We start from the raw sequence: 115343 nt of genomic DNA, 5'->3' as shown, positions 1-115343 counted from the left end.
ATTTTTTACTTGTGATTAATTGCTAAGTAGAATTCTAAAATTTATAATACTTTTTCATAGAAAAGAGAATTAAAATGATTGCAGCAATAAGGTTATAGCGACTTTGAAAAATCCGAAAAGACAACCGTCATTTATACAAATTTCAGAAGTGGATAACAACTCTGACAGATTATTGCTACGAGTTATACTATTACTTGAATTTACGAATACGTTTAAACAAAACTTTTTTCAAGATATAAAAATTGCGCACGTGTTATTATTGAACTAATTAAATTTTTTCAAACAGTAAGTACGAAACGATGAGTGGTTAAGTCTAAGCATCAAGGAACCGTACGTAAAACTGGATTGGAAGATATGGTATGATGGATGATCATTAACTGCTTAATAATTAGATAAGTTTTTTAAATTTACCATAGTACGTTTTTTAAACTGTAAAGAAAAAAAACTTTGTGGTTTTTAAGAAAAAAATTTTTTTTTCAAGACTTCTAACAACGACTCTAAGACAAGAAACATGGTTCATATCGAAAAATCCGAGAAGTTTTTCAGGAAAGAATATTTTGCAAAAGTATCAAGTTATTCATCGTATAAGTTTACAATAAATCAATTTTAACATTTTTTCATTTAATTTTTTTTTTGTCTATATCAGAAGTAAAAATATAGGTCAGAAATATATTATTGAAGTAATAAAATAAGAGATTTAATATAGCATAGAAATCAGAATTGTTTACTCGAGCTGAGTGATGTGTTGTCAGAGAATAAAGAGTGGAAGTTATATAAGCGTTTTTCCTTTCCCCTTTATTTTCAGAAAATTTCTAAGAGATTGGAAAACAATTGTAAAACATACGGATTAGAAGAGCGACACAAAAAGCAAAAGTTATCCTTTTAAACAACTCTTATTCACGAAATAAGGCATAGGTATCACGCAATATAAAAACCATAATTTCCTGAGTAAGGAGAGCACAAGAGGAAATAGGCATAAGCATTTTTGCTATTCTCATAAATATTATCTCATCCATGAGTAATTTTGATTAAGCCATGTTATACATATCTCTTGGATGTGTGTTTCATTGCCTTTATATTTGTTATTTATTTTCTTATTGATCTCTTCAAATATATTCATTTATGTATTAAGTTAGTCAAAAGAAAGAAATTCTTCTATTTTTTAAAATAAACATTATTTATTCAGTGGTGTAGAGAGTTTCGTCTCGGATTCAGGTGTTAATTATGCGATAAATAAGATAAGCTAACTGTTTGTGAGACCTATTTTACCGTGATCCTATACTAATTGTGAATTTTTCCATAAAATTTTTATTTACGCTATTTTTACTTGACATCCTATCGTTAGATAAATGTATACTACTTGCTGATATAATATAAAAAAAAGAGTGCGAAAATCGAAACCATATATTTGTCTGTCATTCACACAATAAAACTCTACTCTGTGAAATGTTCTATTTTATTGTATATTATGTGTGTGTGTGAGAGACATTTGTATGTTACTTTAGAGCTTAAACTCTCGACCCTTATACACTGATAACACATCATTCAGCTTGGTAATTATACTCCTCTGAATCTAAAATCATCCCGATAGATAAGCAGTTTCTTCCTTGAATAGTTGCACGAGTGTAACACAGTTCGTCATTGTAAATAACATGATAGAGAGAAAAACGGCTCAGACTCGTGTGTGGAAATCTGTGGTGAGGGCCGCTTGCGAAGATTCATATAAAAAATATATTTATTTTCATATATATTCGTGGTGTTAGTTGTGACGTGAAGATCCCTATCTCGAGCGGATAATATCTATAATCAATGCCATCACGTAAAAAATGCAAAGTGACTTTGCTTGGTTTATAACATGTAAAGATAAAATTTTCCAAGCTCGGTGGCACTCATCTTAAAAGAAGCATACTCTCATTGTTTACATACAGCAGGTCACCTTGTCGTGACTCATTGGGGTGTATTTGTGTCACATCTGTGGAGTCTGTTATTTATGTGTGGATCTAGTGTAGATGTGAAATATAAATAAACTAACACAAGAGTATTTTACCCACTCATTAACATAACTCTAAATGTAGCCCTCTATAAAGTACATCAGTATGCGGTTCTTGGTAAAAGTAAAACCAATATTCGCCCTATATTATATTACAGATACGCATTTATCCCACGTTGTAATCCCTTACACCAAGCTATTTACCTTTTAAACTGTATGCTCAGGAATATTGCAGTGGCCATACTGAAAAACTTAAATAAGGAATGGGTGCAAAACCAGATTTTTGGTCAATAATTGCAATTGGCATTTTTAGTGCTATTATATGGTTTCTCAAAAGCAATCATGGAGCGTATGTTCCTTACCACATGCTTTATTGGGTTGCATGAAGAACTATGAACAAAGTATTGCTTTACTCCTTTAAGATAGGGTAAACACAAATCATGATAGAACTATCTATACGCTACAAAAGTATTGCCAGAAACAGCTGTCTGGATACTTTCCGTTCCTTCAATTGCCCTTCTAATAAAATATAATACAAGGAAATTTTTTGGGTGCTTTCGTCATTTTGGGGGATCAAAGATACGGTTGATCTAGATGTTAGTAATTCCTTCTAATCCTAACTCATGTTAACTGTTGCTAATACGTCCTCAGGCTTAAGCGTACTCTTTTAATCTTCGATTTATCGCAACTTATTTGGTGTGTGCAATGATACTATGAATCAACATATGGGTAAACATAAAGCTACTTTCCTGTTAGACCGAAGTCCCTATGCTATTTTATTCCTGGGTTAGTAAAACCTCTCACGTACTTGACTTAGATTCTAATTAATATGTATCTTACTGATTCAGTATGTGTGCAAGACTTTGAAAAGCTTAAACATATGTATGGTAAGCAGTCAAGCAGAAATTATTAGACATAATTTGGAGTACCTTGTTTTTTGTGTATATTTGACAGTCAATTTTAACAAATACTTGGGGCTCGTTATATGTATTCTAATAATTCAGGGTCTTACACAATATTTTAAGATCTTCTATTAATATTCAGAATAATAAAGTATATCGGTGTTACTATATGTTCCCTAGGCAGGAGTCGTATCTGGATCCTAGTCACTCTAGTCTGCTCGGCTTCCAAGGCCATTATTATCATAAAAGTAGCCCGGGAATAACCTCCAATATTATAGCTACCTATCTGCAGTAATGCTATAGTTTGAATAGGTATAGTTAACCGAGTAATGTCGATGGTGGGCTATGAGAGGAACGTTATGAGGAGATATTGTGGAGAGAATTCATAGATGAAGTAGACGAATATTTTTTATTGAAGACATGATATATATAATTTAAAATTCTTTTTTTGTATATAATTGCTTGAATAAATAATGTCATTAATTTGAAATTTTTTCTATCCTATCGTATAACACGATTAAGATAGCAAGCTATGGGAAAGTAAATTTAGACTGTGTTAATAAATATTGTCAATAGATATAATGTCTCTTGGTAGATAACTTCTCGCCATTTGATTGGTCTCTTAATCTTTTGAGGAATGTAAATAAAATGAATGACTTGTGTTTTTATGTATTACCAAGTAAAATGTACATATGAAATATTCTTACATCGTGGGGAAGACTAAATATGATAGCGATATTATAGGGTTAGTATGTTCAAAATAGGTCGTCAGTTAAATAGAGTTTTGTAATAAAAATTGTGTTAATAATCTTATATTTGGGTTATTAACCAATCTATCGTTATAAATAATCGGTAGTAATAAATAAGTCATAAGCAATGGGGTCATTTGACTAAAAGCCCGGTTTGTCTGATTTTAGTTATTAAACCCTTGCTAACCAATTGATTCTGTATGATCCTGACTTTTATTTTCCCTTATTAATTTTTATATAATCATTTGAATATCAATCACTTTATATTTTCTATAAAATTCATAATTTTGTATCAAATAATTTTCGTTTGTTAATATATGTGTTTAGTGAAATATGGTTTTTATACTTGGGGTCACGTCAGGAAACAGAAAATAAAGCACGTTAACCCTGTTTATTTTCTATGTTAAAAATTATATTTACCTGTAAATAAATTAAAAAAATAATTATAATTATTTTTACTATCTTGTATAAAATCCTGAAAAGTGCTATAGAAATATTTTTGTATATAAGGTAAAATATAGTTTATTTACAGTTAATTCGTTTTAAGTAAAAAACCTGATTTTCAAACAAATTTTATCAAATAACTCGGCTGTAAGACTCAGTAATCTGCAGTACAGAAAATAGAAAATAAACAGGGTTAACGTGCTTTATTTTCTGTTTCCTGACGTGACCCCTGAATAGCCAAGATGATCTTCTAGCTCTGCATCCATAGCACGTTCTACCGTCAGTTTTAATAGTTGCTTGCTCAGAATAGATAAGTCTTTTTCACTCTTAATAGACTTAGATAATTCTTTTAGTAGACTTGGATCTATATTTATTTGTTGTTCTTCCATTGCTTATGACTTATTTATTACTACCGATTATTTATAACGATAGATTGGTTAATAACAAATAAGCATTTACACAATTTTATTTACAAACTCACATAGACGCGACAGAGCCTCTTTATTTCAGTATTTTCTCTTTATATTTCAACGTAACCCATCCCTTATCAGGTGGTTGTGGAAGTACATAATGTGCAACCATCATTCCAAATGCATTAGAAAATAATTGCACTATAGCACCAGAAATTCCTATTGGGAAACCAAACTTTTTGTAAACAAATAAAACAAGTATACCTGTAGCCATTCCTATTAAAGCAGTACGTGTTGTACCAAGAAAACCAAAGATAGATAAAATTAAAGGGGCTCCTATTGTACAATAAAAAATCATATAGGGATATGAAACAATGCTAAGTACAGATTCAAAAAAGTTATTGTAGCGAATAGATATTATCATAGATAATAGACCGATTATTAGTAATACTAATCTAGCTACTGAAATTTTATATATACAGGGAATTTTATTTACTCCAAAAATACTTTCTATTACATCATGTCCAACCATAATAGAACATAAATGTAAATAAGAATCACAGGTAGACATACACATAGCTAGTACACAAATAATAATGCATGCTTTTAAAAAATTGGGCATACCATCTGTTATGTAATTCCAAATTTCTTCTGCCGATAATGTTTGGTCTCCTGTAAAAACAAATAAACTAATTATACATATAGAAAAAATTAGTAATAACAAACAAATACTTGTATACAAAAAAACTTTTTTGACTTGCATGGTACTAGAACACATGTAAACTCTTTGTATCATTGTTGGGTTAGAATGAAATTTTAAAAACCCATATGGAATCGATAAAAATATATTCAATGTTTTGATATCAAATTTGAATATGTTAGTAAATTTAAAATTTTCTTGATTTTGTAAAAAGAATACAATTTCAAATATTGATTTACCTGTTTTAATAAACATAAGTCCAGCAATTAGGAAAATAATGATAAAAAAAGTTATAAGTTGCAGTATATCAGTATTAGTAATAGAACTAATACCACCCCAAATTGTATAACTAACAATCACTAAAGTCGCTAACACAGTTATAGACCTATGATCAATAGAATTTATACATATCTTGGTCATGAATGAAATTACATTGATTTCAACAGAAAGAGTAGCAATCGCAACGGAAATACCGAGTATAGACACAATAATTCTTGGGATCTTGCCATATATAATGCCTATAGTTTCTGCAATAGAAAGATTTCTCATAAATGGGCCCATACGAACTGATATGATACTAATTGCCCAAAAAGGTATTATACTTGCTATCATTTGAACAATCATTCTTCTAAGACCGTATAGATAAAAAGTTTGTACGTAATAAACAAGTGTTATTCCAGACATTTCTGTAGCCAATATTGTAACAATCATTTTGAACGTAGAAAAATTCTTATTACCTACAGCATATTCTCGAAACATAGTTTGCTTTTTACCAGTAAAAAGTCCTATGACTAAAATAAATAACAAAAAAAATAATACCGTTATAATAGAAATATTATACACCTGAATTCTGTATTGTAAAAGTTAATTGAATAATGTATCTATTGAGACCGTTGCAATAGAAAATTTCAAATAATATTTTAAATGTTTTTGCATATATTTTGGCCCTGTCCGGCTCTGTCCATTTAACCATAGGCGTCAAGTTAAGGATATAGTCGTGATATTAAATAATTTTAATTACCATAAAGTATTAATATGCGATCTTGTTTTTTGGAAATCATAGGTGGTGAATTTAAAGATATGATTTTTATAAATAAACAAAGATAAAATTTATCATTTTATTATAGTGAAAGGTAAAGAAAGGTTAAAGTGATGGAGTTGATTATTTATGAAGCTAAATCAAAGTTAACTTAATACTATGGCATAAAGTATCAAAATTAATTGGTATATAAAGATTTGTTATAAAAAAAGGAAATCATTATCCCATATTTTAAGGGTTTTCTCAAAAGAAATAGGAAGACTCTACAGTTCTTGCTTTATTTAAGACATTAGTAATTAGGTAATGGGAGGTACGTGATTTGAGCTTAGAAAACATTGTGTAGTTTGTTGCATGGAAGATCATGTGAGTATTTACAATCAAGGTATTATTATCTAAAATTCAATTCAAATATCTGTTACTTCTATGCAGTAATGTAAAAGGATGTTTACAGGGATCATTTAAAAGCAGATTGGACTGATTGTGAAATTCTTGAAACAATTTATAGTGTAAGGGCTGCTTGATAGAGTCAAATAGTTACCTAACAGTATGGAAAGTATTTTAATAAAGGGTGTGGCATCTAGTTTATAAGGAACGCCTAATTAAGGGCAAAATCTTCTATTATTCGGTACTAATTGACTATCTAAATCAAAGAGTAGATAGGTTAGAGAACTGAAGGTCTAAGGTCAGAAAGGCTATCCGAAATATTTGAGATATAAAGTATGATACTATTAGTAGCAGATTAGGAATTTTTGTTTTCCTAATAGTTTTAAAAATTTAATGGAAAACGGTGCATTACTTTATCGTATAATCGAAAGCTAATAAGTAGTGATGCAATATGAATAAAGATAGATTTATAACCTTGTTAGATAAAGATTTTTTAAGAAAAAGAGGTTCTTCTAGAAAGAATAAGCTACGGTAAGATGATCTGCCATAAATTAACAGGTGAACAAATCTTCAAAAGGAGAAGAAAAGCTAATAGTTTAGTAAGGATGTCGTGATATCCTTTCCAAAGAACAACGATTACTTGATTGACAATATATGATTACCAAAGTATACAGGTTAGTAAGAATAGCTAGCTAGTGAAGTAATAGGTCTTTTTATCGAGTTTAGTGGAAATTGCAGCTGTTATTTAAGCTAATATCAAAAGCATGTTAGAACATTGAAAGTATTAAAGGTAAATAAACTCTGAAGAATATGTATTGAATTATATGCAAAATTCTGTGGTACTACTATTATTTTCATGGCAGTAGTAACTGTATAAAACTGGAACCTGATAGAGAAATTAGTTTACCTAAAGCGTTAATTGACTCATAAAAAAGGGCAAAGAATTTTTGGATCGTAATAACAGGTTAGATGATTTACATATTTTTTTAACAAAATTATCTAATGAGTCAATATTTTGCCCTGAAAGCACGAGTTTAAAAAAAAGAATATATACTCTAATATGATAAAAAAAATAGCTTATTATCCTTAACTTTGACGCCTATGCTTTAAAAACAGACTCCTGCTGATAACAAATCGCTTTGAAATACGGGCAATATTTTCGGTGTAATATAAACATTTTAGTCATTTTAAACTAAAATTACTAAAACTAACTGATCCATTAAAACAATAACGGCGACAGAAGCCTAGATATGTACATGATTTTTAAAGTATTTTACCTGTAATCATTTTATCGCTTATCTTTACATATTCCCTGAATTAAAGTTTTTTCACCTTTTTGACAATATACACTAATCTTTATAGAGATACTTGTTTACCATACTATATGGTAAAAGTCACAATGTAAACTGTATGGCTTGTTTTTTTTGCTATTTTCTTTTCTTTTTTTTTTAATAATATCCTTAAGTAATATTTCAAAGAAGGCCACTGAAGTTCGGGGTTTTTTATCCCCAAATGGACTAATAACTAGTAAAATAGAAACAATATCTTATATTTCCTCTATAGTTTTTTCGTCCACTATAGTTTAATTCTTTTTTTGTATTTTTGATAAATCTATGACACGAGGAATTCTTTCTCGGGCGATCATAGCCTAAAAACACACTTGTAGTAATATAATTCCATATATTTTTCTTATTTTTTCCCTAGCTAAATAGAGCTGTTTTCAGATACATCTTTCATTGACAAATTTTTAGATTTTAATAATAATTTCACTACTCTAGATGATTTTTGATACTGTACTGAAGATGAAGTGGCGATATATCCATATTTATTTTTCATTTACTTAATTTCTTGATGTTTCAATAATTTTCTTGTACGAGCTTCACATGACCAGTTTCGATGCAACAATGAAATGGGAGTATGACTATACATCACTTTTGCATTTTACGTACACTTGATATATTTAATAGTTTTTTTTAAAATGTTTAAAAACATCGTTTTGATAACTGCAGATGAATGAGTAGGGCGATATGCTTGGCTTGCATTTACGGTCAATACCTGATGTATTTAGTATCTTTCTACAACATTTAAGATGACATTTACTGATGCAAGAGGAAGCGGGGGTAACCTTTTTTATCTTTCATTTATTTAATTTTGGATGTTTTCTAAATAGTTTTGTCCCTTCATATGACCATTTTGTGAATGCAGTATGCAGTGGGAGTAAACACCAGTTATTAGTTTTTGTATTTGAAACATTAATCCTGGATGTGTTTAGCACTTTCTATAACGTTTAAGTAATTTTGTATGCAATATGAAATCGGGTAAAACCTACTAGTTTTTGCATTACATAAATACCTGATGTTTCAGCAGCTTTTCTACAATATTTAAGTACATTTTTTAATGCAGATGAAGTGGGGTATTTTCCATATTATCGGATTCATTTATAAATATACTTATTGTCAATAATTCTGTGTCCCTGTTACAATCATTAAGTAATGCTGGTATGAAGTGGATTACTAAGATTGAACTAATGGTTGAATAAGTTTAATTTCGTTTTTTCTGAATCTTCTTAACTGTCAATCTTATGCATTCCATATTTATTTACTCATTAATTCAGAAGTAAAGTAATGAAAGACAGATAGCTTATTCCTTCTATTGAATAGAAAAATTTAGAATTATGATCTTATATTTTGTACGATAATATATTTTTTTAGTAATTCATATTTTAATCCTGAAGACATGAAAAAAAAATGGTTTTATAGTTGTCAGTTAGTATAGGGGTGCCAGTATTTTTTTTTATTGATCGAATTGATTTTTTTTTCAAGGGTTTTATCGCGGTATTTTATGGATTAAGTTATTTGGTTTGTCGCATCTGTTTTAAGGATGTGGGTTATTTATATTATTTAGGTCAAAAAATTGGACTAAAATGTTTATATTACGTAGATTATTGCGTCTATTTTAAGGAGTTTTGTTCATCACCAGAGTTAATCCTTGCTAGTGCTGTTATTAAATGTGTTTTTTCTTTAAGGCCAAGAGGACTATGAAAGATGATGCTATGAGAGCGCAAAGATTGATCATTCTACTTTACAAGGTGGGTGATTAAGTTCATTCCCCTTAATAAGATCAATAAGTAAGAAAAAGCAAAACGCCCAGTTGGTAGTAGCTGGAAGGATGGATGAAACTTACTGAAATTTAAATAGTAAGTGGATTTATGTTATTATATGAGGGTAGATTGTTAATGGAGAATACAGTTGATTTTTTTCTAGGTGAACGTAGAGATAAGTCTTCAGCTCTTTCTTTTTCGTAAGGTATCAGAGATATACACTCATCCAAAGTGGTAGTTTGACAAAAGCGGTAGTATAAAGCTGCACTTGATGCATTAAATACAGAACTAGATCAAGATCAAAAGAAATTCATATTTAAAACAATACTTAATTGAGTCGAACAAGATCATAAGATTATTAAAAACGGCTTAACCATGCTAGGGTTAAAGCACATTCCATTCGCCAACATTACCAGTTAAGGAGAATAGAAACATTAGAATCATTCAAAAGGGGACAATTAATAGGAAGCTAAAAAACAAGCATCTTATTTTGAGAATTTTTGTAAACTTATGGCGCATAATATCCAAATTGAGACATGGGGGAGAACTATGACAACATCAAATACAGATGGAACAGAACTAACGATTTACTGCGCTATATAACAATAAATACACTTACTATTTAATTTCACGTAAGTTTTCAATCATCCAGCTACTACTAACTTGGGCGTTTTCTTTTTTACTTATTGATCTATAAGGGAATGCAACTTAATCACCCACATTTTGTAAAGTAGAAGATAATCTTGGCGCCTCTCATTGCATCATCTTTTTCCCAAGTCATCTATGGCTTAAGAAAAACGACATTTATATACAGCAAATGAGAAGATAAATCTGGTTGAGAAAAATCTTTAAAATAGGGCATAATCTAGGGTAAAATAGTAAACATTTTAGTCATTTTTGACTAAAATTAATAAATAACCACTCCCTTAATCAACAATTGCGACAAGAACCAAAAATTTTTTTTTTTACCCTAGAATATCTTTTGAGAATTATGAATTTTTATCTTGAAAGTCAATTACATAATTTTTACTTAAAAATTCATATCAAGAAATGAGATTTTTAAGATTTTTGACATATTTTACAAACGCGATTAAAACCCATAATATTCAAATTCAAGACAGGGGGACAACTAACAAAATTAAACTATAGCGTACAGAATTATATGTGCAAGTTCTGAAGAAAGTTTATAATTTAGTACAGTTAGAAAGTAAAGGTTTTGACATGGAAGAAACAATACACCTGACTCCTTACACTTGGGCAGCTAAAATGGTCAGAAGGAGGTTTGCTCCAGCTATTAATTAATAAGCATGCTTGATGTTAGCTAAGGATGACAGATTATACCCTCCTTAAATGGGCAGGTTCAAATGGTAAAGAGGTTGTGCGGCTATTAATTGATAAAGGTGTTCATGTTAACGCTAGACTAATGAAATTATATCCTTACACTTCAGGCTAAAATGGTATAAAGGAGGGTGTGCTCAGCTGTTAATTGGAGTAAAGGTGCTCATGTTACGTAAAGGTAAACAAGATGACTTATATGCAGCTCAAAGGTCAAGTAGTCCATTCATTCAAAGGAGGTTGCTCAGCTGTTAATTGATAAAGATCTCATCTTAAGTAAAGATACAAGATGTGACCCTTACACTTGGGAGCTAAAAGGTCACAAGGAGGTTGCTCAGTGTTAATTGATAAAGGTGTCATGTTACGCTAAGGCTAGATAACAATCTGACCCCTTTAACTTGGCAACGTTCATGATAAAGAGGTTGTGCAGCTATTAATTTGATAAAGGGTGCTGTGTTAACGCTAAAGCTGATAACATCTTCCCCTTCACTTGGCAGCGTTCAATGGTACAAAGAGTTGTGCGGCTATTAATTGATAAAGTGTTAATGTTAACGCTAAGACTAATGAAAATTATACCTTACACTTGCGCTAAAATGGTCAGGAGGTTGCTCAGCTTGTTAATTGAATAAAGATGCTTCATGTTAACGGCTAAGATGGACAAGATATTACCCCCTTAACTTGGTCAGCCTAAAAATGGTTCATGAAGAGGTTGCTAGCTGTTAATATGATAATAGGTGCTCATGTTAAGCTCAGGTAAACAAGATGCGACCCTTACACTGGCAGCTAAAAATGGTCACAAAAGAGGTTGTGGGCTATTAATTGATAACGAGGGCTCATGTTAAAGCTAAAGATAACAACGATGCTACTTACACTTGCGCGGTTTATGTATAAAGAAGTTGTGCAGCTATTAATTGATAAAAGATGCTGATGTTAAGATAAAGGCTGATAACAATGTGAACCCCTTAAATTTGGAGTGTTCATGTACAAAGAGGTTGTGCGGCTTTTAATTGTAAAGGTGTTATGTTAACGCTAGACTAATGAAATTTAAACCCTTACACTGGGCGTGAAATTGGTCAAAAGGGTTGTGGGCTATTAATTGATAAAGGCTTCATTAAACGCTAAGATAAATTGCAAAATTAATACCCTTAACTTGGCAGCTTGAAAATGGTAACAGAAAGAGGTTGTGCGGCTATTACTTGATAAAGGGTTGTTCATGTTAAGCTAAGACTAATGAAAATTATACCCCTTACACTTGGCATCTAGTAAAAATGGTCACAAGGAGTGTGCAGCTATTAATCTGAATAAGATGCTGATGTTAAGCTAGGATATACAAGTGACCCTTAACCTTGGGCAGCTACAAATGGTCACAAGAGGTTGTTGCGGCGCTATTCATTGATAAAGGTGTTCAATCGTTAACGCTAAAGACTAATGAAAATTATATCGCCTTACACTGGCGCTACAAATGGTCAACAAGGAGGTTGCTCAGCTGTTAATTGATAAAGATGCTCATGTTAACGCTAAGGATGAACAAGATTATACCCCCTTACACTTGGCAGCTAAAAATGGTCATAAAGAGGTTGCTCAGCTGTTAATTGATAAAGGTGCTCATGTTAACGCTAAAGGTAAACAAGATGCGACCCCCTTACACTTGGCAGCTAAAAATGGTCACAAAGAGGTTGTGCGGCTATTAATTGATAAAGATGCTCATGTTAACGCTAAAGATAAACAAGATGCCACCCCCTTACACTTGGCAGCGTTCAATGGTCATAAAGAAGTTGTGCAGCTATTAATTGATAAAGATGCTGATGTTAACGCTAAAGCTGATAACAATGTGACCCCCTTACATTTGGCAGTGTTCAATGGTCACAAAGAGGTTGTGCGGCTATTAATTGATAAAGGTGTTCATGTTAACGCTAAGACTAATGAAAATTATACCCCCTTACACTTGGCAGCTGAAAATGGTCACAAAGAGGTTGTGCGGCTATTAATTGATAAAGGTGTTCATGTTAACGCTAAGACTAATGAAAATTATACCCCCTTACACTTGGCAGCTAAAAATGGTCACAAGGAGGTTGTGCAGCTATTAATTGATAAAGATGCTGATGTTAACGCTAAGGATAATAACAATGTGACCCCCTTACACTTGGCAGCTAAAAATGGTCACAAAGAGGTTGTGCGGCTATTAATTGATAAAGGTGTTCATGTTAACGCTAAGGATAATAACAATGTGACCCCCTTACACTTGGCAGCTAAAAATGGTCACAAAGAGGTTGTGCAGCTATTAATTGATAAAGGTGCTGATGTTAACGCTAAAGATAATAACAATGTGACCCCCTTACATTTGGCAGTGTTCAATGGTAACAAGGAAGTTGTACAGCTATTAATTAATAAAGATGCTGATGTTAACGCTAAGGATGAACAAGATTATACCCCCTTACACTTGGCAGCTGAAAATGGTCACAAAGAGGTTGCTCAGCTGTTAATCTATCAAGGTGCTGATGTTAACGCTAAGGATAATAACAATGTGACCCCCTTACACTTGGCAGCTGAAAATGGTCACAAAGAGGTTGCTCAGCTGTTAATCTATCAAGGTGCTGATGTTAACGCTAAAGCTGATAACAATGTGACCCCCTTACACTTGGCAGTGTTTAATGGTCACAAAGAGGTTGTGCAGCTACTAATTAATAAAGGTGCTCATGTTAACGCTAAGGCTAATGATAATTATACCCCCTTACACTTGGCAGCTAAAAATGGTCACAAAGAGGTTGTTCAGCTACTAATTAATAAAGGTGCTCATGTTAACGCTAAGGCTAATGATAATTATACCCCCTTACACTTGGCAGCTAAAAATGGTCACAAAGAGGTTGTGCAGCTGTTAATTGATAAAGATGCTCATGTTAAAGCTAAGGATGAACAAGATTATACCCCCTTACACTTGGCAGCTGAAAATGGTCACAAAGAGATTGCTCAGCTACTAATTAATAAAGATGCTGATGTTAACGCTAAAGCTGATAACAATGTGACCCCCTTACACTTGGCAGCTAAAAATGGTCACAAAGAGGTTGCTCAGCTGTTAATTGATAAAGATGCTGATGTTAACGCTAAGGATAATAACAATGTGACCCCCTTACACTTGGCATCTGAAAATGGTCACAAAGAGATTGCTCAGCTACTAATTAATAAAGATGCTGATGTTAACGCTAAAGCTGATAACAATGTGACCTCCTTACACTTGGCAGTGTTTAATGGTCACAAAGAGGTTGTTCAGCTACTAATTAATAAAGGTGCTCATGTTAACGCTAAGGCTAATGATAATTATATCCCCTTACACTTGGCAGTGTTTAATGGTCACAAAGAGGTTGTTCAGCTACTAATTAATAAAGGTGCTCATGTTAACGCTAAGGCTAATGATAATTATACCCCCTTACACTTGGCAGTGTTTAATGGTCACAAAGAGGTTGTTCAGCTACTAATTAATAAAGATGATGATGTTAACGCTAAGGCTAATGATAATTATACCCCCTTACACTTGGCAGCTGAAAATGGTCATAAAGAGGTTGCTCAGCTGTTAATTGATAAAGGTGCTCATGTTAACGCTAAAGATAAACAAGATGCCACCCCCTTACACTTGGCAGTGTTCAATGGTCACAAAGAGGTTCTGCAGCTATTAATTGATAAAGATGCTCATGTTAACCTTAAGGATAATAACAATGTGACCCCCTTACACTTGGCAGCTGAAAATGGTCATAAAGAGGTTTCTCAGCTGTTAATTAATAAAGGTGCTCATGTTAACGCTAAAGATAAACAAGATGCCACCCCCTTACACTTGGCAGTGTTTAATGGTCACAAGGAGGTTGTGCAGCTATTAATCTATCAAGGTGCTGATGTTAACGTTAAAGATAATAACAATGTGACCCCCTTACACTTGGCAGTGTTCAATGGTCACAAGGAGGTTCTGCAGCTATTAATTGATAAAGATGCTCATGTTAACGCTAAGACTAATGATAATTATACCCCTTTACACTTGGCAGCTGAAAATAGTCACAAAGAGGTTGTGCAGCTATTAATTGATAAAGGTGTTGATGTTAACGCTAAGACTAATGATAATTATACCCCTTTACATTTGGCAGCTGAAAATGGTCACAAAGAGGTTGTGCAGCTACTAATTGATAAAGATGCTCATGTTAACGCTAAGACTAATGATAATTATACCCCTTTACACTTGGCAGCTATTAAAGATAGATATGAAGTTATAAATCTATTACTCACTCATGCTAAAAATATTAATGATAAATGGAAAACCTTTAAAGATCTTATAAAAAGTACTGACATTTGTGGAAATAATTTTTTTGAATTAGCTAGAGACAAAACTAAAGCGAATAAAATCATCACAAATTTTATTGAAGAAGCTAGTAAAGAGGGAGCTCCAAAAGAAACAATAACCTTATTAAAAGAGAATAACTTATGTTTAGAACATAGGACTAGTTTATTATTGACCCAGTCAATGTCCGGTATGCTACCAGAAGACGAGCTCTATGATAACATTCCATCTAGAAGTAGGACCGATGAAACTAACTACACACTTTTTCAGAATGAACACCATGACAATCAATATCCAAGGTGCGTTAACATGTAGCCTACTGGGCTCTGTCGCATCTGTATTTAATTTTTATAGTGGACCGAAAAAATCGGACAAATTTTTATAAATTTTTTTTCCGTGTTATTTCTCCTTTATCGTATTGAGACCGTTGCAATAGACTTTTAAGATTTGTACTAAAAAAGTAGTTTTATTATTTATGGAATATTTAACTTCTAGTTTTGGTTTAAAGGTTTCTATTTAATTTTTTTGATGATATTGTTATGGCAGTAAAAGTAAGTGGTCAGTTAAGTTTATCAGATGTTTCAACTAGTCGTCGCAAATGTAAGCATAGGTTCTTTGATCAAATCAATAATTTGATTAACTGGTCATTAGTAGAAAGTGAGCTTCGTATTTACTATCCTAAAGGTTTACGTTTATCAGGGAAACCTACCTATAGTCCGCTTCTTTTATTTAAAATGCTTTTTCTCCAGACTTGGTATTCACTTAGTGATTATCAAGTCGAAGAAGAAGTAAATGACCGTATCACCTTTAGCAGATTTTGTGGTATTTCTATGGATAGTTCTGTTCCAGATCATAGTGTGTTAAGCAAATTTAGGACTGCTCTTACAGAAAAGAAAGCTTTAGATAGGTTATTAAAAATGATAAATGATCAACTATCTGACCATGGTGTATTGGTTCAAAGCGGCACGTCCTTGTAGAAAGTAAAGAAGGTTTAGTACTAGTAGTCAGTACTACCAAGGCATCCAGTAATGATGGCGATCATTTACAAATATTATTGAATAATTCGTCTCTAAAACCAGGTAGCAGGCTATATGCAGATAAAGGGTATAGCTGGTTACCAAACGAAACTTTACTAAATAAAAAGAAATTAAAATCAGGTATTCAAAAAAAAGGTAGCAGAAATCATACCTTATCACCTGCTGAGAAGCGGTTTAATAAATTGGTATCTAAGACGCGCTATAAAGTAGAAAGGGTATTTGGTAGCATTAAGAGGTGGTTCCGTATTGCAGGGACTAGGTATATAGGCCTTGATAAAACCCATACGCAACATGTTATGGAAGCTATAGCCTATAATTTATATAGGGCTCCAAATATCATTTTAAAGGGTTTTTAGGGGGATGGTATATCTAAAATATATAAAAATAAATCTGAAAATAAATAATTAATGAATTATATGCATCCTTAACAAAAAAACTACAAAAAATAACCTCAGAAACTTAACAAAAATTACAATAGCTATCTATAGCAACGGTCTCATTACAGGAATAGAAAACATTAGAATTATTCAAAAAGGACAATTAAATGGAGAAAACTATACAAAATTAACTACAGATGCGACAGAGCCCTTTAAGTAACATAATCCTATAATACAAACGTACGACTAACGTTAATTATTATTGTGAGTTGGTATTGTTTGATCTAGTAAAATAAATAAGTAATCATTATGCATAAAAAATATACATCACATTTTAAATATATCTGTTCAATATTAGTCATAACTATCTGTTTTTCATTGATTTCTGCTGGATGTAATCAGTTAAATAGATATGGGATGAACAGTAGTATAAGTCAACAAGATTTAAGCAAAAATAAAATAAAAAATAAATATTTACCTACTATATATTCAGATATACATACCCTTCTTAATATTGCAGAAAAAAATAATGATATTGAAAAATCTATTAGTTATCTAAAAGATTTAAAAATTGATATAAATAGTAAAGATCAATATGGGAATACTGCACTTCATTATGCATCAGGAAGTGGTTATGTAAAAATTATGGATTTCTTGATAAAATGTGGAACTAATATCAATCAAAAGAATATAGATCAGTGTGTTCCCCTTCATCTTGCAGCAAAATTAGATACAGTAGACGGTTTAAAAGCGTTAATAAAATATGGAGCTAATGTTAATGAAAAGGATATACATAAGTATACTCCTCTTCATTTAGCAGTATGGAAAAATAATATAGAATCCGTAAGAATGTTACTGAGTTGTGAAGAAATTAATATCAATGAAAAATCTGAAATTGGCTGTACTCCACTTCATGTTGCAGTAGCAAACCGTCATTTAGAAGTGATAAAAGAGTTAATAAAATATGGAGCTAATGTCAATGAAAAATCTGGAATTGGCCGTACTCCACTTCATATTGCAGCAAGAAACGGTCATTTAGAAGTGCTAAAAGAATTAATAAAATATGGAGCTAATGTCAATGAAAAGGATATAAGTAAGTATACTTCCCTTCATTTAGCAGTATGGAAAAATAATATAGAATCCGTAAGAATGTTACTGAGTTGTGAAGAAATTAATATCAATGAAAAATCTGAAATTGGCTGTACTCCACTTCATGTTGCAGCATCAAAAAATTATGTAGAAATAGTGAAATTATTACTGAAAAATAAAAGAATTTTGATCAATGAAAAGACTAACTGTGGCAATACACCTCTTGATTTAGCTAGGAAAACCCATCATGAAGAACTAGTTAAATTATTAACACAATCTGGTTCTGTTAGTAGCGGTAAACTGTAAGGTTCTGTCGCATCTGTTTTAAGGGGAGTGGTTATTTTATTAATTTTAGTCAAAAATTGACTAAAATGTTTACTATTACCCGTAGATTATTGCCCTATTTTAAAGGATTTTGTTCATCACCAGAGTTAATCCTTCTATTTGTGTATATGAAATGTCGTTTTTCTTTAAGCCATAGAGACTTGGAAAAGATGATGCATATGAGAGGCGCAAAGATTGATCATTCTACTTTACAAAGGTGGGTGATTAAGTTCATTCCCCTTATAGATCAATAAGTAAGAAAAAGAAAACGCCCAGTTGGTAGTAGCTGGAGGATGGATGAAACTTACGTGAAATTAAATAGTAAGTGGATTTATTTATATAGAGCAGTAGATCGTTATGGAGATACAGTTGATTTTTTTCTAAGTGAACGTAGAGATAAGTCTTCAGCTCTTTCTTTTTTTCGTAAGGCTATCAGAGATAATAACACTCCATCCAAAGTGGTAGTTGACAAAAGCGGTAGTAATAAAGCTGCACTTGATGCATTAAATACAGAACTAGATCAAGATCACAAGATTCAAATATTTCAAAACAAATACTTAAATAATAGAGTCGAACAAGATCATAGATTCATTAAAAAACGGATAAAACCCATGCTAGGGTTTAAGCACTTCCATTCGGCCAACATTACCATTACAGGAATAGAAAACATTAGAATCATTCAAAAAGGACAATTAATAGGAGCTAAAAAACAAGCATCTACTTTTGAGAACTTTGCTAAACTTATGGCCGCATAATATCCAAATTTGAAGACATGGGGGAGAACTATACAAAATCAAATACAGATGCGACAGAACCAAAACAAGCATCTACTTTTGAGAACTTTGCTAAACTTATGGCCACATAATATTCAAAATTCAAGACAAGAGGAGGAGCTATACAAAATCAAATACAGATGTGACAGAACCTTTTAGTCAAAAAACTCCATAAAAAATGATAAATATTTGTATTATGTTATAAAAGTACTTAGATTTGCAGACTGGTCAATTGATAAAAATATTGATAAAGTATATTAAATAGAATTTTACAAAGGATTAATTTAAGCGGAACTATAACAAGAGCATCTTAGGTTATCCATATGTGATAGTGTTCGAATAACCTAAAATAAAAACTTGTTAATACACAACTAAAGTATAAATATATATGACGCCTGAATTTATTAAAATTAAGTCTATTAATAGAGAAATATTTGGTCTAAATATAGTTTTTTTAGCGGCTTATGTTTTATTTAGTGCAAAAATGTGTACTTATAATACCTCTGAATTAGATAAAGTAAAGAGTATATCTAAATCTAATGCAGATTCTTCAGATAAATTAATTATATATGAATGTCTTGGATCGACAAAAGTAGGAGATATGAATTCAAATGAACCTGAAAAAAACATTAATATTGATTCCGATACATTAAATTTTTCTATATCTTCACAAAATTTTTCATTAAAATCAACTTTTGATGAAAATAAAGAGCATGAAAAATTTCTAAATCAATCAATCAATTAATTATAGTTACATCAACACCCAATTCTAATTCGCATAAAAATACTAAAGACGTCATGGACTTTTTACAGGAAAAGAGTAATGATATAAATAGAAAATATAAAATTGATCGTACCTCACTTCATGACGAATCATAAAAAAGTTATTTAGAGAATATAAAATATTTATTCAAAAATAATATTATTATAAATGAAAAATATAAAAATGACAATACTATTACTTATGAAGAATTTAAAAAAAGAACTGAAAAGATAAATAAATTATATAATAATATCAAAAAAAGAAGTGATTTATATAAAAATATTTTATCGGAATACATAATATTCCTTGACTTTTTGTCAAAGGCTAGAGCTTATACGAAAAAAGTGGTCTGTCGGAAGTGTTCACCAAACTGTGTCAAGACCTAAAAAAAGTTATAAATTGAAACCGTTGCAATAGAAAATTAAGATCTACTCAAAATAAGAAAAACGATATGTAATTATTGTTTGATGTCCTATAAAGGACATCAAAAGAAAGTGTTTTGCCAAAAATATATGCAAAAAGAGGTCATTTGACGAGTTTGTCTTTATAACCATAGGCGTCAAGTTAAGGATATAGTCGTGATATTAAATAATTTTAATTACCATAAAAATATTTATATGCGTCTGTTTTTTGGAATATAGGTGTGAATTTAAAGATATGATTTTTATAAAAATAAACACAAGATAAAATTTTATCAATTTTTATTATGGTATAGGATAAAAGAAAGTTAAAGTATAAGTTCGATTAATTTCATGAACTAAATCAAGTAACTTATACTATGCATAAAGTATCAAAATTATCGGTAATATTTAAAGATTTTTTTATAAAAAAAGCAAATTCATTATCCCATATTACCGGTTTTATCAAAAGAAATAGGAAACTTACAGGTTCTTCTTTTATTAAGACATTAGTATTAGGTAATATGGGAGGTACGGATTTGAGCTTAGAAAACATGTGTAGTTTGTTGCATGAAGATCATGTAAATATTACCAATCAAGGTTTATATCTAAAATTCAATTCAAATTCTGTTACTTTCATGCAAGTAATGTATAAAGAATGTTTACAGATATTTAAAAGCAGATTGCGACTTGATTGTAAAATTCTTGAACAATTTAATAGTGTAAGGCTGCTTGATAGTAGTCAAATAGCCTTACCTAACAGTATGGAAAGTATTTATAAAGGATGTGGATCTAGTTATAAAGGACGACCTAATAAGGCAAAATCTTCTATTAAATTACAGGTACTATTTGACTATCTAAATCAAAGAGTAGATAGGTTAGAGGTAACTGAAGGTATTAGGTCAGATCAAGGCTACCGAAACTATTTGGAAGATATAAAAAGTAATGATCTACTATTAGCAGACTTAGGATATTTTGTTCCTAATAGTTTTAAACAAATTAATGAAACAGGTGCTTACTTTATCAGCCGCTATAAATCCGACACTAATATATATGATACGCATAATGAATCAAAGATAGATTTAATAACCTTGTTAGATCAAAAGATTTTCTTAGAAAAAGAGGTTCTTCTAGGAAAAGAATTAAAGCTACCGGTAAGAATGATCTGCCATAAATTAACAGGTGAACAATCATTCAAAAGGAGAAGAAAAGCTAATATGTTAGCTAAGAGTCGTGGATATACCTCTTCCCAAAGAAACCAACGATTACTTGATTGGACAATAATGATTACCAATATTCCAGTTAGTAAGATAGCTAGTGAATATATAAGGTCTATTTATCGAGTTAGATGGCAAATTGAGCTGTTATTTAAGCTATATAAAAGCCATGTTAGACTTGAAAGTATTAAAGGTAAAATAAACTCTGCAAGAATATTATGTGAATTATATGCAAAATTCTGTGTAATACTTATTTTTCATGGCATAGTAAGCTGTATAAAACTGGAACCTGATAGAGAAATTAGTTTAACTAAAGCGTTAATTGAACTCAAAAAAAGGAGCAAAGAACTATTTGGGATCGTAAATAACAGGTTAGATGATTTACAATATTTTTTTAAAAAATTATTCTTAAACTGGTCAATATTTTGCCTGAAAGACAAGTATATAAAAAAAAGAATATCAACTCTAAATATGATAAAAAAAATAGCTATTAATCCTTAACTTGACGCCTATGGTATTTATAAGTGTGTAAATATTTTTTAGGGTTTATATTTACCTAAATGATAATACTTAAAATAGATGAAAAAAAAAGATATATCTAAAGACGGAATAATCAAGGCGATAGAAGTGCTTATAGACTCAGGAGTAGACCTATCGACTCTGTTTGATCAAGGCAGTTTACTGCAAGAATTAAGCAAACGTCTTGTAGAAAAAGCGTTAGAATCAGAAATGGATAGCCATTTAGGTTATACCAAATATAGTCGTAGTGATTCAGACAATGCTCGTAATGGTTTATCTAGTAAGCAAGTTATAACTGATAATGGGGTTATATCGGTTGATGTACCCCGAGATAGATCATCCGCTTTTGAACCTGTTTTATTACCTAAGCGTCAAAGAAGAATCCCTGGTTTAGATGATAAAATCTTATCTCTATATGCTAAAGGGATGAGCCTATGAGATATTCAGCTTCAAATACAAGAATTGTATGGTGCAGAAGTTAGTGAAAGCCTAATAAGTAACATCACAGATTCTATTATTGAAGATGTTAAGATATGGCAAAATCGTCCCTTAGAATCAGTCTATCCAATTGTTTTTTTGATTGTTTTGTAGTTAAGGTTAGACAAGACAAACGCATCATAAATAAGTCAGTATATGTTGCGTTAGGTATAGATCGCTTAGGGATAAAAAATGTTTTAGGACTATGGATGAGTGAAAATAAAGGATCTAAGTTTTGGTTAGGTAATTTGACAGAGCTCAAAAATCGTGGTATGCAGGATATGCTGATTGCTTGTACAGATAATTTATCAGGTATGCCTGAGGCAATCGGTGCTGTATATCCTAAAACAGACCACCAACTCTGTATCGTTCACCAAATTAGGAATAGCTTAAAGTATGTATCCTATAAAAATAGGAAAGCATTATCTGTTGATTTAAAGCCAATTTATACATCAGTAAATGAAGAAAAAGCATTAATGGCATTAGAAACTTTTGCTAACAAATGGGATAAACAGTACCCACAAATAGCGAAGTCTTGGTATGCAAACTGGAATAATCTGATGGTATTTTTACAATAAGAGTATTAGGCAAAATGGTCCGTAAATACACTGTAAGATCTATTATTTCACATTAATAATCATATTTTATATTGATTATGATAATAATATAAAACTTTATTGGGTTACATTAATTGTTTTCATAGTTTTTTATTACCACTTAAAATAAGAAAATATATAATTTTTTTGTAAAAGTTATAAAAGAAATAAAATACTACAAATCAGAAAAAAACATTTTTATAAAAATATTCTTTGCTTCAGAATATTAGCCTAGCGTGTATTTGCGCATGATTTTGCCTAGTACCCTTCTATAGAATAAAATGCAGATACAAGAGACCTAATAAATAAAATAACCCAATTAAATATGAAAGCTAAACAATTATTCAATATTAATGATACTATAAATACTTTTCTTGTAAAAATAACATATAGTACTTTTTTAGTTTATGTAACTGGATGTGGTACAATATTGAATCATAATATGAAAATAAATAGTACTAAAGAAAAGAATTATAGAATACATAATGAACAAGAAATATTAGAAAAAATTTTCCGATGTTCTAGAGAAAAATATATAAAAGATAGGTTGATTAATGGAAATCTAAATAGTTATAGGTCATTGGTAAAAGACCGTCTTCGTGGTATATTGTTTAATATAGAAAACTCAGACATTATTAATTTTATTTTTCTACATGAATGTAGGGAAAAATTAGATAATGTTAATCAATATAAATGCGTGATAAAAAGATTATTCCTTGATTGTATCAAAGAGAAACCAAGAGACATTAAATATTGGCTTCTTAATAAATATAATGGATCTTATATTTTGCATATTTTATTTCAGTATGAAAAAATAAAAAAAGTTGAAGAATCATGTGCATACATAATTCTAAAATTGATTGATACAGGAAATTTTTCTGAAAATGATAAAAAAATAATTGTTAATCAGAAAGATGATGATGGGAATACCTTATTACACATTGCAGTAGAAAAAAATTCTTGTTTGATTAATATTTTGCAAAAACTTGGTGCTGATGCATATATAAAAAATAAAAAAATAGAAACTTCTATTGATTTAATAAAAAATAAAGAAAGTTATTATAAAAAATTAGTTGAAAAATTAGAAGTAAATAAATTTTTATCTAAAGAATATAATAAAAATAATAATATAAGTGATTTAATAAACAATTTTTCTTTTTTAAAAGATTGCAAAATAACTTTAGAAAATAAAATAAAAAAAAATATAGAAAAAAATGATAATAATGATACTAAAAGTCATCAGAAAATTTATAGTAATGATGGGAGTCGTTACAGAGAACGTAGTTCAATAAGGAATAGTCATGATAGGAATCGTTACAGAGAACGTAGTCCAATAAGGGATAGTCATGATAGGAATCGTTACAGAGAACGTAGTCCAATAAGGGATAGTCATGATAGGAATCGTTACAGAGAACGTAGTCCAATAAGGAATAGTCATGATAGGAATCGTTACAGAGAACGTAGTCCAATAAGGAATAGTCATAGGAATAATGTACGCCATAATATGTTTATTTCTCATCCTAATATGCTTCCTATTCGTCCTATTTATCCTAATATGCTTCCTATTCGTCCTATTTATCCTAATATGCTTCCTATTCGTCCTATTTATCCTAATATGCTTCCTATTCGTCCTATTTATCCTAATATGCTTCCTATTCGTCCTATTTATCCTAATTATGAGACCGTTTCTATAGATAGCTATTGTGATTTTTGTTAAGTTTCTGAGGTTATTTTTTGTAGTTTTTTTGTTAAGGATGCATATAATTCGAGACCGTTGCAATAGACTTTTAAGATTTGTACTAAAAAAGTAGTTTTATTATTTATGGAATATTTAACTTCTAGTTTTGTTTTGAAGGTTTCTATTTAAATTTTTTGATGATATCGTTATGTCAGTAAAAGTAAGCGGTCAGTTAAGTTTATCAGACGTTTCAGCGGTTCTGTCGCATCTGTTTTAAGGGAGTGGTTATTTTATTAATTTTAGTCAAAAATTGACTAAAATGTTTACTATTACCCGTAGATTATTGCCCTATTTTAAAGGATTTTGTTCATCACCAGAGTTAATCCTTCTATTTGTGTATATGAAATGTCGTTTTTCTTTAAGCCATAGAGACTTGGAAAAGATGATGCATATGAGAGGCGCAAAGATTGATCATTCTACTTTACAAAGGTGGGTGATTAAGTTCATTCCCCTTATAGATCAATAAGTAAGAAAAGAAAACGCCCAGTTGGTAGTAGCTGGAGGATGGATGAAACTTACGTGAAATTAAATAGTAAGTGGATTTATTTATATAGAGCAGTAGATCGTTATGGAGATACAGTTGATTTTTTTCTAAGTGAACGTAGAGATAAGTCTTCAGCTCTTTCTTTTTTTCGTAAGGCTATCAGAGATAATAACACTCCATCCAAAGTGGTAGTTGACAAAAGCGGTAGTAATAAAGCTGCACTTGATGCATTAAATACAGAACTAGATCAAGATCACAAGATTCAAATATTTCAAAACAAATACTTAAATAATAGAGTCGAACAAGATCATAGATTCATTAAAAAACGGATAAAACCATGCTAGGGTTTAAGCACTTCCATTCGGCCAACATTACCATTACAGGAATAGAAAACATTAGAATCATTCAAAAAGGACAATTAATAGGAGCTAAAAAACAAGCATCTACTTTTGAGAACTTTGCTAAACTTATGGCCGCATAATATCCAAATTTGAAGACATGGGGGAGAACTATACAAAATCAAATACAGATGCGACAGAACCAACCAGGTGGACTAAATTATATAAAAACTATCTACCTTTCAGTATGCTACACGCTTATATATCCTTAAATAAAAGGAAAAGTATATCGATTATAAAATAATAATATAGTTAACTAAAAAGTTCTGATCAACAACTAATTATTTCGGTAATCAGGTTCTTTTTGAAAAGATTCTGTAATAAATTTTTTGTTGTTACATATGATTATAGAAAAGGTAGAACAATATACTATATCCAATCCTAGTCCTAATAAATAGATTGAATAAAATAATTTTAAATCTTCTTGTAGCATGATATATAAATTACCGGTTGGAGTTGATAACTTTCATAAGTTGGTATCTAAAGATTATCTGTTTTGTGACAAAACAGCTATGATTGCTGAGTTATTAGGAAAAGGAGATGAAGTTACCTTAATTACCCGTCCTCGTCGTTGGGGTAAGACGCTAAATATATCTATGTTACAGCATTTTTTTGCACCAGAAGTTAACGGGATAAATACGTCAGGTTTGTTTGATGATTTGGAGATTGGAAAGTTAGATGGAGGAAAGTACATTGATACCTATCAAGGTAAGCATCCAGTTATTATGCTAAGTTTTAAGGATGTTAATGCAGATAGTTTTGAAGGGGCTTATAATGCAGTGTATGAGTTGATTTTAAAAGTTTATAGTTGCTATACTTATTTGTTAAGTAGTGATAAAATTAATGAAATACAACTCAAGAAAATACATACTATTCTCAGCAATCAAGTTAATCAACAACAACTAGAATCCTCTTTAGAGTTACTTAGCCAATGCCTCTACCAACATCATGGTCAAAAAGTATATATTCTGATAGACGAGTATGATACGCCTCTTAATAAAGCTTACGGTAATCAGTCATACTTGAAAGCTATGGTCCAATTTATGCGTAATCTATTTAGTAATTCCCTAAAAGGTAATGCTACACTAGAAAAAGGCATATTAACAGGAATATTGCGTATTTCTAAAGATAGTATGTTATCTGGGTTGAATAACCTAAAAACTTATACCCTTTTAGATCAAGGTTATAGCAGACACTTTGGTTTGAGTGAAGTAGAAGTTCAAGATTTATTTATCAAACAAAATCTTTCTATTTGTTTAGATCAACTAAAAAGTTGGTACAATGGTTATAGGATAGGTGACTTAGTGATGTATAATCCATGGTCTATTATTTCTTGTTTAAGTGAGGATGGTCGTTTTGATGTCTATTGGATAAACACTGGTAATAATGATTTAATTAAGGAATTGATTCTTTCCTCTAATAATAGCATTAAAGAACAATTCGAAGGATTGATGCAAGGGCATTCTTTAAAAGTATCTATCGATAAGCATCTTTCTTTTGATTTATTAGGTACCAATGAAAATTCTTTATGGAGCTTACTTTTATTTGCTGGATATCTAAAGTCAGTTTATGTTGTATTTAATCAAAGGAATGGTCTATACGATTGTACACTAGAGATTCCTAATCAAGAAGTAGCTACGCTCTATAATAGATTTTTTGAGGAATGGTTGCGCACAAAATTTCCTAGTCAGTCTAAGTACGATTCTTTTTTGAATCATATGGTTATGGGTAAAATAAATGAATTTATTAGAGATTTAAGGATCTATTTATTTGAAAGTGTTAGTTTTTTTGATGTTCATTCCGGTAAACAAGGTGAGAGCTTCTATCATGGTTTTGTCTTAGCTATGCTGGCTAGCATCAGTCATAGATATTATATACGTTCCAATAGAGAAAGTGGTTTAGGGCGTTATGATCTTCTGTTAATTCCTAAAAAAGAATGTTCAAGAGCACTTCTATTGGAATTTAAGTATGCCCGTAAAGAAGAAGATCTGGAACATTCGGCTAAAATTGCTTTAGATCAGATAGGTTTGCAATCGTATCATACCGAATTATTACAATATCCTCATGTCCAAGAAGTATTAGAAGTAGGTATTGCTTTTTCTGGAAAGTCTGTATTAGCTGCTTATGCTACTTATGACCTAGTTGATAATAAGATTGGATCAGTTCATTTAACCAGTAGGTAGGCTATCGGTCGAGTTTGTAAATAAAGTGGTTCTTTCGCATCTGTAGTAATTTTGTATAGTTCTCTCCCTTGTCTTCAAATTTGGATATTATGCGGCCATAAGTTTAGCAAAGTTCTCAAAAGTAGATACCTGTTTTTTAGTTCTGATTATCTGATATTTTCCCGTTCTATTTAATTTTTTGAATATCGGCTCTAGATAAACCAGTAACACGTATAATCTTATCTACTGAATCTCCTTCTTTAAGCATTGTTTTAGCTATTTCTACGTTTCTTTCTAGCTTACCGTTTTCTTCCCCTATTCGGATCCCTTTTTCTTCCCCTATTCGGATCCCTTTTTCTTCCCCTATTCGGATACCCTCTTCTCTACCCTCTTGTCTAGCTTTTTGTTTCATGTAATCTTCTACAGCCTGATTATCCATGATTCGCTTGATCTCTTGTTCATAGGTAAACAATTCTTTTTCTGACCAGTTGAATCTATTTAAGGCTTCATAGGCACGTTGGATAACTAAATCAGAGCCTATTAGTTTTTTTAGGTCTTCTTCGCTTGTAGAAGGAGCATGCTTAAAAAAATAACACCACTTTTCTATAATACTAGAGAGTCCTTCTATACAACTGATATTAAATTTGGGTAACTCTATAAAAGTGAATGAAAAGTCTTTTAAATCTCTTTCATACGTTTTTGCGTCTAGAATAACATGATTAGATAAGTAATCTTTTTTATCAGGAAATATAACATAATCCGTAATAGCTATAAAGATCACTGCTTTAAGATCTTGGTATCTAGCACCTAATTCTTGTCCTGAGTTGAGTTGCCTGGAATAGGCCTTAGAGGCATAATACTGCGCTCTTTTTTCAAAACCCTTTTGGGGGGAAACCTGCATCTCTACTATTATTTGCTTCCCATATTGGTCTGTGCATAACACATCTACTATACTTTCTTTCTTATATGCAATATCTGGATCCTGAATCGTGGACAAGAATGTAACTTTTTCTACCTTATCTGAGCCCTTTAGATTTAGTACATCATTGATAAAGTGAATAAGAATATCTTTATGTTTTTCGCTACCAAATATCTTACGAAAGGCTACGTCGTTCTTGGGACTTAAAAACTTTGAAGTTACCATAGGGGTAGAAAAGAGATATCAATCACAATATTCAATATAATAACTTTTAGGCTTATAGTAGGTCTATACTTCTAGAAAATAATCTAACGTCTCTATTCATTCGATACTTTGTATAAGTGAAAAAGACCGTTGAATGATATACATTTTGAGTATATTATATACCATATAAAACCACTAAAAAATGTTAAGTATTACGGTATAATTTATGTTAATAGATAACAGATGTAAAATTTTAGCTTATTAGGGGTCAATTTGGATATGGGGAATATGAAGTCTTATCGTACATTTTAGATCCATTTTGCCTAATACCCTTAAACTAGCATAATCTTTTTGTTCATCAATTCGGTAAATTTTTTGATGTTGCACACCTCTGATACGAGGTGAAAATGTTCGACCCAGCAAAGCGAAAGATGCAAAGTTAATTTCTGTATAACCTTGATTATCTGTATAATGCTCTTCTAGAGCTAAATAACTTTCATTTATAGAGTAATCCATCTAATACGTAAGCAGCATCTCGATCCGTACATTCAATAGTAGAGTAAAGCAGAGGCGCCTAGTTTTCCCAGTTTCCTCCACCTCCTCATCAAACCGTACGTGAAGTTTTCCTTCATACGGCTTTCCGATGATCAACGCGAATGTCAACATACAGGCAGCATGCGAAGCCTTATCAACTATAGCAAAGATGGCCACTGACTTTATATAGTCCTTGGGTATGTAGAGCCTTATGTGTAGTAGTTAGGATTTAATCTAACAATTGTTAAATTGTGTTGATATAAATACGGACTATTATTATGAACTTAGATCAAAAAATAATTAAACCGAAACTAGGTTTATTAGAGTTAGCCAAAACGTTGGGTAACATCTCATCAGCGTGTAAAAGCATGGGTTATAGCAGAGATAGCTATTACCGTTTTAAGTCCTTGTATGAACTAGGTGGTCAGGATGCCCTACATGAGATAAGTCGCAAGAAACCTATATTAGCTAATAGAGTAGATTCTAAGATAGAACAATCAGTAATTGATATGGCCATAGATTATCCGGCATATGGTCAACTTAGGGTATCAAACGAGTTAAAGCAGCAAGGTATACTTGTTTCTCCTGGAGGAGTAAGATCTATCTGGTTACGCAATGACTTAAATAATATAAAGAAACGTCTTAAGGCTATGGAAGCCAAGATGACTCAAGATGGTATTGTTTTGACTGAATCCCAGTTATCAGCCTTAGAAAGACGTAAAAATAAACAAGAATCATGTGGAGAAATAGATACGGCACATCCTGTTTATTTAGGTTATCAAGACACTTATTATGTGGGTACCTATAAAGGTATAGGTAAAGTATATACGCAAGTATTTATAGATAGCTATTCTAGAGTATCTAATGCAAAACTATATACTGATAAGACAGCTTTAACAGCATCTGATCTCTTAAATGACAGAGTATTACCTTGGTACCAAGAGCAAAGCATACCAATCTTACGTATTCTAACAGATAGAGGTACGGAGTATAAAGGAAAAATAGAACATCATGCTTTTGAGTTATTTTTAAGTATTGAAGGTATAGAGCATACGGTTACTAAATCCTATTCACCGCAAACCAATGGATTTTGTGAGCGTTTTAATAAAACTATGAAACAGGAATTTTTTGATACAGCCATGCGTAAAAAAATCTATAGCAATCTAGATGATTTACAAGAAGATTTAGATTACTGGTTGTATTACTACAATTATGAGCGACCTCACTCTGGAAAATATTGTTACGGAAAAACTCCGATGCAAACTTGGGAGGATAGTAAAAAATTAGTACTTGAAAAAAATAATCAAATCGCCTATATTAAAAACATGGCTGACAACCTAGACTTAACTGACAACTATAAACTATAATTTTTTATTGCCTGTCAGATTAAATCCTGACTACTACACATAATTTTATGTATGCTAATCATAATCAATTAAAAACTCATTTACATGCTTACTTGATGGCTTACAATTTTGCTAAACGATTAAAAGCACTAAAAGGAAAAACTCCTTGGAAATCTATTTTGGATACATGGGAAAAAAATCCAGAATATTTTAATACTAATCCAAACCATTTCTTACTGGGACTAAACAGCTAGTCGTAAGATTTGATCCCAGTTTTCCAGGAATAGTCTCTTGAAGACTATATAATACACCATCTAGTGGCAGTTGAGTCAGCTTTCTAAAAGCTATTACTGCTGCCTACTGAGCACTACTTAATACTTTAGATTTACGTTCTTTAGGACCCATAGGTAAGTCTTTAGGACTTTCTCTTTTACGCCATTTAACTACTGTTTTAGGATTAACATTAAATAATTTAGACGTCTCTTTTATGCTCTTTTTACATAAACGTATTGCGCTAAAATAACTTAATCCATAAAAAATACGCGATAAAACCCTTGAAAAAAATAATCAAATCGGATATATTAAAAAAATTACTGGCACCCTATACTTAACTGACAACTATAAACCATGTTTTTTTCATGTCTGTCAGATTAAATATTGATTACTAAAAAATAAATAATTATTATGCGTACAAAATATAAATCATATTCTAAATTTTTCTATTCAATAGAAGGAATAGCTATCTGTCTTTCATTACTTACTTCTGGATGTAATGAGTTAAATAAATATGGAATGCATAGTATTGACAGTAAGAAAGATTCAGAAAAAACGAAAATTAATACTTTATCAACTATGTGTTCAAATTCTAGTAATCCACTTCATACAGCAGTGTTACTAAATGATGTAGACAGGGTACAAGAATTATTGACAGATAAGTATATTGATATAAATGAATCCGATGAATATGGAAATACCCCACTTCATCTTGCATTAAAAAATGGTTACTTAAATATTGTAGAAAAGCTGCTGAATACATCAGGTATTTATGTAAATGCAAAAACTAGTCAGGGTTTTACGCCATTTCATATTGCATTACAAAAAGGTTACTTAAATATTGTAGAAAAGCTGCTAAACACATCAGGTATTAATGTAAATACAAAAACTAATAACGGTTTTACCCCACTGCATACTGCATCACGAAATGGTCATATGGAAGTGGTACAAGAACTATTGAAACATCCAAATATTAAAGTAAATGAAAAAGATATTAAAGGGTTTACCCCGCTTCATCTTGCATCAGTAAATGGTCATTTAAATGTTGTAGAAAAGATACTAAATACATCAGGTATTGACGTAAATGCAACAGATGCATATCGCCGTACTCCACTTCATCTTGCAGTATCAAAAAATCATTTAAACATTTTAAAAAAACTATTAAATATATCAAGTGTTGACGTAAATGCAAAAAGTGATTATAGTTATACTCCACTTCATGTTGCATCGAGAACTGGTCATGTGGAAGTCGTACAAGAATTATTGAAACATCCAAATATTAAAGTAAATGAAAAAATTAAATATGGAGATACCCCACTTCATCTTGCAGTATCAAAAAATCATCTAGAAGTAGTGAAATTATTATTAAAATCTAAAGAAATTTTGGTCAATGAAAAGAATGTTCTTGGAAAGACAGCTCTTGATTTAGCTAGGGAAAAAAATAATGAAGAAATATATGAATTATTACTACAAGTTGGTGTTGTTAGGGCTATGTCGCGAGAAAGAATTCCTGTTTCATAGATTTATCCGAAAAACAAAAAAAGGAATTTTAAACTATAGTGGACCGAAAAAATTGGAGAGCAAATAAGATAATTTGTTTCGTATTTTACTAGTTTTATTGTCTCATTTTGCGATAAAAACCCCGAACTTGCAGTGCGTCGTTTGAACATATTTATCCTGTAAGGATGGATTATTAAAAGAAAAGAAAAGAAAAGAAAACAAGCCATACAGTTTACGATTGTACTTACCATATAGTATGGGTAAACAAGTATCTCTATAAAGTATTAGTTGGTGATATTGGTAGAAAAGTGAAAAACTTAATTCAGGAAATATGTAAAGATAATGGAGTAGAAATATTACGAGGTAAAATAGCTTAAAATCATGTACATATCTAGGTTCTGTCGCGTTTGTTTTAAGGGATCAGTTATTTTAGTAATTTTAGTTAAAAATTGACTAAAATGTTTACTATTACACCGAAATTATTGCCGTATTTCAAAGGATTTTGTTAATCAGCAGGAGTCTGTTTTTATAAGTGTGTAAATATTTTTTAGGGTTTATATTTACCTAAAAAATGGCACTTAAATCTATGAAAAAAAAAGATATACCTAAAGATAAGATCAGCAAGGCGATAGAAGTCCTTATAGACTCAGGCGTAGACCTATCGACTCTGTTTGATCAAGGCGGTTTACTCAAACAATTAAGCAAACGTCTTGTAGAAAAAGCGTTAGAATCAGAAATGGATTCCCATCTAGGTTATACCAAATATAGTCGTAGTGGTTCAGAAAATTCCCGTAATGGCCTGTCTAGTAAGCGAGTTATAACTGATAATGGTGTTATATCGATTGAAGTCCGCAGAGATAGATCATCCAGTTTTGAACCTGTTTTATTACCTAAACGTCAACCAAGAATCCCTGGTTTAGATGATAAGATTTTATCTTTATATGCTAAAGCGATGAGTCTATCAGATATTCAGCTTCAAATACAAGAATTGTATGGTGCAGAAGTTAGTGAAAGCCTGATAAGTAACATCACAGATTCTGTTATTGAAGATGTTAAGATATGGCAAAATCGTCCCTTAGAATCAGTCTATCCAATTGTTTTTTTTGATTGTTTTGTAGTTAAGGTTAGACAAGACAAACGCATCATGAATAAGTCAGTCTATGTTGCGTTAGGTATAGATCGACTAGGGATAAAAGATGTTTTAGGACTATGTATGAGTGAAAATGAAGGATCTAAGTTTTGGTTAGGTAATTTGACAGAGCTCAAAAATCGTGGTATGCAGGATATGCTCATTGCTTGTACAGATAATTTATCAGGTATGTCTGAGGCAATCGGTGCTGTATATCCTAAAACAGATCACCAACTCTGTATCGTTCACCAAATTAGGAATAGCTTGAAGTATGTATCCTATAAAGATAGGAAAGCATTATCTGCTGATTTAAAGCCAATTTATACATCAGTAAATGGAGTCATTTGACTAAAATCCAGGTTTGTCTGATTTTAGTTATTAATTTCTTGTTAACCAATTGATTCTGTATGATCCTGACTTTTATTTTCCCTTATTAATTTTTATATAATCATTTGAATATCAATTGTTTTATATTTTCTATAAAATTCATAATGTTGTATCAAATAATTTTCGTTTGTTGATATAGGTGTTTAGTGAAATATGGTTTCTATACTTCAACAGATTAGCTATTTTTCTAACGGACACACCCAAAGTAAGTAATTCGATAATTTTCTCTCGATCCACATCAAACTGACTTTTTTGAAGTGTTCCTTTTGGTTTACCGAGTTTCATTCGTTTTGCTTTTTTTGAGGCTAATGCTTCTTTTGTTCTTAAGCTGATAAAATCTCGTTCAAGCTCCCCAAACAATGAAAATAAGGTAACAATCACTTTTGAATTCAGGTCATGTCGATTAAAATCTAGATGCTGCTTTATAACGATAATTCGTACTTTGTTGGTTGATTAAGGTATTAACCAGATCAACCACTTCGGTTGTACTTCTCCCTAACCGGCTTAGTTCAGTAACGATTAATGTATCGTGAAGGGATAATTTTTTGGTTAATTCATCAATTCTTCTTTGTTTACTATTTTTTGTCGATGATATCGTCACTTCAATATATTGATCAACGCTGAGATTATTCCCCCGTGCATATTCCAGTATTTCATACTTTTGGTGCGTCACATCTTGTTTATCTGTTGAAGCCCTCAAATAAGCTAAAATTTAGCATCTGTTATCTTTTAACATAAATTATACCGTAAGACTTAACATTTTGTAATATTGTTATAAGGTATATAATATACCCAAAATGTTTATCATTTAACGTTCGTTTTCACTTATACAAAGTATAGAAGGAATAGAGACGTTAGATTATTTTCTAGAAGTATAGACATACTATAATCCTAAAAGTTATTATATTGAAGGACATGATTGATAGCTCTTCTATATCCTATGGTAACTTCAAAGTTTTTAAGTCCCAAGAACGACGTAGCCTTTCGTAAGATATTTGGTAGGCAAAACATAAAAGATATTCTTAATTCACTTTATCAATGATGTACTAAATCTAAAGGCTCAGATAAGGTAGAAAAAGTTACATTCTTGTCCACGATTCCAGGATCCAGATATTGCATATAAGAAAGAAAGTAATAGTAGATGTGTTATGCACAGACCAATATGGGAAGCAAATAATAGTAGAGATGCAGGTTTCCCCTCCAAAAGGGTTTGAAAAAGAGCGCGAGTATTATGCCTCTAAGGCCTATTCCAGGCAACTCAACTCAGGGACAAGAATAGCGTTGCTAGATACCAAGATCTTAAAGGCAGTGATCTTTATAGCTATTACGGATTATGTTATATTTCCTGATAAAAAGATTACTTATCTAATCATGTTATTCTTAGACGCAAAAACGTATAAAGAGATTTAAAAGACTTTTCATTCATCTTTTATAGAGTTACCCAAAATTTAATATCAGTTGTATAGAAGGACTCTCTAGTATTATAGAAGAAGTGGTGTTATTTTTTTAAAGCATGCTCCTTCTACAAGCGAAGAAGACCTAAAAAACTAATAGGCTCTGATTTAGGTATCCAAGCGTGCCTATGAAGCCTTAAATAGATTCAACTGGTCAGAAAAAGAATTGTTTAGCCTATGAACAAGAGATCAAGCGAATCATGGATAATAGGCTGTAGAAGATTACATGAAACAAAAAGCTAGACAAGAGGGTAGAGAAGAGGGTATCCGAATAGGAGAACAAAAAGGTAAGTTAGAGGGTAGGTTAGAGGGTAAGTTAGAGGGTAAGTTAGAAATAGCTAAAACAATGCTTTCTAAAGGCTACTCTATAGAAGATATTATGCTTATTACCGGACTACATTATTCTGATATTCATTCTATTATATAGATTTTTATTCTGTCTCAGAAAACAGTCGTTTATTAAGACACCTTAAATAGCCCACTAGAGTAGTTAATTATCTATATCATATTTCGGTCTTAAAAAACAAAATATCGTAAACTCATTATATATGCTATTCATTTAGTCTCCCACGATGAAGTATTCATATGTACTTTACTTGGTAAAGTACATAAACACAAGTCTCATTTATTCATTCCTCAAAGAGATAGAGACCAATCAAATGGGAGAGTATCTCCCAAGAGTATATCTATTGCATATTTATTAACACGTCTAAATTTCTTTCCCATTAGCTTGCTATCTTAATCGTGTTTAACGATTAGGATTAGAAAAAATTTCAAATTAATGACTTATTTTCAGCAATTATATACAAAAAGAATTTTATAATTTTATATCATGTTTAATAAATATTTCGTCTACTTCACTATGAATTCTCTCCCAATTCTCCTCAACTTTCCTCTCTAGCCCACCATCGACATTACTCGGTATACTACCTATTTCATACTTAGCATTACTCAGATAGGTAGCTATAAATTGGGGTTTATTCCCGGCTACTTTTATGATAAAATGGCCTGGAGGCTGAGCAGCTAGGTGACTAGGATCCAGATACGACTCCTTGCCTAGGGACTTAGTAACCGTATCGTTTTTATCTGACATATTAATAGAAGTTCTAATATTTGTGTAAGACCCTGACATTTTAGATACATACGCCCCAGTTGTTAAATTGCTGGTCATACCAAAAAACTGGTTACCCAAATTATTTCTAATAATTTCTGCTTGACTGCTTCCATACATATGTTTAAGCTGTTCAAAGTCTTGCACACATACAATCGTAGATACATTATTAGATCTAGCAGTAGCGGGAAGGTTTTCTAACCCAGGAATAAATAGCGTAGGGGCTTCGTCTAACAGGAATATAGCTTTATGTTTACCCTGTTGATTCATATGTTTCATGCATACCACACCAATAAGTGCGATAATCGAAGATAAAGAGTCGCTTAACCTAGGATCGTTAGCAACAGTTAACATAGTTGGATTAGAAGGATTACTAACATCTAGATCAACCGTATCTTGATCCCCAAAATGACCAGAAAGCACCCAAAAAATTTCCTTGGTATATATTTTATTAAAGGGCAATTGCAAGGAAGAGAATATCCCAGACAGCTGTTTTTCTGCATTACTTTTGTAAGCGGTATAGATAGGTTCTATCATGATTTGTGTTTCCCTATCTAAAGAGAGTAAAGCAATACTTTGTTCATAGTTCTTCATGGCAACCAATAAAGCATGTGGTAAGGAACATAACGCTCCATGATGCTTTTTGAGAAACCATATAATAGCACTAAAAAATGCAATTGCATTATCTGACCAAAAATCTGGTTTGTGCACCCATTCCTTATTTAAGTTTTTCAGTATGGCACTGGCATATTCCTGAGCATACAGTTTAAAAGGTAAATAGCTTGGGTGTAAGGGATTACAACGGTGGGATAAATGCGTATCTGTAATATTAATATGGGCGAATTTGGTTTTCTTACCAAGAACCGCCTGATACATATGGGCAGACAAAGTGGGTGGATTACCCTTAAAGTCATATAAAAATCCAGCAAAACCCATATCAGCAGCCTGATAAATAATAGGCTCTATCACCGAGCTTGATTTTCCTGAACCAGCAGATCCTTCTATATATATACCCTGAGATAGGCTATCCAATACCACAAAGTATTTTTTATGAATCTTCCAGGTAAAGCAATCAATAGATGGCTTCTTTTTATAGTTATCATGTGTACTGCTTTTCAAAAACTGCTTATCATCGGATGGTAGATCAGAAGTGTCAGGAATAAGTCGATTAAGCAAAAGGAAGGTCAAAAATATAGCCAATAATGACCATTTATTATAGGTCATGAAGGAAGGCATAATGCGTTTGCCTTTAAAATAGTATACTACGAAGATGTCATAAAAAGTAATAAAAAATAGAAGAATAAATATTGATAGAAAAAGCAAAATATTTTTTCTATCACGATGAAATATCCTAATAAAAATGTTTAAAATAAACTTTATCATACTATATAAGATTTGAAAATCATGTAAATAAATCCATAGTTCGCCCTAGTGATTTACGCTTATCTAAAATACTCATGAAATTTTGTTTGGATAGCGATCTATCTATTTCACTGGCTTTAAATCGTTCTTCTTTTCCTGATTGGGTGATATAAAAACGTAAACCTTGAAAATCACCCTGTTTGTTGTGATAGGCTTCGGTTCGCATATGAAAAGGGGCACCTTCCTTATTAAAGGATTTGCTAAAGGCATCTACAGAATGGATACTATGATCCTTTAATACAGACTTAGCAAGTTCTTTAACATTTTGTATAGCAGAATGCTGTATAAGCTTATCTCTAGTTTTAGCATGTTGCACATCTTTAGCTAGAGTTAAACCCATCTCATAGGAAATGGTTTCTGCAGCGCGAGAAGAACGATTGCTGATGTAGTTATCTTTATAGGCCTCTCCTGAATTACTGATCCTATTGACATAAAGGTGAATGTGTTTGTGGGCCTTATTAGAATGCACAAAGGAGATGTATTGGTGATTTTTTAAGCCCATTTTGTCTAAAAAAGAATGGTTAATAGATTGTAAGTTTGCATGAGATAATTGGCGACCATCTGCTATAGTAGGAGAAATAACAAAAGAAAGGGCATTGCGTCCACACCTACTATTCATATCTTGAAATAGTTTAAACTCTTTAGCAACACCATAAGCGGTATCTGATACAATGTTTTTATCTAATAATACACCTTTTTCTTTTTTTTGGGCATAGGGAGATGCTGGCGCTGATGTGGACTAATATTTTTACCTATGGCCAATCATTTTTTTCCTGTTTATGTGGGATCGTTCTTTGTAAGTATATAATAGTTAATTTAAGAGGCCTTTTTCTAATCGGTGCGCTGGATATATTGAATATAATTTATACCAACTGCTTAAAAATAGACCCAACCAACAAGAGATAGAATCAAGGTTCCCGACACAACAAAATGGAAATGGAAATGAAATGTTTTTTAGGGTAATGTATAATATTTTCATGTTCTTTTTTGCAGAGGGCCCTATATCTAATGGAATGGTCTATTGTTAATTCCTCTAACCTTTGAGAACTGGTCGGTAGTAGTAGATAAGATTTTTTCATAATCTTTCTTACTACGTTTGAGGCTTTCTATTTCTTGAACCAATACTTCGATTAGGACTTTTTGACTCAAGTTGGAACTGTTTTTGAGGTTCATTCACGGATCTTATTAAGATGATGGTCTATTTTTTCTATAACGAGTTGTACTTCTTTTTTAAAGTCTAATTGATCTTTAATAAAGTTACTGATGCGACTAAAATGGTTTCTATAGTCTACTAGCATTTGATAGATGGATAATTCTTCTGGAGTGAAGCGGCTTTTAATTTTTTGATGGAGACCTGTTTTGCGTAGATAATCACTCAATGATAATCCACAGTTTTTGGCCAATAATTTGAGGGCTATTTTTTCTGTAGGGTAAAGACGAATGGATAAGGTGGCGCTTTTATGGGTAGGTTGTTTGGGACGCATGGGGAAATAATAAGTCGTTAAAGGGAGAAAGAACCATTAAAAAACAGGTTTCAAGAAACAAGATAGCCATTCAAAAGAAATCTTACTACATCAGTAATTTAAACAAACTTGACATGAATACAAATCGACCGAAAGGAGCAAGAGGGGGTTTTTGTGTAACAAAAACACGTCTTGAAAAGACATTTAAAAAATACATTTACTACCAAATAAGGAATTCATGGTTAGATCTGTTTACAGGATATACATTAAAAAAATGAGAATTACATCCAGCTGGTTGGCTATAGAAATTATACAACAGAGAATTATTAGAAAGTATTAAAGGTGAAGGTGTGTATTGATTAGATCAAAGTCCATTCAAAATAGGGGCATTTAAATTAAAATATGTAAGCTGAAGTAAGAGATAATTCTAAACTAAATCCATTAGAAAAGAGCTATACAAGTTCATGAATCTGGAGGCCAGATAATCCAGTAAAACGGATAATTTTGTCTATAGATTCGCCGCCTTGAAGCATAGCTTTAGCGATTTCTATGTTTCGCTCCAGCTTGCCTTTTTCGAGACCCATTTGTTCACCCTCCTGTCTTCCTTTTTTCTCACCTTCTTGTCTTAATTTTTCCGCTACTGACATGGCAATTTGATTTAATTTAGGGTTAGATTGCTTAATGGTTTCAAGTAAATCTGGATCATCATCTACCTTCAACATATACAAAAAAACTTGATCAGCATAGCTAATATGGCCTTTTTCCAATAGATCTACAATTAAGCCTATATGATCAGCAAACCATTGATTAAATTTTCTATAAATACCTTGTTTTAGAACCATAGCTGCAAAAGCAGCCTTGTTATAGCTAAGTAGTTCATCTTCAGAGGTACTATAGAGATCAACCAAATGAAACTTGTCAAACATGCAAGATTTCGCTAACTTAGGATCAGTAAACATTGAAAATAAACTATTGGATCCTTTATAACGTTTTCTTCCATTATATATGCATATATTTAATATGACTGGAAGAGATACATTCCCGTTTTCTTTTAGATGCTGGCGAAGCAACTGCACATTGTACTCTATAAATCTTAAACCCATATACCTATCCTCAGTAGATTGGTGTTCCGTGAGGACATACAGGTAACATTCTTTTCCATTTATATTGGTTATGAACACTAAATAAGATTCTCCTTTTCTGCCAACTGGATCCACAAAGCTTTTATCCGTTAATCGTAACGCCTCCTGATCTATTTTTAAAAATAAATCTTTAGGTAGATTAGCAGCTAGGAAATCTAGCATAGCCTCTTTATTGCAAAACGTGTTCTTAAATACCGTATCATGCGGTTTATCTACGCCATCTTCTTTATTTTTTTTCTTAGTCATCTGATTAATAAGTTCATAGGATTAAAAATTAAAGAACCTGTTGTATATCAGATTCAGATAAACCAGTGAAGCGCATGATCTTTTCTACTGGATCATCTTCTTGGAGAATTAACTTAGCGATTTCTATACTTATTTTCTACTCTCACTGTTTTTTACTTTCTATTCTAGAGACTTTTATTTTTTTCTTAAAAAGGATCTTATCGTTTTCTTTTTCTAGTTTTCTGACCCTATGTAGTTGCATGATTTATTCTTTGAATAGTATCTCTTGCCTAAGGTTTGAGTAGATACTTTGTACTGAATTGAAGGCTTTCCATTATATGCTGTTCCCTTAAATTTGAACACTGAAAGGTAGACAGTTTTTATAGAATTTAACCAGATTACTAGATACTACAGCCTCAATTTTATGAAGAACTATAATATATTCATTTCTTCTTTAATTTTTTTCAATTCATTTGGCATATTACTCTTCCAGAAATGTTCTTTGAAATAACTTTTTAAAGCTATTATTTTTTGTATATCCTTAGCAAAAGGTGCTTTCTTAACATGATCGGGAATTATTTCGTTTTTTTCTGCTTCTGTTAAACCGGATGACCATAACTCAAACGCATTAGAAAAAAAGTCTTTCTCTAAATTCTTTAATCTTTCTAACCTATCTTTTCTTTGTTTAGCCAACTTCTTAAGTGCTATTTCCTGAGGAGACATATAATCATGCTCAACCCAAGCCCCACCTTTTTGTAAAACAGACATAAACGTTCCCAATTTATTTTTATATTTATTCAATATTCCAGATTTGTTCCTAAGAGCAAAAGAAAAGTGATCAATAGAAGTTTGAATGGTGTCTGCTGTATTAGTACCTTTACTATAAATTTGACGAATTTGCGGAATGCCAAATCCTATTTCTTCAAGATCTCTACAATCTATATTTTGCCATTCTTTGGGTAAAGAATGATTTTCATTTAAGGAAGTTTTTGTATCTTCAGTTTTTTTCACTAAGGATAAAGTATTCTTAAAGGATTGACCACTTTCTAAATCTAATTGCAACCTAAAAGCATTAACGAACGCCTTATCGAACCTAAAAACAGAAAAACCACTTTTCCCAGTTTTGCCACCAACCCGTTCCATAAGACCTTTTTCAATGATCCTTTGTACAACTTTCCTCAAGGTTTTTTTAGTTGTGTTGGTAACACTAGACAAAGTTTCAATCGTTACTGGACCTGTAACAGATTCTCCTCTAACCGTACAACAACTAACAAAATATCTAACCATGCGTTTTTGAATACCACAAAGTTTAGAGACTTCTTCATGATAATTCAACTTCGTATTGATGCTATTTTGACTACATTCTAGACCTTTATCGACCAGTTTATTTTCACTACTTTTACTAACTACTATTTTTATAGACGTATCATCTAACGTCTGGGAAGAATCCCTTATTGAACTAATGGGTTTATTTATACCTTGATTGATAACTTCATTCTGAAGCAAGTAAGGGGCCCTTCTTTTAGGCATAAACTTTTTCTTGGTTCCATCTTGGGTAAAAACTGGGGAAGTCATAATTTATATATTAATAACCTTTTATGATTTCTGGATTAGTCAAATGGGACGCAATATGGTTACTTTTCAAGTTATGCATTTCTAATAGTTCACGCGTAAAAGTATCAATATCCTCCCTACCTGCTGTGCTTGCAGTACTATCAAATACCGTTGATTTGCGTCTTCTGTATTTTTCAATTTCCTTACACTTCCTGATATAACCAGAAAACATCATTTCACCATATTGATGGTGTTTAATTAAATCAGAATAGGTATCTCTTGAATCCTTCTCTCTATTATCAAACTGATTCAGAATAATTTTCATTGGAATCTTCGGAATATCGTGATCATTACACATACGGTTAATCTCGTTAACCGTAATATCAATACCAGAATCACTAAAGTCACAAGGAGTCGTAGGAAGAACAACCATATCAGATGTAAGCACAGCAGCAGAAATAGATTGACCTAAAGAAGGTGGACAATCTATTAAAATTAGATCATAGGCTGAACGTAAAGGATCAACCTTGGACTTGAGTACTTTCTGAAGCGGTACTTGCTTTAACATAATAAAGTTATCAAGCACAGAGTTATCATAACGACTCGGCAAAATATCTAATCCAGGTAGCACATTAACTGTAGAGTTCGTTATCTTAATTAGACTATCATCCAATAAATCAATCAAAACAGGATAGTCATTAGCATTGATACCAAAAGACTTAGTCAAGTTCCCTTGGTGATCAATTTCAATAACTAAAACTTTTTTACCCATTAAGGTTGCACGTATAGCTGTTTCGCGACATAAAGTTGACTTTCCTACACCACCCTTAACCAAAACAAACACAACAACTTTACAGGGTTGTTTATATGGCGCAAACATTTTTATAGCTGTTTCGTATTCAAAATAAACCCTATTGCGAAGCTTATTGTAGGCTAATTTTTTTGACTTGAGTTGTTTATGAATAGCCTGGACGCTAACGCCCAATATACCGGCTGCTTCTATAGCTAACATTTTTGGATGCATCTAAATTTACGGTTCAATATGGTTTAAGTGATATAAAAAAATAACTACATAAACTTAAACTATAAATAACAAATTGGCAAGACTTTAAATAATTTTTTGATGTGTTTACAAATTTAATACCCCCCGCTAGTTATAGTTATTTTTTATTTTTTTGGTAGTAATTATAACTACTATAACGAGTTGTTTTGACTACTAATTTGACTACTAATTTGACTACTAAACAAATAAAATTAATGAACTGGTTTCTTGTTGTTAATGCTAATATTAATCAAATTTATAATTTGATTATCAGCTATATACTTAAAATTAGATTTATAATTTTTGTATTACATAACTGCTTCTAGTCAGGAAATTAATATACTAGTTTGACCACTAAATTGACTACTAAATAGACTACCAATAGTATATATATGACTACTAAATAGACTACCAATAGTATATATGTGACTATCAAATAGACTGCTATTAGACTACTAATAGGACTATTAAATAGACTACTAATATGACTACCAAATAGATAAAAATTATAAGTAATAAAAGGTATCAGACTTATGTAAGTATTTTATCTTTTAAATATTTTCAAGTTCTTGTGAAATTCCTTTTAATGTTTTTTTGACCGCACTTAAATGACTTTTATATCTGACTATCTCCTTCATATTTTTTTCTGTAGGCTCTATGATTAGTAATCGTTCTCTAATATTAACAGTCACTATTTCGCCTATTTCAAATCCTATCCTTTTTATCCATTTCCCTTCCAAACGAATAATTGGAACGTCTTTACCAGACCGGTATAATTTTTGAATCTTTATTCGACGGACTATTTTATCAATAAATATGGACATGATATTGGTTTTACTGAAATAGTATAAATAATACATATTTGTAGTAAAAATAATAAACATGTATGTACTATACAATAGTATTATGTTTTTATTAAGTATTTTTTGTGTGTATATTCATTGGTTGCATAATTAATATCTATTAAGTCACATAAAAAAATGAGTTTTGGAGAGCGATTAACCTTAGTTAGAAAAAGAAAAAAGTTGTCTCAATCAGATTTAGGCAAAAAAATAGGTATTAATGGGGATGCTTATGGTAGGTATGAGCGTGATGAGGTAAGGCCTACTATAGAGATGGCTGTTAAAATAGCAAAGGCTCTTGAAGTGTCTTTGGACTATTTGACAGGAAATTCAGACATTGAATTAGATAAAGATATGATGGTTAGGATGCAGGAGATATCTAAACTAGATGATAAGGATAAGCATTACCTTTTTATAACCTTAGATGCCATGATACGAGATTTTAAAAATAAGAAAGAGTATAGCTAATAATTATTTTATTTTCATTTTCAATAATTTATTTTTTGTATACATACATTTTTTATGTTTTTAGTTAAAATTTGTAGTAAAAATAATTTTGGACTAGTAGACTCGAATCATCAGGAAATTACTGTTTTTATTTTAGGCCCAAAGGGATTTAGTTAATCTATGGTATTAAGGATAACTACTCACATTCTGATCCTAATTCAGGTGGGTGGGCTAATAATTCATTATTTATTTTGAGTACTTTGCGCTTAATAGAATCGATAGACGTTTCTATATAATATAGCCTGTATTCCATAGTGGGGTCATTTGACTAAAAGACCGGTTTGTCTGATTTTAGTTATTAATTCCTTGTTAACCAACTGATTCTGGATAATCGTGGATTTCATTTTCTCTTATTAATTTTTCTATAATCATTCGAATATCAATCATTTTATATTTTCTATAAAATTCATAATTTCCTATCATTCCTATCAGATTTACAAACCGCCAAGAGATTGGCGACCATCGGATGATTTCTTGGCATTTCGTTGAATCGCTTTTTTCATAATGTTCATAGAGAGCCGATAAAATCGTTGCATTAAGTATAGTGGCCTGAAAAACTGGACAATATTTATAAAATATTGTCCAGTTTTTCAGGCCACTATACTATCAAAAAATGAATCTAAAAATCGAATGATCTTTTATAACTCATTATCTATTATATTGTAATCCATACAAAGTAATTACTGATTTCATAAATAACGAATTAAATTCGTAAATTTTAATCCTTTACGAACTTAAATGAAATAGCATAGCATGGGGTATCAATATGTAAGGGAACCTTTACGATTTGAGGAAGCAGATCGGCTCTGTCAGGCTTGTGAAACTGTTCAAGAAAAATTAATCGTATGGACTTTATTAGATACAGGGTTAAGAGTATCCGAATTGTGTGGACTTACTACAGAGCAAATCCTATGGCAGCAAAAAGCAATCCGTGTTTCTGGTAAAGGTGGACCATATGAGGGTACTAGGCAAAATCATGCGCAAATACAGGGGTCAACTTGGATATGGGAAATTATTGTACGTTAAGGCTCTATCTATATTATTAAATAGTTTGATTTAGAAAGATTTTAGGATATTAATTTTTATTAAAAAGTTAAAAGTTTTTTTGCTCATCTGTTAAATTATTTAATATATTCAACCGTTGAATACGACATATCTGTGCCTTGCTGTACCCGGTAGCATATGCAGTTTCCTGTATACTTAGTTTTTTGACATGTCTATAGTATATAACTTTTTTGTGTCTCTCATGATCAGCCTTTTTTCCTTTATATTTACCCTGTTCATATGCTTTTTTTATTCCTTGTTTTTGCCTATTTAGACGGCTTATCCAATCTTTATAAGACATTGTGGCCATTAGATCAATAATCATATTATTGATAGAGGAAATTACGGCCTGTGTTACTGGATCATTTTTATCTGGTTGTTGTTTATCTAACGCTTGCCAAGAGGTAGGTATATCCAGACTAACAATTCTGAGTTGATGTTGTTGAATCTTTGTTTTTAGTGTTTCCCAGTCACTGTTTGTTAACCTAGTTAATCGGTCCATTTGCTCTATGAGTAAGATATCATTTGGATGACTATCGGTCAATAATCGTGCTAATTCTGGTCTTTCCAGTTTTGTTCCACTAATATTTTCACGATAGTAACTGGCAATTTTATATCCTCTTTCGTGCACAAACTGATCCATTATATCTTTTGCTCAATCAGCAGACTGATCTTTTGTTGATGCTCTCAAATAAGCCCTTATGAACATGTTTTGATTAGTTAAATTATCTCATATAAATTATATCATTGAATCTATCGCATATAGGTTATCTCATTAATGCGATAATGTTGTATTTTGATTATCTCATTGAGGTGTACCCTTAGGAGATAAGGATTTACATAAAAATTAATTTATAAAATAATTATCAATGAAAACTATATGCCCAGGAGACAAATTTTTTCCCAGTCCGAAAGATCATCATTATTAGCTTTACCTGAAGATGAACTTACCCTAACCCGAATGGTTTATTTCAGTGCACAGGATTTGGAATTTATTAATATGCACCGTAAGCCATGCAATAGGCTTGGATTTTCTGTTTTGCTTTGTTACTTGAGAAACATAGGTATTACTCCAGATAAAAAATCATTACCTTCCAGTGTTTTACTCAAGTACATAGCTAGAAGACTTAATTTATCAGATGAACTTTGGCAGGATTATACATCAGGCCGAGACACTACTCGCAGAGAACATTTAGTAGAGCTGTACCGATACTTAGGATTGAAAAAATTTACACAACATATTCAAAATGATTGTATTTCGTATCTAATTCCACTTGCAATGCGCACTGATAAAGGTATTATTATAGCGCAAGAACTTATCAAGTATATGCATCGGAATAGTGTGATTATTCCAACTATAGATGTACTGGAGCGAACCTGTTCAAAAGCCATGGCTGCTGGTGATAAATCTGAAATAGAAGGATTAACTCGGGTGAAGAACAAAATCCTTTAAAATACCGAAATAATTTTGGTGTAATAGTAAACATTTTAGTCAATTTTTAACTAAAATTAATAAAATAACCGCTCCCTTAAAACAGATGCGACAGAACCTGTTAAAATACTACTACTATGTTCACTATACCTAAAGATCGGTTGATTAGTTGGTGGAATACTAACATACGTCATCAGGAAGATAATAATTTATATATTGTTGATAATAAAGGAAATAATTCTTATTATGATACGCAAGATCATTTGACATTAGTAATGTATACAGGTTCTTATAATACTGAAAATAGTACTACTGTTAGTTTGAACTCTGTTTTTCCTTCACTAGTCGTAGATCCTAAGGAAAACATAATATTTCATTATTGTGACTTATTAAGTCATGCTATTGATTGGGATTGCGCTATTTATATGAATGAAATAATTCAAAATTATGATAATGCAAGATTAGTTATTGCCATCAGTTGTAATAACTTAACAAAGATAAATTTCGAAAATAGTTCTTTTTATACGTATGTATCAATGTTTCGGAATAAAGTTAATTTACCACTTTTAGATCGCTTAGATATAGGTGTAATAACATTTGATAATAAGTATAATTGTATAGGGATATCCAAGGAAAATATACAATCTACTATTGCTAGTTTATTCCAAGAGCCTAATAATAAACCAACCACAAGCCGAGTAATTTTTTCTTTTGATCAGAAGAAAATTTTTAAATTTTTTTTCGAAACATATAATAGAGGGGATAAGGATGTTTTTGTTTTGAATACCCCTGATTCTGCTATAGCATTAGATAATACAATTATAACACAAAATGATAGAAATATATCTAATTTGGTAAATGTACTATGTACAAATATACAGGAAACCCTTATAGAAGAAATAAAAAATAATATTCTTTCTATAGAAAACCGATCAAATAATTTCCAAGAGATAATTAATCAATTGGAAAAAGGAATCAATATGCTTGTTAAGATTAAATCAGAACTCGATTCTTCTTCTGTTAGAACTAAGTTTTTCCTAAACAAAGTTGTTACTAATTTTAATGGTACTATTTCTAATGAAAGTTTATCATATGTTACACATAGCGATGAAATTATAGAGATTTTAATGGATATTCATAATTATTCTTGTATAGATAATGAGGATATATCAGATAAAAATACGTGTAAATTATCAGAATGTAACTTTTTGAAAGGATTAGAAGATGTTATTAATGATCTTAATATTGTAAAAAATTGGTATATTTTTTTAAATGAACTATATACTTGGTTATCAGAATATTATGTACAGAAAGATACTCATCGATATAAAGATGTATTAAATCATGTTCAGGCTGAAATTGAAATATTTCTTAACGCTAATGCAACGGTAGACATCAATAATGTTATACATCAATTTGCCATTAATTTCGCTTCCAATTCTGATAGGTTGAAGAAAACTGGTATTATTGACACCGTTCCGTTAAATCCAAGAAGACTTACTTTTTTAAATAAAACATTAGATTGGACATTAAAAAATACAACTAAATTCTCATGTGATAATGAGAGTTTAGTTGTAAAAGGAAAATATATTAGGATAAGTGATATTAAGGAATATAAAAAATATAACTGTAGTGAAAAATCGAAAAATATAACAATACTTGCATTAGATAAAACATTTATTGACACTAGTTTAAATGAAACAGGTATAAACTTATATATAATATCACCAAAACTAGAGGTTATAGGTAATCATCAAATAATATTAGATGGTGAGCCTGGAGTAGATCATTCTAATAAAATAGCACGTAAGCCGATTGGTCCAGGATCTCGTGGGAATGATGGTTTGCCTGGATTACCAGGTGGCTCTGCTGGAAATATTTTAGTTATAGGAAAAACTTTTATTAATTCTAGTAATCTAACCATTAGTGCTAATGGTGGTAAAGGTGGTAAAGGACAAGATGGAAGTGATGGAAATGGTGGTAAAGATGGAATACCTCCTAAAATTCCTTTAGATAAAAACTATAGTGTACGAATCTTAGAGAGTATCTTATCTTATGCAAACTGTTATAGAGAAGATGGAAATGGTGGTAAAGAAGAAAAAAAAATTAGAGTCCCTCTTATTAATTATTACTATAATGAGTGTGTTACTGGCGATATAAAATTATGTAAATCATCGGATATAGATGATTGCAAACAAGTACTACAATACACGTTTTTAAATAAAAAAATAAATTATAATAAATGTAATCGTATAAATTGTACTGAATACAATATTTATGGTAAAAATGGTACTCAAGGTGGTTATGGAGGAAACGGAGGATCTGGTGGATCGGGAGGCTATTTAGGAATTGTTAACATCATTGGATTAGGCACTGAACCAGAAATTATAGTTAATAGTTCTTTAGGATTTCAGGGAGAACATGGTATTGGAGGTAAAGGTGGGATTGGGGGTAGAAATGGAGACGTAATTAGAGTAGGTTACATAATGGTTCATTATAATAATTTATCTGATAACTTATGCTATTCTTATTGGGAAAAAATAAATCAGAAACCTTCAAATCTTTTTGCTTTACCAGGTAGTCCTGGCGTTGACGGTAATAATACCGATAGAATAAGAGAACCTGAACAAGTAGTTGGATATCCTGCTGATGCAATAAATACGTATAAACGTTATGCAAGAGAAAATTTAGTTGGTAATATAAATGAATCTAATTTAAAAAGTTTTCTTTCTGATTTAGATTACAATAAAGATATTAGAAATTTGTACGATGTACCATCATTAGTTAATGACTTTCAAATTTTAGAAGAAGATTACGCTAAATTAAATAAGAATATTTCTTTTTTACCCTTTTATCAATATTTATTAGATCGAGTATATGAATATAGCGATAATATGACACTTTATGAAAGTTGTTCAGATAAAAAAGAAGTATTGCGTTACTTAGCTCTCGCTCTTTTAAGTAAAATAGATCGATATTATCAAAGTGAATTAATTGTAAATACATCAAGTTATTTGAATAGAATATTAGTTGATATAAAAAATTTGGAAGATATCGAATATATATATTCATTAGATCAATCTATAAAAAAATATAACCAAGAAATAGACAGAGATATAAATCTGGCTAAAAGTTTCATTGAACAACTTAAAGAAGAGACCTTACAAAACATTGATGACATACAAAGTAAAAATACTTTACTTATTAATGATACATTGAAATTTATTTTTGATAATCAAGATAATTTATATGAAAAAAAATCTATTATAAAAAAAATTAAAAATTTACTAAACTTGAAACAATTTTTATATTTTATCGAGACTGGAACTTTATTTGTTGTTCTTTCTAGTGGATTAGCAAATTCTACAATTTTATTAATAGAATCTGGATTTAATATAGGAATAGGTTTAATTTCCAGTGAATTGGATATAAGTAAAGAAAAAAATAAAATATTAAATACATTAAATAACCTAAATGAATATAATTTATTAATAAAAAATAAAATACTTATTCCAATAATATCTTTAAAAGATCTGTTAGAAAATACAGAAAAAAAATTAAAAAATTTTAATGAAAATTATTCTAATCAAGAAAATATTATTGAACTAAAAAGTAATATATCATATTATAACAAAGAATTAGAAAATAAAATTAGTGAAATAAAAAATATTAAATATATTAGTTATAATTTACTAAATACAACTGAAGAAACAATAAAATTGTTTTATACAAATATTTCAAATATATATAAAAATATTGATATATATAAAGATATAAATTTTGAAGATTTTCTATTTATTGTAAATAATTTTAAAAATTCATTAATTGTTTTTCAAGAATCTTATGATATTTACAATGAAATAAAAAATGATAATGAAAAAATTAGTAAATTTTCTAATTTTATAAACATAATACATGATACAAAAGATGTATTATATAATAATAAAAATTATGCATACAAAATTATATTTCCTAATATAGAAAACATAAATATTTTTATTTCAAAAATTGAAAAAAGTTTAAAAAAAAATTATCATATTAATATCTATATGTTAAATTGGGAGATAAAAAAATATTTTAAATATTTTAAATATGAAATAGAAAAAATTTACAAATTATTTGATAAAAAAGAAGAAATATTTTTTTACATTGAAAAGTTACAAGAAAGCATATTTAAAACTATTGAAATATATGATAATATAAAATATTATGAACGTGATAAATCATACGCATATTTGATTAAGCAGGTAAGCAGTGATAAAGGCTTAGAAAGCTGTATAAAAAATTCAGACTTAAAAAATATTCTTGATAGGTTAAAAGTTACTATACAAACTAACCTTATTTTAAATAAATATGAAATTTTTATAAATGGTTTTGAGCAAAAATATTTAGGATTTTCACATTTATATATCAAAAAGAATAATTTACCAGATTCCATTCAGATAAACAAAAATGATATTAATAATTTAGTAAAATATTTTATAAAAAATGTAGTAGAAGATTTAAAAAAAAATTTAGATGATTATAGTAATTTTATTAAAAATGGTACGAATAAGTACATACATATTAATGGAGAATTTAATAATAAATTACATGGAACACAAAGAGCATTTTTTGTTTGGAACGGTCATGAAAATAAAATAATAATGGAAGATTTATTATCAGGTAGAGGTGTAATACTAAAATCTGACATAAGAAATGGAGTTGATCAATATTTAGTTAAGTATAAAAAAATTCATATTGGTTTTAAATTAAATTTATTAAATAGTTCGGAATCAGATCAAATAAATTTTTATAAAAGTTTAGCAGATTTTAACATAGTCATGCAGGATTTGGGTGATCATCATTATAAATGTCATAATAAAATATTTATTATTAAAAATTCTCCAACATATATGAGTTATACTTTTGATAGGACTGGAGATGGTATACCTAAAGATAAAAGTTACCACACTACTACAATTGAAAATAATGATTCTTTTCTTAGTCCATATACTACGTGGTATGTAAAAATTGATTCTAAATATAGAAATAGTAACTTTTCAACACTAGAAAAATATAAAAATCATATTATAGATCTCGAGTTAGAAGGAATAGCCGAATATATAGAGTTCAAATCTGGTGAAGAAGTATGTAATAATTTAGATTATTCTTATTTACCAGATCATACTATCGTAGAAGATATAGTACTTACTAGAACATCTGATCAAATTCATAATCATAGAAAACGTCGCAGTATAGATCCATACCATGATGTTGAAGAATTTCAACCTGTAACTAGTGGATCTAGTAGTAATATGGATAAGTCAATTATAAAAAATATAGCTGATTTATTGGGTAGGAGTTTAATGTCATTTAACCCAATAAGTCGAATATCCAATTGGTTTAGTAAGGGTAGAAATAATGTTTATCAAGAAAGCCTAAATATGTTAGATAACAATCTACTTTATGTAAAAATGATAAATATTGAATATTATTCTATAGAATTACCACCATCGTTACCAAGAATTTCAGATAATAAATCATCTACTAATATAAATAGTATAGAAAATAATTTAGTAAGCAATAGTACTTTATTATAAGTGACTACCTTATTCGATTAAAACAGGTGTTAAATACAGAAACGTACTATTCAGAAAGAAAATATACGCATATTGAGTCTGCTCAAGCATTAGCCTATAGAGGATATCTCCAAAAGACCTAAAAGAATCTACTGAAGATCGTAATTACCAGGGAAAAGAATTAGAGAAATCTGATGGTCAAGAATGTAGTGCAAACGCTTCAGTTTATCAAAATCTGGTCCATTCTATGTCATCTTTACCTATAATAATAATATAGGATATGGTCAGACAACAGGTTTACATTATGGAATACAATCCCTAATAATAACATAAGTTTATGGATCTGGGGAATCCTTTAACTCATCTTGTGAACAATTTAAGTATAAGGTAGCATAGGTGGTTCTGTCGCGTTTGATTTTATAAATAACAGGTCATCTATTGAAGCCCTCAAATATGACCCCAAATAAGCTAAAATTTTGCATCTGTTATCTTTTTAACATAAATTATACCGTAAGACTTAACATTTGTAGTGGTTTTATAAGGTATATAATATACCCAAAATGTTTATCATTTAACGTTCGTTTTAACTTATACAAAGTATCGAAGGAATAGAGACGTTAAATTATTTTCTAGAAGTATAGACATACTATAATCCTAAAGTTATTATATTGAAGGACATGATTGATAGCTCTTCTATATCCCTATGGTAACTTCAAAGTTTTTAAGTCCCAAGAACGACGTAGCCTTTCGTAAGATATTTGGTAGCGAAAAACATAAAGATATTCTTATCCACTTTATCAATGATGTGCTCAATTTAAAGGCCTCAGATAAGGTAGAAAAAGTTACATTCTTATCCACGATTCAGGATCCAGATATTGCATATAAAGAAAGAAAGTGTAGTAGATGTCTTATGCACAGACCAGTATGGGAAGCAAATAATTGTAGAGATGCAGGTTTCCCTCAAAAGGTTTTGAAAAAAGAGCCCAGTATTATGCCTCTAAGCCCTATTCCAGGCAACTCAACTCAGGCCAAGAATTAGGAGCTAGATACCAAGATCTCTAAAGCAGTGATCTTATAGCTATTACGGATTATGTATATTTCCTGATAAAAAGATTACTTATCTAATCATGTTATTCTAGACGCAAAAACGTATGAAAGAGATTTAAAAGACTTTTCATTCACTTTTATAGAGTTACCCAAATTTAATATTAGCTGTATAGAAGGACTCTTACTATTATAGAAAAGTGGTGTTACTTTTTTAAGCATGGCTCCTTCTACAAGTGAAGAAGACCTAAAAAAACTAATAGGCTCTGATTTTAGTTATCCAACGCGCTATGAAGCGTTAAATAGATTCAACTGGTCAGAAAAAGAATTGTTTACCTATGAACAAGAGATCAAGCGCATCAGGATAATCAGCTGTAGAAGATTACATGAAACAAAAATCTAGAGAAGAGCGTAGAGAAGAGGGAATCCGAATAGGAGAACAAAAAGGTAAGTTAGAGGGTAAGTTAGAGGGTAAGTTAGAAATAGCTAAAACAATGCTTTCTAAAGGCTACTCTATAGAAGATATTATGCTTATTACCGGACTACATTATTGTGATATTCAGTCTATTATATAGATTTTTATTCTGTCTCATCAAACGGTCCTTTTTTTAAGACAACCTAAATACCCACTTAAAATACTCCATAAACTATATCATATTCCGATCCCAAAAAACAAAATATCATAAACTCATGGTTTTTAATATTTTTGAGACAAACCAAAAATATAGGTCATATTAAGAATAGATATGAAAGATCTACATAATACTCTATAAAAAGTTCGCCATGGCGAACTTTTTATAGAGTATTAATAAACTCCTGTAATGCATACTTTAGTTTTTGTTTAACTAAATCGTCTATATTTCTTAGCCCCTTATCTTTTACTATAATATCACTACCAAAAAGAAAAAATTGAAGAATAGGAAACTTATTTTGATCACTAGAACCAGATATAATACTATTTATTTTCTGTATATCATTTTTCTTTAAAGCTTTGGTAATATTTCTAAGTTTATTCCTAGAAGTTATATTATGATCAATCAATTTATTTCTTATATCTTCAGGAAACTCAGAAAAAGAAATATACTCTGAAACAGTTCCCTTAGAAATAGATATTGACCTAGCTAAATGTTCTTGACTTTCAAAAACCGAAAATTCTAATAGTTTTTTAAATGCCATCCCCAATTCTATTGGAGTAAGGTCATTACGATGTATATTCTCTATTAAAGCAATAGAATTTGAATGCTGAGTATCTTTCAATATTATACAAGGAACCTTAGTAATACCAACTAATTTAGAAGCTCTCAATCTTCTTTCGCCACTAATAACTTCATATTTACCACTTGATTCTTTAATAACTGTAAGAGGCTGACAAATACCATGCTCTCTTATTGAATCAGCCAACTTAGATAAATCTTCTTTATCAAATGACTTCCTAGCTTGATTTTTAAAAGGAACAATTTGGTCAACATTTAAAAAATAAAATTCTCCTACTGACTTATCCAATCCAATACTAGGTCTAGAAGAAGGTATTGATACTGGTTTAGCTATTTTTTTCATATCTTCTGATATTTCTTTGTACTTTATCTTTCTAGCCATTTTATCACTTAATTTAGTTATCCTACTTTTTATAGATATTATTACCATAAGCATATCTATCTAAAAGATGAAAAGTCAGATCTAGTATATCTTCTAAAGCTATAGAGTTTTTTTTAGCAAAAAGTACCAAGGGCTTACCTATTTTAGCAGAAATATTAAAATCTTCACTCTTCCTTACAGCGAAATCTTCTTTAATATACGTTTTATAATATGTTCTCAACAAAGACATTGACTCTGCGGAACTAATCGTTCTATACTCATATTTATTTGGTATAATATGCATACATTTAGGAATTATTCCTGAATGAGTATAAAAGTTATTTAAATCCTCTAGCAATATTTTTAAACCATTTAAACTATATGGTTGTGTTTCACATACAAGGTTAATTACATCTGAAAAGAAAACAATATTTCTGTTTAGAAAACTAACCGTTGGATTAGTATCTAAAAATATAAAGTCATAATCAGATTCTATTAATGATAATTGTTCTGAAAGTTTGTTAAATGACTGTTTTTTATCATAAAAAATAGATTCAATACGGGTCAAAGATAAATTTGAAGGTATAAGATCAAATCCTAAAAATATATTCTTCTTTACATCGTTAAAGGAAGCTTTATTGGTAAGTAGATCGTATAAAGTTAAAAAACAACTATCAGATTGTAATCCAAAAGAAGTAGACAAATGAGCCTGAGGATCAGCATCTACAACTAAAACACTATAGCCCATTAAGGCAATATGTGAAGATAACTGAAAACAAATACTGGTCTTTCCTACACCTCCTTTAAAATTATAGAAAGCAAATTTTTTATTTAATATGGGAAGATTTTTATTCGAACGAACAGATTTTATAATATTACGGCTATCATGTATAGAAAACTTTTTATTTTTTAATTTATAATCTTTTAATTTACTTAAAGAATTAGAATCCATATACTCACCAAGCATATTCTCATTTATTCTGGACAATATTTCTATATATCTGATACTCAACCGATCTTTATTAATATCAATCATTTATTATAAATATAAAAAAGTTCGCTGCGGCGAACTTTTAAGTTCGATTTATTAATTACGAAATTAACATGAAAAGTCATAAATGTGTTATTACATACTATACAGAATTATAACACTATTAGAAACAAAACTATCTAATTCAATCGTGATAAAAACAATATTTTATATATGAATAACGTATATAATCTTAAAATTACCACACCTAAATGAGAAACTATAAGTCTAAAATATACTTATATTAATCATATATAAAATGAGTTATTCACCAGTTTTATTTACAAAATAACCATATAGTTTTCTACTAACTAACCTTTCAAAACCTGCTTCTCTCATTGCACTTCCTACCAACTTAGTGTTTAGCCTAATAGCAGTTCCAACTATATTCTGTAAATACCTAAGGATATTTGTAGCTGTCATAAACTCCCCTTCAAATTTAGTAGAAGGTGAAAGATACTGGGTTATTAATTCAGCCTCTGTGGACTTAGTAGTAAAATCACCAGATCGAATTTTTAAATCCGATAAATCCTCTTCACTTAATTCACCACTGAATTCATTCAATTTGTATAAAAAATAAGCCTGTTCCCAAGATTTTTCTACTATATACCTAGTTGCGTCACTTAAAAAATCAATAGAATCTACCTCAAAACTAATCCATCTACTATAACCAGATTCTGATCGCAAAAACTCAACATCATTCGTACTACCTACAAAAGATGCGATACGAGAAGACGTTGTCTCATCCTCCTGGTAGGGTAAACGTACATTTATATAACGTTGGGACAACCAATTCTTAAGCATTTCTGAATTACCTCGAAATTGATGAAGTTCATCTAGATTTATTATAAAATTTCTAATAAGAGATTTTTGAGCATCTTTTTCATTACTTATAACGGGATTAGGATTATAATACTTTATAAGAGAAGATGGGCATAAGAACTCACAGAAATAACTTTTACCTATATTTTATTTAGGAGAACACAAAATTAAAGCATGTTTATTTATACCTGCAGGATTAAATACAGTTCTAATTGCTCTTACCATCCATTTTTTAAGATGCGTATACCAATAATGTTTGTTAATAGGGGTAGGATCTTTTAGATGAACATAACTAGATAGTTCAAGAACATAATCTCTATTTTCATCAAAATCTTCACCCTCAAAAGATAGAAAATAATCTTCTATAGGATTAAAACGTTCTACAAAAAAAGACTTTAATATGCAGTTAATCAATTCTAAAGAGCATTCGAAACCATGTCTATCCAGATTATCCCTTAACTCATTAATATTAATTTTTTCCCATATATTACTTTCCTTTTTAGTACTCATCTCGCGTTCTTGCGTAACAATATTCAATCGAAAATTAAACTTATTACTCAAATAGTCTTTCACTTTAGCACGTTTAGTATTAACCGTTTTTATAACTTTAGGGGAAGAAACAAAATTTGTAGAAATCGACTAATAAAAACTGAAAATCATCAGAATCATATTTTTTAAAATACTCTGCTACATCTTTTACTTCTTCTGGCAATGGAATTGAGGCAATTCCATAAGATGTTTCCAATTTTTTAGAAGCACTTTTACCAGCTGAATCATTGTCATAGCAGCTTAATAATACAGAAGTTCTAGTACGTAAACTTTTCAGCAAATCATCGCTAGGCATTTGATGCTCAGACTGTAAAGAAATAACATTCGTAAAACCTTTAGAATAAGCAGAAAGACTATCCTTTTCTCCAGCCGTAAACAATACATAGTCTAAATCTCCTTCTGGTAATTGGAATAGACCAAATACATCATCTTTAGTTTGATTCTTGTACGAAAAAGACTTTTTTTGTCCTTTAAAACTTGGATCATCTAAAAAGGATGATGATATTTCTGGAATATATACTTTTACCCTACCAGATATATGATAAGCTGATACAATCTGATTTCTTCCTTCATATTTAAAACACAAAGACCTTCCTGAATTACTCACGTAAGACAAATAACTTACTTGTCTTACATCAAAATGATCTAAAACAGATTGTGTAATACCATATTGTGACCAGTATTTCAGATATAGATTAAAGATAAGAGATTCTGAATCGGATGGTATATATTCAATAGATAGAGTTTGGGAAGGTAAAGAGGATTCTGGTTTTTTATCTAAAGATAATTTAGGAAGAACAGGTTTTGGAATAACTTTTATATCTTGGTCACTATCTAACCCCAAACACATTTCTTGGTTAATTACTGCTAACACTTCTTTAAATTGTGTCGTACAATCTAATCCATAGAAATCTGCCCACATTTTAAAGGCATCTCCCTGGTGACCAGTATTGAAACTCTTATAGAACCATTTTCCCTTATTATCAGTGAAAATACTCATTGAAGGTCTATTATCCTTTTCAGAGAAAATAGATTTATAATTTTTTTTCCTTACATTTGAATTAAATGTAGGAACTAAATGGCGGATGAGATATTCCTCTCCTCCACACCTTTCAAGGATTTTTTCTTTCGTTAGCATAAGATTGTTTTTAATCCCTTGGAAGGCTAGTTCTTACATCTAATCTGGGTCCAACCAAAATAAAATAAGAAGTAGCCTTCTTCGGGAGGCTATTTTATTATTTTCTGCTGTGTTTCTCGAAAATATCAAGGTAATCTTCCTTAATACCCTCCTTAATTACTATATCAATACAACTTTTAATAGTCCCTTTCAGAGTAATATTAATCCCTTTACTTAAGATATTCATGTGAATAGAGCGTAAAGACATATACTCTTCTAGAGACATGTTAAAACTACAGTTTCTAACTATTTTTTCTTCTTTTTTGTTCATTTCATACTGATTATGTATGTGATTTACATTAATCAACTAACTACTTATTTTCATTAAATAAAATTACATAATAAAAACATAAAAAACAAACTAACAGTTTATATATAAAAACGTGTTAACATCATAAATATTTTATAACCCATAGTTAAGGTTATGAATGTAATAACGTAAGATTGACGTAATATAAACGTAAGATAAAAAATATGTATTTATTATTGTATATCAACATAATATAATAAAATACGTAAGAACGTAAGATAATATTCCATATATGTATAGGTATTATATAACACCTATATATATGTATAAATATATATTTGTTTTTATACACAGTATAATATCTTACGCTATTACGTAAATGAAACTTTATAACTTATAATGAAAATAAAAATTGACGTAAGATATAAAAAATTATCTTACGTCAATCTTACGTTCTTACGTCATTTTGTATAAGTATATATATATACATAGTATGTATATATAATACTGATAAACAATACGTAAAATATGTATTGTTAGTATTCTATGTGCAATATACTTCCTTTACCTCCTAAATCTCTTAAAAAAACATAAAACACTGATTATAAATAGTTTATATATCATGAAGTGTAATTTTATATCTTTTTTTGAAGGACACTTAGTTTAGATACATATAAAAATCTTACTTATATGATTATGAACAAATTCATATGTGTCTAGAGGCTATTTTAACCAAAAATGGAAAAATGATACTTCATAATAACATGATAACAGTGATAATCAATAATTTCATATGTGTCTAGAAGCGATTTTCAACAAATGCGATAAAAAGACACTTCATAAGAACATTATAATACTGATTATCAATAACTTCATATGTGTCTAGAAACGATTTTGACTAAAAATGGCAAAATGACACTTCATGAAAAAAATATATAACTGATTATGAATAGTTTAATACTTTTGTATGTGTCTAAACTAAGTGTCCACCTAAAAAAATAGACTTTAGACACATACAAAACTAATATTTAACTGATTATGAATTATTTAACTATTTTTCCCCTACTTTAGGAAAAAAAAGCCCTACCGATCCAAAGACAACTCCAACCCCATAACAGTAGGTTCCTTGCTTTGCTGCTTACGCAACTCATGTTCCTGCCCACTACGCACCAGCTCTTTTTGGAGCGTTTTAAGCATTTCTTGATTACCCAGTATAGCTATCAACTCCTGACCCCAGTCTTTAGAACGAGAAGGAATAGAATCCTTACAAACCGCCTGATGCCCACGAGCCAACCCACTAACTGTTTTATGCATTTGCCTACCAGCTGGATCACTATCAAAAGCCAGCGTTACAGACCGCCCACGCTCCTTAGCATGCGCCAAAAGAGTCCCTAATTCCTTTTTGATGCCTTCTGATAAACTTCCACAAGTAGAGATATACATCGTTCTACCATCATCCTTATGAATTTGTTTATGACTTAAAGCGTCTATAGGGCTTTCTGTGACCACAATAGCCTTCACAGATATATTTGGATCAACTAATACAGATAAGCCCCTAGGAAGCACTTTTTGGAAGTATTTAGAGCTATTATAAAATCCATCTGAAGCTTCTTTAGCATCAAACTGATAACTGATCGTACTACACATAACACCCTTACCATTTCGATCTAAGTCCCTGTATAAGGCAAATACTGCTTTATCGCCCACCTTAACACTTGGATAATGTTCGTAGGTAGACCTATCAATACCCCTACAATGCAGATAATTGTTTTTTTCATGCGTAACCACTTTATCAAAAGCTTCTTGCGCTATATAACGCTGAGAAGCACTATCTGTAATTTCTAGAGACAACGATTTTTGATCCCTAATAACCCGATCATCTAAATGACGGCTAGACAAACCACAAATACTCTGATAGGTAAAACCACGATTTTGCATAAAGTCTACTATAGTACCTTTGTCTTTATCATCTACTAGAGACTTATACATCCAATGACCATTCTGATTGGGACCATTTTTAATGAGAACCTTATCACCTTCTTTCTCCATAACCGCCCAGGTATTGGAGCTTTTAGACTTATCCAATACATACCCCATAGAAGAAACATGTTGAACCAGATTAACTTCACGTTTGATTCTTTCTAAGTCACTTTTAATAAGATTGTCCCTTGTCGTTTTACGTGTAGTTTGCGCATAAGAAACATCTCTTTTAAGCGATTTATTTTCTTCTTCTAAGGAACGGATCTTATCCTGTACATTTTCTAATTCCTTTTTAGCTTTATCACGATAAAAGGGATTTAAGCTATTGATATGTTTGGTAGCTTGCTCTACTTCCCTTTCAATTTTATTAATGCTTTTATAATATTCTTGAGTGGTAGTATGATTTCTACCAGTTAGTTTAGTTTCTATGCCACGTTCTAACCCAAAAGGAGCCATAGCTGCTGCATACCTATTTTGGTAACCTTGTAGCTTAACTGTACCGTGTCGGTATTCTTTAGCACTTAGCCGTCCATCTTGAGTAATAGGAACAACTACACAATGAATATGGGGGGTATGTTCATCTCTATGCACTGAAAATCGAACAATATTTTTTTCTCCTCCAAATTCTCTACAAGCAAAATCCCAATTGGCTTTTTTCCAGCTTTCAAATAATGTTTGATTGGATTCTATCTCTTTCATTCGATCATGACTACCGGTCATTACCAAACCCAAAGCTTTAACGGCATCTGATCGAATGGCTTTCTCTTTGGTATATCCTTCTTCTATTCTTGCGTCAACCATTTCAGATAAGGATTTACCACCTGTATGGACCAATTCTTCATTTAAATGACTTCTAGAATGATCTATATGAAGACCTAATTCTGAATTTAAACTTTTCTCTGCCTCATCCTCATATAAGCCTGTTTTCCTAACTTCTTTGCAGGATCTATCTATATGCCTACCGATTCCGATTAAACCTTTCTTGTAGCCCTTTATATTAAATGTTGCGAATGACATGATAAATAATAACTATACAAAACAGGGGGATTTTCTTTCCCATTTGCTCCTAAATAACATAACAGACTAAAGGTAAACATATTTGGGGGGAAACAATGATACCTTACGAAGTAAGGGTTAATGAGCTAATCCTTACTCCCTAAGAAGCCACCTATTTTTCCGATAGAACACCTGAAATATACATATAAACCATGTTTTACCAAGCTAATGGGAGGGAAAAGTTTTATAAAAATTATGTCTGATTAAATATATTATACTATATTTGAACTACTATAAAATTTATAATTTTAAATTAAAATAAATTACAAAAATATGGAGCCTAATATTAAAATAATGGTAGAAACGCTTATCAAAGAAGGAGTGGATATGGATCTTATATTAAAAGCTTCTGGACTATCTACAAAAGAAATAGAAGAAATAAGCCCTTTAGCTTACGGAAGATATGTAGGAGCTAGAAAAAAACTACTAGAAATAGCCTATAGAATGATAGATCTTGGTTATAAAACAAATGAAATAGTAAAAGTTACTGGATTCGTTACTTCTAAAATAGAAGACTTAAAAAGTAAAACAAAAACTAAAAAATAGGACTATTTTTTTGATAAAAAAGTATGATTTTTAATAAAATTAAACTATATTATAATATATAAATAAAAATGTAAAAAACTATGTAAAATACATGTAAAATGAATGTAGAAAATTTTATCACATCAGTAGTTGATAAATATATTAAACTAAACCCATATGAAATATCAACAAAAGAAATAAAAAATATAGACCATGAAAAATATATAAAATCTAAAAAAGAACTAATAAAAATAGCCTGTAAAATGATAGTTATTGGTCATGAAAAAGATGAAATAACTAAAATAACTGGAATATATAATGAAAATTTAGAAAAATTAGAAAGTATTTTTAATACTAAAATATTATGAATTAATAAAAAATTTTACTATATTATATATAATAAAAATAATAATAAATACTATCATGATAAGAAGTAATTATACATGTTATGGAAAATATATAGGATATAAAGAAAGAACAATAAAAATAGCAAATAAAATGATATTTCTAGGTTACAAAAAAGATGAAATAGTAAAAGTAACAGATGTTCCTTATGAAATAATAAGTAAATTAGAATACAATATAAAAAATGAAAAATAGTATTGATAATTAGATATATTTTAACCATATAAATATTTTATAAATATGGAAAATAAAATTAAAATAATAATAAAAAAACTCATTCAATCACGTGTTGATATGAATGCTTTCCTTAAAGCTTCTGACTCATCTATACAGCAAGAAATAGTAAAAGTTATAAGAAATGGATATAAAAATAGAAAACTCGTAATCCTAAAAAAGAAACCATTTAGATACTAATGATAGTTTTCTATTTTTTTCTAGCTTTATTCTTACTCCAGGCACTTTATTGGTTGAAATTAACTGGTATCCCTTTAAACGACCGATACCTTAAATGGATGGTTGAATTCCTATTTAAGTCAAAATGTACCTTTTATTCTAGACTGATTTTAGTGGGGTCTATTTCTTTTCTAGGTTGGGACCGATTGAAAACATTTATAACAAATGCATTCGACAAAAATAAAAGTTGGATACCACTGGTAATATTTTTTTTCTGGTTAATATTTACAATTTGTTTTGTTTATTTCGAAAGAACATGTCTCTATCTATATTCGTATAATTTTCTAAAATCATATATCTCATTTCCTTCCCATTTGTTTATACTTTTTTTGCTGTATTTCGGTATACCCTTTTGGTCTCATGGAGACATAAAACCTTTTGTAAAAAAGGATAAAAAGTCTATATCCCTTCCTAAGGGATACGATAAAAATTCACCTTTTAGTATAGCTATTGCTACAACCAGTGGTAAGCTTCCCATCAATAATCCTCAGAGAGGTATCTATATATTAGGTGGAGCTGGCAGTGGTAAAAGCATATATATTTTAGAGCCTATACTTTACGCCATGATAAAAAAAGGTTATTGTGGGATTGTATATGACTTCGATTTTGAAGGGATTCAAACAGATCTCCGGGGAAAGTGCTGTTTGTCTAAGTTTGTCTATAATTGTTATGTACAATTGCCAGAAAAAGAACAAAATAAACTTTCCTTTAAAACAATTAATTTTACAGATTTAAATAAAAGTAGCCGTATAAATCCTATAGATCCGCTTTATATAGAAGATAGAGAATATTTAGACGAATATGTAACGGTATTATTAAAAAACCTTAATCCTGGTCAGAAAGATGATTTTTGGCTATTAAGTACCAAATCCCTTCTAAAAGGGATGATTATATATTTGTGTAATCAAGCCCCAAACTGCTGTACCTTACCCCATGTGTTACTCTTAGCCACCAAACCTATAGATAAAATATTACGCTTGATAGAACAAGATAAAGAGGCCTATATGTATTCTAGTTCTATATTTGATGCTTATAAAGGCGGAGAAAAGTCTTCTGCTCAATTATCAGGTATTACAGCAAGTTTTAAAACAAGTTTACAGCCTCTTCTTAATAAGAAGTTATTTTGGGTATTAAGTAAGAATGAAGTGAACTTAACTATAAATGATAGATATACTCCTACACTTCTGTGTATAGGTAATTTCCCACCTGCTAAATCAGCATTTAGTCCAGTAATATCGTTATTGCTAACGGTATGCTTTAAATCTATGTATGGACATGGTAGGACTAAAAGTTTCGTAGCCATAGATGAGTTTCCTACCTTGTATATTCCCGGTATCTCAGAAATACCAGCTACAGCCAGAAAATATGGGATTAGTACAATTTCCTGTATTCAATCTAATGCACAACTAGAAGATACGTATGGCTATGTAGGCGCTAAAAAACTCAGAGATATGTTAAGTAACCAGTTTATAGGCAAATGTGGGGTTGAATCTTTTGGTTATGCCAGTTCCCTATTTGGTAAAGAAGCGCATATAATAAAATCTACAAGCTCCTCAGAAACCTATCATGCTGAAGGTAAAGGCCCCAATACTACTAGAGGCGAAAACATCAGTATCCATGATAAAGATGTGATTCAATCTCAAGATTTTGTAAAATTTCCTGTGGGTTATTTTGCAGGCAGTGTGGCAGAGAGTGAAGGTACGTTTTTTGAAGAACAGTTTAGACCTGTATCAGACTATGATAAGTCCTTTAAAAACACAGTATTAAAAGATTTACCAGATATAAATTGTGTTAGCAATGAAGATATTATTCTGAACCAAAAAAGAATAGAAGAAGAAGTAGATTCTATTATGTTCTAGCCAGTACCCGAAGATATTAAGTTAGTTATCAGTTTGATAAAATATTTTCTCCCATTAGTTGTTAATAAATTTATAAATGGAGACCAGAAGGTTATATACATGTAAATGCTGTAGTAAGGTTGTAGGCTATCGTGATTTTGAGGATGACGAAATGATCCATAAAAATAAACCCTATATATGCGACACTTGTGGTAAAGGTTTTGTAAGTATCTATAGTCTGAAAGTTCATCATAGGTCTCATACAGGAGAAAGACCCTATAAATGTTCGTTATGTGATAAGTCTTTTATAACTTCCTCTTCCCTTAGGCTCCATGAAAGGACGCATACGGGGGAAAAACCTTACAAATGCGATACATGTAGTAAGTCATTCATAACTTCTTCGTCTTTGGAAGTTCACTCCAGAACCCATACAAGTTTAAAACCTTATAAATGCGACATTTGTGAGAAAGCTTTTAACACCTCATATGAACTTAAACTCCACCACAGGAATCACACAGGCGAGAAACCCTATATCTGCCAGACCTGTGATAGGTCTTTTAGAACTTCTTTTCAATGTAAAAAACACCAAAAAATTCATACTAGATCAAATCCCTATAGGTGTAATATATGCAATATGCGTTTTAAACACTCCTTTGCGCTTAGGATGCACCAAGGAACCCATAAGATAGAACCTTTAAGCTTGTTTTAAATTATAACCTTATAATCAACATACTATGTATAAATATATCTCGCATAAACTTTTTAAATACTTTTTAACTTTTTTATGTTTGGTTACTAGTGTATCCTTTGGAAGTTACCGGATCATTGTGGACGAAAAAGGAGAGATTATCGGTAACAAAAACAAGCGTAAGTTCGTATGGAAACGTCACGCCCCCTTTGGAATGGTTTTGGTACCCTCAGGAACTTTTTTAATGGGAGGTGATGTAAACCAATCCGTTATTCCCCATACCCATGTTACCGAAGTTAAAACAGTAGGCCCATTTTATATGGACGAAACAGAAGTTACAGTAGCCCAATACTTGGCTTTTATAGATATCGTTAAAGATGATCCAGAAGCATATGGCTTAGACCTAGATTATATAAACAGCAAATTAATGCCAGATATGAGTAGCTGGCAAAGAGACTTTGGATTTATGTTTATGGACGATTCATTTGGGAACAGCTATTGTAATGATCCAGCATTTGGAGACCGTCCTATAGTAGGTATTAGTTTTGAAGCAGCCAAACAGTTTGCCCGAGTTCGCTCTATTTATAGGAATAAATATTTAGCCTCTAAAGGGCTTCCTCCAGCCCCTGATTTTAGGCTTCCAACTGCTGTAGAATGGGAGTATGCAGCAAAAGGAGGCAGCTCTTCTGCACAATATCCATGGGGCGGACCTGCTGTAAGAGATAGCAAAGGCAATTTGCTAGCTAATTTTAAGGTTACCAAAGGAAATTATGCAGCTTCTGGCTATACCTACACTTCTCCCGTAAAAGCTTTTCCTCCCAATCCATATGGTCTTTATGATATGGCCGGGAATGTTTCAGAATGGTGTCAAGATGTTTACAGTCCTACAGGGAAAGATAGCCTAGATAGGTCTACGGATACATCTACTATTTTTAGGGTTATAAAAGGCGGCTCTTGGAAAGACTATGCCTATACCCTACAAACAGCTGTTTGTGATTTTGAACGCCAAGATGTAGCCAGGTGCTACATTGGCTTCAGATGTGTGATGTCAGCTGTATAAATACTTCATAAATTTTTAGCATACCATGCATCAAATAAATACTTCTTTTAAGGATAAATTCTATAAAAGCATCATGCCTGTTATTTATAACCTTGGTGCAGCTGTTGTTATTGTAGGAGCTATGTTTAAACTATTAAACCTATCTGGCGGTAGCTTAATGTTAGGTATTGGCCTATCTGCTGAAGCATTAATTTTCCTTTTAAGTGCCTTTGAACCTAAACCAGAAGAGAAAAATTCTTCTGCAAGTTATCCTATTCCATCACCTGCTGATCAAGATAAATGGATGCATTATATGCATCAAATAGAAGCTATGACCCATACATTAAGTGATATGAATGGACTTTATAAAAAATCTTTAGGTGATAAAAGTATGCTATACGACCATTTAAATACTGCTTTAAAATCAATAGAAGAAGCTAGCAGTCAATCGGAAATATTTAAAAAAGAGCTTACCGCACTTAATGAAAAGATTACTGCATTAAATAATATATATACCAAAACCTTAAATGCTTTTAAGCGTTAATAGATTTATTTTTTTATCTGTAAAAACACCGTTTTAATCTTTTTATAGCATGTCTATAGCCCACTTAACAGCTAGACAAAAAATGATAGGTGTGATGTACCTAGTATTAACGGCTATGTTGGCCCTTCAAGTGAGCTCTAGCGTATTGGATAAATTTATGCTATTGAGCCTAAGTATGGATAAAAGAAGACAGCTACAATTAAACCAAAATGAACGTTCTATTCAGTCATTAAAAACAGCGGTTTCAGATATGGGTGGTCGTCCTGTAGATACCAAGGTATTAGAAAAAGTAGTCTCTATTCATAAGGAAACTTTAGATCTTATGTCTTATATAGATGGCTTAAAAGATCAGTTAATTACCTTATCAGGCGGAATAGATCCTTCTACCCATTTACCAAAATCTCTTAAAAACACTACTACCGTATCTCGTTTAATGTGTAACCAAGGAGAAGGTGATATACTAAAAAGCAAATTAACGCACTATGTAGCGTATCTATCTGATCAAACCCATCATACTTATCTTCCTATTGCTTTTGATGGGAAAGCGCATCCATTTTTTAGTCAAAATCCCAATCAGTCCAGCAAAGATTTTGTGGCTTTAAATTTTGACCATACTCCTATTGGTGCCGCCTTTGCTACGTTAAGCCAGTTTGCTTCTGAGGTGGTTTCTACAGAAGCAGATGCCATTAATAGATTGTGCCATCATTTAGGAACTGGAGACCTTAAATTTGATCAATTTAAATTACTAGCCCATACAGCATCATATATTGTTCCAGCAGGTAGCCAGTATAAAGCAGATTTAGTATTATCAGCTTCTTCCTCTGCTGTATCACCAGAGATGTGTATCGATGACCAACCTATTTTTGTACAAGATGGCGTAGGAAAAGTTTCTTTTACAGCTTTACCTGGTAAATATGACGACCAAGGTTTTTCCAGAAAAACATTTAAAGCCTCTATAAAATTAAAATTACCAGGTGGCAAGGAATCTACCCTTACCCAATCTATTCCCTATGTGGTTGCCAAACCAGTTATTCAAGTAAGATCTGCTTCCATCCAGTCACTATACTACAATTGTGGGAACCAACTAAACATTCAGGTTCCCTCTTTAGGAATAGCCTATAATCCTATTTTTAAGGCAGAAGGTGCTGTAGTAATACAAAGTGCTAAAAAAGGTGTTATAACCATCATTCCTAAATCCAAAGACAAAGAAGTGAAGTTAAAAGTATATCAAGAAGGTCACCTAATTGGTACAGAATCCTTTATGGTACAAGAGATTCCAACCCCACAAATTTCCCTTACCAGTAATAATAAACCTATTGATCTTCAAGTAGGACTACCTGTATCTGCGCTTAGAAGGTTAGAAGCAGAGGTTATTTCCAATAACCATTTTAAGTCTTTTTTACGAAAAGATGCTAGGTATCAGGTAGTAGAATGGACTGTTACTTTAGCAAGGGGTAGTAGACCTATACAAACTTTACATCTAAACCAACCCGTTGCAGATTTATATCGCCTTACTGCTTTATCCAAACCAGGAGATCGATTGGTAGTGCAAATAAAAAAATTAGAAAGAAAGAACTTTAAAGATGAAATAGAAACCATTGTAGATAGATCCTGTTTTAATATCATACTCCATTAATCCTATGTCTATACATAACTATTTATTTGTTTTATTGCTTTTTTTCAGTTCGACTCATTTATCTTATGGTCACTATTTATCTAAAAGCTATAATCCCCATTCCATTCGTCCTATAGATAGAGCTTACGTCTTATATGCCAAAAAAGTTTTTAGGGATATTCTTTTAAGTGTCGAGCAAAACAGTCCCTGTTTTATACCTGGCAAAGAGATATCTAAAGTCCTTGTAGATGGCGTAAAATCAGGTTTACTGCTACCTTATCAGGATGATACCCTTACTACAGTGATGGATAAAAAACAGTTCTTAAAAAACCTACAAATTGAATCAGGAAATAGTGCTTTACAAAGTACTGAATTTTATCCAAGCGAGATGTCGTTGTTAAGATTGGTAGAGCATATACTTTTCGATAAGATTACAGCTAGACAGGTGTATGATATAGAATCCATTCAGTTAATAATTCCTGGTAAAAACCATCCACCTACCTATTTAGACCATACCATAGCTACTTTTAAATACAAAGATATAGTAGCCTATTTTAGTACTTTACCATTTGAATGAGTCTGTTGGTATAATAGGTCTAATGCGGCGGAAAATATAAATTGGATAGATGCTTTTACCCTTAGGTTATTTGCTAGCACCATTGTAAAAGTAGATGATCAAGATAATCTAATCAATACAAAAAGCTTATCAGAAGAAAGCTATCTAGATCTGGAAGAGTGGCTATCCGAGTATTAATATTTATATACCTTATAATAACCTTTTTTGTAACTTATAAATAATTAAATATGTTGTATTTGTACCAATAGATACATTTAAGCAATTATTACTTCCCAACTATTTAACGCTTCTTAGTAAGCTATATTTATGACAGAAAGACTAAAACATGATGGTCTCGCCAAACAAATCCTTTCTGATCCAATAGCCGCTCAGGAGTTTATCAGCCATTATTTACCAGAATCCTGTAAAGAATTATTAGATCTGGATACCCTTAAAGTAGAGAAAGAGTCCTATGTAGAGGAAGACTTAAAGCAAAAATTTAGTGACTTGGTCTTCTCTATAAAGATGAAAAATAATGAAAAAGCATTCATTTACACGCTAATAGAGGCGGAAGTAAGTCCTAATCATTGGACCGCTTTTAAGCTATGGAAATATATTTTTCTGTTGCTAGAAAGGCATAAAACAAAAAATAAATCAAAATTACCCTTGGTAATTCCCTTGGTTTTATATCATGGTACTAGACCCTTTAATGCTCCAAGGAATTTATGGGAGTTGTTTGTAGAGCCTAGTCTGGCTAAAGAGTTTATGGGAGGTGATTACCAGTTAGTAGATTTGTACGCTATGCCAGATGATGCTATCAAACAAAAAAAACATCTCGGGATGCTAGAATACTTTATGAAATATGTGTACGAAAGAGATATTTTACAGCTATGGGAATCGTTTTTAGAAAACTTTAAATCTTATCTTTTACTGGATAAGGAAAAAGGTTATATTTATATAAGAAACTTTCTATGGTATACGGATAGCAAATTACCAGAAGATAAGTATCCAGACCTAGAAAAAATTATTAAAGAACATATTCCTAAAGAAGATAAAGAAGATCTTATGAGGACTGTAGCACAAAAATATAGACAAGAAGGTATTCAAATAGGACAGGAAAAGGGTAAGCTAGAGGGTAAGCTAGAGGGTAAGTTAGAGGGTAAGCTAGAGGGTAAGTTAGAAATAGCTAAATCTATGCTTTCAAAAGGTTATTCTATAGAAGATATTACGCTTATTACTGGTTTATATCCTTCGGATATTCAGGATTTTAATTATAAAAAATAGAACTTTGTCTGCTTACCTAAAATATAAATTTATTCTTCTGATATTCAATTATATACCTAAATTTTGTAATCCTAAACTTTTATTCATATACTTGTGAAGTTATATTGTTTTTCATTGGGTGTATTAATCTAAAATAGATTAAAAAATAGCCTCCGTAAAAAGAGGCTATTTTTATATAATCCTCTTTCGTTGGCTTCACTTATTTTATTTCTGTCAAATAAAATCATTTCCCATTTTACCAGAATATTCAAAACAGATTTAGAAGATATATTTGTTTTTTTAAGTAAAGTTTTATATCTTATATATATTATATAATAATATATATAAGATATAAATAAATTTATAATTTTTATGAAACCCCGTTTACATCTCATACAAGCGATTGGTTCTGAAAACGTCAATTATGGATTAGAGTTATTGTCTTTAGGTGCAAATACAAATGATTATATTGACGGCATGTCTCCTGTGTAGTGGGCTATCCTTAAGAAAAAAATAAAGATGGCTAAATGGTTGTTAGATAATGGCGCAGAATATGTCCGGGTAAAATAAAGCATATGAAAAAATTATACTATCCAATCTTATTATTAGCATTTATAGCTACAAATTGTTTTGGTACTAAAAAAAGTACCAGTTCTGTTAAACCTAATAAGTTGAATCCAAGTAAGAAAAAAGAGATTAAATCTGACCCTAGAAAATCTAAAAAAGAGAATGATATCAGTAAAAAATCTTCAATGAGTGATACAGTGCTTTTTAGTCCTAATCCAGAAAACAAAAAAGATGTAAATAATTCAAAGAATGTCAAAAACATACAAGATGTAAATGGTTCAAAGAATGTCGAAAACATACAAGATGTAAATGATTCAAAGAATGTCGAAAACATACAAGATATCAATCAGGTTGATAGTATGGGTCATACGCTTTTAGAAACAGCTGTTCGTAAAAATGATACAGAACAAGTAAAAAAACTTTTAAAAAAAGGGGCTAATCCGAATATACATGAGCAACATTCAGATCTTCTTTACAGCGCTGTGTATCATAAAAATAAAGAGATAGTCTCTTTACTGCTCTCACATGGAGCAGAAGTACTGTTTGATAAAGATGGAAAATCAAGTGTTATAAGGGAGGCAGCACATGAAGGCGATATAGGTCAAGAAATCCTGGATATAATTTTGTGTCATTTTGCTGATATCGGAAAGAAAGATTCAGTTGGGTTAACGCCTATCCATTGGGCATGTAGAGATGGTCATCTAAGTGTAGTAAAACATATTTTAGCCAAAGATCGTTCTGTGGTTAATAATACAGATAATCTGTATAAGTTTACGCCTCTTCATTGGGCTTCTAGAAGAGGATTTAAAGAAATAGTTGAAATACTTGTTTCTAACGGTGCTAGTAAGACAGCTAAGAGTAGGAGTAGCTTTACGCCTTTAATGTTAGCTATATCTAATAGACATGAAACACTCAGAAGTATCCTTTCTCCAGATGGTTTTGAAAGACAAAGCAAACATAAAAACAAGAATTGGAAATGTAGTATTTGTCGTGAAGGTATATATAATGTTGATAATCCCGACTATAATATTGCACCTATTGTTTCGCTGGATTGTACTGGTACTAATAATTCTAATAATCATAGATTCCATGTAGATTGTATTGCTCCAAGTATGGTAGCTCAGGGTGAAAATATACAGCCGATTACCTGTCCTGAATGTCGGGATAATATATCGGAAAATATTATTCAAGCTTTAGCTTCTAATTATGTGTTTGGTAGTCCATATAGCATCTTAAAGGCAGTTAAGAAAGAAGATATGACAAGGTTAAAAACCTTATTAGAAAAGGGAGGTAACCCAAATGAGTCAACAACAGCAACTTCTGCCCTACAAAAAGCAGTTAATAGGCATAATTATCAGATGGTTTGTTTGTTGTTAGAATATGGTGCTGATCCTAATTATTTAAATCCTTCATCATTGTCTACTCCCTTGCACGAAGCAGTAGCGAATATGTGTTTCCAAAGGACAAGTGAGGATATATCTAACAAAATATGTATAGCCCTTATCCAACATGGTGCTTTTGTAAATGTGCGCCGGTTAAATGGAAGATCAGGTGAAGCTCCTAAAGACATTTATTGTACGAATAAAGATCCTTTATTTGTTATAGCAGAAGCTGGTGGTATTCGTTCAGGATGGGTTAATGAGATTCAACCTGCCTTTGGATTATCAGGAGATAAAGCTAAATATAAGATTCTTTTGGAAGATAATTAGAAAGCACACTACGTGTGATAAAAATTAACTAAAATAACTCTTAATCAATTATATATTTACAAATGTTTAAGTATAAACTAATTACAGTTTGTATTCTTTTTTTAGGTTTAAATGGTACTGCATGGGGCGTTTCTAAACCTACATATAATTTGCAAAAACCTATTCATACACATGGATGCCATGGCTTAGAACTTACCTATGGAATGTCTCACAAAATGCATGGATTTTCAGGTGGGTATGTTTGCCATTTCAATGATATCTGGCATATGAAATTATGTGGTGGCTTCTCCAATAAAAACTTGCTATCCTGGTATAATTCCTATCATGTTAACCTATATAGTAGCTATGAAACTATGTATTTAAATTTCTTAATGGGTCTTCAAGGAAGTTATAAGTTCCATCATACTTGTTGGCTTCATTTTCCTAAACGATTCAATGCCGGTATTCAAATGGGATTAGAAATGGAATATTATTTAACCGATCAAATGATCTTGGTACTACTAGCCGAAACACCTATATCTTTATTTGATAAATCAAAGGTTTTAGATTATAGGTTATTTGGAGGATTTCGTATAACCTTTTAATTCTGATATTCACATGAATATTTAACTTTATTTTTATTTAAAAAATCTTGTATAGTTATATATAATAATATATATTTGGATAGGATTATAAATCCCCATTATAAATATATGTAATTTTTTACTGATATGAATATAAGAAAATATTTTTATGTACTTTTTGCTTCATTATCTGTATTATTTTTATCATGTACAAGAGATTTTAGGCAGATGTTTGCAGATCGCATAGACTTTATACCAAAATTTAAATTTAAACTCTTCCCAGAAGAAAAAGCTATACTGTCTAAACGAGTACCTTTAATACTGAATATTAAATTTAACGATCAGTATAATAACAATAAGGCAAATAAACCACCCTCACCGCATAGATTTGAAAAATGGGAGGTAGATCCTACTGTTATCGACTTTAAAATAAAAAATATACGTATACATGGTGGTTCTGGTAAATTATACCGCAGGATTAATGGCAGTGATGTGTTAGGAGATCCTTTAAAAAAAGGCGATAAAATCAGACATGGTGACACAAAACTTTGGTATATACCGAACTCCAATAAAGAGTGTTATAAACATGAAATTAGCGTTGACGCTGTAATATTAACATGTGATTTTGATAGGGAAGCGGGCGAATTTGTGACCTGTTCCGTTATCCTGGATGAACCAGATTATAAAATAAATCTTACTACAGAAGCTGAGGTTGCTTATATAAAAAACAGAGAAGGAACTCCCATAGAATTAAAAATTACATCTGATAACCCACTGGCAGAGTTTCAAAAATACAAGATTTTTAAATCCAGTATCACTGAAGGCCAAGGGAAATTGTATATAGAAGGTTTAGACGGCATTAAAAAACCTATTTGTAGTAATGAACCAATCCAATTTGGGTCTAATAAATTATTTTATATGCCTTCTCTTCAAGAAGGAAATGAAGAAGAAAATCATACCATTCATCTGACAGTTGGCAATGTACAAGGCTACAAAACGAAAGATGCCAAAATTTCTCTTAAGGTAACAGATTATAAATTTGAAATGATCCTTACTACAAAAGAGGAGGTGGCGTATGTTAAAAACAGAGAAGGAACCGCTATATGCTTAACCATTACATCGGATAATCCATCGGATGATCCGGAAGAATATAAGATTTTAACATCTTGTATAATGGGTGGTAAAGGTGATATTATGTATGAAGATTTAGATGGTATAAAAAAGCCATTATGTAGCAATACAATTATTAAGTCCGGTACACATAATCTGTTCTATAATCCTTCTTTACAAAAAGGTAGCCAAGAGGAAATCCATAAGATACATTTAGCTGTTGGCAATGTACAAGGTTATAAGCTTCAAGACTTATATCTTTCTATTAAGGTATTAGACCATAAAGTATCTGACTATAAGGTAGAAATGAAAATTGATACAGAAGACAAACTTTTGTTACCGTATCGAGAATCAGCGTGTACGCTTACCATAACCGCTTTAGATAAGGAATCAAAAGAAACCGAATATAAAGTTCATTCTATATCTTTAGGTGGCGGTAAGTTTATAATGAATGGAAGAGAATTGGTCGAAGGAACAGCATTAAAACCAGGTGAAAATAAATTAATTTTTAGACCATTATATCATACCGGAGATATCTTTCCGACCATTGTCATTACCAATACAAAAGGAGATGTAAGATATGTAAAATTCTCTGATCAATTTGTAGTTTCAAATCCTATTTTTAGCGTTAAAACTAGTATAGAAGATGGTCATATTGTATTACATGTATCTTGTGACAACAAAGATAAGTCTGATAAATTCTATATAACTAACTATACAGTGACCGGAGGTATAAAAGGAAAATTAAAAACCCTAAGAGGTAAAATTGTAGATAAAGGCATACCAGTTATAGTAGGTGATAACAAATTTACTTTTGACGTAGATCAAACCTATCTAATTAATATTCAGGAAGTTCCAAAAATTTACTTTAAAGTCTTATTTCCAGATCATTCGCGTATAAATACAGACGGGTTGGATCTGTCTAAATTCGTATTATCATCGTTAAGACCTAAAATATTTGACTTGGAAAATAATAGTAAGGAATTATATAAACCATTGGTACAAGATTATACGGATCCATTGGATCCTGTTATGCAGCAGCTCATAAACTTAGAATCCACATGGAGTAATGGTGGATCTAAAATACAGGATATATTGGTTTTTTTCCAGCATGGAACGGATATTTCAGATCAGGCTACAGAGGCATTATCTAACATACAATCGCTGCAAACAGATACAAAAGATAAAATGAAGAAAAGAATTTTAACCACTTCTTTGCTAAGTAAGTGGGATAAAGAAATTAATGAAATTCATGCGGTTCAAAGTTCAGAAGAAAGAAAGATTAGAGAAGATCTATTAGAGCGTCAAATAGAATCATTTTCTGATGTATTTGCATCTTGTGTAGATATACAAGGTTTGCAAGATATTCCATTGTCTTTAGGAATGTTCAGAATGCGTATAGAGACATTAAAAATAGAAACGTTTCGAAAAGGAGCTGTAGAAAATCAAAAAGAAACTGAATACGAAAACTTTCAAAAAGCCACCAGAAGCGCTATAGAAATAGAGAGTAAAAATAGAAAAAAACTAGATGAACGTTTAGAAAATAGCATAAAACAAGAGAGAGAAACTAGACAAAAAGCGGTTGAACGTTTAGAAAATAGCATAAAAGAAGAGAGTAAAACTAGACAAAAACTGGATGAATGTTTAGAAAATAGCATAAAAGAAGAGAGGGAAACTAGACAAAAAGCGGTTGAACGCTTAGAAAATATTATGCAAGAAGAAGTTGATCGTTTACAGTCTAAAATATCAGATCTAGAAATATCTAGAGAAGAAATAGAGGAAAAGATAAAAAAACACACCGGATCTATTGAAGGTTTAGAGAAACAGTTTAATGAATTAGATAAGGTTAATAGGGATCTTCGTAAAAGATTAAAATATGCCTATAAAGCGGGAAATAGAATGAAAGAACTAGAGAGGGAATATCAAAGACTTTGGGGAATTGGTCTATCATCAAAATTTAAAAAAACTAGTGAAGCACTTAATGTTGAAAGGGAACGAGCTACGTTGCAACAAGATATACAAGATCTTGGAATAAATTCTGACTCAGACTAGATTTAACTTTAATGAATGATAATCAACATTAATTCTTTCCCATTAGCTTGTGGAATAGAATCCTTACGGAGTAAGGATATAACATTAAAAGATTAAAAGATAATCGTGATACTACTAGACATAACTGGAGCCCTTGAAGGATGGATTGCAAGTGGTTACCAATTACTAACTTTAGTGGCCAAACTACTGGGCGTATTAGGTGCCTTTAGACTGGCCTATTTGTATAACATAGGTAGAGATAGGGGGATGATATTTTATGAATTACTCCATTGGCTAGGCGCCATTGTATTCTTTTCATCTGTTGGACCTTTATACGATATGATTGCCAATTTTTTTAGAATCGGATAGCTTCAATGGGTATTTATGCAAAAATTAGTCAATAGTCCCTATTTAAAAGAAAAAGGATTTTTAGGACCTTTCTCTTTAACAGAAGCCTTAGTAGTCATAGGTCTATGTTGCCTGACCTATATTATTTCCTGTTACTGTGAAGATTGGTTGCACTACAACAGACTCTGGACCATTGGATTAGCATGCACGGTCCCAATCCTATCTATATTTGTAAAAACATGGTTAAAACATAGTAATCCTACTTGGTTGTCAAGTATTTTTGCTTATTATTTTCTCTATTCAGAGATAGACCATTTTAGCATTAAATGTAACCTCAATGCTTTTCTCAAAGAAAGCCAAGAAAGAAGGATTAGATAGAGTCCTTCCTTTTGTAGATTTTCATGAAGATATAGCCATTTCGGCAGATGGTACCCTATCGGTTCCTTTTAAAGCAGACTTATCCTTTCAAGAACAGTATACCACCCAAAACTATATAGACTGGACTACTATAGTAGCCAGTAGTATGAAAGCATTGCCTTGTGATAGCCTCATCCAACAAGTAGATATCTATTATCCAGACCAATGGAATAACCCAAAGATAGAACATGATAAGATTGACTTTTTTGTACAAAAACAATTAACCCATACAGAAGGTAGAGCTATCTTACGTCATGAATCCTATATTATACTTTCTTTTCCTAGATTGTATAAAGACTACAGTCCATTGTCTACCTTTTATTCTAGAGATGAAACCAAAAGTTTTAGCAAAAATCCATTTTCTCATTTAGAAAAGAGACTACAATTAGCTAAAAAAGATGCTGGTCAGTTTCGCCAAAGCGTTTCTAATCATCTAACTTTAACCCCGCTTTCTTCTGAAGATTTTTCCCGATTGGTTCATAGATGCTTATCCTTAAACTTTTCAGATCCAGAAGGTACGTTGTATAGTGGTTTGGTCAAAGACAAAGAATATGTACTATTGGCCCCTAGAAAAGCCCAAGTAATCTCTTTAAAAGAAAGTTCCCCTACACCAAGCCATACCGTACTGGATAAGTTTGGCCAAGATGGAGGCGTTTGTGCACCTTTAACAGAAGGCCTAGGCAGAAGTTTAAACTTTCCCCATGTGATTTCTAGAGTCATTCGAATGATTGACTCTGAAGCCTTCTTAAAAAAACACTTTAATGCATTTGCTTGGAGTGAGGCTACTAAAATAGATGAACGTGGCCTACAAAACATCAGACATATCCGTAGTGAAATGGCTGACTTTGAACAAACCCTCCGTGATAGAGAAGAGCCTATAGTATATTTATCTATGTTGGTCATTCCTTTTGGTATGACCGATATAGATACCCTAAGAGGATATAGTTCCCAAGTATTAGCAGCCCTTTCGCAAATAGGGATGACTGGTTATTTAGAAACCATTGATACCGCTAATTTATTTTGTACCGCTTTGCCAGGAAATGGCAATCAAACCTACAGGCGTATCCCTATTCCTCTGTTTACAGCCACTGCCCATATGAACAGCACTACTCCTTTCACAGGCTATAAAGAAGGCGTTTTGCTCGCCAATAGATACAAAGAACCCATTTATTTTAATCCATTTAATACAGCACTAGACAACCAGAATGCCTTTATATTCGGCCCTTCTGGATCTGGTAAATCTTTTTTTAATGGGAAGATGATCAAAGAGCGGTTTGAGGCAGGACATATCGTTATTGTTATAGACAGTGGCGGAACCTATCGCCATTTATTTCAAGCTTTAGACGGAAAATATATTGAACTCAGTGCAGAAAAATCTTTAAGCTTAAATCCATTTTTGTTTCCACCCAATACGGAAGGTAACTACCTACCTGATACCAGTAAGATTATCTTTTTAGTCCAACTCATTGGGAAGATGTGGAAGGGAAATCTAAACGAAAACCCTATGAGTGAAGTAGAGAAATCCTTACTATCTGAATGGATTAGTAGCTATTATGTAGACTTACCCCAAAAAGTAATCCCTACGCTAACAGGATTTTACGACTATTTAAAAGAATTGGTAAAAACCAATGGGAAAGATATATCAGATATCAAAAACGAACAGTTATTCCCTTTTCAAGAATTTTTTATTGTTTTAAAGCCTTTTTCCCATGGCATCTATAAAGAGCATTTTAATGCTTTATCGTGTGACTATTTATCAGGCCATAGATTGGTCTGTTTTGAGTTAGAGGCCATTAAAGGCAATAGCAAACTCTATCCATTGGTGGTACAGATTTTATTTGACTTTGCTTTTGAAATGGTAGCCAAATATCCAGATAAAACTAAATTCATAGATATTGAAGAAGGCTGGACTACTTTAGATGACTCCTCTAGCCAACATATAGAAGCATTCTATCGCAAAGGAAGAAAAACAAAAACTTCCATTCGTATTATCACGCAAGACATTGGGGAAATAAAATCATCTAAAATAGCTAGCGCTATTAAAAATAATGCCGCTACCTTTATTCTACTATACAATGAAAAAGCGTCTAGTAGAGAAGAAATAGGTGAATTTTTAGGTATGAATGAATTAGATATGGAAAAATATTCCAGTCTACGTCGTCAGAATGGACCAGGAGGCTTTAGAGAAATATTCATTAAAGAAATGAGTCATAGCCATGTATGGCTATTAGAACCTTCTATTTGGGAACAGGCTCTATTTACCTCTAATCCATCAGAAAGAAATAAGATTGCTGCCTTAACCAAACAACATGGATCCATTAAAGATGGTATCGTAGAATGGGTCTATCAAACTAAAAAGGAACGTCATGGCTAATTTCATAGGAATTATTTCTTCATCCATTACCCTAAATGAACAAAATGCCGTGGTAAACAGTACCATTGTAAAGATGATTGTATTGGCTAAAGCTTTATTGCCAATTTTCTTGTTGATACGTTTAATGGTTTATTACTTTCAAAACCATTTAAACAGTGCACAGGTATCAAAATCCTGTTACACTAGTCTATTAACCCTAGTGGTAACCTTTTTATTGCTGGAATACTATTTGGATATATTTTATCTCCTAGACAAGTTAACCCATGGCATCATGAAACAATTCAATTGGGAAGAATTAGTTCAGTATTCCAACCAATCGAATCCTCCTGCAGAAGACATAAATCTGAATATATGTGAGTTGATAAAAAACAGTTTTTCAAAATGTGCCACTAATGCGTTCAAATACATCGCTAAAGTAATGAGTATGACCACTACCATATTCCGTCATCAAGCGATTATGTTCACTTTACAAGTAGGTCCATTAGCTATTGCTGCTAGCTTATTGCCCGGTAATTTTAGCATGGTAGTAAGTTACTGGTTCAACATGCTGATATCTTTTTTGATGTGGGGCGTAACCGTTGATTTATTAGATTATTCTCTTGTTACTTTAAAATTTGAGGAAATAAATAGTATAGGTGCTGCCATCAGCACTTGTTTGCTCTATGGAATGATAGGTCCACTGACCTCTCTTTATATAGGAAATACAGTAGGGAATAGTATTTTTGCTTTGGGCACATCCCAAACGAAACAATTTATGTCTTATGGTACTAGGATTGGGGCTATGGTTGGTGCTAAGGTTGTACCAAAAGGAATCACCAACTTGTTTAATAAGTAACTATTATGAATATGAAAAGTAGATTATATATGAAATATATTCATTCAATATCAAGAATAGGTGTATGTATTTTATTGATTGCTTCTACTTGTATGAAGGAAACTGAATATCAGGATCAACATAATATTCATAATATAAATAATTCTTTTGGTGATACCCCCTTGCATATTGCTGTACAAAATGGTGATTTAGTAACGGTTAACCAGTTATTCTTAGATCCAGGTGTTAATGTCAATGCAAGCAATAAATATGGAACTTGCCCCCTTCATTTGGCAGCAGAAAAAGGTAGTCTACAAATAGTAAGAGCGCTACTTTGTCATCAAGATCTTAATGTTAATAAGAAAAATGCATTTGGAAAAACCGCGCTTGATATAGCATCCCAAAGTGGTCATGAAGAAGTAGTTGAATTGTTACGAGAACTTGGTGGTATTGGTTCGAATAGAACAAGAAAATAAATAACTGTTCATTATGGGTAAAAAATATACATCAGATTTGAAATCTTTATGTGTAGTATCAGTAATAGCTGTTTGTTTTCTATTTAATTCTGCTTGTGATCAGTTAAATAGATATGTAATAGAATGTAATAAACGTGAAGAAGTATCAGATAAAAATAAAATAAAATTTGATTCTATATCTACTATAGAAGATTTATATGGAAATACCTCTCTTCATTTTGCAGCAGAATATTGTAATCTACATGTAGTTAAAAAACTAGGTTCAGATCCACGCGTTGATATCAATACAAAAAATAGAAATGGTGATACTCCCCTCCATATTGCAGCATGTTATGGTTATATAGAGATTATTAAAGTGCTATGTTCACACCCAAATATTAATGTCAATGAAACAAATTATTATGGTGATACTCCCCTCCATATTGCAGCATGTTATGGTCATGAACAGGTTATTAGATTGTTACGTTCATACCCAGATATTTATGTGAATCAAAAAAATATAAATGGTTTTACCCCTCTTCATTACGCAGTACAGAAAGGGCACATAAAAGTTGTTAAAGCATTAAAGAAATTTAGAGGAATACAGTTCAACAAAAAAGATAGAAATGGACGGACGCCTTTTCATTATGCAATATATAAAGGCCATGTAGAAATTTTAAAAAAGTTATTTAAATATGGATGCATTGATGTTAATGAAAAAAATAGATATGGAGAAACTTTACTTCATTTTGCAGCATCACGTGGTCATGTAGAAGTGGTAAGAGCTTTACTTAAACATCCAGACATTAGTATCAATAAAAAAAATATTTATAATCAAACTCCTCTTGATTTAGCATCAAAAAATAATCATGAAGCAGTGTTTGAATTTTTACTAAAATATCGTGCTATTAGTGGCCATAAAACCGATAAATAAAACCAACAAATAAAACCAACAAATAAAACCAACAAATAAAACCATGTCAGATAATAGCTGTAATCAGTCATCAAACCCTTCGTCTATTCGGCAGTTAAACAGCTACCATTATGGAAAGAACATTAGCCTATTGCGGTTTTTAGTCATATTTCTTGCGATATCCTTAGGAGGTTTGTCTTGTTTTTTAGGCTACTTGGTATTTAAACAAAACAGAACTGATTTAGTCTATTTTGTTACCAATACAGGGACCCATTCTGGTATAAAAACAGAAAATCCTAACAATGTATCTAGAGAATCCTTTGAACTAGAAAACTTCGCCATTCGGTTTATCCAAGATGGCTTTGCCCATAGTGAAAACAACTACCAAGAAAATATTGAAAGAGCCTTAACGGTGATGAATAATTCATCTAGAGTCACCTTAAAAAAAATATTTTCTGATGATAGTTTGTTTCAAGTATACAAAGAGTCTAATGGTGTTACTACGGTGCATATAGATAAAATATTTAGCGATACTACCTCTTATCCATATATAACCCATGTATATTTTAAAACCGATTTAAAATTTCTTACTAGCCAAGGAAAAATTAAAAACCATAGTTACCATCAAGGCATTTCCTTAACCATGGAAACAACGGCTAGATGCCGTAAAAATCCCTATGGTTTAATGATAACTGATTTAACCTTTTTAAAGAATGAAGAGAAATAGATTTTTAGTCTTTTTTCTGTGGTTAACGATCTATGTTCCTGCTTTAGCAGTGCATATAAAAGTATCCGATCAATATCCTACCTTACTAGCCTTAAGCGGTAGGATTGAAAAGATTTCTTTTGGGAATGGCCATCAAGAATATGTAGCCAAAGAAGAAGGTAGATTTTTAGAAGTAAAAGCCAAACATTCTAAAACCAGTACGACTACGATTACCGTATTTTATCTATCGAATGAAGGTAAAAAGAATGAAAAGATCGATGTATTCTATGGAACGGTTGGTTATGATGCAGGTATCCAACCCATGTATGACTTGACCACCCATAAGGCTAAAGAAATTGAATCATCCGAAAAATGGGATATAGACGAACCTTTAACCGATACTTTAAGCGAAGCCCTAGCCTATATAAATGAATTATCTGCCAATATCAAACGCTTTTATCAGTCTAAACAAAAAGTACGTTGTACTTTGGTCAATGCTATTAGCACAGGAGATTCTATTATTTTAAAGTTTATGGTTCAGAATCATTCTCCTTACACTTATAAATTAGGGAAAGTATATTTTTTAGTAAATCATAAAGACAAAACACCTATTCCAGTTAGACTAAAACCTAAAAGAGTGGTAGTAGAGCCTGGTCAAATGCTACCTATGATTTTTGTTGTGACACATAAAGTAGAGCAATCAGGTATCCTCGTTCGCTTTGAAGAGAAAAAAGGCCGCAGGGATTTAAGTCTTAAACTGCCCAATATGTAGTAGTTGAGATTTAATCTGACAGGAAGTAAAAATTTAGAATGTATTCATGTCAGTTAAGTTTAGTTTGTCAGGTATTCTTTTAAGATACGAGATTTGATTATTTTTTTCAAAGACTAGTTTTTTGCTATCTTGCCAAGTTTGTATAGGTGTTTTTCCGTAACAGTACTTTCCAGAATGGGGTCGCTCATGATTATAGTAGTGTAACCAGTTATCTAAATCCTCTTGCAAATCATCCAGGTCTGTATAGATTTTTTTACGCATAGCTGTATCAAAGAATTCCTGTTTCATTGTTTTGTTAAACCGTTCACAGAACCCGTTGGTTTGCGGTGAATAGGCTTTAGTAACAGTATGTTCTATGCCTTCTATGCTTAAAAACAACTCAAAGGCATGATGCTCTATTTTGCCTTTATACTCAGTGCCTCTATCTGTTAGAATGCGCAAGAGGGGTATGCTTTGTTCTTGATACCAAGGCAGTACTCTATCATTTAACATATCAGCAGCTGTCAAAGCTGTTTTATCAGTATAGAGTTTTGCATTAGCTACTCGAGAATAGCTATCTATAAATACCTGGGTATAAACCTTACCTATCCCTTTAAAGTTACCAACATAATAAGTATCTTGACAGCCTAAATAACCAGGGTGTTCTGTATCTATTTCTCCAAATGCTTCTTGTTCATTCTTACGTTTTTCTAATGCGGCTAGCTGGGATTCAGTTAAAACAAGACCATCTTGAGCCATTTTGGCTTCTAATGCTTTAAGACGTTTTTTTATATTATTTAAATCATTACGTAACCAGATAGACCTGACACCGCCTGGAGAGACCAGTATACCTTGCTGATTTAACTCATTGGATACCCTAAGTTGACCATAGGCTGGATAATCTATCGCCATATCTACTACTGCTTTTTCTATACTAGGATCTACTCTATTAGCCATGATCGGCTTCCTGCGGCTTATCTCATGTAACGCCTCTTGACCGCCTGTTTCATACAAGGATTTAAAGCGGTAATAGCTATCTCTACTATAACCCATGCTTTTACACGCTGATGAGATATTACCCAACGTTTTGGCTAGATCTAATAAACCTAGTTTAGGTTTAATTATTTTTTGATGTAAGTTCATAATAATAGTCGCTATTTATATCAACACAATTTAACAATTGTCAGATTAAATCTCAACTACTACATCTAATGATGTTTTGATTTTTTCCAATAAACTGGTCAGATTCTCATCTGGATCTTTACTGAACTTGGTTAACTCTATTGTATGCAATTCTAAATCATGAAAATAAGCTATACCGCTCTCTTGTTCTGTAATACGAAAGACATTATGATACTTTTTATTATCTGCTATAGAGATAAAGTTAAGGATATGAATACCTATTGCTTTATTCAGTTTAGAATAACCTTGAGAAACCTTTAATTGATCTGTATATAACTTAGCCCAATAATATAAAGCGCGTTTATCATAATCTGCTTCATCTGTGATTTGGATCTCTATATTAAACCTCTTTCCAGTTTCACTTATGGCTTTAATATCTAAAATAGATAGTTTGTCGCTTCTAAAATTTTTAGGGTTATAAGGATTTAATAACGTAACATCTACTACCTGATCTGCTGGAGAGACCGTAGCGTTTATCAACTCAATAAGCAAATCTTTATTTTCTTCTACCCCAAATATTTTCTTGAAGGCTAAATCTACCTTAGGAGTAATTTTTTCCATAAAATATTTTATCCATTTGTCGTAAATCAGAGCTATATAAGCTATTTGTACCCTACAATATACAGATTTTTTTTCTCTTACTTTTTTAGTACAATATGGTTTATGAATAAGCTTTAATATTTGATCAATTGTTTTGTCTCATCAAACGGTCCTTTTTTAAGACAACTAAATTACCTACCTAAAGTAGCATATAAACTATCTCATATTCCGATCTCAAAAAACAAAATATCATAAATTCATGGTTTTTGTAATAATTGAGAAAAACCAAAAATATAGGTGAAATCAAGAATTGGTTAGATAGAACCTATTTATATACCCTTATTGGGGTGACGTCAGGAAACGGAAAATAAAGCACGTTAAGGATTTTGTATTGTTCTCATTGGTCTAAATTTTCCTTTTCCGACCTTTACAGTGCTACGCCAAATATAATCACCTGTTAGATTAATATGCTCCCATCCTAGTGGAGATAAATATTGATATAGTGTATCATCTATCTCATTTTCTTTATAACGTAGTTTCTCTATAGCCCTTTCCAAATAGACAGTGTTCCAAAGTACAATTGCCGCAGTGATTAGGTTGAGTCCACTTGATCGATAGCGTTGATTATCAAATTTTCTATCCCTTATTTCACCAAGTCGATAGAAAAAAACTGTTCTAGCTAACGAATTTCTCGCCTCTCCTTTATTCAAAGCTACCTGTACCTTCCTTCTCAACTATACGTTTTGCAGCCAGTCCAGAATGAACAACGTACGTTCAATGCGTCCCAGTTCTCTCAATGCTAAAGCCAATCCGTTTTGACGTGGGTATTTTCCTAGTTTTCTAAGCATGAGTGATGCTGTGACTGTTCCTTTCTTGATAGAAGTAGCTAGTCGTAAGATTTGATCCCAGTTTTCTCGGATATTTTTGATTTTGATGGTTCCTCCGATCATAGGCCTGAGTGCATCATAGTTAATTTCACTTTTTGGTATGTATAATTTGGTATCTCCTAAGTCACGTATACGCGGTGCGAAACGAAATCCAAGCAAGTGCATTAAAGCAAAAACATGATCAGTAAAACCAGCTGTGTCAGTATGATGTTCTTGAATACGTAAATCCGACTCATGATATAGCAAACCATCAAGTACGTAGGTAGAATCTCGTACACCTATATTGACCAATTTAGTACTAAAAGGTGCGTATTGGTCGGAGATATGTGTGTAGAACAGACGACCTGGTTCAACGCCATATTTGGGATTAATATGTCCAGTACTTTCTGCCTTACCTCCTGCTTTGAATCGTTGACCATCAGATGATGCGGTGGTTCCATCTCCCCAATTTGCAGCAAACTTGTTGTTAAATTGGGCATTAACTAACTCGGCCAATGCGGCTGAGTAGGTTTCATCTCTAATATACCAAGCCTGTAACCAGGATAACCTGGAATAGGTGGTACCAGGGCAAGATTCGGCCATTTTGGTTAATCCAAGATTGATTCCATCTGATAAAATTGCTGTCAGCAACAAGATTTTATCCTTGGCAATATCTCCGTTTTTCAGGTGAGTGAAATGCTTAGTAAATCCAGTCCAATCATCCACCTCCATCAACAATTCTGTAATTTTAACATGTGGGAGTAGAGCTGATACTTGGTCTATCAGTTCCTGTGCGTTATCGGGTACAGTCGAATCAAGAGGTGTGATCTTTAAACCTGAATCAGTAATAATAGCATCAGGTAAATTATTGGATGCGGCTAGAATATTGGACTTAGTAAGTTGCTTTTCCAGCAATAACAGTCTGTCATTTAGATATTTTTCACAATCTGTTACTACAGCCAGTGATAGTTCATTTGACAGTTTCAGAGTCATAAATTGATTCATGGGTACCAGATATGCATCAAAATCCTTGAACTGTCTGGAACCTTGCACCCAAATATCACCAGAACGTAGCGCATTCTTAAGCTCTGAAAAAGCACATAATTCGTAATAACGTCGATCTATTCCATTTTTATTAAAAACGAGTTTAAACCAGCGAGGTTTCACGAATTCAATGGGAGCATCTATAGGAATCTTACGGACATTATTATTGTTCATTATACGTAGTAGGTCTATAGCATCAATCACACCTTTAGCTGATGGAGTGGCTCGCAGCTTGAGAACGGACAAAAATTCTGGTGCGTAACGTCGAATCGTGGCATAATTTTGGCCGATACGATGCAAGAAATCGAAATCAGCAGGTTGTGAAAGTTTTTGTGCTTCCGTAACGCTAACAATAAATCTTTCCCATGGTATGACAGCTTCTATTGCGGCGAACGGATCCCCTCCGTTCTGTTTAGCTTCCATAAGGGCCTGTCCAATCTTGGCATATATTCTTAGTTTGTCATTAATAGATTTTCCGGAATCCTGAAATTGCTGTTGATGTCTATTCTTGGCTAAATTGAATAACTTACTAATGATTCGGTCGTTCAGGTCAATAATTTCATCTGTTATCGTGGCCGTTCCTTCAATGGCTAACGCAACTAAAGTGGCATAACGTCGCTTAACCTCGAACCTTGCTAAGTCAGCTGATGTCATTTGACCACCTTCACGGGAAATCTTTAGTAAACGATTTTGGTGAATCAGGGTACTAGGCAAAATCATGCGCAAATACACGCTAGGCTAATATTCTGAAGCAAAGAATATTTTTATAAAATTGTTTTTTTCTGATTTCTAGTATTTTATTTTTTTTATAACTTTTACAAAAAATTATATATTTTCTTACTTTAAGTGGTAATAAAAAACTATGAAAACAATTAATGTAACCCAATAAAGTTTTATATTATTATCATAATCAATATAAAATATTATTATTAATGTGAAATAATAGATCTTACAGTGTATTTACGGACCATTTTGCCTAGTACCCTTACTCTTCTATTTTATTCGGTCTTAGTTTTTTGAATTTACCTGAGATTATTTTGCTTTTTCTTGGCCAAATATAATTTCCTGTCAGATTGATATGCTCCCATCCTAATGGAGATAAGTGAGATAAAAATTGATCATTGATTTTTATACCCTGTTTTTTTGATAGTATCTACAGCTCTTTTGTATATAAACAGTCTTCCATAGTGTGATTGCAGCTGTAAGTATGGTCAGTCCACTGGCACGGTAACTCTGATTTTCGATCCTTCTATCTCTGATTTCACCCAACCGGTGCATAAAGACTGCACGAGCAAGGGCGTTTCGTGCTTCTCCTTTATTGAGTCCTTTTTGCACACGTCTACGCAATTCTGGATCTCGAAACCAGTCGAGCATGAATAGCGTTCTTTCTATTCTACCAATTTCCCTTAGTGACTTTGCTAACAAGAGATCAAGCGCATCATGGATAATCAAGCGGTAGAAGATTATATGAAACAAGCAGCTAAAGAAGAAGGGAGACAAGAAGGTAAGCTAGAAATCGCTAAAACTATGCTGTTCAAAGGCTACTCTATGGACGACATAATGCTTATTACTGGACTACATTATTCTGATATTCAGTATATTATATAGATTTTCGTTTTGTATCATAAAATGGTCCTTTTTTAAGACAACCTAAATACCCACCTAAAATACTCCATAAACTATATCATATTCCGATCTCAAAAAACAAAATAAGGGTACTAGGCAAAATGGTCCGTAAATACACTGTAAGATCTATTATTTCACATTAATAATAATATTTTATATTGATTATGATAATAATATAAAACTTTATTGGGTTACATTAATTGTTTTCATAGTTTTTTATTACCACTTAAAGTAAGAAAATATATAATTTTTTGTAAAAGTTATAAAAGAAATAAAATACTAGAAATCAGAAAAAAACAACTTTATAAAAATATTCTTTGCTTCGGAATATGAGCCTAGCGTGTATTTACGCATGATTTTGCCTAGTACTCTTATCTGATCTCAATTCCTGTACCTAAGATGTTGTTTAATAGTTCTCCTTTTTCAAGAAATTTTGATATACGATTAATATCATCACTCATATATCTGTCTTCATTTAACGTAGGAACTTGTGACCGAACAGATTTATAAGTTAATTGCCCAACTGGACTCAACTGATCATAGTGACCAGCAATGTCAATAGCTTGTGCTGCACATAAAAGTTCAATAGCTAGAATATAATTGTTGTTTTTCATAATACGTCTACAATTCCTTGCTGCTATTAATCCCATACTTACTACATCCTGATTATCAGCGTTAGAAGGAATGCTTTGAATGCTAGATGGCGTGCATATAATTCTATTTTCTGCGACCAATGCAGTTGCTGGATACTGAGCTCCCTCAAACCCACAGTTTAGACCTGGAGTTAACTTTGTGAGAAACTCTGGTAATCCGTTATTTAGATTTATATTCAGCAATCTATTCGTTCTTCTTTCTGATATTACACCAAGTTGTGTTAGTGCAATTGACAAAAAGTCCATAACAAATGCTACTGGCTGACCATGAAAGTTACCACCATGAAATACTTCTTTTCCTTCAAAAAAAAGAGGATTGTCATTGGAAGAATTAAGTTCTATTGTTAAGACATTACTAGTATAATTTAATGTATCCTTAATGGATCCAACCATTTGTGGCACGCACCTTAAGGTATATGCTTTTTGCAGGTATACTTTAGTTTTACATTTACCTTCGTTTTTTAGTTTTAGTAAATCAGATTTTAATTTGTGATGAGGAGCAATCAATTTGCTTCCTTTAACTAAATTCAATATGTTAAATGCACTATCTATTTGACCTTGATGTGGCCTACCTAATGTATGACCTTCTGGTTGAAAAGCTCCTTCAGACGCTCTTTGATTCTCTAAAACAAGTGCTGTTATCACTTCTGCTTGCTTTACCTGAATTTGAGCATCATGCAATATTAGAGTTCCAATTCCTGTCATAGCAGAGGTGCCATTTATTAGAGCTAATCCCTCCTTGTACTTTAGTTGTAATGGATCTAATTTGTGTTTAGAGAGTATTTCTCTTGTTGGTATTATTTTATTATTCTCTCCAAACACATATCCTTCTCCTATTAGAGTTATGGAAAGGTGAGCTAGAGGACCTAAATCCCCACTAGCCCCTAAAGAGCCGATTTCAGGAATTGCTGGTATAATTCCCTCATTTAGAAATAAAATCATTCTATCTACTAATACTTCTCGAACAGCTGAATATCCCCTGCAAAATGTATTTATTCTTGCTGCTAATATAGCTTTTGATTCTTCTTTTGAAAAATAATTTCCTACACAAGCAGCATGACTTCTAATCAAATTCGTTTGTAATTCAGTTTCTTTTGAACTATCTACTAACATATAAACCATTTCACCATATCCAGTAGTGACACCATATATAGCTTCACGATCTACAATTTGATCCAACATTACCCTAGATGCCCTGATGCGTTGTCTAGTAGAATCATCTATAACTGCATTACTATATCCTCTAGCTATGTGATAAATATCATTAATACTAACGCTGTGTCCGTTTAAGTAGACTAGTTTTACCATCTTCTTTTGCATGTATAGTGGCCCGAAAAAACTGGACAGAAACTTATATACTTTATTTCCGTTTTGTTCCGCTTTTAGCGTATTGATTTTTTAAATGTGTAAGATACACACTACTTGGACGACAACTCTACTAACGTTGATTCTTCTTTCAATAAGTCTAAGACTATTTTAGTCTTCTCTACTGAACTAAATTCTCTGATCTTTTTTCTTCCCATTTGATAAACTCGATTATGAAACAATAAAACTAGTACAATAAGAAACAAGTTACCTCAATTGCTCTCCAGTTTTTTCGGGCCACTATAATATTTTTTTAAAAATTGAGCAAAAAGGATACTGCCTGATATTAAAAAAGCAGAAATCTTGCTTATCCAAACAGATGGAATACCAAAGTTTATTACGTTGATAAGTAAATAACACAATGGAATACCTATTAACCAATTACTTATTGTAGTAATTAAAAATGGAAAAAAAGTATCTTTTAATCCCCTTAAAAGTCCTAAACTGATCGTATAAAACCCATCTACAAAAATAAGCAATATAGCTAAAGGAATAGAGGAGCAAATCATACTGTAGTCTGTTGCACTCCCCTTATAACATACAGTGAAAATGAAAAATGAATAATTGGCTATAAAAAAAGCCAATATCAACATAACGATGCCAGTAGTTCCATAATATATCCAAATAGATTTTTTTTCCCCCTTGTGATTAGAACAACGCGTTTGCTTGACTAAAGTGGAAGCTGATAAAGAAAATCCCCAACTAATTCCAATAGGTAAACTAATTATATTGTCTAATATAGAATTGGCTCCTTTATGTAACACCCCAATACTTCCTACCATAATCCCTGTAAAAGAAAAGAAAAAAAATTCTAAAAATAGTTGGGTTCCAATAGGAATACCTAAAGTTAATAGCTTTTTAATATATTCCCTATCAAAGTAGGATAGGATCAATAGATGTTTAGAATTAGTTTCCAATTTTTTCCATACATATGGCATAAGTCCTATCGCCATAATAAACTTACTACATAAAGTCGCTATACCTGCTCCAATAAGACTATTTGTAAAATTTCCTATGTTAACATATATAAACAAATAATTCAGTATGATATTGGAAATCAATCCGATCATAGTTACTATAAAAATAGGCTTTGTATGCCCAATGCCTTCTAAATAGCGACAAAAAGTATTGTAGACCATCGTAGGAAAGATAGAGCAAGCCAGCCATGGCATGTAGTATGGAACCATCTCTACTGCTTGTGTATCTTGTTTAAGATAAGGTAACCAATGAATTATATATAATAAAAGGCCAGAAAAAATTATTGATCCAAGTACATTAATAAATAAGCTATTAAAAAACCATTTCGTATTTTCATGTATGGTTTGGTGATTGAATTTTTCTATAGAAGGCTGAATTCCATAAGCAATACCAGCAGGAAAAACAGAGAAGACAATAGATAAATCTATACTTATAGAAACAGCAGCTACGGAAATCATACCTAAATGAGCAATCATAAGTAAGTCCGTAATGGGCATTAGATAGTGAACCACTATACTTAGTATGATAGGAATAGATAGTTTCAAAAAATGGATCATATGAAAAGCTTTATTGCTTTAAATTAAGAGTATTATCTGTATATATAAATGGTTTGAATTCTTTTAGATAATTAAAATCTTTTACTAAATCAGCATATTTTTTACTACCTATTATAATCAATAATGCAGTATGATCATGCATTAATAAAGAGAATAAAGATGAAGGATGTTCCGTCTTTTGATGGGATACTATCCTATAATCCATTTTTAGTATATTACTCCTAATCTTTGGTAGAATTAGTCGGTCTATAATACCTGTTTGAGTAGGAATATGCATCCATGCAGTATAAAAATACTCTTTCTTATTTAGTGAAATGGGTAAGTTCATTTGCAATCTATAGTCAACTTCCACTAAGTCTATATCTAGTGCATATTTATAAGCAGAACAAATATGCCCTCCAGGTGCTCTTAATTGTGTTTCAAGAAAGACGATTTGTCCATTATAACGATCTCTGAAGGCTTCTAAATGCATAACCCCATTGGGTATGGGAGCAAATCTATTAAAAGCAGTAATTACTAATTCTGGTAGTTCATAAAGCGTTTTATATTTTCTAATTGTAGTAGGAATAAAAATACTGCCAAGACTTTTACCATTTGCACTAACATCCATACAAGGATATCCATAACGACTAACTTGGGTAAAAATGACTTGTCCGTTATTAATGATGGCATCACAATGAAATAAATCAAATTTTTCGGTAGATATGAATGTCTCAAAAATAAAAGGAATAGCTCGACCATAATATTTTAAAAGCTTTTTAGGATCATGCTTACAACACCATGTGGATAGCTCTTCTAAATTATTTATTTTTTTTGTTTCTAATGATGCTGCTAAATTTGTAGGCTTAACAATAATTGGGAAGCCTAGTTTATTTCTAACCATATTTACATAGTGAGCAGGATTTTTTATATAGCACTGATAATCAAATAATAAAAAATTAGGATAATCTACGCTACTTCCTGCAATCGTTGTTTCGATGTATCATTTACAACAAAATTGGCAATAATTCATTTAATCCAGGACCAGGAATTCCCAACTGTCTCTAACCGAAAATGTAACAATCTGGAGATGCGTATTCATCGTTTGCAATTAACCCTAGCATTTTCTATTACATTTACACGACTTAACTGCTTTTAACGATATGTTCAACATCCAAAATTTTCTATAAAAAATGATTTCGTCAAAACCGTTTTTTTTGTTAATCTGTCAAATTCATATTAATAACTTAGCTATCAGAACCTAAGCGATTTTTTACGAGGAACAAATCAAAATTATTTTTAATGGACAATTCTCTGATGGACAAAAAGTATTCCATAGATTCATCAAATTTTGAGTTCTTTTTACACTAGTTAATGTATTACTACGCAACAAAATAAATAGAATAAAACAAACATAGTTTCTAGTTTTATTAAAAATGCTTATAATCAAACATAATTCAGTAATTTAAAATCATTTTCTGGAACCCTATTGAATTAGAATCATATATTCCAAAAGGAATATGCCAGACTAGTTACCTCTACTAAAGGTTATAAAGCAAGGCATTACATAAAAAGGGTGACACTGTTTTTCTTACATATATTTTATGCCATCCAAATGTACAGATAAATAAAAATAATGGCTCTTTCAATATAGAGGTAGCATTGATCCATGGAGACCATACGGTTGAGCAGACTTCTTAATATATGAGTTGTACAGCGTGTAGGGCAGAATATATTAATACTCGGATAACCTTCTTACTCAGCAAATCTTTAAAAATCACAGGTGGCTTTGTTACCTAATAAAATTCCTTGTAAAATAGATTGAACTATAACCTTGCTTCACACGACAAATCACCTCTTTTAGGAAGTTTTTTTATTGTAGAATCTTCCTTCTAAAATATATTTTTCAATTTAAGCCACATAGTAAGTGACTTTATCAGGGATTTTCAGTTACCAAATCAATATGGCTTGAATCAAAAAAGGAAGTCTAGACTCCAAGAATTGCCCATCTCTACCTTACCACCTAAAAATTGAAAAATGTAATACAGGTAAGGTTCTTTTTTTATAAATTCATATTTGATGTTTGCCTGATAAACTTCTCCATACATTGATGGCATCAAGGTTCTTCATAATTAAATTTTCCTAGGGTTTATTTGATCAGCATATCGATTCCCTTACTTAAATAAGCTGTATAAGCAAAATTTCCATTTGCGTTATATTCCCTACAACGATATAGGATAAGTACCCAAATGCTTGTATATTCTCTATGTGATCATGCCCATCTATTGTTAGATCCAATCCTTGTCTGGTAGCTTCTTGCGCTATAATAGACCTGTATATGCGCGATTTCCCTGTAAGTATTTAATAAGCTTAAACCCAAGGATAGCCAAGAATAGCTTCATCTGCGCCTTCCCAACAATGATCCCTTTTACATACTTAGAAGCCATCTGAGCCAATAAATATTTCCACCCCATCAATGGTCGTTAAAGTTCACAGTGGTATAATGCTTAGGGAATGCCTCTTACTAAATCTCTATCAGATAGAGAAGTATATGGTGTCTGATGTGTATATGCTTGGCTACAATAGGCATAAATGGTACTCGTCATCATAGAACTGCATTTTTGAAATTGTATAGAAAAAGTATGTACAGTCCGACGGAATTATTTTGCATTAACATATGCGATAATGCCTTGAATCAAGCCCGCCTGAGATAAAAAACAACCTATTGTTTGGTCAGATACTATACGTATTTTTACAGCATTTGTTAATGCACTATCTAAACGTCGCTTATAGGAGGCGAAGGAGGTTATATTCTGGTCTTCTTCTTCAAGGGTTGGTAACAATAGGTCCCAATATTTTTGTATGCTATATTTCCCATCGATTATGTAGATAAAGTGGCCAGGAGGTACTATATGAATTCCTTCAAATAGTGTTCTAGCTAAGGAATCAGCCCGCATAAGCTGCTCGACTATAGTCCTAAAGTTAAGCTGGATTTTTATTCCTGGATAAGCTAAAATGGCTTTCATTTCTGAAGCAAAAATAAGCTTACCATAGAAAATAGTGTAATATAGCGGTTTAATTCCAAAACGATCCCTTGCTAACACAACAGATCTATTACTTTTATCATAAATGGAAAAAGCGAATTCTCCATTAAATGTTTTAAAACTATCCACTCGGTCTTTTAATTAAGCATTGAGTCCATATTCAGTATCTGTTTGAGTTCTAAATCTATATCCAAGTGTTTCTAAATGGTGCTTTTGATCTTTAAAATCATAAACCTCTCCATTGTAAGCAATCACTCCATTTTTATCTAAAGATTCCATAGGCTGACTACCTTGTTCAAGATCTAGAAAAGATAACCTTGCAACACCTATACCTACCTGCTGATCATCAGAAATAAATACCTTTTGTTCATCAGGACCCCGAAAAATAATTTTTTCTAACATAGATGTTAATACACTGTCTAGAACAGGTTGATGCCTATTGAGATTCACGATGCCTACTATACCACACATCACTAGAATATTTAATGCGTAAAATGTTTAAAATGCTAATTATTATCTATAAACTTGTTAAGGAATATAGGAAACGATTATATGTCCTTGCTAAAAAGTATCCATGCTACCTATAGTACTATAGTTCCTAAGTGTCTAAATCAGATTGCACCTGCAACACATAATATTGAAAAATAGATTGACTGGCTAGGTCAACAGCTGTTGTTTGTAACAAGTTCACAGCATCATTCTCTAAATCATAAATAGATAATAATACAGGTGTATGGCCAAAAACAATTATATAGCCACCTATCTTACACCTTGGTAAAATTCTGAGGTACAATTCTTTTGCTTCTGCTCTGGTAACTACCTCAGAGTTAAGAAATCTAATAAAAACAAAGTCTGAAAATCTACCTGGAATAGGTGCATAAAGGGAATCTAGATGGTAGACCGGATCAATACATTTTTTAGCAAATTCTACCATCGGTTTGCTGAGGTCCTGCCCAATTACACAACATGCTGGATAAGCTTTTTGTATCGTATCTAAAAATGTACCAGTTGAACAAGCTGGATCATAAATGGTCTTTCCTTTCAATGAAAACTGACTAAGAAATTGAATGGTATAGTTTCGAAGTACCTTCTCTCCAGCACTCAAATTTTTGGCCCTTAATGGATTAAGATTCCAGCCTGCTTTAGAAGAATGTCTTTCTTTTTTTTCTGTAGAAGAAAGGTATACGTATTTATATACGATATTACATTTACGGTCATGCAAAAGCTGATCAAATAGATATAGTTTTTCTCCTGATCTAATAGGACGATAAAATATAAGAATCCCCTCCTCAGATAATTGCTCTTCACAAACTACACCTACAATCATATGTGACTGAATTTGAGTGCAATGTAATTCTTTAATCTGGCCTTGCATATGCTGTGTAGATATGGTTTTTCTTCCAAAGAAATAGAGATTTTCTTTAGTAAAGAAGAAGAGATTTTGTGGGTACTCAGAAAAACCTTCAAAATGCCTTTGGACTTTTCTGCTATAAATGTCATTTATATTTAAATTTTTCAAACAACAAGAAGGGGGAATGATTACACGATAGTAATAATCCATTTCTCTGGATATTGTTTTATTATCAGGGAGATTCATCTCTTTGATAATAAATTCATCTTCATAAGTATACATTTTTTTATTTTTAACGTCAGTCGTACGTTTGTATTATAGGATTATGTTACTTAAAGAGCTGGAAAAAGGCCGCAACGTGATTAGTACTAGATACCGTCCGAAACGTTCAGCCCCCAGCTATTTTCATCTTAAAACTGAATAGTTCGCCGGCCATTAAAGCCCGTGTAAGCGACGCTAGTTAACAAGATGAATCAATTTAATAAAACATCTAATGATATAAAATACATAGGCATCGATATAGCAAAAAGTAGTTTTGTAGCTGCTTTCCCTAAAGGTAAAGGCTATACTACGACTACGTATAAGAACGATCCAAATGGCATTGCAATCTTTTTGTCTAAACTTGATAAATGCTTAGATCACTGTGTTTTAGAGGCGACTGGCAACTATGGTTGTTTATTAGTAAAGATGCTTTTAGAAGCTGACCTATCTGTTTCAGTTATTAACCCTAAGCAGATCAAACACTTTACTAAGGTAGTGAACCATATAACGAAAACTGACAAGGTAGATGCGGAACTTATTTCTCTGTATGGATCAAAGATGGAGCCTAAACCCTACAAAATGCCTTTAGCCAGTATACAAGCCTTAAAGCAACAAAAAACACTTTTTGCTCAGTTGAAGAAACAATTGACAATGTGTTATAACTTGCTAGAGTCTTTTAGTGTGTTACCTAAACCAGACACTGTATCTTTGACTATGGTCAAACAAACTATATCCTATTTGGAAGAACAAATAGTTATATTAGAGCAACAAATGCTTTCTATTACACAGGAAACTTATCAGGATCTCTATAAACGCATTAGCTCTATTAAAGGGATTGGCAATAGAACCACTATGGAACTTATCGTTTCCACTGGTGGAGGTAATCATTTTGAAAGCGCTAAACAGTTCTCTAAACATGTCGGTTTGGCACCTATTTATGAGCATTCAGGCTCATCGGTAAGAAAAAAATGTCATATTAATCGTCATGGGAACCCACAATTGCGTTCTTTGCTCTATATAGCTTCTTGGTCAGCTATACGCTTTAATAAGTCCTGTAAATACTTTTATGAAAGGTTAAAAGAAAGAGGGAAACCTGGTAAAGTGGCTCTTATTGCTGTAGCTAATAAACTGATTAGACAAGTATTTGCTATAATTAGAGACAATAGTTTTTATGTAGATGGACATCTATCTAAACTCAAGACAATCCATTAGAATTCGATTAGCTAGATACAACTACACGTTTGACTCAATAAAATCAAATTAGAAATAAAAAATTTTTTTTTAACATAGTTCGTTAAGCTTTTTTTGTACTAGGGTATTAGGCAAAATCGTCCGTAAATACACTGTAAGCCGATATTCCGAACTAGAAAATATATTTTATAAATTTTTTATTGATTTATAATGTTTTATAAGAGTTATGAGTTTTAAAAAACTTATATAATTTCTTATTTTGAGTCGTGATAAAAAGTTGAGACAATATTTAACTTAAATTAAGAAAATTTTATATTACTATCATAATCAAAATAAAAAATTATTAGTAATGTGAAATACCAAGTCTTACAGTGTATTTACGGACGATTTTGCCTAATACCCTTATGAGACAGTTTATGGGCTACTTTAGGTAGGTAATTTAGTTGTCTCGTAAAAGGACCGTTTGATGAGACAGAATAAAAATCTATATAATATACTGAATATCAGACTTAGATAGTCCGGTAAATAACATTACCTTATCTAATTGAAATCCATCTTTAAGCATAGCCTTGGCTATAGAAAGAGCTTTTTCTTTTTCGCCCTTTAGCTTACCTTTTTCTTCCCCTATTCGGATACCCTCTTCTCTACCCTCTTCTCTACCCTCTTGTCTCCCTTCTTCTCTACCCTCTTCTCTAGATTTTTGTTTCATGTAATCTTCTACAGCCTGATTATCCATGATGCGCTTGATCTCTTGTTCATAGGTAAACAATTCCTTTTCTGACCAGTTGAATCTATTTAACGCTTCATAGGCGCGTTGGATAACTAAATCAGAACCTATTAGTTTTTTTAGGTCTTCTTCGCTAGTAGAAGGAGCATGCTTAAAAAAGTAACACCACTTTTCTATAATAGTAGAGAGTCCTTCTATACAGCTAATATTAAATTTGGGTAACTCTATAAAAGTGAATGAAAAGTCTTTTAAATCTCTTTCATACGTTTTTTGCGTCTAGAATAACATGATTAGATAAGTAATCTTTTTTATCAGGAAATATAACATAATCCGTAATAGCTATAAAGATAACTGCTTTAAGATCTTGGTATCTAGCTCCTAATTCTTGGCCTGAGTTGAGTTGCCTGGAATAGGCCTTAGAGGCATAATACTGCGCTCTTTTTTCAAAACCTTGTTGGGGGGAAACCTGCATCTCTACAATTATTTGCTTCCCATACTGGTCTGTGCATAAGACATCTACTACACTTTCTTTCTTATATGCAATATCTGGATCCTGAATCGTGGATAAGAATGTAACTTTTTCTACCTTATCTGAGGCCTTTAAATTTAGCACATCATTGATAAGTGGATAAGAATATCTTTATGTTTTTCGCTACCAAATATCTTACGAAAGGCTACGTCGTTCTTGGGACTTAAAAACTTTGAAGTTACCATAGGGATATAGAAGAGCTATCAATCATGTCCTTCAATATAATAACTTTTAGGATTATAGTATGTCTATACTTCTAAAAAAGAATCTAATATCGCTATTCCGGCCATACTTTGTATAAGTTAAAACGGACGTTAAATGATAAACATTTTGGGTATATTATATACGGTATAAAACCACTACAAAATGTAGGGCTTCAATAGATAACCTATTATTTATAAAATAAAACGCGACAGAACCACTTATGCTACCTTATACTTAAATTGTTCGCAAGATGAGTTAAAGGATTCCTCAGATCCATCACTTATGTTATTATTAAGGAGTTCGATTCCATAATGTAAACCTGTTGTCCCACCATATCCTATATTATTATTTATAGGTAAAGATGACATAGAATGGACCAGATTCTGACAAACTGAAGCGTTTGCACTACATTTTTGACCATCAGATTTCTGAAATTCTTTTCTTTGTAAATTATGATCTTGAGTAGATTCTTTTAGATCTTTTGGTAGATATCCTCTATAGGCTAATGCTTGAGCAGACTCAATATGCGTATTATTTTCTTCTGAAATAGTACGATTTCTGTATTTAACACCTGTTTTCAATCGAATAAGGTAGTCACTTAATAATAAAGTACTATTGCTTACTAAATTATTTTCTATACTATTTATATTAGTAGATGATTTATTATCTGAAATTCTTGGTAACGATGGTGGTAATTCTATAGAAGAATATTCAATATTTATCATTTTTCCATAAACTAGATTGTTATCTAACATATTTAGACTTTCTTGATAAACATTATTTCTATCCTTACTAAACCAATTGGATATTCGACTGATTGGGTTTAATCTCACAAAACTCTTATGGAATAAATCAGATATACTTTTTATCAGTGAAGAATGCATATTACTACTAGATCCACTACTTACAGGTCTTATATTTTCAATACTTTGATATGAATCTACACTACGACGTTTTCTTTTATTTTCATCAGATCTTGTAGTAAATGATATATCTTGTATCATAGTATAATCTGAAGAATAGTATATACTCAAATTATTACATACGTTGCTTCCTGTTTCTATATATTGACCCATACCTTGTAATTCTATACGTACAGTATCATTTTTATACTTTTCTAATGTATCAAATCTACTATGATTACCATCTTTGGGATTAAAGGATAGGTGCCACTCAGTATATGGACTAAGAAAAGGATTATTATTTTCAAGCACAATAAGCATATCATTTAGATCTTCACATACTCCATCCCCTCGTTGATCAAAAGAATAACTTATCGTAGCATCAGTACTTTTCATTGTATATATATTATCATTACATCTATAATGATTATCACCTTGATGTTCTAGCACTATATGAAAATATGATAATAATGTATATAATTCCCTTTGATCTGATGCAGATCCATTTTTTAAAATAAAATCAGCACATATAGTTTTAAACTTAATTGCATTTTGCGGTAGACCTTCTATTATATCAGCTATTAGTACTATCTTTTCTCCGGAAAATAAAGATGATATGTTTAAATGATATTTATCACTTTTCCAATAATAAAATGGTCCTAAAGATCCTTCTTTACTGTTAAATATAGCATTACTGTGTCTAGTATTATAATTTTTATTAAAATTTATATTAAGTTCATAAAATTTATTCTTTATACTTTTTATATTTTGTGCTATATATGTAACATTTGAAATTAAACTATCGTTATGGTTTGGCTGCAAAACAGATGGTAATTCAAAGTCAAAAAATAATTGGGGAAATGGAAATGTATGGTGTAAAATTGATTTGTATAAATTATCATACATGTCTAATATGAGGTTGCCGCGTATGGTTAATTCTAAGCTATTAACAGTGTTTTCCAGTTCCTTATCTTTTATGCTAATTCCTATATTTTTACTATTGTTTACTTCTTCAATCAAGGAGGCTAATGCTTGCTGATCTCGATAAGATTCTATAGCAGCATACATTTCAATCATACTATCCATGCTATTTTGTAATTCAGTAATACAATACAATAATGGATCTTCTTGATCAAGTTCTAGGTCTTTGGTTATTATACTGATTTTATATTTTATAGAGTCTATAATGCGTTTTATTTCCCATTTTGATATAACAGGAATAGAAAAATCAGAGTTTTTTTCCAAATCACTTTTTAGGTCCAAAATATAATTATCCATATTTTCCATAAAGGGCAATATGATATCATACATATCATTTTCAAGTTTATCTAATAGATCCATTTTTAAATCTATTGATAGGATAGCATCAGCATATGCATCAACTTTAGCAGTATTATCTTTTATTGAATCATAATAATGACCTATTGAGTTAATAGCAATTACACCACCGTATATATTTTTTATTCTAGCTAAGTCTGCTTCAATGTATATAGAAGAAGGTATATGTACAGAAGATTTTGAATTTGAATCTTTATTTTCTTTTTCTAATTCACTTATTTTACTTTCAAATAGATGATAAAACTCTTCTCTTAGTTTATCTATTTTAGATATATTATCTCTACTTTTAATATTAAAAAAAGATGTGTTTTCTATCTCCTGCATCGTACTATCAAGTTCAGTTTTAAATCTTGATACGTTGACTTTCAGTTCATTCATATTAGTAGAAAGGGTGTCTATAGATGCAAGATCTTTTTCTACACTATCTAATTGTTTGCTAAAAACTTGATATATATCTGTGTATTTATCTTTCATTAGTTTAACATTATCCTTCGTTGTAGATACTACAGATAATAACCCTTTCGTTATACCATCCGAATCTAATTTTCCAGACATTAGGCTTTCAGTTACAGCAAACCCAAGCTGTATCGATTCAATAGCCAACATTCCCATTCCACTAGTACAAGCAAAAAATATACACCCTATCTCTACAAGAGTAAAAATTTCTTTCCTCTTTAATGATTTTTTTATTTTACTTTGTAATTTTATTATTTCACTTAATTTATCTTTATATTCTTTTTTCAATTCTGATATTTCATTAATATAAATATGAGTAGCATTTTGCATACTATCAATATTTTCATTTATTAATGGTTTAATTTTTTCATTAAGTAAAGTTTTATATTTATTTATTTTAAATTCTATTTTTTTATTGTAATTTTCAACAACTTTAGATACTAAATATATACTTTTTATATCTTCAAATTTATTAATATTATTTAATATACTATCTATATAATTATTTATATTTAAAATTAATGAACTTTCATTATATTTATTTATTTTACTTAAAAGAGCTATAGATAAGTATCTCAATACTTGTTTTTCATCTAACCAATGGTCATCACGTGGAGCATTATCCGCAAGTTCATATACTCGATTTAATAAAGATTGATAAAAAGGTAAAAAAGAAATATTCTTATGTAATTTATTGTAATTTTCTTCTAAAATTTGAAAGTCATTAACTAAGGATAGTACATCGTATAAATTTTTAATATCTTTATTAGTCTCTAAATCATTAAGAAAATTATTTAAATTTGACTGAAAATTTGAAGAAATTAAATTTTCTCTTGCATAACTTTTGTATTCATTGATTGCATAAGAAGGATATCCAATTACTTTTGTGAGTTCTATTATTTCTTTAGTATTATTACCATCAATACCGGGATTACCTGGTAAAGCAAAAGTTTTTGAAAGATTTTTTTTTCTTTCTTCCCATTCTGAATAACATAAATTATCATCTGTATGATTGTAATGAACCCTTTATAAATTACTTCAAAACTGTTTTCCCCATCTTTACTCCATTACACTATTACCTCCAGCTACCGATACTTTTCCCTTTTGGTCTGAGGAATTATTAACTAAAAATTTTGGGTATCTATTCGCTATCTAATCCAATAATCTTAATAATTCCCTGAATTACTTCCTTCTCGCAAACCGGAATCCGCACATTACCTCATACCACCTTTTGAGCCCTTATTTTCCGATAAATTATGAATACTTAACAAACTTTACATTTTTACACCTATGTTTTTTTTTTATTTCTACGTAAAGTGACATAACACTCAGGATTATTATTCAATGCATTGTTTTTTTCGTTTTCAGGAGTATGTATTTACACTTGATATCTAAGTTACTAGATGCTAATGCACTTGCTATCAGTAATTAATCACATTTCGAATAGCTTATAAGTATCGTAATACTTAAATAATAGCTTTTCATCGTTTCCAACTTAGAAATTAATCTCCATTTTTCTATACAACTCACGAATAGAACATGGATGGACGTTCTTACCTGGATGCTATATAATTTTTTACAATCCTCATGACAAACCATATCTTCCATCATTCCATTACTCCATCTTGTCCTTTACCACCTTTAACCACCAAATTAGCACTAATGGTATGAGGATTACTAGGAATGTAATAAAAGATGTTTTTCCTATAACAAAATATTTCCAGCAGAGCCACCTGGCTAATCCAGGCCAAACCAATCTTCCCGCGAGATCCTGGACCAATCGGCTACGTGCTATTTATTAGAATGATCTACTCCAGGCTCCACCGATCTATATTATTTGATGATTACCTATAACCCTAGTTTGGGTGCATATAATACCTAAGTTTATACCTGTTTCACTTTAAACTAGTGTCAATAAATGTTTATCTAATGCAAGATTGATATTTTTCGAATTTTTTCACTACAGTTATATTTTTATATCCTAATTCCTTATCCTAATATATTTTCCTTTTACAACTAAACTCTCATTATCACATAAGAATTTATAGTTGTATTTTTTAATGTCCAATCCTAATGTTTTATTTAAAAAAAGTAAGTCCTTCTTGGATTTAACCGAACGGTGTCATAAACCAGTTTTCTTCACCTATTCCAGAATTGGAAGCGAAATTAATGGCAAAATTGAATGTATAAACATTAATGATGTTACCGTTGATTAGCGTTAAGAAATATTTCAATTTCAGCCTGAACATGATTTAATACATCTTTATATCGATGAGTAATCTTTCTGTACATAAATTCTGATAACCAAGTATTAGTTCATTTAACAAAATATACGCAAAATTTTTTAGCAATATTAAAGATCATTAATAACATCTTCTAATCCTTTCAAAAAGTTACATTCTGATAATTTTACACGTATTTTTATCTGATATATTCCTCATTATTAACAAGATAAGATTTGAATATCCATTAAATCTCATCTATATTTCATCGCTATGGTGTAAAATAGTGATAAACTTTCATTAGAATGTCCATTAAAATTTAGTAACAATTTGTTTAGGAAAACTTAGTTCTAACAGAAGAAGAATCGAGTTCTGATTTAATCTTAACAAGAATTGATTCCTTTTTCCCAATTCGATTAATTATCTCTTGGAAATTATTTGAAGTAGGTTTTCTATAGAAAGAAATATTATTTTTTATTTCTTCTATAGGTTTCCTGGATATTTGTACATAGTACATTTAACCAAATTAGAATATATTTCTAATATTTGTGTTATAATTGTATTAATCTAATGCTATAGCAGAAATCAGGGGGTATTCAAAACCAAAAAGCGCAGCCTTGATCCCCTCTATTATATGTTCCGAAAAAAAAATTTAAAAATTTCTCTGATCAAAAAGAAAAAATTACTGGCTGTGGTTGGTTTTATTATTAGGCTCTTGGAATAAACTAGCAATAGTAGATTGTATATTTCCTTGGATATCCTATACCAATTATACTTAATTATCAAATGTTATTACACCTATATCTAAAGCGATCTAAAAGGTGGTAATTAACTTTATTCCGAAACATTGATACATACGTATAAAATAGAACTATTTTCGAAATTTATCTTTGTTAAGTTTTACAACTGATGCAAACCTAATCTTGCATTATCATCATTTGAATTATTTCTTCAATTCCATATAAATAGCGACATCCCAATCAATAGCATGACTTAATAAGTCACAATAATGAAATATTATTTTTTTCCCTAAGGATCTACGACTAGTAAGGAAAACAGGTTTCAAAACTAACAGTAAGTCTATTTGTTCAGTATAATAAGAACCTGTATAGCCAGATTATAATGTCAAATGATCTTGCGTATCACTACATAAGAATTATTTCCTTTATTATCACAATATATAAACATTATTATCTTCTGATGACGTATGTTAGTATTTCCACAACTAATCAACCGAATCTTTAGGTCATACGTGAACATAGTAGTAGTATTTACAGGTTCTGTCGCAACTGTTTTAAGGGACGGTTTAATTTTATTACATTTTAGTTAAAAATTGACTAAAAACTGTTTACTAATTACACCAAAAATTATTTTCGGTATTTTAAAGGATTTTGTCTTGCCCCGACTTAGTTTCTATTTCAGATTTTATCACCAAGCAAGCCACGGAATGGCTTTTGAACAAGGTTCGCTCCAGTACATCTATAGTTGGAATAAATACAGCCCGCTCTATTCCCGAGCATATACTTGATAAGTTCCTTGCGCTATAATACTCCTTTATCAGTGCGCATTTGCAAGTGGAATTAAGATACGAAATTAATCATTTTGAATATGTTGTGTAAATTTTTCAATCCTAAGTATCGGTACAGCTTCTACTAAAATGTTCTCATGCGAGTCGTGTCTGGCCTGATGTAATAATCCCTGCCAAAAAAGTCATCCTGATAAAGGTTAAGTCTTCTAGCTAAATGTACTTGGAGTAAAAACACTGGAAGGTAAATGATTTTTTATCCTGGAGTAATACCTATTTTCTCAAGTAACAAAGCAAAACAGAAATCCAGCCCTATCGCATGGCCTTAACGGGTGCATATTAATAATTCCAAATTCTGTGCACCTGAAAATAAACCATTCGGGTTAGGGTAAGTTCACTTCAAGGTAAAGCTAATGAATCGGAATATCTTTCGGCGACTGGGAAAAAATTTGTCCTGGGCAAATAATAGTTGTTCATTGATAATTAATTATAGAATTAAATTTATTATGTAAATCCATTATCTCCTAAGGGTACACCTCATATGAAGATAATATCCCAAAGTCAACATTATCGCATTAATGAGATAACTATATGCGATAGATTCAATGATATAAAATTATATGAGATAATTTAACTAATCAAAACATGTTCATAAGGGCTTATTTGAGAGGCATCAACAAAAGATCATATGCTGATCGAAGCAAAAGATATATGGATCAGTTGTGCACGAAAGAGGATAATAAATTGCCAGTTACTATCGTGAAAATATTAGTGGAACAAAACTCGGAAAGACAGAATTAGCAACGATATTTGACCGATAGTCATCCAAATGATATCTTATCTAGAAGAAATGGACCGATTAACTAGGTTTAACAAACAGTGACTGGAAACACTAAAAAAAAGATTCAACACACCTCAACTCAGAATTGTTAGTCTGGCATATACCTACCTCTTTGCAAGCCCGTTAGATAAACAACAACCAGATTAAAATGAAATCCAGTAACAACAGCCGTAATTTCCTCTATCAATAATGATGATTATTGGATACTAATGGCCACAATCGTCTTTAAAGATTGGATTAAGCCCGGTCTAAATAGGAAAACAAGGCAATAAAAAAAGACATGAACAGGGTAATATAAGGAGAAGGCGATCATGAGAGACACAAGAAAGTTATATACTATAGACATGTCAAAAAACTAAGTATACAGGAAACTGCATATGCTACCGGGTACAGCAAGGCACAGATATGTCGTATTCAACGGTTGAATATACTAAATAATTTAACAGATGAGCAAAAAAACTTTTAACTTTTTAATAAAAATTAATATCCTAAAATCTTTCTAAATCAATCTATTTAATAATATATATAGAGCCTTAACGTACAATAATTCCCCATATCCAAGTTGACCCCTAGTACGTCTGAAGATGAACTACTTAGATATAAAAAAGCTGCTTTTGCAGCAATGGTTCTAAAGCAAGGTATCTATAGAGATTTTACGCAATGGTTTTCTGATCGTATCGGTTTAATTGTAGAATTTATAGAAAAAGATTACACTAGTTACGCTGATGCAGCATTTTTATATACGTTGAAAGTAGATGACAACCCAAATTTACTGGAAACAATAAAAAACGCTAACCCAAAATTAAAGAATGTAGCCATGTCTGTAGCTGAAAAATTAATACAAGAGGGTATCCAAATAGGGGAAGAAAAGGGTAAGCTAGAGGGTAAGCTAGAGGGCAAAAAATGCAAAGCTCTTTCTATAGCTAAGGCTATGCTTCTCAAGGGTTACTCTACGGAAGAGATTACGATTCTTACTGGTTTATCTAAGTCTGATATTCAGTCTATTATGTAATAATCTATAGATTACTCATATATGGGGTCACGTCAGGAAACGGAAAATAAAGCACGTTAGCCCTGTTTATTTTCTATGTTAAAAATTATATTTGCCTGTAAATAAATTAAAAAAATAATTGTAATTATTTTTACTATCTTGTATGAAATTCTGAAAAGTGCTATAGAAATATTTTTGTATATAAGGTAAAATATAGTTTGTTTACCAGTTAATTCGTTTTAAGTAAAAAATCTGATTTTCAAACAAACTTTATCAAATAACTCGGCTGTAAGACTCACTAATCTGCAGTACAGAAAATAGAAAATATCATTAACGTGCTTTATTTTCCGTTTCCTGACGTGACCCCTACTAACGTCAATTCTTCTTTTAATAAGTCTAAGACTATTTTAGTTTTCTCTACTGAACTAAACTTTCTAACCTTTTTTCTTCTCATTTGATAAACTCGATTGTGAAACAATAAAACTAATACAATAAGAAACATTTTATCTCATTTATTGTCCAGTTTTTTCGGGCCACTATAAAATGGACAGATCCCCGTATAACCTAACAAAACCCATATTTAGTTAATAGTTCATCTGTAAAAAAAGTTATTTTATCTTTAATAAAATGTTTAGCTAAACTAGGATGAAATAGGACAGATGCACTAGAATATAAATTTCTACCTATTAATACGCCCTCTGGCCATGGATTTTCTTTAAAAACTAGCTTATCCCAATAAACAATATCATTTATAGGATCCTTGTCTTCATATCCTTCGCTGGGTATAGATTCTTCTAAATCGACTGCATCAATTAAGTTGAACAGGTTCATAAGATAAAAATTCCTATTCACAAACTCTGGTTTTTTACCATCCTTATTAGTAACAATCACCGGAAAGGATTCAAATTGTTCAGGACATAGACTATTAAACTTATCTAATATAGTTTTATGAACTAATAAGGGACTTTGTTTTAAAAAATGTATATTTTTTCCACTTGCTGGATCATATTTACTTGTAGTAGTTGAGATTTAATCTGACAATTGTTAAATTGTGTTGATATAAATAGCGACTATTATTATGAACTTACATCAAAAAATAATTAAACCTAAACTAGGTTTATTAGATCTAGCCAAAACGTTGGGTAATATCTCATCAGCGTGTAAAAGCATGGGTTATAGTAGAGATAGCTATTACCGCTTTAAATCCTTGTATGAAACAGGCGGTCAAGAGGCGTTACATGAGATAAGCCGCAGGAAGCCGATCATGGCTAATAGAGTAGATCCTAGTATAGAAAAGCAGTAGTAGATATGGCGATAGATTATCCAGCCTATGGTCAACTTAGGTATCCAATGAGTTAAATCAGCAAGGTATACTGGTCTCTTCCAGGCGGTGTCAAGTCTATCTGGTTACGTAATGATTTAAATAATATAAAAAAACGTCTTAAAGCATTAGAAGCCAAAATGGCTCAAGATGGTCTTGTTTTAACTGAATCCCAGCTAGCCGCATTAGAAAAACGTAAGAATGAACAAGAAGCATTTGGAGAAATAGATACAGAACACCCTGGTTATTTAGGCTGTCAAGATACTTTATTATGTTGGTAACTTTAAAGGGAATAGGTAAGGTTTATACCCAGGTATTTATAGATAGCTATTCTCGAGTAGCTAATGCCAAAACTCTATACTGATAAAACAGCTTTGACAGCTGCTGATATGTTAAATGATAGAGTACTGCCTTGGTATCAAGAACAAAGCATACCCCTCTTGCGCATTCTAACAGATAGAGGCACTGAGTATAAAGGCAAAATAGAGCATCATGCCTTTGAGTTGTTTTTAAGCATAGAAGGCATAGAACTACTGTTACTAAAGCCTATTCACCGCAAACCAACGGGTTCTGTGAACGGTTTAACAAAACAATGAAACAGGAATTCTTTGATACAGCTATGCGTAAAAAAATCTATACAGACCTGGATGATTTGCAAGAGGATTTAGATAACTGGTTACACTACTATAATCATGAGCGACCCCATTCTGGAAAGTACTGTTACGGAAAAACACCTATACAAACTTGGCAAGATAGCAAAAAACTAGTCTTTGAAAAAAATAATCAAATCTCGTATCTTAAAAGAATACCTGACAAACTAAACTTAACTGACATGAATACATTCTAAATTTTTACTTCCTGTCAGATTAAATCTCAACTACTACATGTTTCAAGGTCTGATTCTATACCAGGTAGTTCTGACTGGCAGCCAGCTAATTTTTCTTTAGTTTCGTTACAAACAACTTCTGAATCGGAAAAATGCTCTATAACTTTACCTATTTTCCCCCACCATGTTTTATAGCCTTGAGATATTTTAGCTTTGTATTCATAAATTTTACGATCCGTAATTTTCTTGCGTAAGCATAAGTTTGAACGTTTTTTCTTCCATGCTTTATACTGCTTAAAATCAGATTGCTCTTCCGGTGTTAACGATCTAAAGCCATTTTTAACTGATTTAGTAACAGAAGAATGTATAAATTTATACATATCTTCTATTTCTTCATAATCATATTCTCCCTGAAGATCTGAATCTGAAATTAAACCATCTGTGCTAGAAGAATCGTTGGAATCTGAAATATTTTTCTTCGAATCGTAATCTGAAGCAGTGTTTTTTTAAATTTAATATAATAATCTTTACCATCTTCATGGATTGTCCTATTGTATATACGATCCATTTCAAACCATATATAGCTCAATACGATCGATAAATGGTTCATACCTGGCAAGGGAGAGGTAAGACGAGTAGAATTTTTTCGCTCATCATACAAAAGGCTATCTACTTCATCTACAATACATAGGTCACATGTACGATTTGAACGGATATCCATACCGGAGAACTCGGTACGTAAAATATCCCCTTGAAAGTCTATAGGAGTACCATAGACTACATCTTTTTTATATACTTGCTTAATCAACTCTTGGGACTTGGCATTCTCTCGACTGTTCTCACCTACACTTACGTTTAACATCGAAAAGAAACCTTTTTGACGATTTACTTCGGTAATTGTTAATTCCGTAGAGGTGGTCACTACATCTACCGATCTTCCCTTTAAGGCGTAAAAAGCAGCAAGCATTGCTATAATAACAGATTTACCCTCTCCGGTATTAACTTGGAGCAAACGACCAAAGCCTTTTAATGGATTAGCTAAGATCAATAGCGATAAGAGTTGTGTCTCCCTAGGAAAATATTTATGTTCTAGATGAACAGCATGAAAAATTACGGCTATAATTTCTTTATCTGGAACCGATGCACTACCCTTCATACGGCTACTCCATTCGTGAATACGACCCGAAGACCATTTACAAATGGGAGAACCAGGTAGAATAGAAGATAGACCATTGTAGGTATCCATTACTTCTTGCACACTGGAATCTAATGAATCTATATCGCTTACAAAATCAACATTGGGAGACATCGACTTAATTTGATCGATCAGTTCTCTACGCGTGTACTGTTTAACGCCCTTAAAGGATGAGGAAATAACGCTCGAATGGATAGTAGATTCCCAAATAGAAGGCTCATATAGATGCGAATCCATAAACGAAAATGCCTCTATAGCTGTAGGGGAATCAACTTTATATTCATATAATAAGTTGAAGCACTTAATAAAATATTTTACTATAGATTCATTTATGTCTGTATCTACCTGGATAGACTGTAGAGATGAGGGAAATCCATTTGAGGAAGAAGGGGGGCTACTTAAAGCAGTATGCAAGGATGATAACAGTTTTTTAAAGGGACCTAAGGTATCTACAGGGCAGGCATAACGGAAAAAAGTAGGCAATTGGTTATCCAGTAGGCCAACATGATCGGGAAATAAACTTTTAAACCGAGCGTTTATTAAACGAGTGGATAATACAACCCTACAATTATTTAAGCAAGAAGCTCCATCTAAAATTTCTTCAGAACAAAGTGTGGATGATATATCGGAAATAGAAAACTTATGATCAGATATAAATTTTATAAAATCTGATAAAGGTTTAAAATCCTTCAATAGCTTGGTAACCTCTACTACCTTCTCAATCATCAAAGGAGGACAAGTGTACTTAGATACAAAGGCTGTTAAACGATTACGTTAAATCTTATCTAGGCTAACCTGACTGGAGGATAATAAATGATCGATATACCTACCGGGTAACCAAGTAGACCATTCTTTATAATGACTGATCAAAGTAGGTACATGGGTATAATCAGCAATAGGAGATAAAAACTTTAAGAGATCTAATAAGTCTATTAAAGCCATCAAGGATTCCTTGGAAGAAGCACCCTTAGTCTTATTACGTATGGCATATAACAATGCCTCGATAGAACCTCTTTTATCTTTATCTTTATAACCCGAAACTAGCTCATCTAATCTAGAGACGAGATATGGGTAAAGAAGCTTATTCGAATCTGCAGCATAAGAATTTTTTAAATCGGCAACTAGAGATTCTTTTACCCAAACATCCAATGGACGCGTAGAAAGAATAGGGTAGGAAAAGCTTACGCCTTGCATAAAGCAGGAAATAATAGATTTTTGCAAATCCGACTCTGCTTTTATAAGTTTTTCTTTGAAGATTGGTATAAATTTTTCCTTAAAATTTGTAAGGTTGTCTCCCTTGAGCTTACTGCACACATGGTCTATAAAATCATCTACTCTAGACCAAGTACCTGAATGACTATATTGATAATTACTAGATGATCGACTGGTAAAAGAAGCCATTGCGGCACACAAGGCATCTACATTAGGGCGAAATAGAGGAGGGGTAGAGGATAGCGAAATAGGATGGTTGATATAGTGACCTTCTTCAGGAACTCTAAAATAATTAGTTTGGTTAAAAGCTAACAGATCAGACCATCTGCTTCCTAATTGATTAATCTTTTCAGCAGATAGGTGGATACCATCACGGATCAGGTCGGGCATACGGTCTGATTTAAACGCACGTACCATCTCATTGGCATGAGATATAGCATATATCCCACAATTATTTCCATTTTCTTGCAGCGAAACAGATAGTTTATGGATCTGAGCAACACCTGAATCGCGCAATGCTGAAAAAATTATATCGTCTTGATCGGTAGAGGCTATCGAATTTGCGTAAAAAGCATGGTAGCGGGAAGGACTTTCTTCCTTAACGAACACCGTAACCCAGTGGTTACCCTTTACCTGAATTAAAGAGATAAACGGAAGAGATTGATTACTAGAAATATGGGACGATAGGGAGCCACGTAAAGTATCTACTGAACTATCAGAATCATTCACTACATCGAGCCTTACGATTTTATCGGAATATAAATGAGGATATATGACACGAATCACATTGTATAACGTCTCATCTGATAGCCATGATTTAGACAAACCAGAATTCTTAGAAGTAGATTCTTCTGAAATACTTGATTTAAATAGGGGCGTAGAAGGATAGGATCCTTCGGAACCAAAACAAGAGGAAGAGGCAGAACCATAGTCACTATCAAAAGAGGGATATGCATCTAAACCGAAAGCCTTAAACGAATCTTCTAATGAGCGAATAACAGATAGGTCCGGTAAAGAAGAGGATTCGTATAATTTTTTTTCCATGAAAATAGAGCATTAAACAGAGAAACAATGGACTAATTCATAACGTAAGACGTACGTTAACAGGTAGATAAATCGTAGACCAACTCTGATATAATATTCCTTACATCAGAGGGAAGGACTAACGTTTAGACTCACTGGTACTAGTACTACTTGCGTTACTAGGAACATAGCCAGCGGCACGCACTAAAGGACTACTTGAGGCTTGGGATGCAGCTAATCTGGCAGCTTCAGCTTTTTTTCTAAAGTCTAAAGCTGAACTTGAACTACCAGAAGCACAGGAAGATGTACTTGCGCTTGGAGAATATGAGGAGCCAGAGGAGGTACTCGACATATAAGAATAAGAATATGATGCTTGTTCCATTAACTCTTTTTCTCTTTGTAAACGCTCCTCTTCTTCCTTCTCCTCTTTACGTTTCTTTAATGCAATGCGCTCAACACAACCGCAGCATTCTCTACAGCGATATTTACAATGGGGGCAAGCATAACATTTTGGACACAACACAATATGCGTTTTACAAGCACAGGTACAATGGCGCTCACAATATGTAATATCATCGGCTTTAGTCTCCTCACCACGATTCGCTATATCTCTACCTATCAATATAAGTGGACCCAAAATAGGAATCACACCTAAAGGATAGGTACCTAAATCTTTCCCTTCATCACATCTCCAACCACACTTACAACGCAGGTAAAAGTTCTTACAACCACTAGAATAACATCGATCATAATCCCATCTACCACCTCCTAGTAATCCTCTATTACCTATATATACTATTTCTTTACCATCAGATGTTTTTTCAATATGAATCATATGTGATGCATCTTTAGCATCGCCATTTAACATAGACTCTATACTTAAACCGTCGGATACAGCAACAGGTAGGAATCTAATAGATTGCGAAAAATCGGGGAATGCTTTTGCATATACTTTACCTTCCCAAATACCATCCTTTTCTAAAAAGGAAACCAAATACCCATTAGATGCCTGAAAAAGTCTCTCCTTAGCTATTGATCTACAAGACGCATGAGATGCTTGAGTAACTGACCTTACTGAATGCATACCTATTTTATGCATCCTATTACAAGCAGTTAAAAACAATAAAAGTACAAGATGTGATAGGATTTTTATCATAATAATCCTTAAACAGGTTATGTATAAAAAGTAAATTTCACTAATTCTAATGATTTTTTGTATAAAACACAAATTATAATCGAAAAAATAATTATTAGAGCGGATAATTCAAGAGTATGTCTATTTTGTTTTAAACAATTAGTTATTCTATTAATTTTAGTTATTTTTTAACTAAAATTATACATTTTAAATACTATAGTGGACCGAAAAAACTGGACAGAAAATTAGATACTTTGTTTCGTATTGTATTAGTT

At 31.6% G+C, this 115343-nt stretch carries 73 protein-coding genes and 18 pseudogenes; 50 read left to right on the top strand and 41 right to left on the bottom strand.

From position 1 onward, the window contains the following. Positions 1–893: 893 nt before the first annotated feature. The 3 genes and pseudogenes from ACRRVD_RS03450 to ACRRVD_RS03440 form a co-directional block, all read right to left on the bottom strand. Positions 894–1016 carry a hypothetical protein gene (locus ACRRVD_RS03450; protein WP_432461736.1) on the bottom strand — a complete coding sequence of 41 codons (123 nt, stop codon included), beginning with the start codon at positions 1014–1016 and terminating at the stop codon, positions 894–896. A gap of 3302 nt (positions 1017–4318) precedes the next feature. Next, a pseudogene (locus ACRRVD_RS03445) lies at positions 4319–4474 on the bottom strand (IS256 family transposase); the annotation flags it as partial. 112 nt (positions 4475–4586) lie between these two features. Then, positions 4587–5954 carry a sodium:solute symporter family protein gene (locus ACRRVD_RS03440; RefSeq protein WP_432461735.1) on the bottom strand — a complete coding sequence of 456 codons (1368 nt, stop codon included), beginning with the start codon at positions 5952–5954 and terminating at the stop codon, positions 4587–4589. A gap of 3576 nt (positions 5955–9530) precedes the next feature. On the opposite strand from ACRRVD_RS03440, the pseudogene ACRRVD_RS03435 reads away from it, so the two are divergent. The 12 genes and pseudogenes from ACRRVD_RS03435 to ACRRVD_RS03380 form a co-directional block, all read left to right on the top strand. Then, a pseudogene (locus ACRRVD_RS03435) lies at positions 9531–10234 on the top strand (DDE-type integrase/transposase/recombinase); the annotation flags it as partial. 811 nt (positions 10235–11045) lie between these two features. Next, entirely contained in the window at positions 11046–11171 is a 126-nt protein-coding gene (locus ACRRVD_RS03430; RefSeq protein ID WP_432461734.1) for a hypothetical protein, read from the top strand. Positions 11172–12503: 1332 nt separating this feature from the next. Next, positions 12504–15689 (top strand): ankyrin repeat domain-containing protein, encoded by a 3186-nt coding sequence (locus ACRRVD_RS03425; protein ID WP_432461740.1) that lies wholly within the window; start codon positions 12504–12506, stop codon positions 15687–15689. Positions 15690–15913: 224 nt separating this feature from the next. Further along, positions 15914–16767 (top strand): annotated as a pseudogene (locus ACRRVD_RS03420) (transposase). A gap of 330 nt (positions 16768–17097) precedes the next feature. Continuing rightward, positions 17098–18183, top strand: coding sequence for an ankyrin repeat domain-containing protein (locus ACRRVD_RS03415; protein WP_432461733.1), 1086 nt, complete (start codon positions 17098–17100; stop codon positions 18181–18183). Between the two features lie 65 nt (positions 18184–18248). Further along, a pseudogene (locus tag ACRRVD_RS03410) lies at positions 18249–18956 on the top strand (IS6 family transposase). A gap of 406 nt (positions 18957–19362) precedes the next feature. Then, on the top strand, positions 19363–19719 hold the full coding sequence (locus tag ACRRVD_RS03405) for a hypothetical protein (protein WP_432461731.1): 357 nt from the start codon (positions 19363–19365) through the stop codon (positions 19717–19719). Positions 19720–20515: 796 nt separating this feature from the next. Further along, positions 20516–21853 carry an IS4 family transposase gene (locus ACRRVD_RS03400; RefSeq protein ID WP_432461730.1) on the top strand — a complete coding sequence of 446 codons (1338 nt, stop codon included), beginning with the start codon at positions 20516–20518 and terminating at the stop codon, positions 21851–21853. A 78-nt stretch (positions 21854–21931) separates the two neighbouring features. Further along, positions 21932–22926: pseudogene (locus ACRRVD_RS03395) on the top strand (IS256 family transposase). A gap of 343 nt (positions 22927–23269) precedes the next feature. After that, positions 23270–24661, top strand: a complete 1392-nt coding sequence (locus tag ACRRVD_RS03390) for a hypothetical protein (protein ID WP_432461729.1) — start codon at positions 23270–23272, stop codon at positions 24659–24661. 280 nt (positions 24662–24941) lie between these two features. Beyond that, positions 24942–25647 (top strand): annotated as a pseudogene (locus tag ACRRVD_RS03385) (IS6 family transposase). Positions 25648–25995: 348 nt separating this feature from the next. After that, complete coding sequence (locus ACRRVD_RS03380; RefSeq protein WP_432461728.1) at positions 25996–27747, top strand: AAA family ATPase; 1752 nt, start codon at positions 25996–25998, stop codon at positions 27745–27747. Positions 27748–27913: 166 nt separating this feature from the next. Here ACRRVD_RS03380 and ACRRVD_RS03375 read toward each other — a convergent pair whose 3' ends face one another. Beyond that, positions 27914–28870: an Rpn family recombination-promoting nuclease/putative transposase gene (locus tag ACRRVD_RS03375; protein WP_432461727.1), complete on the bottom strand. Its 957-nt coding sequence runs from the start codon at positions 28868–28870 to the stop codon at positions 27914–27916. Between the two features lie 240 nt (positions 28871–29110). Then, the gene (locus tag ACRRVD_RS03370) at positions 29111–29365 is read right to left on the bottom strand and encodes a Tn3 family transposase (RefSeq protein ID WP_432461726.1); all 255 of its coding nucleotides are present in this window, start codon (positions 29363–29365) and stop codon (positions 29111–29113) included. A gap of 296 nt (positions 29366–29661) precedes the next feature. Here ACRRVD_RS03370 and ACRRVD_RS03365 point away from each other — a divergent pair, with 296 nt between their 5' ends. The 5 genes and pseudogenes from ACRRVD_RS03365 (at position 29662) to ACRRVD_RS03345 (ending at position 33979) form a co-directional block, all read left to right on the top strand. Next, a complete protein-coding gene (locus tag ACRRVD_RS03365; protein WP_432461725.1) occupies positions 29662–30750 on the top strand; it encodes an IS481 family transposase in 1089 nt (362 codons plus the stop codon). A gap of 47 nt (positions 30751–30797) precedes the next feature. Further along, positions 30798–30983 carry a hypothetical protein gene (locus tag ACRRVD_RS03360; RefSeq protein ID WP_432461724.1) on the top strand — a complete coding sequence of 62 codons (186 nt, stop codon included), beginning with the start codon at positions 30798–30800 and terminating at the stop codon, positions 30981–30983. Positions 30984–31413: 430 nt separating this feature from the next. Next, a complete protein-coding gene (locus ACRRVD_RS03355; protein WP_432461723.1) occupies positions 31414–32523 on the top strand; it encodes an ankyrin repeat domain-containing protein in 1110 nt (369 codons plus the stop codon). 191 nt (positions 32524–32714) lie between these two features. Further along, positions 32715–32876 (top strand): annotated as a pseudogene (locus ACRRVD_RS03350) (transposase); the annotation flags it as partial. Positions 32877–33088: 212 nt separating this feature from the next. Then, positions 33089–33979 carry an IS256 family transposase gene (locus ACRRVD_RS03345; RefSeq protein ID WP_432461722.1) on the top strand — a complete coding sequence of 297 codons (891 nt, stop codon included), beginning with the start codon at positions 33089–33091 and terminating at the stop codon, positions 33977–33979. Between the two features lie 138 nt (positions 33980–34117). On the opposite strand, the gene ACRRVD_RS03340 is transcribed toward ACRRVD_RS03345, so the two are convergent. Both ACRRVD_RS03340 and ACRRVD_RS03335 read right to left on the bottom strand, forming a co-directional pair. Further along, positions 34118–34411: a hypothetical protein gene (locus ACRRVD_RS03340; protein ID WP_432461739.1), complete on the bottom strand. Its 294-nt coding sequence runs from the start codon at positions 34409–34411 to the stop codon at positions 34118–34120. A gap of 10 nt (positions 34412–34421) precedes the next feature. Continuing rightward, positions 34422–34718, bottom strand: a complete 297-nt coding sequence (locus ACRRVD_RS03335; protein ID WP_432461721.1) for a recombinase family protein — start codon at positions 34716–34718, stop codon at positions 34422–34424. 413 nt (positions 34719–35131) lie between these two features. Between ACRRVD_RS03335 and ACRRVD_RS03330 the strand changes: the two genes are divergently transcribed. Beyond that, complete coding sequence (locus ACRRVD_RS03330) at positions 35132–35428, top strand: PD-(D/E)XK nuclease family transposase (RefSeq protein ID WP_432461720.1); 297 nt, start codon at positions 35132–35134, stop codon at positions 35426–35428. 270 nt (positions 35429–35698) lie between these two features. Next, positions 35699–35899 (top strand): Rpn/YhgA-type helix-turn-helix domain-containing protein, encoded by a 201-nt coding sequence (locus ACRRVD_RS03325; protein ID WP_432461719.1) that lies wholly within the window; start codon positions 35699–35701, stop codon positions 35897–35899. Positions 35900–36289: 390 nt separating this feature from the next. Here the strand turns inward: ACRRVD_RS03325 and ACRRVD_RS03320 are convergent, their stop codons facing one another. From ACRRVD_RS03320 to ACRRVD_RS03290, 7 genes and pseudogenes are all read right to left on the bottom strand, one after another. Further along, positions 36290–37819, bottom strand: a complete 1530-nt coding sequence (locus tag ACRRVD_RS03320) for a type IV secretory system conjugative DNA transfer family protein (protein WP_432461718.1) — start codon at positions 37817–37819, stop codon at positions 36290–36292. Between the two features lie 166 nt (positions 37820–37985). Further along, a pseudogene (locus ACRRVD_RS03315) lies at positions 37986–38702 on the bottom strand (relaxase/mobilization nuclease domain-containing protein); the annotation flags it as partial. Positions 38703–39174: 472 nt separating this feature from the next. Next, the gene (locus ACRRVD_RS03310; RefSeq protein ID WP_432461717.1) at positions 39175–39489 is read right to left on the bottom strand and encodes a plasmid mobilization protein; all 315 of its coding nucleotides are present in this window, start codon (positions 39487–39489) and stop codon (positions 39175–39177) included. 431 nt (positions 39490–39920) lie between these two features. Continuing rightward, positions 39921–40856 (bottom strand): Rpn family recombination-promoting nuclease/putative transposase, encoded by a 936-nt coding sequence (locus ACRRVD_RS03305; protein ID WP_432461716.1) that lies wholly within the window; start codon positions 40854–40856, stop codon positions 39921–39923. A gap of 411 nt (positions 40857–41267) precedes the next feature. After that, the gene (locus ACRRVD_RS03300; RefSeq protein ID WP_432461715.1) at positions 41268–42410 is read right to left on the bottom strand and encodes a hypothetical protein; all 1143 of its coding nucleotides are present in this window, start codon (positions 42408–42410) and stop codon (positions 41268–41270) included. Positions 42411–42420: 10 nt separating this feature from the next. Then, a complete protein-coding gene (locus tag ACRRVD_RS03295; protein ID WP_432461714.1) occupies positions 42421–43413 on the bottom strand; it encodes a ParA family protein in 993 nt (330 codons plus the stop codon). Positions 43414–43982: 569 nt separating this feature from the next. Then, complete coding sequence (locus ACRRVD_RS03290; RefSeq protein ID WP_432451618.1) at positions 43983–44255, bottom strand: SymE family type I addiction module toxin; 273 nt, start codon at positions 44253–44255, stop codon at positions 43983–43985. A 156-nt stretch (positions 44256–44411) separates the two neighbouring features. Between ACRRVD_RS03290 and ACRRVD_RS03285 the strand changes: the two genes are divergently transcribed. Continuing rightward, complete coding sequence (locus ACRRVD_RS03285) at positions 44412–44741, top strand: helix-turn-helix domain-containing protein (RefSeq protein WP_432461713.1); 330 nt, start codon at positions 44412–44414, stop codon at positions 44739–44741. 792 nt (positions 44742–45533) lie between these two features. Beyond that, complete coding sequence (locus ACRRVD_RS03280) at positions 45534–45806, top strand: tyrosine-type recombinase/integrase (RefSeq protein WP_432461712.1); 273 nt, start codon at positions 45534–45536, stop codon at positions 45804–45806. Positions 45807–45873: 67 nt separating this feature from the next. Here ACRRVD_RS03280 and ACRRVD_RS03275 read toward each other — a convergent pair whose 3' ends face one another. After that, positions 45874–46467 carry a recombinase family protein gene (locus ACRRVD_RS03275; RefSeq protein ID WP_432461711.1) on the bottom strand — a complete coding sequence of 198 codons (594 nt, stop codon included), beginning with the start codon at positions 46465–46467 and terminating at the stop codon, positions 45874–45876. 237 nt (positions 46468–46704) lie between these two features. Between ACRRVD_RS03275 and ACRRVD_RS03270 the strand changes: the two are divergent. Further along, a pseudogene (locus tag ACRRVD_RS03270) lies at positions 46705–47232 on the top strand (DUF4158 domain-containing protein); the annotation flags it as partial. Between the two features lie 4 nt (positions 47233–47236). Here ACRRVD_RS03270 and ACRRVD_RS03265 read toward each other — a convergent pair. Beyond that, positions 47237–47311 (bottom strand): annotated as a pseudogene (locus ACRRVD_RS03265) (IS6 family transposase); the annotation flags it as partial. An 82-nt stretch (positions 47312–47393) separates the two neighbouring features. Between ACRRVD_RS03265 and ACRRVD_RS03260 the strand changes: the two are divergent. The 4 genes from ACRRVD_RS03260 (at position 47394) to ACRRVD_RS03245 (ending at position 54436) form a co-directional block, all read left to right on the top strand. Further along, entirely contained in the window at positions 47394–52838 is a 5445-nt protein-coding gene (locus tag ACRRVD_RS03260) for a transcriptional regulator (protein ID WP_432461710.1), read from the top strand. 682 nt (positions 52839–53520) lie between these two features. Further along, the gene (locus ACRRVD_RS03255; protein ID WP_432461709.1) at positions 53521–53856 is read left to right on the top strand and encodes a PD-(D/E)XK nuclease family transposase; all 336 of its coding nucleotides are present in this window, start codon (positions 53521–53523) and stop codon (positions 53854–53856) included. Between the two features lie 225 nt (positions 53857–54081). Continuing rightward, positions 54082–54264, top strand: coding sequence for a hypothetical protein (locus ACRRVD_RS03250; protein WP_432461708.1), 183 nt, complete (start codon positions 54082–54084; stop codon positions 54262–54264). After that, the gene (locus ACRRVD_RS03245) at positions 54248–54436 is read left to right on the top strand and encodes an Rpn/YhgA-type helix-turn-helix domain-containing protein (RefSeq protein ID WP_432461707.1); all 189 of its coding nucleotides are present in this window, start codon (positions 54248–54250) and stop codon (positions 54434–54436) included. The genes ACRRVD_RS03250 and ACRRVD_RS03245 overlap by 17 nt, the downstream gene beginning before the upstream one ends. 220 nt (positions 54437–54656) lie before the next feature. Here ACRRVD_RS03245 and ACRRVD_RS03240 read toward each other — a convergent pair whose 3' ends face one another. The 6 genes from ACRRVD_RS03240 to mobV all read right to left on the bottom strand — a co-directional run bounded on the left by ACRRVD_RS03240 (position 54657) and on the right by mobV (position 62261). Then, complete coding sequence (locus tag ACRRVD_RS03240) at positions 54657–55511, bottom strand: ParB/RepB/Spo0J family partition protein (protein ID WP_432461706.1); 855 nt, start codon at positions 55509–55511, stop codon at positions 54657–54659. Beyond that, a complete protein-coding gene (locus tag ACRRVD_RS03235; RefSeq protein WP_432461705.1) occupies positions 55480–56403 on the bottom strand; it encodes a ParA family protein in 924 nt (307 codons plus the stop codon). Before ACRRVD_RS03235 ends, ACRRVD_RS03240 begins: the two co-directional genes overlap by 32 nt. 327 nt (positions 56404–56730) lie before the next feature. Beyond that, a complete protein-coding gene (locus ACRRVD_RS03230) occupies positions 56731–57387 on the bottom strand; it encodes a VapE domain-containing protein (protein ID WP_432461738.1) in 657 nt (218 codons plus the stop codon). A 48-nt stretch (positions 57388–57435) separates the two neighbouring features. Then, positions 57436–57849, bottom strand: coding sequence for a hypothetical protein (locus ACRRVD_RS03225; protein ID WP_432461704.1), 414 nt, complete (start codon positions 57847–57849; stop codon positions 57436–57438). 46 nt (positions 57850–57895) lie between these two features. After that, the gene (locus tag ACRRVD_RS03220) at positions 57896–58975 is read right to left on the bottom strand and encodes a toprim domain-containing protein (RefSeq protein WP_432461703.1); all 1080 of its coding nucleotides are present in this window, start codon (positions 58973–58975) and stop codon (positions 57896–57898) included. Between the two features lie 1372 nt (positions 58976–60347). Further along, positions 60348–62261: a MobV family relaxase gene (gene mobV, locus ACRRVD_RS03215; RefSeq protein ID WP_432461702.1), complete on the bottom strand. Its 1914-nt coding sequence runs from the start codon at positions 62259–62261 to the stop codon at positions 60348–60350. A gap of 312 nt (positions 62262–62573) precedes the next feature. On the opposite strand from mobV, the gene ACRRVD_RS03210 reads away from it, so the two are divergent. From ACRRVD_RS03210 to ACRRVD_RS03115, 20 genes and pseudogenes are all read left to right on the top strand, one after another. Further along, positions 62574–62846, top strand: a complete 273-nt coding sequence (locus ACRRVD_RS03210) for a hypothetical protein (protein ID WP_432461701.1) — start codon at positions 62574–62576, stop codon at positions 62844–62846. A gap of 98 nt (positions 62847–62944) precedes the next feature. Beyond that, complete coding sequence (locus ACRRVD_RS03205; protein ID WP_432461700.1) at positions 62945–63193, top strand: hypothetical protein; 249 nt, start codon at positions 62945–62947, stop codon at positions 63191–63193. A gap of 804 nt (positions 63194–63997) precedes the next feature. After that, positions 63998–65542 carry a type IV secretory system conjugative DNA transfer family protein gene (locus ACRRVD_RS03200; protein WP_432461699.1) on the top strand — a complete coding sequence of 515 codons (1545 nt, stop codon included), beginning with the start codon at positions 63998–64000 and terminating at the stop codon, positions 65540–65542. Between the two features lie 76 nt (positions 65543–65618). Continuing rightward, complete coding sequence (locus ACRRVD_RS03195) at positions 65619–66230, top strand: C2H2-type zinc finger protein (protein ID WP_432461698.1); 612 nt, start codon at positions 65619–65621, stop codon at positions 66228–66230. A gap of 25 nt (positions 66231–66255) precedes the next feature. Beyond that, positions 66256–67269: an SUMF1/EgtB/PvdO family nonheme iron enzyme gene (locus ACRRVD_RS03190; protein ID WP_432461697.1), complete on the top strand. Its 1014-nt coding sequence runs from the start codon at positions 66256–66258 to the stop codon at positions 67267–67269. A 25-nt stretch (positions 67270–67294) separates the two neighbouring features. Next, positions 67295–67792: a type IX secretion system motor protein PorL/GldL gene (gene porL, locus ACRRVD_RS03185; protein WP_432461696.1), complete on the top strand. Its 498-nt coding sequence runs from the start codon at positions 67295–67297 to the stop codon at positions 67790–67792. 49 nt (positions 67793–67841) lie between these two features. Continuing rightward, positions 67842–69428, top strand: a complete 1587-nt coding sequence (porM, locus tag ACRRVD_RS03180) for a type IX secretion system motor protein PorM/GldM (RefSeq protein ID WP_432461695.1) — start codon at positions 67842–67844, stop codon at positions 69426–69428. A gap of 4 nt (positions 69429–69432) precedes the next feature. Next, positions 69433–70161, top strand: a pseudogene (locus ACRRVD_RS03175) (hypothetical protein). A gap of 129 nt (positions 70162–70290) precedes the next feature. After that, positions 70291–71247, top strand: a complete 957-nt coding sequence (locus ACRRVD_RS03170) for an Rpn family recombination-promoting nuclease/putative transposase (RefSeq protein ID WP_432461694.1) — start codon at positions 70291–70293, stop codon at positions 71245–71247. A gap of 554 nt (positions 71248–71801) precedes the next feature. Further along, complete coding sequence (locus ACRRVD_RS03165) at positions 71802–73502, top strand: ankyrin repeat domain-containing protein (RefSeq protein ID WP_432461693.1); 1701 nt, start codon at positions 71802–71804, stop codon at positions 73500–73502. 62 nt (positions 73503–73564) lie between these two features. Then, positions 73565–74086, top strand: a complete 522-nt coding sequence (locus ACRRVD_RS03160) for a hypothetical protein (RefSeq protein ID WP_432461692.1) — start codon at positions 73565–73567, stop codon at positions 74084–74086. A gap of 207 nt (positions 74087–74293) precedes the next feature. After that, complete coding sequence (locus ACRRVD_RS03155; RefSeq protein WP_432461691.1) at positions 74294–77227, top strand: hypothetical protein; 2934 nt, start codon at positions 74294–74296, stop codon at positions 77225–77227. Between the two features lie 105 nt (positions 77228–77332). After that, positions 77333–77575 (top strand): hypothetical protein, encoded by a 243-nt coding sequence (locus ACRRVD_RS03150; RefSeq protein WP_432461690.1) that lies wholly within the window; start codon positions 77333–77335, stop codon positions 77573–77575. Positions 77576–77590: 15 nt separating this feature from the next. Beyond that, the gene (locus ACRRVD_RS03145; protein WP_432461689.1) at positions 77591–77932 is read left to right on the top strand and encodes a hypothetical protein; all 342 of its coding nucleotides are present in this window, start codon (positions 77591–77593) and stop codon (positions 77930–77932) included. Then, positions 77892–80345: a VirB4 family type IV secretion system protein gene (locus tag ACRRVD_RS03140; RefSeq protein WP_432461688.1), complete on the top strand. Its 2454-nt coding sequence runs from the start codon at positions 77892–77894 to the stop codon at positions 80343–80345. Before ACRRVD_RS03145 ends, ACRRVD_RS03140 begins: the two co-directional genes overlap by 41 nt. Further along, the gene (locus ACRRVD_RS03135; protein WP_432461687.1) at positions 80338–81180 is read left to right on the top strand and encodes a hypothetical protein; all 843 of its coding nucleotides are present in this window, start codon (positions 80338–80340) and stop codon (positions 81178–81180) included. The genes ACRRVD_RS03140 and ACRRVD_RS03135 overlap by 8 nt, the downstream gene beginning before the upstream one ends. Positions 81181–81272: 92 nt before the next feature. Then, positions 81273–81635 (top strand): ankyrin repeat domain-containing protein, encoded by a 363-nt coding sequence (locus tag ACRRVD_RS03130; RefSeq protein WP_432461686.1) that lies wholly within the window; start codon positions 81273–81275, stop codon positions 81633–81635. Positions 81636–81648: 13 nt separating this feature from the next. After that, positions 81649–82548, top strand: a complete 900-nt coding sequence (locus ACRRVD_RS03125; protein ID WP_432461685.1) for an ankyrin repeat domain-containing protein — start codon at positions 81649–81651, stop codon at positions 82546–82548. A 43-nt stretch (positions 82549–82591) separates the two neighbouring features. Then, positions 82592–83254: a VirB8/TrbF family protein gene (locus tag ACRRVD_RS03120; protein WP_432461684.1), complete on the top strand. Its 663-nt coding sequence runs from the start codon at positions 82592–82594 to the stop codon at positions 83252–83254. Beyond that, complete coding sequence (locus ACRRVD_RS03115; protein ID WP_432461683.1) at positions 83241–84005, top strand: hypothetical protein; 765 nt, start codon at positions 83241–83243, stop codon at positions 84003–84005. Before ACRRVD_RS03120 ends, ACRRVD_RS03115 begins: the two co-directional genes overlap by 14 nt. Before the next feature lie 33 nt (positions 84006–84038). Here ACRRVD_RS03115 and ACRRVD_RS03110 read toward each other — a convergent pair whose 3' ends face one another. From ACRRVD_RS03110 to ACRRVD_RS03095, 4 genes and pseudogenes are all read right to left on the bottom strand, one after another. Further along, on the bottom strand, positions 84039–85127 hold the full coding sequence (locus ACRRVD_RS03110) for an IS481 family transposase (protein ID WP_432461682.1): 1089 nt from the start codon (positions 85125–85127) through the stop codon (positions 84039–84041). A 60-nt stretch (positions 85128–85187) separates the two neighbouring features. Next, positions 85188–85727, bottom strand: a pseudogene (locus ACRRVD_RS03105) (Rpn family recombination-promoting nuclease/putative transposase); the annotation flags it as partial. A gap of 356 nt (positions 85728–86083) precedes the next feature. Continuing rightward, positions 86084–88318, bottom strand: a pseudogene (locus ACRRVD_RS03100) (Tn3 family transposase); the annotation flags it as partial. 283 nt (positions 88319–88601) lie between these two features. Then, a pseudogene (locus ACRRVD_RS03095) lies at positions 88602–89038 on the bottom strand (Tn3 family transposase); the annotation flags it as partial. An 18-nt stretch (positions 89039–89056) separates the two neighbouring features. On the opposite strand from ACRRVD_RS03095, the gene ACRRVD_RS03090 reads away from it, so the two are divergent. Further along, a complete protein-coding gene (locus ACRRVD_RS03090; protein ID WP_432461681.1) occupies positions 89057–89224 on the top strand; it encodes an Rpn/YhgA-type helix-turn-helix domain-containing protein in 168 nt (55 codons plus the stop codon). 389 nt (positions 89225–89613) lie between these two features. On the opposite strand, the gene cmdF is transcribed toward ACRRVD_RS03090, so the two are convergent. The 6 genes and pseudogenes from cmdF to ACRRVD_RS03060 all read right to left on the bottom strand — a co-directional run bounded on the left by cmdF (position 89614) and on the right by ACRRVD_RS03060 (position 97451). Next, entirely contained in the window at positions 89614–91203 is a 1590-nt protein-coding gene (gene cmdF, locus ACRRVD_RS03085) for a tyrosine 2,3-aminomutase (protein WP_432461680.1), read from the bottom strand. Positions 91204–91472: 269 nt separating this feature from the next. Beyond that, positions 91473–92795 (bottom strand): MATE family efflux transporter, encoded by a 1323-nt coding sequence (locus ACRRVD_RS03080; RefSeq protein WP_432461679.1) that lies wholly within the window; start codon positions 92793–92795, stop codon positions 91473–91475. 10 nt (positions 92796–92805) lie between these two features. Then, positions 92806–93678, bottom strand: a complete 873-nt coding sequence (locus ACRRVD_RS03075; RefSeq protein WP_432461678.1) for an ATP-grasp domain-containing protein — start codon at positions 93676–93678, stop codon at positions 92806–92808. Between the two features lie 1417 nt (positions 93679–95095). Then, positions 95096–95248: a hypothetical protein gene (locus tag ACRRVD_RS03070; RefSeq protein ID WP_432461677.1), complete on the bottom strand. Its 153-nt coding sequence runs from the start codon at positions 95246–95248 to the stop codon at positions 95096–95098. Positions 95249–95434: 186 nt separating this feature from the next. Further along, positions 95435–96289 (bottom strand): annotated as a pseudogene (locus ACRRVD_RS03065) (asparagine synthetase B family protein). A gap of 127 nt (positions 96290–96416) precedes the next feature. Further along, on the bottom strand, positions 96417–97451 hold the full coding sequence (locus ACRRVD_RS03060) for a class I SAM-dependent methyltransferase (RefSeq protein WP_432461676.1): 1035 nt from the start codon (positions 97449–97451) through the stop codon (positions 96417–96419). A gap of 186 nt (positions 97452–97637) precedes the next feature. On the opposite strand from ACRRVD_RS03060, the gene ACRRVD_RS03055 reads away from it, so the two are divergent. Then, positions 97638–98642, top strand: coding sequence for an IS110 family RNA-guided transposase (locus tag ACRRVD_RS03055; RefSeq protein WP_432461675.1), 1005 nt, complete (start codon positions 97638–97640; stop codon positions 98640–98642). Between the two features lie 463 nt (positions 98643–99105). Here the strand turns inward: ACRRVD_RS03055 and ACRRVD_RS04305 are convergent, their stop codons facing one another. The 4 genes and pseudogenes from ACRRVD_RS04305 to ACRRVD_RS03040 form a co-directional block, all read right to left on the bottom strand. Beyond that, complete coding sequence (locus ACRRVD_RS04305; RefSeq protein WP_490036322.1) at positions 99106–99330, bottom strand: Rpn/YhgA-type helix-turn-helix domain-containing protein; 225 nt, start codon at positions 99328–99330, stop codon at positions 99106–99108. A gap of 21 nt (positions 99331–99351) precedes the next feature. Next, positions 99352–99585: pseudogene (locus tag ACRRVD_RS04300) on the bottom strand (PD-(D/E)XK nuclease family transposase); the annotation flags it as partial. A gap of 22 nt (positions 99586–99607) precedes the next feature. Next, positions 99608–99961 carry an Rpn family recombination-promoting nuclease/putative transposase gene (locus ACRRVD_RS03045; RefSeq protein ID WP_432461674.1) on the bottom strand — a complete coding sequence of 118 codons (354 nt, stop codon included), beginning with the start codon at positions 99959–99961 and terminating at the stop codon, positions 99608–99610. A gap of 338 nt (positions 99962–100299) precedes the next feature. Then, positions 100300–103356: a transcriptional regulator gene (locus tag ACRRVD_RS03040; RefSeq protein ID WP_432461673.1), complete on the bottom strand. Its 3057-nt coding sequence runs from the start codon at positions 103354–103356 to the stop codon at positions 100300–100302. 4580 nt (positions 103357–107936) lie between these two features. Between ACRRVD_RS03040 and ACRRVD_RS03035 the strand changes: the two are divergent. Beyond that, positions 107937–108377, top strand: a pseudogene (locus ACRRVD_RS03035) (Rpn/YhgA-type helix-turn-helix domain-containing protein); the annotation flags it as partial. 543 nt (positions 108378–108920) lie between these two features. On the opposite strand, the gene ACRRVD_RS03030 reads toward ACRRVD_RS03035, so the two are convergent. Further along, positions 108921–109340, bottom strand: a complete 420-nt coding sequence (locus ACRRVD_RS03030; RefSeq protein ID WP_432461737.1) for an imm11 family protein — start codon at positions 109338–109340, stop codon at positions 108921–108923. A 94-nt stretch (positions 109341–109434) separates the two neighbouring features. Here ACRRVD_RS03030 and ACRRVD_RS03025 point away from each other — a divergent pair. After that, a pseudogene (locus tag ACRRVD_RS03025) lies at positions 109435–110524 on the top strand (IS481 family transposase). A gap of 26 nt (positions 110525–110550) precedes the next feature. On the opposite strand, the gene ACRRVD_RS03020 reads toward ACRRVD_RS03025, so the two are convergent. The 4 genes from ACRRVD_RS03020 to ACRRVD_RS03005 form a co-directional block, all read right to left on the bottom strand. Next, positions 110551–110883 (bottom strand): hypothetical protein, encoded by a 333-nt coding sequence (locus ACRRVD_RS03020; RefSeq protein ID WP_432461672.1) that lies wholly within the window; start codon positions 110881–110883, stop codon positions 110551–110553. Positions 110884–110933: 50 nt separating this feature from the next. After that, the gene (locus tag ACRRVD_RS03015) at positions 110934–112424 is read right to left on the bottom strand and encodes a DEAD/DEAH box helicase (protein ID WP_432461671.1); all 1491 of its coding nucleotides are present in this window, start codon (positions 112422–112424) and stop codon (positions 110934–110936) included. 48 nt (positions 112425–112472) lie between these two features. After that, positions 112473–113954: a hypothetical protein gene (locus tag ACRRVD_RS03010; protein WP_432461670.1), complete on the bottom strand. Its 1482-nt coding sequence runs from the start codon at positions 113952–113954 to the stop codon at positions 112473–112475. 118 nt (positions 113955–114072) lie between these two features. After that, on the bottom strand, positions 114073–115089 hold the full coding sequence (locus ACRRVD_RS03005; RefSeq protein ID WP_432461669.1) for a hypothetical protein: 1017 nt from the start codon (positions 115087–115089) through the stop codon (positions 114073–114075). Positions 115090–115343: the final 254 nt, after the last annotated feature.

The organism is Candidatus Cardinium hertigii, from assembly GCF_050864915.1.
GTDB lineage: Bacteria > Bacteroidota > Bacteroidia > Cytophagales > Amoebophilaceae > Cardinium > Cardinium hertigii_D.
This window is presented reverse-complemented; position numbering and strand designations above follow the sequence as displayed.

What these genes read in the sequence shown, in the direction of transcription:
- ACRRVD_RS03450 (WP_432461736.1), bottom strand. Translation starts at nt 1,016, where the DNA reads ATGGATGAGATAATATTTATGAGAATAGCAAAAATGCTTATGCCTATT.
- ACRRVD_RS03440 (WP_432461735.1), bottom strand. Translation starts at nt 5,954, where the DNA reads ATGTTTCGAGAATATGCTGTAGGTAATAAGAATTTTTCTACGTTCAAA.
- ACRRVD_RS03430 (WP_432461734.1), top strand. Translation starts at nt 11,046, where the DNA reads ATGACAGATTATACCCTCCTTAAATGGGCAGGTTCAAATGGTAAAGAG.
- ACRRVD_RS03415 (WP_432461733.1), top strand. Translation starts at nt 17,098, where the DNA reads ATGCATAAAAAATATACATCACATTTTAAATATATCTGTTCAATATTA.
- ACRRVD_RS03405 (WP_432461731.1), top strand. Translation starts at nt 19,363, where the DNA reads ATGACGCCTGAATTTATTAAAATTAAGTCTATTAATAGAGAAATATTT.
- ACRRVD_RS03400 (WP_432461730.1), top strand. Translation starts at nt 20,516, where the DNA reads ATGCATAAAGTATCAAAATTATCGGTAATATTTAAAGATTTTTTTATA.
- ACRRVD_RS03390 (WP_432461729.1), top strand. Translation starts at nt 23,270, where the DNA reads ATGAAAGCTAAACAATTATTCAATATTAATGATACTATAAATACTTTT.
- ACRRVD_RS03380 (WP_432461728.1), top strand. Translation starts at nt 25,996, where the DNA reads ATGATATATAAATTACCGGTTGGAGTTGATAACTTTCATAAGTTGGTA.
- ACRRVD_RS03375 (WP_432461727.1), bottom strand. Translation starts at nt 28,870, where the DNA reads ATGGTAACTTCAAAGTTTTTAAGTCCCAAGAACGACGTAGCCTTTCGT.
- ACRRVD_RS03370 (WP_432461726.1), bottom strand. Translation starts at nt 29,365, where the DNA reads ATGGATTACTCTATAAATGAAAGTTATTTAGCTCTAGAAGAGCATTAT.
- ACRRVD_RS03365 (WP_432461725.1), top strand. Translation starts at nt 29,662, where the DNA reads ATGAACTTAGATCAAAAAATAATTAAACCGAAACTAGGTTTATTAGAG.
- ACRRVD_RS03360 (WP_432461724.1), top strand. Translation starts at nt 30,798, where the DNA reads ATGTATGCTAATCATAATCAATTAAAAACTCATTTACATGCTTACTTG.
- ACRRVD_RS03355 (WP_432461723.1), top strand. Translation starts at nt 31,414, where the DNA reads ATGCGTACAAAATATAAATCATATTCTAAATTTTTCTATTCAATAGAA.
- ACRRVD_RS03345 (WP_432461722.1), top strand. Translation starts at nt 33,089, where the DNA reads ATGAAAAAAAAAGATATACCTAAAGATAAGATCAGCAAGGCGATAGAA.
- ACRRVD_RS03325 (WP_432461719.1), top strand. Translation starts at nt 35,699, where the DNA reads ATGAAACAAAAAGCTAGACAAGAGGGTAGAGAAGAGGGTATCCGAATA.
- ACRRVD_RS03320 (WP_432461718.1), bottom strand. Translation starts at nt 37,819, where the DNA reads ATGCCTTCCTTCATGACCTATAATAAATGGTCATTATTGGCTATATTT.
- ACRRVD_RS03310 (WP_432461717.1), bottom strand. Translation starts at nt 39,489, where the DNA reads ATGCGTCCCAAACAACCTACCCATAAAAGCGCCACCTTATCCATTCGT.
- ACRRVD_RS03305 (WP_432461716.1), bottom strand. Translation starts at nt 40,856, where the DNA reads ATGACTAAGAAAAAAAATAAAGAAGATGGCGTAGATAAACCGCATGAT.
- ACRRVD_RS03300 (WP_432461715.1), bottom strand. Translation starts at nt 42,410, where the DNA reads ATGACTTCCCCAGTTTTTACCCAAGATGGAACCAAGAAAAAGTTTATG.
- ACRRVD_RS03295 (WP_432461714.1), bottom strand. Translation starts at nt 43,413, where the DNA reads ATGCATCCAAAAATGTTAGCTATAGAAGCAGCCGGTATATTGGGCGTT.
- ACRRVD_RS03290 (WP_432451618.1), bottom strand. Translation starts at nt 44,255, where the DNA reads ATGTCCATATTTATTGATAAAATAGTCCGTCGAATAAAGATTCAAAAA.
- ACRRVD_RS03285 (WP_432461713.1), top strand. Translation starts at nt 44,412, where the DNA reads ATGAGTTTTGGAGAGCGATTAACCTTAGTTAGAAAAAGAAAAAAGTTG.
- ACRRVD_RS03280 (WP_432461712.1), top strand. Translation starts at nt 45,534, where the DNA reads ATGGGGTATCAATATGTAAGGGAACCTTTACGATTTGAGGAAGCAGAT.
- ACRRVD_RS03275 (WP_432461711.1), bottom strand. Translation starts at nt 46,467, where the DNA reads ATGGATCAGTTTGTGCACGAAAGAGGATATAAAATTGCCAGTTACTAT.
- ACRRVD_RS03260 (WP_432461710.1), top strand. Translation starts at nt 47,394, where the DNA reads ATGTTCACTATACCTAAAGATCGGTTGATTAGTTGGTGGAATACTAAC.
- ACRRVD_RS03255 (WP_432461709.1), top strand. Translation starts at nt 53,521, where the DNA reads ATGGTAACTTCAAAGTTTTTAAGTCCCAAGAACGACGTAGCCTTTCGT.
- ACRRVD_RS03250 (WP_432461708.1), top strand. Translation starts at nt 54,082, where the DNA reads ATGGCTCCTTCTACAAGTGAAGAAGACCTAAAAAAACTAATAGGCTCT.
- ACRRVD_RS03245 (WP_432461707.1), top strand. Translation starts at nt 54,248, where the DNA reads ATGAAACAAAAATCTAGAGAAGAGCGTAGAGAAGAGGGAATCCGAATA.
- ACRRVD_RS03240 (WP_432461706.1), bottom strand. Translation starts at nt 55,511, where the DNA reads ATGCTTATGGTAATAATATCTATAAAAAGTAGGATAACTAAATTAAGT.
- ACRRVD_RS03235 (WP_432461705.1), bottom strand. Translation starts at nt 56,403, where the DNA reads ATGCTTGGTGAGTATATGGATTCTAATTCTTTAAGTAAATTAAAAGAT.
- ACRRVD_RS03220 (WP_432461703.1), bottom strand. Translation starts at nt 58,975, where the DNA reads ATGCTAACGAAAGAAAAAATCCTTGAAAGGTGTGGAGGAGAGGAATAT.
- mobV (WP_432461702.1), bottom strand. Translation starts at nt 62,261, where the DNA reads ATGTCATTCGCAACATTTAATATAAAGGGCTACAAGAAAGGTTTAATC.
- ACRRVD_RS03210 (WP_432461701.1), top strand. Translation starts at nt 62,574, where the DNA reads ATGGAGCCTAATATTAAAATAATGGTAGAAACGCTTATCAAAGAAGGA.
- ACRRVD_RS03205 (WP_432461700.1), top strand. Translation starts at nt 62,945, where the DNA reads ATGAATGTAGAAAATTTTATCACATCAGTAGTTGATAAATATATTAAA.
- ACRRVD_RS03195 (WP_432461698.1), top strand. Translation starts at nt 65,619, where the DNA reads ATGGAGACCAGAAGGTTATATACATGTAAATGCTGTAGTAAGGTTGTA.
- ACRRVD_RS03190 (WP_432461697.1), top strand. Translation starts at nt 66,256, where the DNA reads ATGTATAAATATATCTCGCATAAACTTTTTAAATACTTTTTAACTTTT.
- porL (WP_432461696.1), top strand. Translation starts at nt 67,295, where the DNA reads ATGCATCAAATAAATACTTCTTTTAAGGATAAATTCTATAAAAGCATC.
- porM (WP_432461695.1), top strand. Translation starts at nt 67,842, where the DNA reads ATGTCTATAGCCCACTTAACAGCTAGACAAAAAATGATAGGTGTGATG.
- ACRRVD_RS03170 (WP_432461694.1), top strand. Translation starts at nt 70,291, where the DNA reads ATGACAGAAAGACTAAAACATGATGGTCTCGCCAAACAAATCCTTTCT.
- ACRRVD_RS03165 (WP_432461693.1), top strand. Translation starts at nt 71,802, where the DNA reads ATGAAAAAATTATACTATCCAATCTTATTATTAGCATTTATAGCTACA.
- ACRRVD_RS03160 (WP_432461692.1), top strand. Translation starts at nt 73,565, where the DNA reads ATGTTTAAGTATAAACTAATTACAGTTTGTATTCTTTTTTTAGGTTTA.
- ACRRVD_RS03155 (WP_432461691.1), top strand. Translation starts at nt 74,294, where the DNA reads ATGTTTGCAGATCGCATAGACTTTATACCAAAATTTAAATTTAAACTC.
- ACRRVD_RS03145 (WP_432461689.1), top strand. Translation starts at nt 77,591, where the DNA reads ATGCAAAAATTAGTCAATAGTCCCTATTTAAAAGAAAAAGGATTTTTA.
- ACRRVD_RS03140 (WP_432461688.1), top strand. Translation starts at nt 77,892, where the DNA reads ATGCTTTTCTCAAAGAAAGCCAAGAAAGAAGGATTAGATAGAGTCCTT.
- ACRRVD_RS03135 (WP_432461687.1), top strand. Translation starts at nt 80,338, where the DNA reads ATGGCTAATTTCATAGGAATTATTTCTTCATCCATTACCCTAAATGAA.
- ACRRVD_RS03130 (WP_432461686.1), top strand. Translation starts at nt 81,273, where the DNA reads ATGAAGGAAACTGAATATCAGGATCAACATAATATTCATAATATAAAT.
- ACRRVD_RS03125 (WP_432461685.1), top strand. Translation starts at nt 81,649, where the DNA reads ATGGGTAAAAAATATACATCAGATTTGAAATCTTTATGTGTAGTATCA.
- ACRRVD_RS03120 (WP_432461684.1), top strand. Translation starts at nt 82,592, where the DNA reads ATGTCAGATAATAGCTGTAATCAGTCATCAAACCCTTCGTCTATTCGG.
- ACRRVD_RS03115 (WP_432461683.1), top strand. Translation starts at nt 83,241, where the DNA reads ATGAAGAGAAATAGATTTTTAGTCTTTTTTCTGTGGTTAACGATCTAT.
- ACRRVD_RS03110 (WP_432461682.1), bottom strand. Translation starts at nt 85,127, where the DNA reads ATGAACTTACATCAAAAAATAATTAAACCTAAACTAGGTTTATTAGAT.
- ACRRVD_RS03090 (WP_432461681.1), top strand. Translation starts at nt 89,057, where the DNA reads ATGGATAATCAAGCGGTAGAAGATTATATGAAACAAGCAGCTAAAGAA.
- cmdF (WP_432461680.1), bottom strand. Translation starts at nt 91,203, where the DNA reads ATGGTAAAACTAGTCTACTTAAACGGACACAGCGTTAGTATTAATGAT.
- ACRRVD_RS03080 (WP_432461679.1), bottom strand. Translation starts at nt 92,795, where the DNA reads ATGATCCATTTTTTGAAACTATCTATTCCTATCATACTAAGTATAGTG.
- ACRRVD_RS03075 (WP_432461678.1), bottom strand. Translation starts at nt 93,678, where the DNA reads ATGGTTAGAAATAAACTAGGCTTCCCAATTATTGTTAAGCCTACAAAT.
- ACRRVD_RS03070 (WP_432461677.1), bottom strand. Translation starts at nt 95,248, where the DNA reads ATGGGGTGGAAATATTTATTGGCTCAGATGGCTTCTAAGTATGTAAAA.
- ACRRVD_RS03060 (WP_432461676.1), bottom strand. Translation starts at nt 97,451, where the DNA reads ATGTATACTTATGAAGATGAATTTATTATCAAAGAGATGAATCTCCCT.
- ACRRVD_RS03055 (WP_432461675.1), top strand. Translation starts at nt 97,638, where the DNA reads ATGAATCAATTTAATAAAACATCTAATGATATAAAATACATAGGCATC.
- ACRRVD_RS04305 (WP_490036322.1), bottom strand. Translation starts at nt 99,330, where the DNA reads ATGAAACAAAAATCTAGAGAAGAGGGTAGAGAAGAAGGGAGACAAGAG.
- ACRRVD_RS03020 (WP_432461672.1), bottom strand. Translation starts at nt 110,883, where the DNA reads ATGTATAAATTTATACATTCTTCTGTTACTAAATCAGTTAAAAATGGC.
- ACRRVD_RS03015 (WP_432461671.1), bottom strand. Translation starts at nt 112,424, where the DNA reads ATGATTGAGAAGGTAGTAGAGGTTACCAAGCTATTGAAGGATTTTAAA.
- ACRRVD_RS03010 (WP_432461670.1), bottom strand. Translation starts at nt 113,954, where the DNA reads ATGGAAAAAAAATTATACGAATCCTCTTCTTTACCGGACCTATCTGTT.
- ACRRVD_RS03005 (WP_432461669.1), bottom strand. Translation starts at nt 115,089, where the DNA reads ATGATAAAAATCCTATCACATCTTGTACTTTTATTGTTTTTAACTGCT.